At 50.0% G+C, this 115,343-nt stretch carries 93 protein-coding genes and 1 tRNA gene (2 of these 94 cut by a window edge); 18 read left to right on the top strand and 76 right to left on the bottom strand.

Translation table 11 applies throughout. The features are described from left to right. From HUU10_05940 to HUU10_05850, 19 genes are all read right to left on the bottom strand, one after another. Nucleotides 1-285 carry the 5' end (the start) of an SDR family oxidoreductase gene (locus HUU10_05940; protein NUQ81136.1) on the bottom strand. 807 nt of this gene lie to the left of the window's left edge, so only the first 285 of its 1,092 coding nucleotides appear in the window; its start codon is at nt 283-285; the stop codon falls past the left edge of the window. Nucleotides 286-369: 84 nt separating this feature from the next. After that, nucleotides 370-1,437: a transglycosylase SLT domain-containing protein gene (locus tag HUU10_05935; GenBank protein NUQ81135.1), complete on the bottom strand. Its 1,068-nt coding sequence runs from the start codon at nt 1,435-1,437 to the stop codon at nt 370-372. 10 nt (nt 1,438-1,447) lie between these two features. Next, nucleotides 1,448-2,062, bottom strand: a complete 615-nt coding sequence (locus HUU10_05930) for a TIGR00730 family Rossman fold protein (GenBank protein ID NUQ81134.1) — start codon at nt 2,060-2,062, stop codon at nt 1,448-1,450. 59 nt (nt 2,063-2,121) lie between these two features. Then, on the bottom strand, nt 2,122-2,691 hold the full coding sequence (locus tag HUU10_05925) for an aminodeoxychorismate/anthranilate synthase component II (protein NUQ81133.1): 570 nt from the start codon (nt 2,689-2,691) through the stop codon (nt 2,122-2,124). Then, nucleotides 2,688-4,139, bottom strand: a complete 1,452-nt coding sequence (locus HUU10_05920; GenBank protein NUQ81132.1) for a chorismate-binding protein — start codon at nt 4,137-4,139, stop codon at nt 2,688-2,690. The genes HUU10_05925 and HUU10_05920 overlap by 4 nt, the downstream gene beginning before the upstream one ends. Before the next feature lie 24 nt (nt 4,140-4,163). Next, a complete protein-coding gene (locus HUU10_05915) occupies nt 4,164-4,697 on the bottom strand; it encodes a hypothetical protein (GenBank protein NUQ81131.1) in 534 nt (177 codons plus the stop codon). Further along, nucleotides 4,690-5,607: a ParB/RepB/Spo0J family partition protein gene (locus HUU10_05910; protein ID NUQ81130.1), complete on the bottom strand. Its 918-nt coding sequence runs from the start codon at nt 5,605-5,607 to the stop codon at nt 4,690-4,692. The genes HUU10_05915 and HUU10_05910 overlap by 8 nt, the downstream gene beginning before the upstream one ends. Then, complete coding sequence (locus tag HUU10_05905) at nt 5,607-6,488, bottom strand: ParA family protein (protein ID NUQ81129.1); 882 nt, start codon at nt 6,486-6,488, stop codon at nt 5,607-5,609. The genes HUU10_05910 and HUU10_05905 overlap by 1 nt, the downstream gene beginning before the upstream one ends. A 77-nt stretch (nt 6,489-6,565) precedes the next feature. After that, nucleotides 6,566-7,519 (bottom strand): bifunctional riboflavin kinase/FAD synthetase, encoded by a 954-nt coding sequence (locus HUU10_05900; GenBank protein ID NUQ81128.1) that lies wholly within the window; start codon nt 7,517-7,519, stop codon nt 6,566-6,568. Further along, nucleotides 7,516-8,211 (bottom strand): tRNA pseudouridine(55) synthase TruB, encoded by a 696-nt coding sequence (truB, locus tag HUU10_05895; GenBank protein ID NUQ81127.1) that lies wholly within the window; start codon nt 8,209-8,211, stop codon nt 7,516-7,518. The genes HUU10_05900 and truB overlap by 4 nt, the downstream gene beginning before the upstream one ends. Nucleotides 8,212-8,216: 5 nt before the next feature. Beyond that, nucleotides 8,217-8,582: a 30S ribosome-binding factor RbfA gene (gene rbfA / locus HUU10_05890; protein NUQ81126.1), complete on the bottom strand. Its 366-nt coding sequence runs from the start codon at nt 8,580-8,582 to the stop codon at nt 8,217-8,219. Between the two features lie 121 nt (nt 8,583-8,703). Next, nucleotides 8,704-11,625, bottom strand: a complete 2,922-nt coding sequence (gene infB / locus HUU10_05885) for a translation initiation factor IF-2 (protein NUQ81125.1) — start codon at nt 11,623-11,625, stop codon at nt 8,704-8,706. A gap of 45 nt (nt 11,626-11,670) precedes the next feature. Beyond that, nucleotides 11,671-12,987 (bottom strand): transcription termination/antitermination protein NusA, encoded by a 1,317-nt coding sequence (locus HUU10_05880; protein NUQ81124.1) that lies wholly within the window; start codon nt 12,985-12,987, stop codon nt 11,671-11,673. A gap of 12 nt (nt 12,988-12,999) precedes the next feature. Beyond that, nucleotides 13,000-13,476 carry a hypothetical protein gene (locus tag HUU10_05875; GenBank protein ID NUQ81123.1) on the bottom strand — a complete coding sequence of 159 codons (477 nt, stop codon included), beginning with the start codon at nt 13,474-13,476 and terminating at the stop codon, nt 13,000-13,002. Between the two features lie 86 nt (nt 13,477-13,562). Next, nucleotides 13,563-13,979, bottom strand: coding sequence for a hypothetical protein (locus HUU10_05870; GenBank protein NUQ81122.1), 417 nt, complete (start codon nt 13,977-13,979; stop codon nt 13,563-13,565). Continuing rightward, nucleotides 13,972-14,838, bottom strand: coding sequence for an ATP phosphoribosyltransferase (gene hisG / locus HUU10_05865; protein NUQ81121.1), 867 nt, complete (start codon nt 14,836-14,838; stop codon nt 13,972-13,974). Before hisG ends, HUU10_05870 begins: the two co-directional genes overlap by 8 nt. Nucleotides 14,839-14,860: 22 nt before the next feature. Further along, the gene (locus HUU10_05860; GenBank protein ID NUQ81120.1) at nt 14,861-15,313 is read right to left on the bottom strand and encodes a hypothetical protein; all 453 of its coding nucleotides are present in this window, start codon (nt 15,311-15,313) and stop codon (nt 14,861-14,863) included. 1 nt (nt 15,314) lies between these two features. After that, complete coding sequence (locus HUU10_05855) at nt 15,315-15,545, bottom strand: hypothetical protein (GenBank protein ID NUQ81119.1); 231 nt, start codon at nt 15,543-15,545, stop codon at nt 15,315-15,317. 8 nt (nt 15,546-15,553) lie between these two features. Beyond that, nucleotides 15,554-16,459, bottom strand: coding sequence for a proline dehydrogenase family protein (locus tag HUU10_05850; GenBank protein ID NUQ81118.1), 906 nt, complete (start codon nt 16,457-16,459; stop codon nt 15,554-15,556). 428 nt (nt 16,460-16,887) lie between these two features. On the opposite strand from HUU10_05850, the gene HUU10_05845 reads away from it, so the two are divergent. Then, nucleotides 16,888-17,745 (top strand): TonB family protein, encoded by an 858-nt coding sequence (locus tag HUU10_05845; protein ID NUQ81117.1) that lies wholly within the window; start codon nt 16,888-16,890, stop codon nt 17,743-17,745. Here HUU10_05845 and HUU10_05840 read toward each other — a convergent pair. The 15 genes from HUU10_05840 to HUU10_05770 form a co-directional block, all read right to left on the bottom strand. Beyond that, the gene (locus tag HUU10_05840) at nt 17,740-18,435 is read right to left on the bottom strand and encodes an SDR family oxidoreductase (GenBank protein NUQ81116.1); all 696 of its coding nucleotides are present in this window, start codon (nt 18,433-18,435) and stop codon (nt 17,740-17,742) included. The two genes, HUU10_05845 and HUU10_05840, sit on opposite strands and share 6 nt — an antisense overlap. Continuing rightward, complete coding sequence (folE, locus tag HUU10_05835; GenBank protein NUQ81115.1) at nt 18,432-19,052, bottom strand: GTP cyclohydrolase I FolE; 621 nt, start codon at nt 19,050-19,052, stop codon at nt 18,432-18,434. The genes HUU10_05840 and folE overlap by 4 nt, the downstream gene beginning before the upstream one ends. Next, nucleotides 19,003-19,431, bottom strand: coding sequence for a 6-carboxytetrahydropterin synthase (locus HUU10_05830; GenBank protein ID NUQ81114.1), 429 nt, complete (start codon nt 19,429-19,431; stop codon nt 19,003-19,005). The genes folE and HUU10_05830 overlap by 50 nt, the downstream gene beginning before the upstream one ends. 25 nt (nt 19,432-19,456) lie before the next feature. Continuing rightward, complete coding sequence (locus HUU10_05825) at nt 19,457-20,809, bottom strand: FAD-dependent oxidoreductase (GenBank protein ID NUQ81113.1); 1,353 nt, start codon at nt 20,807-20,809, stop codon at nt 19,457-19,459. Beyond that, on the bottom strand, nt 20,796-22,115 hold the full coding sequence (gene der, locus HUU10_05820; GenBank protein ID NUQ81112.1) for a ribosome biogenesis GTPase Der: 1,320 nt from the start codon (nt 22,113-22,115) through the stop codon (nt 20,796-20,798). The genes HUU10_05825 and der overlap by 14 nt, the downstream gene beginning before the upstream one ends. Further along, nucleotides 22,112-23,389 (bottom strand): AI-2E family transporter, encoded by a 1,278-nt coding sequence (locus tag HUU10_05815; protein NUQ81111.1) that lies wholly within the window; start codon nt 23,387-23,389, stop codon nt 22,112-22,114. Before HUU10_05815 ends, der begins: the two co-directional genes overlap by 4 nt. Continuing rightward, complete coding sequence (locus HUU10_05810) at nt 23,386-24,114, bottom strand: polysaccharide deacetylase family protein (protein ID NUQ81110.1); 729 nt, start codon at nt 24,112-24,114, stop codon at nt 23,386-23,388. Before HUU10_05810 ends, HUU10_05815 begins: the two co-directional genes overlap by 4 nt. Then, nucleotides 24,077-24,526 carry a dUTP diphosphatase gene (gene dut / locus HUU10_05805; GenBank protein ID NUQ81109.1) on the bottom strand — a complete coding sequence of 150 codons (450 nt, stop codon included), beginning with the start codon at nt 24,524-24,526 and terminating at the stop codon, nt 24,077-24,079. Before dut ends, HUU10_05810 begins: the two co-directional genes overlap by 38 nt. Then, the gene (gene ald, locus HUU10_05800; GenBank protein NUQ81108.1) at nt 24,526-25,641 is read right to left on the bottom strand and encodes an alanine dehydrogenase; all 1,116 of its coding nucleotides are present in this window, start codon (nt 25,639-25,641) and stop codon (nt 24,526-24,528) included. The genes dut and ald overlap by 1 nt, the downstream gene beginning before the upstream one ends. Before the next feature lie 66 nt (nt 25,642-25,707). Beyond that, nucleotides 25,708-26,955 (bottom strand): insulinase family protein, encoded by a 1,248-nt coding sequence (locus HUU10_05795; GenBank protein NUQ81107.1) that lies wholly within the window; start codon nt 26,953-26,955, stop codon nt 25,708-25,710. A 53-nt stretch (nt 26,956-27,008) separates the two neighbouring features. Then, entirely contained in the window at nt 27,009-29,105 is a 2,097-nt protein-coding gene (locus tag HUU10_05790) for a polyribonucleotide nucleotidyltransferase (protein ID NUQ81106.1), read from the bottom strand. Nucleotides 29,106-29,210: 105 nt separating this feature from the next. Then, entirely contained in the window at nt 29,211-29,480 is a 270-nt protein-coding gene (gene rpsO / locus HUU10_05785) for a 30S ribosomal protein S15 (protein NUQ81105.1), read from the bottom strand. Between the two features lie 128 nt (nt 29,481-29,608). Next, entirely contained in the window at nt 29,609-30,139 is a 531-nt protein-coding gene (locus tag HUU10_05780) for a phosphatase PAP2 family protein (GenBank protein ID NUQ81104.1), read from the bottom strand. Nucleotides 30,140-30,224: 85 nt separating this feature from the next. After that, on the bottom strand, nt 30,225-30,806 hold the full coding sequence (locus HUU10_05775) for a phosphatase PAP2 family protein (GenBank protein ID NUQ81103.1): 582 nt from the start codon (nt 30,804-30,806) through the stop codon (nt 30,225-30,227). A 4-nt stretch (nt 30,807-30,810) separates the two neighbouring features. Then, entirely contained in the window at nt 30,811-32,895 is a 2,085-nt protein-coding gene (locus tag HUU10_05770; GenBank protein NUQ81102.1) for a carboxy terminal-processing peptidase, read from the bottom strand. Nucleotides 32,896-33,056: 161 nt separating this feature from the next. Between HUU10_05770 and HUU10_05765 the strand changes: the two genes are divergently transcribed. Then, the gene (locus tag HUU10_05765; protein ID NUQ81101.1) at nt 33,057-38,513 is read left to right on the top strand and encodes an alpha-2-macroglobulin family protein; all 5,457 of its coding nucleotides are present in this window, start codon (nt 33,057-33,059) and stop codon (nt 38,511-38,513) included. Here the strand turns inward: HUU10_05765 and HUU10_05760 are convergent, their stop codons facing one another. The 10 genes from HUU10_05760 to HUU10_05715 are packed head-to-tail and all read right to left on the bottom strand — an operon-like array spanning nt 38,514 to nt 52,043. Continuing rightward, nucleotides 38,514-39,152, bottom strand: a complete 639-nt coding sequence (locus HUU10_05760) for a response regulator (protein NUQ81100.1) — start codon at nt 39,150-39,152, stop codon at nt 38,514-38,516. Further along, nucleotides 39,152-41,032 (bottom strand): M1 family metallopeptidase, encoded by a 1,881-nt coding sequence (locus HUU10_05755; protein NUQ81099.1) that lies wholly within the window; start codon nt 41,030-41,032, stop codon nt 39,152-39,154. The genes HUU10_05760 and HUU10_05755 overlap by 1 nt, the downstream gene beginning before the upstream one ends. Continuing rightward, a complete protein-coding gene (locus HUU10_05750) occupies nt 41,025-42,248 on the bottom strand; it encodes an ABC transporter permease (protein ID NUQ81098.1) in 1,224 nt (407 codons plus the stop codon). Before HUU10_05750 ends, HUU10_05755 begins: the two co-directional genes overlap by 8 nt. 4 nt (nt 42,249-42,252) lie before the next feature. Next, nucleotides 42,253-44,250, bottom strand: a complete 1,998-nt coding sequence (locus tag HUU10_05745) for a S8 family serine peptidase (protein NUQ81097.1) — start codon at nt 44,248-44,250, stop codon at nt 42,253-42,255. Further along, nucleotides 44,247-45,251, bottom strand: a complete 1,005-nt coding sequence (locus tag HUU10_05740; protein ID NUQ81096.1) for a MoxR family ATPase — start codon at nt 45,249-45,251, stop codon at nt 44,247-44,249. The genes HUU10_05745 and HUU10_05740 overlap by 4 nt, the downstream gene beginning before the upstream one ends. Continuing rightward, a complete protein-coding gene (locus tag HUU10_05735) occupies nt 45,230-46,597 on the bottom strand; it encodes an insulinase family protein (protein ID NUQ81095.1) in 1,368 nt (455 codons plus the stop codon). Before HUU10_05735 ends, HUU10_05740 begins: the two co-directional genes overlap by 22 nt. Next, entirely contained in the window at nt 46,594-47,844 is a 1,251-nt protein-coding gene (locus HUU10_05730; protein NUQ81094.1) for an insulinase family protein, read from the bottom strand. The genes HUU10_05735 and HUU10_05730 overlap by 4 nt, the downstream gene beginning before the upstream one ends. Further along, nucleotides 47,841-49,148: a peptidylprolyl isomerase gene (locus HUU10_05725; protein ID NUQ81093.1), complete on the bottom strand. Its 1,308-nt coding sequence runs from the start codon at nt 49,146-49,148 to the stop codon at nt 47,841-47,843. The genes HUU10_05730 and HUU10_05725 overlap by 4 nt, the downstream gene beginning before the upstream one ends. Further along, nucleotides 49,148-49,990, bottom strand: a complete 843-nt coding sequence (locus tag HUU10_05720) for a hypothetical protein (GenBank protein ID NUQ81092.1) — start codon at nt 49,988-49,990, stop codon at nt 49,148-49,150. Before HUU10_05720 ends, HUU10_05725 begins: the two co-directional genes overlap by 1 nt. Beyond that, on the bottom strand, nt 49,965-52,043 hold the full coding sequence (locus HUU10_05715) for a peptidylprolyl isomerase (GenBank protein ID NUQ81091.1): 2,079 nt from the start codon (nt 52,041-52,043) through the stop codon (nt 49,965-49,967). Before HUU10_05715 ends, HUU10_05720 begins: the two co-directional genes overlap by 26 nt. A 111-nt stretch (nt 52,044-52,154) precedes the next feature. Between HUU10_05715 and HUU10_05710 the strand changes: the two genes are divergently transcribed. Then, a complete protein-coding gene (locus HUU10_05710; GenBank protein ID NUQ81090.1) occupies nt 52,155-53,285 on the top strand; it encodes a glycosyltransferase family 4 protein in 1,131 nt (376 codons plus the stop codon). Further along, the gene (locus HUU10_05705) at nt 53,245-54,006 is read left to right on the top strand and encodes a WecB/TagA/CpsF family glycosyltransferase (protein NUQ81089.1); all 762 of its coding nucleotides are present in this window, start codon (nt 53,245-53,247) and stop codon (nt 54,004-54,006) included. The genes HUU10_05710 and HUU10_05705 overlap by 41 nt, the downstream gene beginning before the upstream one ends. Nucleotides 54,007-54,008: 2 nt before the next feature. Here HUU10_05705 and HUU10_05700 read toward each other — a convergent pair whose 3' ends face one another. The 10 genes from HUU10_05700 to HUU10_05655 are packed head-to-tail and all read right to left on the bottom strand — an operon-like array spanning nt 54,009 to nt 65,803. Next, nucleotides 54,009-55,475, bottom strand: a complete 1,467-nt coding sequence (locus HUU10_05700; protein NUQ81088.1) for a hypothetical protein — start codon at nt 55,473-55,475, stop codon at nt 54,009-54,011. Beyond that, complete coding sequence (locus HUU10_05695; GenBank protein NUQ81087.1) at nt 55,465-56,232, bottom strand: WecB/TagA/CpsF family glycosyltransferase; 768 nt, start codon at nt 56,230-56,232, stop codon at nt 55,465-55,467. Before HUU10_05695 ends, HUU10_05700 begins: the two co-directional genes overlap by 11 nt. After that, a complete protein-coding gene (locus HUU10_05690; protein ID NUQ81086.1) occupies nt 56,229-57,302 on the bottom strand; it encodes a glycosyltransferase in 1,074 nt (357 codons plus the stop codon). Before HUU10_05690 ends, HUU10_05695 begins: the two co-directional genes overlap by 4 nt. Beyond that, a complete protein-coding gene (locus tag HUU10_05685; GenBank protein NUQ81085.1) occupies nt 57,292-58,140 on the bottom strand; it encodes a glycosyltransferase in 849 nt (282 codons plus the stop codon). Before HUU10_05685 ends, HUU10_05690 begins: the two co-directional genes overlap by 11 nt. Continuing rightward, nucleotides 58,091-59,377, bottom strand: coding sequence for an O-antigen ligase family protein (locus HUU10_05680; GenBank protein ID NUQ81084.1), 1,287 nt, complete (start codon nt 59,375-59,377; stop codon nt 58,091-58,093). The genes HUU10_05685 and HUU10_05680 overlap by 50 nt, the downstream gene beginning before the upstream one ends. Beyond that, entirely contained in the window at nt 59,374-60,579 is a 1,206-nt protein-coding gene (locus HUU10_05675; protein NUQ81083.1) for a glycosyltransferase family 9 protein, read from the bottom strand. Before HUU10_05675 ends, HUU10_05680 begins: the two co-directional genes overlap by 4 nt. 5 nt (nt 60,580-60,584) lie before the next feature. Beyond that, entirely contained in the window at nt 60,585-61,595 is a 1,011-nt protein-coding gene (locus HUU10_05670) for a hypothetical protein (protein ID NUQ81082.1), read from the bottom strand. Beyond that, entirely contained in the window at nt 61,588-63,078 is a 1,491-nt protein-coding gene (locus tag HUU10_05665; GenBank protein NUQ81081.1) for an oligosaccharide flippase family protein, read from the bottom strand. Before HUU10_05665 ends, HUU10_05670 begins: the two co-directional genes overlap by 8 nt. Nucleotides 63,079-63,101: 23 nt before the next feature. Further along, nucleotides 63,102-64,673 (bottom strand): right-handed parallel beta-helix repeat-containing protein, encoded by a 1,572-nt coding sequence (locus HUU10_05660; protein NUQ81080.1) that lies wholly within the window; start codon nt 64,671-64,673, stop codon nt 63,102-63,104. Then, nucleotides 64,670-65,803 carry a polysaccharide pyruvyl transferase family protein gene (locus HUU10_05655; GenBank protein NUQ81079.1) on the bottom strand — a complete coding sequence of 378 codons (1,134 nt, stop codon included), beginning with the start codon at nt 65,801-65,803 and terminating at the stop codon, nt 64,670-64,672. The genes HUU10_05660 and HUU10_05655 overlap by 4 nt, the downstream gene beginning before the upstream one ends. Before the next feature lie 104 nt (nt 65,804-65,907). On the opposite strand from HUU10_05655, the gene metH reads away from it, so the two are divergent. From metH to HUU10_05635, 4 genes are all read left to right on the top strand, one after another. Beyond that, nucleotides 65,908-69,588 (top strand): methionine synthase, encoded by a 3,681-nt coding sequence (metH, locus tag HUU10_05650; protein ID NUQ81078.1) that lies wholly within the window; start codon nt 65,908-65,910, stop codon nt 69,586-69,588. Between the two features lie 83 nt (nt 69,589-69,671). Further along, the gene (locus tag HUU10_05645; protein ID NUQ81077.1) at nt 69,672-73,325 is read left to right on the top strand and encodes a response regulator; all 3,654 of its coding nucleotides are present in this window, start codon (nt 69,672-69,674) and stop codon (nt 73,323-73,325) included. 11 nt (nt 73,326-73,336) lie between these two features. Next, nucleotides 73,337-76,699, top strand: coding sequence for a GHKL domain-containing protein (locus tag HUU10_05640; GenBank protein NUQ81076.1), 3,363 nt, complete (start codon nt 73,337-73,339; stop codon nt 76,697-76,699). Between the two features lie 12 nt (nt 76,700-76,711). Beyond that, entirely contained in the window at nt 76,712-77,962 is a 1,251-nt protein-coding gene (locus HUU10_05635; protein ID NUQ81075.1) for a response regulator, read from the top strand. A 58-nt stretch (nt 77,963-78,020) separates the two neighbouring features. On the opposite strand, the gene HUU10_05630 is transcribed toward HUU10_05635, so the two are convergent. Genes HUU10_05630 through HUU10_05615 form a run of 4 tightly spaced genes read right to left on the bottom strand, consistent with a single transcriptional unit; the run spans nt 78,021 to nt 81,654 of the window. Beyond that, nucleotides 78,021-79,661: an NADPH-dependent assimilatory sulfite reductase hemoprotein subunit gene (locus HUU10_05630; GenBank protein NUQ81074.1), complete on the bottom strand. Its 1,641-nt coding sequence runs from the start codon at nt 79,659-79,661 to the stop codon at nt 78,021-78,023. After that, nucleotides 79,654-80,235: a bifunctional precorrin-2 dehydrogenase/sirohydrochlorin ferrochelatase gene (locus tag HUU10_05625; protein NUQ81073.1), complete on the bottom strand. Its 582-nt coding sequence runs from the start codon at nt 80,233-80,235 to the stop codon at nt 79,654-79,656. Before HUU10_05625 ends, HUU10_05630 begins: the two co-directional genes overlap by 8 nt. Further along, nucleotides 80,213-80,989 carry a uroporphyrinogen-III C-methyltransferase gene (gene cobA / locus HUU10_05620; protein ID NUQ81072.1) on the bottom strand — a complete coding sequence of 259 codons (777 nt, stop codon included), beginning with the start codon at nt 80,987-80,989 and terminating at the stop codon, nt 80,213-80,215. The genes HUU10_05625 and cobA overlap by 23 nt, the downstream gene beginning before the upstream one ends. Then, nucleotides 80,986-81,654, bottom strand: a complete 669-nt coding sequence (locus tag HUU10_05615) for a phosphoadenylyl-sulfate reductase (protein ID NUQ81071.1) — start codon at nt 81,652-81,654, stop codon at nt 80,986-80,988. Before HUU10_05615 ends, cobA begins: the two co-directional genes overlap by 4 nt. Here HUU10_05615 and HUU10_05610 point away from each other — a divergent pair. Continuing rightward, complete coding sequence (locus HUU10_05610; protein NUQ81070.1) at nt 81,648-81,848, top strand: hypothetical protein; 201 nt, start codon at nt 81,648-81,650, stop codon at nt 81,846-81,848. The two genes, HUU10_05615 and HUU10_05610, sit on opposite strands and share 7 nt — an antisense overlap. Nucleotides 81,849-82,115: 267 nt before the next feature. Here HUU10_05610 and HUU10_05605 read toward each other — a convergent pair whose 3' ends face one another. The 3 genes from HUU10_05605 to HUU10_05595 all read right to left on the bottom strand — a co-directional run bounded on the left by HUU10_05605 (nt 82,116) and on the right by HUU10_05595 (nt 87,419). Beyond that, nucleotides 82,116-83,345, bottom strand: coding sequence for an MFS transporter (locus tag HUU10_05605; protein NUQ81069.1), 1,230 nt, complete (start codon nt 83,343-83,345; stop codon nt 82,116-82,118). 77 nt (nt 83,346-83,422) lie between these two features. Beyond that, entirely contained in the window at nt 83,423-84,130 is a 708-nt protein-coding gene (locus tag HUU10_05600; GenBank protein NUQ81068.1) for a YebC/PmpR family DNA-binding transcriptional regulator, read from the bottom strand. A gap of 136 nt (nt 84,131-84,266) precedes the next feature. Beyond that, complete coding sequence (locus HUU10_05595) at nt 84,267-87,419, bottom strand: T9SS type A sorting domain-containing protein (protein ID NUQ81067.1); 3,153 nt, start codon at nt 87,417-87,419, stop codon at nt 84,267-84,269. Between the two features lie 134 nt (nt 87,420-87,553). Between HUU10_05595 and HUU10_05590 the strand changes: the two genes are divergently transcribed. After that, a complete protein-coding gene (locus tag HUU10_05590) occupies nt 87,554-88,168 on the top strand; it encodes an SGNH/GDSL hydrolase family protein (protein NUQ81066.1) in 615 nt (204 codons plus the stop codon). Here the strand turns inward: HUU10_05590 and HUU10_05585 are convergent. The 8 genes from HUU10_05585 to HUU10_05550 all read right to left on the bottom strand — a co-directional run bounded on the left by HUU10_05585 (nt 88,148) and on the right by HUU10_05550 (nt 99,319). Then, on the bottom strand, nt 88,148-88,855 hold the full coding sequence (locus HUU10_05585; GenBank protein ID NUQ81065.1) for a hypothetical protein: 708 nt from the start codon (nt 88,853-88,855) through the stop codon (nt 88,148-88,150). The genes HUU10_05590 and HUU10_05585 overlap by 21 nt on opposite strands. Nucleotides 88,856-88,898: 43 nt before the next feature. Continuing rightward, nucleotides 88,899-89,501, bottom strand: a complete 603-nt coding sequence (locus tag HUU10_05580) for a thioredoxin family protein (GenBank protein NUQ81064.1) — start codon at nt 89,499-89,501, stop codon at nt 88,899-88,901. Between the two features lie 12 nt (nt 89,502-89,513). Continuing rightward, entirely contained in the window at nt 89,514-90,272 is a 759-nt protein-coding gene (locus HUU10_05575; protein NUQ81063.1) for a hypothetical protein, read from the bottom strand. Nucleotides 90,273-90,274: 2 nt separating this feature from the next. After that, nucleotides 90,275-90,988 (bottom strand): hypothetical protein, encoded by a 714-nt coding sequence (locus HUU10_05570; GenBank protein NUQ81062.1) that lies wholly within the window; start codon nt 90,986-90,988, stop codon nt 90,275-90,277. Continuing rightward, on the bottom strand, nt 90,966-92,954 hold the full coding sequence (locus HUU10_05565; protein NUQ81061.1) for a hypothetical protein: 1,989 nt from the start codon (nt 92,952-92,954) through the stop codon (nt 90,966-90,968). The genes HUU10_05570 and HUU10_05565 overlap by 23 nt, the downstream gene beginning before the upstream one ends. Continuing rightward, nucleotides 92,954-95,164 (bottom strand): sigma 54-interacting transcriptional regulator, encoded by a 2,211-nt coding sequence (locus tag HUU10_05560; GenBank protein ID NUQ81060.1) that lies wholly within the window; start codon nt 95,162-95,164, stop codon nt 92,954-92,956. Before HUU10_05560 ends, HUU10_05565 begins: the two co-directional genes overlap by 1 nt. 89 nt (nt 95,165-95,253) lie before the next feature. Further along, on the bottom strand, nt 95,254-98,361 hold the full coding sequence (locus HUU10_05555) for a carboxypeptidase regulatory-like domain-containing protein (protein NUQ81059.1): 3,108 nt from the start codon (nt 98,359-98,361) through the stop codon (nt 95,254-95,256). A gap of 13 nt (nt 98,362-98,374) precedes the next feature. Then, nucleotides 98,375-99,319, bottom strand: a complete 945-nt coding sequence (locus tag HUU10_05550; protein NUQ81058.1) for a hypothetical protein — start codon at nt 99,317-99,319, stop codon at nt 98,375-98,377. 12 nt (nt 99,320-99,331) lie between these two features. Here HUU10_05550 and HUU10_05545 point away from each other — a divergent pair, with 12 nt between their 5' ends. Then, entirely contained in the window at nt 99,332-99,592 is a 261-nt protein-coding gene (locus tag HUU10_05545) for a hypothetical protein (protein ID NUQ81057.1), read from the top strand. Nucleotides 99,593-99,596: 4 nt separating this feature from the next. On the opposite strand, the gene HUU10_05540 is transcribed toward HUU10_05545, so the two are convergent. The 6 genes from HUU10_05540 to HUU10_05515 all read right to left on the bottom strand — a co-directional run bounded on the left by HUU10_05540 (nt 99,597) and on the right by HUU10_05515 (nt 104,209). Next, a tRNA-Phe gene (locus HUU10_05540) sits at nt 99,597-99,669 on the bottom strand. A 53-nt stretch (nt 99,670-99,722) separates the two neighbouring features. Beyond that, a complete protein-coding gene (locus HUU10_05535) occupies nt 99,723-100,511 on the bottom strand; it encodes an enoyl-CoA hydratase/isomerase family protein (protein ID NUQ81056.1) in 789 nt (262 codons plus the stop codon). An 8-nt stretch (nt 100,512-100,519) separates the two neighbouring features. Further along, nucleotides 100,520-100,840: a hypothetical protein gene (locus HUU10_05530; GenBank protein NUQ81055.1), complete on the bottom strand. Its 321-nt coding sequence runs from the start codon at nt 100,838-100,840 to the stop codon at nt 100,520-100,522. Then, complete coding sequence (locus HUU10_05525) at nt 100,837-102,201, bottom strand: DUF1446 domain-containing protein (GenBank protein NUQ81054.1); 1,365 nt, start codon at nt 102,199-102,201, stop codon at nt 100,837-100,839. The genes HUU10_05530 and HUU10_05525 overlap by 4 nt, the downstream gene beginning before the upstream one ends. Then, nucleotides 102,198-102,686: an NUDIX pyrophosphatase gene (locus tag HUU10_05520; GenBank protein ID NUQ81053.1), complete on the bottom strand. Its 489-nt coding sequence runs from the start codon at nt 102,684-102,686 to the stop codon at nt 102,198-102,200. The genes HUU10_05525 and HUU10_05520 overlap by 4 nt, the downstream gene beginning before the upstream one ends. Then, nucleotides 102,683-104,209, bottom strand: coding sequence for an acyl-CoA carboxylase subunit beta (locus HUU10_05515; GenBank protein NUQ81052.1), 1,527 nt, complete (start codon nt 104,207-104,209; stop codon nt 102,683-102,685). Before HUU10_05515 ends, HUU10_05520 begins: the two co-directional genes overlap by 4 nt. Nucleotides 104,210-104,609: 400 nt before the next feature. Between HUU10_05515 and HUU10_05510 the strand changes: the two genes are divergently transcribed. Next, a complete protein-coding gene (locus tag HUU10_05510) occupies nt 104,610-109,076 on the top strand; it encodes a response regulator (GenBank protein ID NUQ81051.1) in 4,467 nt (1,488 codons plus the stop codon). Here HUU10_05510 and HUU10_05505 read toward each other — a convergent pair. After that, complete coding sequence (locus HUU10_05505) at nt 109,067-110,209, bottom strand: acyl-CoA dehydrogenase family protein (protein ID NUQ81050.1); 1,143 nt, start codon at nt 110,207-110,209, stop codon at nt 109,067-109,069. The genes HUU10_05510 and HUU10_05505 overlap by 10 nt on opposite strands. A 152-nt stretch (nt 110,210-110,361) precedes the next feature. Between HUU10_05505 and HUU10_05500 the strand changes: the two genes are divergently transcribed. The 6 genes from HUU10_05500 to HUU10_05475 all read left to right on the top strand — a co-directional run. After that, nucleotides 110,362-110,802, top strand: coding sequence for an Rrf2 family transcriptional regulator (locus tag HUU10_05500; GenBank protein NUQ81049.1), 441 nt, complete (start codon nt 110,362-110,364; stop codon nt 110,800-110,802). Nucleotides 110,803-110,941: 139 nt separating this feature from the next. Next, nucleotides 110,942-112,342 (top strand): alginate export family protein, encoded by a 1,401-nt coding sequence (locus HUU10_05495; protein NUQ81048.1) that lies wholly within the window; start codon nt 110,942-110,944, stop codon nt 112,340-112,342. Between the two features lie 31 nt (nt 112,343-112,373). After that, nucleotides 112,374-113,318, top strand: coding sequence for a substrate-binding domain-containing protein (locus tag HUU10_05490; protein ID NUQ81047.1), 945 nt, complete (start codon nt 112,374-112,376; stop codon nt 113,316-113,318). Between the two features lie 15 nt (nt 113,319-113,333). Next, nucleotides 113,334-114,221 (top strand): phosphate ABC transporter permease subunit PstC, encoded by an 888-nt coding sequence (gene pstC, locus HUU10_05485; protein NUQ81046.1) that lies wholly within the window; start codon nt 113,334-113,336, stop codon nt 114,219-114,221. Then, nucleotides 114,218-115,066, top strand: a complete 849-nt coding sequence (locus HUU10_05480) for an ABC transporter permease subunit (protein ID NUQ81045.1) — start codon at nt 114,218-114,220, stop codon at nt 115,064-115,066. Before pstC ends, HUU10_05480 begins: the two co-directional genes overlap by 4 nt. Further along, nucleotides 115,027-115,343: the beginning of a phosphate ABC transporter ATP-binding protein gene (locus HUU10_05475; GenBank protein ID NUQ81044.1), read on the top strand. The gene runs 478 nt beyond the window's last position; 317 of the gene's 795 nt are visible here — the first part of the coding sequence; its start codon is at nt 115,027-115,029; its stop codon lies off the right edge, out of view. The genes HUU10_05480 and HUU10_05475 overlap by 40 nt, the downstream gene beginning before the upstream one ends.

The following is a 115,343-nucleotide window of genomic DNA, read 5'->3' as shown; positions in this document are numbered from 1 at the left end:
AATGGCTGCCAGGTGCCAGACATCTTCTGCAGATTGGATCACCCGGTCGAGTACTGCTGGTTCCAATCCGGCATCGGGCAGGGTGATGTCTCCCGTGACCAGTTCAAGACGGCCATTCAGCGAAGGATGCTGTGCCATCAATTCCGTACGCAGCTTTTCGGCCTGCGGAAGAAATTTTTTCTGAACCAGACAGATGAAATGATAGCCGTTGTAAAAGTCTGTGAGTCTGACCATCAGACGGCTTGCGAGAAATCCGGGAAACCCGGTGATGAGAACCTGAGTCATGAGTAACCTGCCTGAGACTGAATTGTCTGGTAATTTACTCTGAATCAGGGAGAAAACCACATAAAAACAGGCTCCCGCCTGCAGTTATTTCAGGTAGATTTTCAGTTGCTGACCCACCATGATCATGTCTGACTTCAGATTATTCCATCGTCTGATTTCATTCACTTCAACATCATAGGCCAGGGCGATTGAAAGCAGTGTATCCCCATCGGTTACCTTGTGGGTGACCACTCCGGATGGTGTGGTTCCGACCGGTGGATTTTTTGTGTATTCATAGCCGGCCAGATCAATGGATCCGGGAACCGATGATGAAGGAAAGGCAAGCGTCCAGGTACCTTCCGGCAGACCCCTGCGCCGGATCCAGGGATTCAGAATTCTCAGCTGACGGTAACTGGTTCCCTGCTCCAGCGCCAGCTTTGTCAGGTTTTCCACCGGCCCGTTGATGGTCACATAGCGGTAAGAGTCGGTTTTAAACTCATAGGCCGGCAATCCATATTTCGTCGGATCCTCAAATACGGCCTTGGCCGCATAAATCCGGAAGATGTACCGGCTGGTTTCTTCATTCAGATACAGATCAAAAAACCGTCTCACATGCTGGAACTTCAGGTTGTCATTGATGTTGGTTTCCCCGACGTTATAAGCAGCAAAGGCCAGATTCCAGTCACCATATTTTTTGTGGAGATGTTTCAGAAAGGTCATGGCCACCCGGGTCGATTTTTCCAGATGATTTCGCTCATCCACCCAATAATTGATTTTGAGGTTTTCCGATCGGGCTACCAGTTCCATCAGTTGCCAGACACCGGTTGCCCCCGCCACGCTGACTGCGGTGCGCAGGTTGGATTCAGCAATGGCCAGGTATTTCAGATCCTCGGGTAAGCCCGCTTCTCTGATGATGGGAAGAATGATGGGAAAAACGGTATTGGCGGCAGCAATGGTTTGCTGTGACACATTTTCATTGTGCAGGGTGTTATAGAATTCCCTTTCAAACCGATCCCGTACTTCAGGATCCTCCAGTGGCAACCGAATCCCGCAAACCACCATGGTATCGGGATAGGCAGGAAGCACCGTTTGATGGCTGATGTGAGCCGGATCAGAAACCGGTTGAGGAGCAGAGGGCTGGCATCCGCCCAAAAAAAGAAGCAACAGAATCATGGGGACCATATCAGAAATTGGGACTGAATACCTGCTCTTTGTAAAAATTTTCGATGATTTCACAGACTTCGGCCTCACTGTCGGTCACATGAAACAGATTCAAATCTTCCGGGGAAATTTTTCCATCGGCCAGCATGGCCGTTTTGATCCAGTCGAGCAGACCTCCCCAAAATGCGGTTCCAACCAGGATAATGGGAACGGGTTTAATCTTTTGGGTCTGAATCAGCGTGATGGCCTCGAACATCTCATCCATGGTACCAAAGCCGCCGGGCATCATGACAAAGCCCTGGGCGTATTTAACAAACATCACTTTACGCACAAAGAAATAATCGAATTCAATAAGCATGTGACGGTCGATATAGGCATTGTGATGCTGCTCATGAGGCAGATCAATGTTAAGTCCTACGCTGATTCCGTTGGCTTCCTTTGCACCCTTGTTGCCGGCTTCCATAATTCCCGGGCCGCCACCGGTAATGATGGCAAATCCTTTTTCAGCCAGCAGATGGGCGATCCGGACAGCCTTTTCGTAATAGTATTCACCCGGTTTGGTCCGGGCCGATCCGAAAATAGAAACCGCCGGTCCAAGGCTGCCCAGCTTTTCGAATCCTTCAGTAAATTCGGCCATGATTCTGAATATCCGCCAGGTATCCTGCGTGTAACGGACCGGATCGAATTGAATTGATTTCACTTCAGTTTCTCCAGAAAATTTTTCAGCAGGGGTTTTCCATGCTCAGTCAGAATGGATTCGGGATGGAACTGTACCCCTGCAACCGGAAACTCCCGGTGTTCAAGTCCCATGATCACTCCATCCTCTGTTTCAGCATTCACTCTCAGGCTGGCCGGCAATTGGTCCCTGCTGACCATCAGAGAATGGTACCGCGTCGCACGATACGGACTGGGCAGTCCCTTAAAAAGTCCGGTTCCATCATGATGAATCTGGCTGGTTTTTCCGTGCATCAGTGTGGGTGCGTAGGTAACAGTCCCGCCAAAGGCTTCTCCAATCGCCTGATGACCCAGACAGACTCCAAGGATCGGTATCTGCTGATGATACAACCGAATCACCTCAAGCGTGATACCAGCTTCTTTCGGATTCCCCGGTCCGGGAGAAAGAACAATTCCGGCCGGATTCAGATTCCGGATTTCTGCTGCCGGCACGTCGTCATTTCTGATAACCCTGACGTCGGCTCCCAGTTCGGCGAGATACTGATAAAGATTATAAGTAAAACTATCGTAGTTGTCTATCAGCAAAATCATGGCAGCAACTCCCTGACCACATTCAGGCTGGAAAGGTTCGCCTCTAGTTTTTCACGGGTCTCCTGATATTCCCTTTCAGGTGTGGAATCACTTACAATTCCGGCACCCGCCTGTAAAAACAACTGATTTCCATGACGAACCAGTGTGCGGATGGCAATACATGTATCCATGCCACCATTAAAATCGAGATACCCGATGGCCCCTCCATAGATGCCTCTTCTGACTGGTTCCAGTTCCTCAATGATCTGCATGGCTCTGATTTTCGGCGCACCGGTTAACGTTCCCGCAGGAAAGCAGCTGAAAAACGCATCAATGGAAGTCATTCCTGCTTTCAGCTTTCCGGTCACCCCGCTCACGATATGCATCACATGACTGTACCGTTCAATCACCATCCGGTCAGGAACCGAGACTGAACCAGGTTCGCTGACTCTTCCCACATCATTTCGACCCAGATCGATCAGCATCAGGTGTTCGGCCAGTTCCTTTTCATCTGTCATCAGCTCCTGCTCAATGGCCAGGTCTTCGGCCTCCGTTTTTCCCCTGCGGCGGGTACCGGCAATCGGCCTGACTTCCACCTGACGGTCGCGGATTCTGACCATGACCTCTGGACTGGATCCCACCGCGGTCAGCCCGTTCCCCATATCGAGATAAAACAGGTAAGGAGAAGGATTGATCACCCGTAAAGCGCGGAACAGTTCAAAACTGTCCCCCTCATAGGTGGAATACAGACGTCTGGAAAGAACCAACTGGAAAATATCACCTTCCCTGATGTGAAATTTCGTCTGTTCCACCCCGTTTTTGAAAACATCGGGAGCCGCATGAAAATCAGGATGGGAAGGAACCGACTTTTGAGGAAACCGGCACCGGAGATCCAGAATCTGATTTCGAACCCGGTCCAGTTTGCGCCGAACGGCCGATTCATCTGAATAGTCGGCCGGTATCGGGTTTGTGTCATGGCTCCAGACATTTGAAACCAGATGAAGCCGGCGGGTCACATTATCAAAAATGATGAGGGTATCGAAACCCAGCAGGTGAACAAGGGGGCACGGGTAATCTGACGGATTTGAAAACACCAGATGAGGTTCGGTGTGCGAAATGGACTCATATGAAAAATGTCCAACCAATCCGCTGGTAAAACCGGGAAGGCCGGGAACCACACTGGTGGAAAAGCTGCCAAGCAAAGCCCGCAACTGATCGACGGGTTTACCCTCTGGCAACGGAAGTGAAAACCAGGAAACTTTTGGTTCAACCGTAACCCGTTCATGGTCACTTTTTACTTCAAAAACGGGTTCGATGCCAATAAATGAATACCGGCCGATCCGGTTTCCCGATTCAACCGATTCAAATAAAAATGGCAGGCGATAATACGCTCTGAGTTTCAGAAACACAGTGACGGGTGTGTCACTGTCTGCAATAAAACTCTCAACAATTGGGGTTAACCGGTACATGATTGATTTTCCGGAATTGAAGGGTCAGAAGGTCAGGGACCAGGTCAGTTGATATCCAGGGGTTTGAAGACCAGATTCCCGGTCAGGCGGGGAGTTTAATGGCTTTACCGACAAATCTCCGCTGACATCAAAATCGGCTAAATGGGCTTCGACATACGCATCGGCAATATTAACCATGTATGTCAGGAAAACATAGAAAAGATACCGGTCCCGTTCGTCACGGTAAAACTCTCTGTAAGCCCGGTACAGGGTGGCTGGTCGTCCTTCCAGTTCCTGATCCGGAGCGGCATAAGCTTCTTTTGTCAGGGTCTGATATTTTGTATAGCGGTCATGATACCACCAGGCAATTCCCCCGAATGTGGCAAACGTTCCGAGCACCAGGGGCGCTTTCAGATAAGAACCCGTGTAAATCTGGCCCCAACCCGGAAGAATGGCGCTTCTCAGCATGGCACCGCCAGGCGATTTGGATTCCTGACCGGTAAAAAGGGTATCGTTGGTGGTTTGTGCAAACACGGGTCCGCTGATCAGAAGGAACAGCAGGATCAGCCGGTTACTCATGCGGTGCCGATTCAATGAGGTCCAGAATCCGTTCCAATTCATCCAGACTGAAATATTCAATGGTGATGGACCCGGACTCTTTTGTTTTCTCCCGTACGGACACTTTGGTGGATAAAACCGTCCTCAACCGGCGTTCAACATCCTGAACTGATGCCGATCCGGGAGTTCTGACTGGTTTGGGCTCTTTTTTAACAGGAACCGGTCCTGCTTTTACCAGCCGCTCCACCGCACGGACTGAAAGATCCTCACGGATAATCCGTTCAGTCAGTTCTTTAAGAAAATCGTCGTCACTCACCATCAGCATGGCGCGCGCATGTCCCATGGAAATCTGTCCATGTACAATGGCTTCCTGCAGAAAATCGGGGAGTTTTAAAAGACGGAGCAGGTTCGTAACTGTCGTCCGGTCCTTCCCAACCCGTTTAGCCACTTCATCCTGGGTCAGGTGGCATTCTTCCATGAGACGACGATACCCGTTAGCCACCTCAATGGCATTCAGATCCTTGCGCTGAATGTTCTCGATAATGGCCAGTTCGAGCATTTCCTCGTCTGTCCGTATATCCAGAATATAAACAGGAACGGTTCCGAGACTGGCCAGTCTCGAAGCTCTCAGCCTGCGTTCGCCAGCAATCAGTTCATACCGGCCATTGGGCTTCTGCCGGACGGTCAGCGGCTGAATAATGCCATGCTCAATGATGGAATTCTTTAATTCCTCCAGTGCCTCAGGATCAAATTCGGTTCTTGGCTGAAAGGGGTTCGGATCAATCAGGTCGGAAGAAACCGTGATGAACTGGGTGTTGATAACCGTTTCATCAACCCGGTACTTTTCTTTCACCACCTGCTGGACTTTTTTCTCGCCATCATCGCTGGGTAACAATGCACCCAACCCGCGGCCTAATGCAAGTTTTGCCACTATACCCGATCTCCTGTCACCGTTTCAATCTGATTTTTTTTCTGAAGGATGGCCTTAAAAAACGGTTTGTCCTGATCGGTATCATTCCAGGCTTTGACCCGGCGTGTAAAGGAGGTATCACGGTTCTTACGCATGATTTCATTGGCAAGGTCCAGATAATTTTCGGTACCCGGGCTCATGGCATCATAAAGAATCAGTGGTTTTCCAAAACTGGGTGCCTCACCAATCCGGATATTCCGGAAAATGATGGATTCATACACCTTTTCACCAAAATACTTTTTCACTTCGGCGGCCACCTGCCGGGAAAGGTTGGTGCGGGCATCAAACATGGTCAGCAGAACTCCCTCAACATCCAGAGATGGATTCAGGTCCTTTTTGACCAGGTTGATGGTATTCATCAGTTGGCTGAGTCCCTCCAGAGCGAAATATTCGCACTGAACCGGAATCAGGACCGAATCGGCAGCAGTCAGTGCGTTCAGCGTGAGCAGACCCAGGCTGGGAGGGGCATCTATAATAATGTATTTGTACTTCTGACGAAGCGGAGTCAGTGCTTTGAGCAGGTTTTTGTGGGGTTCATCCATTCCAACCATTTCAATTTCAGCACCCACCAGGTTAATGTGCGAGGGAATAATATCCAGAAAGGGCATCTGAGTTTTCAGGGTGCACTCACGCGGATCTGCATTCGAGATGATCACATCATAGATGGAATTCCCGATTTCCTCCTTTGGAAAGCCGATTCCACTGGTTGCATTGGCCTGAGGGTCGATGTCAATCAGTAAAACAGGAATCTCGGCCACCGCAATAGAGGAGGCAAGATTTATTGAAGTCGTGGTTTTTCCTACCCCGCCCTTCTGGTTGGCAACAGCAATCACTTTTCCCATACGTATTCCTTACAGAGGCCAGAACATAAATTGATAATCGTGGGGGGTGGTAAAAATAGAAGATTTCTTCCCGAATGTCACCATCCGGAGCCATTCCAGAAAATATTTGCTTCTTCCACATCTTTGGTGATTTGTCTGATCAGTTCATCGACCGATGGGAATTTTTTTTCCTCACGCAAACGGCGATGAAACCGCAAACAAACCGGCATTCCATAGATATCCGATTGAAACTGAAGCAGATGGACTTCAATTCTGAGCTCCTGACCATCAAAGGTGGGGCGCTGACCGATGTTGCACACACCCCGGTGCCAGTCGGTCCCGATCAGCAGTTCAACGTGGTACACACCGCCATGCGGGATCAGTTTCCTCGGATGCTCAACAAAAATATTCGCTGTCGGAAAACCGATTTTGCGGCCAATTCCCTCTCCCCGGCTGACGATACCTGAAACCGTGTAGGGATATCCGAGCATTTCAGTGGCCAGCTCGACCTGTCCGTGTCTGATTGCTTCTCTAATTTTGGTGCTGGATACCACCACCGAACCTACCTCATGGGCACCCACCTGTTCAACCGTAAAGCCGCATTCAGGGCCCAGTTGTTTCAGCAGATCAATACCACCGGACCGGTCACGACCAAACCCGTGATCATAGCCGATCCAGATTTTCCGCATGCCAACCCGCCCGACAAGGATATTTTTAATGAAGGCTTCAGGAGGAAGCTCTGAAAAATCCCGGGTAAACGGCAAAACCAGAATTTTATCGAGACCCGTGTGTTTTAGGACCTGTATTTTCTCCGGAAGGGTAGAAAGAAGGAAAAAGGGGTCTGGTCCCTTCTGAATAACTTCCTGCGGATGCGGATCAAAGGTAATCAGCACCGATTCCCCATGATTGGACCGGGCGGCCGTCACCACCTGATCAACAATCTGCCGGTGTCCCAGATGCAGTCCGTCAAAGGCACCCAGGGTCAGGTAGTGGTTGGGTGAAAACGGGAATCCATCCAGTCCGTGGAAAATGACAGGCGATGAATGACTCATGTGGGAATTTCTTCTCCTGCCACCTGCCGGAACCGGGCAATGATTGTTTCAATATCAAGTGCCTCACTGATCTGGTAAGGACCAATGGCAGTTCTCCGTAAATCAGAAAGATAACCGCCACACCCGAGAGCAGACCCCAGATCGTGGGCGATGGACCGGATGTAAGTTCCTTTGGAGCAGGTGATGGCAAAGTGAATCTGTTCAGGTACGGGCCGGGTCCAGTCAAATCGGGATATCTGAACAGGTCTTGCTTCTAAGGTGATCGTTTTTCCCTGGCGGGCCAGTTCATAAAGTTTTTTCCCATCCCGCTTGAGTGCACTGAACATGGGAGGAACCTGATGAATCGTACCCGTGAACGCCGATTCGATTTGATCCCGGATCTGCTGGTCTGAAACGGTACCGGGGTCTCCAGACGGAGTCAGTGCTCCCTCCTGATCGTAAGTAGCCGATGTCTGACCGAGCGTGATGGTACCGGTGTAGGTTTTATCCAATCCCTGAACGGTTTCGATCTGACGTGTGTTTTTTCCTGTGGCAAGAATCAGCAGACCAGTAGCCGCCGGATCCAGAGTGCCCGCATGACCGGCCTTTTTGACCCTCAGAGCACGCCTGAGCTTATTGACGACATCAAAAGACGTCCAGCCGGCAGGTTTATCGACCAGAAACCAGCCATCGGGCCAGTTGGAAAAACCCATCACTATCATGAATGCCGGTTCTGCTCCTCTTCATGTATCTTTTTGAAGAGTGCCTCGATTTTTTGTGAGTACTCCTGCGAGTCATCCTTTCTGAAAATCAGTTCAGGAATTACTCTGAAGTGGTTTTTAATCGATTTGGCGAGTTCGTACCGGATGTCTTTTTTTCTTTCTTCCAGTCTGATAAAGGTCAGATCCACATCCTCAATACGACCCCAGACACTCAGAAACACTTTTGCAACCGATAAATCATCAGACATTCGTACCTGGGTGACGGTGATCATATTGGGTGAAAGGTCGGCAAACTCATTGGTAAAGAGTTTTCCGATTTCCTGTTTGATCAGGCTGGCTACTTTTTGAGTACGGTGAGACATGGTCCTGCCCCTCTGGCTTCTGTTTAAATTTACAACGTCGGTTTGGGAGAAAGAATCCCCGGCAGAGAAAAAAAAACCGGACCGTTGAGGGTCCGGTTTTAAGATCACACAATTCAGGTGGTTAGTTAACCAGTTTTCGCTTGGTTTCCACCAGATGGAAGGATTCAACAATATCACCTGTTTTGATATCGTTGAAATTGCGGACAGACAGACCACATTCGTAGCCTTTTTCCACCTCTTTCACATCATCCTTAAACCGTTTCAGTGAATCGAGTTCACCGGTATAGACGACTATGCCATCACGAACGACCCGCACTTTCGAGCCGCGGGTGATCTTTCCATCCTGGACGTAACAACCTGCGATGGTACCGATCCTGGAAATCTTGAAGGTCTCCCTGACCTCGACCGTGGCCGTTACTTCTTCAGTAATGTCAGGTGACAGCATTCCTTCCAGAGCCGCTTTGACCTCATTGATGGCATCATAGATGATAGAGTACAGGCGGATATCAATCTCTTCGGTCTGAGCCAGTTTCTTGGCATTCAGATTAGGTCTGACCTGGAATCCGATGATCACCGCATCAGAGGCGGTAGCGAGCAGAACATCCGATTCAGTAATCGGTCCGACCGCTTTGTGAATCACCCGAACGCGGACTTCACCGGTCGAGAGTTTCATGAGACTGTCAGAGAGTGCTTCCACCGATCCGTCCACGTCCCCTTTGACGATGATGTTCAGATCACGAACCGATCCTTCACTCATCCGCTGGGAAATCATATCCAGAGACATGTGTTTCTGCGCTTTGCGCTGTTCCTGTTCGCGTTTCAGAACCATCCGGCGGGTGGCGATGTCGCGGGCTTCCTTTTCGGAATCCATTACCACCAGCACATCACCGGCCTGAGGCACTTCATCAAATCCCAATACCTGAGCAGGAGTAGCCGGTCCGGCCGATTTCAGTTTCTTGCCACGTTCATCCTGCAAAGCTCTTATCCGTCCGTAGGTGGCACCGCAGAGGAAAATATCGCCCACCCGCAAGGTTCCGTTCTGAACCAGAATGGTGGCAATGGTACCTTTTCCTTTATCAAGTTCGGCTTCAACCACGGTTCCCTGCGCCTTCCGGTCCGGATTGGCTTTCAGATCCAGAATTTCAGCTTCCAGCAATACCTTTTCGAGCAGTTCCGGCACACCAACACCCGATTTGGCAGAGACTTTGGCTACCTGATATTTTCCGCCCCATTCTTCAACAAGAATGTTTCTTTCAGACAACTGCTGATAAATCCGTTCAGAATTGGCGCCGGGCTTATCGATTTTATTGATGGCAAACACCATCGGAACACCGGCTGCCTGAGCGTGGTTAATGGCTTCGACTGTCTGCGGCATTACGCTGTCATCGGCTGCGATAACGATAATGACCACGTCGGTTACTTTCGCACCACGGGCACGCATGGCAGTAAATGCTTCGTGACCCGGTGTATCGAGGAACGTAATCATCCGGTCATCGGGCATTTTAACTGAATAAGCACCAATGTGCTGGGTAATTCCGCCTGCCTCGCCTGCCACCACGTTCGCTTTACGGATGTAATCGAGCAGCGAGGTTTTTCCATGATCGACGTGTCCCATGATGGTTACCACCGGTGGACGGGTTTTCAGCAGGGCCGGATCGTCATCCACCGATTCATAGAGATCCTCGGCAAACTCTTCCTGGAACTGAACCTGGAATCCGAAATCGCCTGCAATCAGTTCAATGTGATCTTTTTCGAGGCGCTGGTTAATGGAAACAAACAAGCCCAATTCAAGACACTTGGATAGAACCTGGTTTACCGGAACGCTCATCAGACCAGCCAATTCATTGGCACTGGCAAAATCGGTTACCCGGATAATGGATGAATTCCGGATGATTTCTTCCTGTTTTTCAACCTCAGCCGCTTCCCGATCACGTCTTTTTTGTTTCTTGATTGATTTTCTGACGTTCGGACCCGTGTCTTCCATGGTCGCAAGCGTGGTCCGGATAGCCCGGTTAACATCTTCAACCGAGATATCAACCACTTTGCCCTTTTTAATTTTCTTCTTCTTGCCAAGATCACGGTTATCGGTGGCTGCTTCGCCCTCTTTTGGCTTGTGATCCTTCCCTTTCGCAGCTGCCTTTTTAGCGGCATCGGCTGGCGAAAAGGCCTGAGGAGCCGGTCTCACTTCTCCCGGACGGGGAGGTCTCGGGGGACGATTCGGATCGTTGCGCTGACCTTCCGGACGTGTTCCATCCGGTCTCTGGGGCCTTGGTCCACGATTTTGCTGACCGGCGGCACCCGATTCTGAAGGAGCAGGTGCCTCATCGGCACGCCCTTTTTTCCGTGGGCGTTTTTTAAATTCATTGACAGCTGCAAGGTCAATTTTCCCAACCACATTGGGCCCTGTCAGCTTCATCCGGCCTAACTGCTGGTGAGATTTATATCCCGACTTCTCTTCATCAAGTCTGGCTGTCTCTGCAGAAGACATCGCAGGGGGCACAACGGCCTCTTCCTGTGGGGCAACTTCTGGTTCAGGTTCGGCAATTGGTTCCGGGATGTCATGAACAACCTCAGATACCGGTTCCGGTTCTGGTTGTTCTTCCTGTCTGACTGCAACCGGTTCGGGAACCACCTCGGGTTCGGGTTCCGGAAGTACCACCACAGGTTCTGGCTCCGGTTCTGGCTCCGGTTCAGGCTCTGGCAGTTCTGCCACTGGTTCCGGAACAGGTTCCGGTTCCGGAATGACCACCGGAGGAGCCGGGGCTGCAACCGGTTTTGCCGGTTCTGCCTTTTTTACCACTGGTTCTGCATGCTTCGGTTCCGGAACGTCCTTCTGACGTGAAACCGTAATTTCCTTCAGCTTCTGCGTCTGCCTTTCAGCAGCAGCCTTGTCTTTCTGAAAGAAACTGGCACAATCCTCAAGCATCTCAGGGGTTAGTCTGGAAGTCATGTTGGTGACATCCTTGTACCCCTTTTTATGAAGGTGCTCAATGATTGATTCGACCGTAACGTTATATTCCTTGGCGGCCTGGAAAACTTTCATACCTGCCTTTTTTTCCTCAATAACTGATGAGATGGATGGGCCCTATCAGGCTTCATCATCCTCTCTGAATTCGTATTCAATGGCTTCCATCAGATCGGTCACCATGTCGATATCTGTATTGGTATCGGTAGCAATATCTTCCGGCGATACCTGCATTACCCGACGTGCACTGTCATAACCGGCTTCAACCAGTTTCTGCAGAAAATCTGCAGGAAACTCATTGAATTCCATGATATCAATGTCATCATCGGTACTTGGCTTGAATTCCCTGATCACATCCAGTTCATATCCTGTCAGAAGCGAAGCCAGCTTGATGTTCTGCCCTTCACGACCAATGGCCAGTTTGACCTGATCGGTGTGAACATGGACCCGTGCATAACGCCTGTTAACATCTGGTTCCACTTTCAGAATTTTGGCAGGTGCAAGCGACCGTGCAATAAAAGTGGCCGGATCGGGCGAGAATAAAACCACATCGATGTTTTCGTTGCTGAGTTCCTTAACAATCGAGTGGATACGGGTTCCTTTCATTCCCACACAGGCTCCCACTGCATCCACACGGTCATCGGTACTCTCAACTGCAATCTTTGCGCGCTCACCCGGCTGACGGGCAATGGACCGGATCTGAACGATTCCGTCGTAGATTTCGGGAACTTCGATTTCGAACAGCCGTTCCAGAAACTTGTTATCGGCCCGTGAAATCACAATCACGGGATCATTGTTGTAGTTTTCCTTCCGGATACGCTCCTTGCCGGTCTTGTCATCCCTTTTCTTTTGAATTTCCTGTTCCTTGAAGTCGGTCAGTCGCTTGACTTCCTTGATAATCGCCCGGATGGTTTCACCCTTTTTCGGATTCTCTTTCGGAATCTGCTCATCACGGGGCATGAAGAGTTCAACCTTGTTGTGGTTGACCAGCATCCAGCTCTTACCCTTCTGGTAAACATCTCCCACCACAATATCACCGATCTGGGCTGCATACTCATTGAAAATGTGATCTTTTTCCAGATCTCTGATCTTCTGGTTCAGAGTCTGTTTGGCCTGCATGATCAGACGCCGGCCGAAACTGGCCAGAGGAACAATCCGGACCGTGATGTCACCCAGTTGTGAATCCGGATCAAGTTTAAGTGCATCTTCCAGGGAGATTTCATCGATGTCACTGAAGACATCTTCAACCACTTCCACTTCCTGCAGAATCTGAATATCACCTTTGTCCATGTTTACAATGACCGAGAAGTTTTCATCTGTGAAATACTTCTTCCTGATCATATTCATGAAAATTTCTTTGATAATACCCGACAGGATATCCTTATCGATGTTTTTATCCCGTGCAATGTGGGCAAACGTTTCAACGATTTCGACGTTCATATGCGAGGTCCTTTACCATTCAATATCAACAACCACATGGTCTGTGGCTTCAAAATCCACGGTTACAAGTTCTGCAGGCTGCTTCCGGTCCTTGCGGATTTCCAGAATAATGCCAGAGGGTTCTATTGATTTCAGATGACCTTTCAGAACAGGGCGGTCAGTGGCTTTGAAGGTCACCAGAACCAGGCGACCAGTCTGTGATTTCAAAGCACGCCAGTTTCTGATTTTAAACCCGATTCCCGGGCTTCCTACCTGAATATCCCAGGGCGAATCAAACAGATCCTGATCTCCCAGCTCTTCATTGATGCGCCGGGCAATTTCAACACATTCCTGACTTTTAATTCCTTCATCCGTCTGAACACGAATGTCTATCACCCGTTTCCGCGGGGTACCAGTCAGACTGATATCCACAACAAATGCACCGGATTCCAGACAGACACGGTCTGCGATGGATTGAATCAGTTGCTGAGTATCGGTTTGTTTCGTCATCTGTTAAATAAAAAAAGTGGTCTTCGCCTGAAGCCACTTTCCCTTTAGACAAGCAAATATAAGCGGGATGAAGGTTTAATTCAAAATCAGGAACCGATTTTCAGCGGAAAGACGGGCCCGAGCCTCTTCACAACATGATTGACCCAATCGGGATGAACCGCCTCTCCATCCAGAATCTGAACCTGACTTCCCGGAAATTCATGGGACCATTCGAGACAAATCTGAAAAATCCGGTCTGTCAGACACGTAACCACTTCGGCAGACGACATCGCGGTTGATTCAGTCCAGTCCAGCCAGAGATTCCCCGCAGAATCCCGGTGAACCACAGGAGGAACCGGAAAGCCACCAAAATCATCCGGGAAGAAAATGGGTTCAGACAACAGACTGGTCAGTGGAATTGGTACCTGGTCAGCCTGCAGATCATTCCCTCGCAGGTTGACACAGCGGCCATCCGGGGCAAACAGACTCAGGTTCAGTAAAGATAACCGGATGGGGTCAGACACGGGTATTGTTCAGAAGCACACTGAATATTCCGACCGCACCAATCGATTTCAGTTTATCCATCACTTCGTTTTCGCGCGACTTTGGTTCAACAATCCGGACAGCAAAGTAACGGTCATCGCCATAAATCGGGGCCACAGTGGGTGATTTCTGTCCCCCGGCCACCCGGATGGCATCATCGAGCTTTTCTTTGGGTATCATGTATTCAATCATGATCGACTTTCGGGCCGTCATGACTCCTTCCAGCCGGTTTCTGATCATGCTCACCCGCGGATCATTGAGAAATTCACGACGGGCGGCAAAGACAATTTCTGTTTCGAGTAAACGGTCCTTTATCAGCAGTCCGTTGGCTTCCAGAGTGGTTCCTGTTTCAGTCAGATCCACAATCGCGTCGGCTTCTTCGGTTGCCACTTTGCCTTCCACTCCCCCCGATACCTCTTTCACATGTACGCGGGTTCCGGTTTTCTCGAAATAGGCACGGGTCAGGTGAACAAAGCTGGTTGCAATGGTTTTCCCTTCCCAGAAACTGATGGGATGGTTCAATTGATCGGAAGGAACGGCAAACACCAGATGACATTTTCCGATTCCGAGCGGAAGTATCTCAACGATATCCGGGTTGGCTTGTTCGAGTATCAGGTCACGGCCGGTAAATCCGCAGCTCAGCTTCGAATCGGCCAGTGACAATGCGATTTCCCCGGCCCGTCCGAAGATCAGTGACAATTCCTGGTCATGCAGGTCAGAAAACAGCTGGCGGCGGCGGGGTTCATCCCACAGTGATGCCTGGTATAACAGGCTGGAAATTTCAGAAAACAGCCGGTCATTTTTAGGGATCCCGACCCGAAAACGGTATCTGGGTTTCATAATATTCCTCTGAAGTAAGGGTTTAAAGATGTGCGAGAACCGCTGAAAGTGACAACTCTCGTTGCTGACCGATTTCCCAGGAAAGATGAAAAAGTCTTTCCAGATCATCGGCACCAAAGGATCCGGAGCGGATGGCCAGAGAGGCAGTTTCCTGAACCAGTTTCTTCGGAGTCACTGTTTCATCCTTCAGCGGTGTTTTCAAAGGCCAGGAAGAGATCCGGTTGGCCCAGCCTGGCTCCTGAAGAATCAATCCTAAAACAAGCAGGTAATACCAGTACTGACTGAGTTCAAGTGCAAGATCATTCTGGGTTTCAAAACGATAAGCCATCCAGATTTCAGATGATTCCTCGACCAGTTTGATCAGAACAGCCGGCTTCCCTCCTGAAATCAGCTTTACGGTGCTACTGGCAGGATCATTCCGTGCAATTTTATCCTGAAGCTCAGCCAGAAGACTCTGCAGATTTTTTTCTGCCATATCAACGGACCGGTGCCCTGGTTTCAGTGACCACTTCTGACACACCGGACAGTTCAAACACATGCCGGTGACCACGGGCATCCCGTATCCCGATGGAGTTGTCGGAAATCGACTCTGCAGTGCCTGCAAATTGAATTCCGGTGGTGGTAATAAGGTTTACCAACCGGCCTTTAAGAAAACCGGAATTGCCGGGTATCTGGACGGACGGGATGCGATGTGGAATACTGGGCATTGAGTGTTTTACTTTCTGATTCCTAAAATGGCTTTGGCAACATATCCGGCAATTTCCGGATTTTCCTTGAAACGGCGGGTGGAATAGCCATACCACTGTTTGCCGTATGGCACATAAATCCGGAGCCGGTATCCTTCTGAAAGAATACGGTCCCTCAGGGCCGGCAGAACGCCCAGTAACATCTGAAACTCAAATGCTTCCTTTCGGACCTGATGTTTTTTCACCAGTTCAATGGTGGCATTCACCAGATATTCATCATGGGTTGCCACGCCTACATAACAGTTGTGAATAAACATTTGCTCGACCTGACGGAGGAAACTGGCCCGGATGGCCTCGCGGTCGTGAATGGCGATTTCGGCCGGTTCCCGGTAAATGCCTTTACAAAGTCTCAGGTTGGCATTTTCCTTAACCAGCAGATCAATGTCTGCATTGGTCCGCTTCAGGTAGGCCTGAATTACCAGTCCAACGTTCGAAAATTCCTTCTTCAGGCGCAGGTACAGGTCGATCTCTTTCTGAGTACACGCGGAATCTTCCATATCAATCCGGATAAAATTCCCCGTCTGACTGGCAAGCTGTACCAATTCCCTGATGTTTGAATAAGCAAATTCCTCATCCAGCAACAAACCCATCTGGGTGGGCTTTACACTGACATTGGAATTGAGTTTCTCCTGATGAATGGCCCGTATCAGGTTTTTTAATTCTTCCAGGTCACGGGTAGCCTGAGATTTTTCGGTAATGAATTCACCCAGTAAATCACAGGTAGCCATGGCTCCCAGACGATTGATATCCCGGATGGTGTTCAATGCATCAGCCAGTGACTCACCCGCGATATACGGCCGGGCAAAATACCGTACGATCGGTTTGGGTACCAGTGGGATCGATGCAACAACAAGACGATTAAACAGTGATGACATGGTCGGCCTCATGGTTTCCTGCAAAAGTATCGGACCACTCCTGATCAATCAAACTCAATCTTCTGTTTCTAATGCACTCTTAAGCACCAATAAACATCCCCACACTTTATCCGGAATTTTTTCCCACACTTCCCGATCGGAGTGGAACCGAAAAATAAAAACGCTTCCAACCCCGACTACCCATTCATTTTACCAAAAAAGTGTCTTCCTTCATCATTCTAAGGTTGATTTAATGATTCAGATCACTAATCTTTGTCGATATCTGAGTAAATATCTTAGCAGCATATCTTAATTAAATTCTGTCTAATTATTTATTTATTAAGTAATCAACGAACAAGCGTTTAACTTATTTAACTGTACGAGCTTTAATAGGCTTATCGACTACCATATCACCTGCAGCATGTCTGATTAATTTCAGGGATATCATCATGAACAGACCGACAACCATCCTGTTAATATTTCTCCTTTCTTTACCATTGGTCACCAACGGCAGAACCTACCTTGATGACGAAAATGGAAGAATCAGTGGAAAGGTGGTAAATAAAACTTCAGAATCTGGTTTGTCTGGGGTCACCATTATTCTTTTTGAGGATGGAGCGGTCAAATTTTCCACCAGAACGGATCAGAATGGCAATTTCAGTTTCGTAAACATTCCGGCAGGTGCCTACCTGATTACTGCTAAGAAGAACTCCTATTCAGACTTTGCAAAGACCATCAGGGTGAATCCGAAATTCACACTGAAACTTAAACTCGGTATGGAATCACTTGAGCAACCTTCACGGCCCGTTTTAACCGCTGTCTCGGCTCCTAAATCGGAGCCCATGTCAAAATCAGCGGAACGCAGGCAAGCCGATGCAACACAGGCTCCGGGAGCTGCAAGTGGTACCCAGGCCTCTCCTGAAACAGCCACGGCTTCTGCAACACCCGGGACGGCCAAAGAAGATGCTGCCGAGGAAGGTGAAATTTTCATTGATGAAACCGATGTGGTCGAGATGGTGGAAAATCCCGATCAGCAACCCGAACCGGTTGGAGGAATCGGAGCGATTATAAAAGCCATCGTATATCCTCCGATGGCCATTCAGCGTAAACTGGAAGGAACGGTCCTGATTAACGTAACCGTCAATCAGTATGGGGATCCCACTCAGTGCGTGGTTATCAGGTCTGTGGATCCCACCCTCGATGAAGCCGCAGTAGAAACCATTTACCGGTCCAAGTTTATTCCGGCCAGTCACAGAGGGAAAGCGGTGGTTTCTTCCGTCGCCATCCCTGTGAAATTCAAATTATAGATCGCCTGCAACCGGCCTGAGAACAATGTCCTCAAGGACCATGTTGTTCTCCAGGTCCACGGCCTGACCAATTACCTTCGCCACATCAGCGGCTGTCATGAGCCGTTTTTCCTCCACCCCTGTACCCACCCAGGAGTTTGTAAAAGCCGCCCCCGGATACACATTCGTTACCCGGATGTTCCACTTCTTAAACTCTTCCCGCATGACTCCAGCCAATCCGTCCTGGGCTGATTTAGAGGAACAGTAGGCACCCGATCCTGTGAAGGGACGTTTTGCTGCAACAGAGATGACATTAATTATCTGGCCGGTGCCCGCCTGTCTCAGAACAGGAAGTATACCTTTCATTAACAGAAAGGTAGATAATGTATTGGTTCTCCACTGTTCTTCAAACACTGCGGGGCTCAAATCCTCAAGAGTGGACTGGACAAACCGGCCGGCATTGTTAACAAGAACCGAAGGGGTTGTTTTTCCGGCCAGAAACTCGTTAAAAAAACGTCTGACATCTGCTTCATCAGAGGCATCACCAGCAAATCCCTCAACCTGACCGGGAAATTCTGCTTCAAGGCTCAGCAGATCAGCAGACGTTTTAGAAAAGGCATAAACGTGCCAGCCTTGCCGGGCAAACCAACGACAGGTCTCTCTGCCGATTCCCTTACCCGCTCCCGTTACAATCACCCCACCAGGTTTCATAGATTGGAGTGCCTGATCAACCGCATAAATTCGGAACGTGTGGACTGATCGGTCAGGAATACACCAGACATGGCCGAGGTGGTGGTGATGGAATTTTGTTTTTCCACACCCCGCATCATCATGCACATGTGGCGGCCTTCAATCACCACGGCAACCCCCTGTGGTTCCAGCACTTCCTGCAGAGTATCCTTGATCTGCTGGGTCATTCGTTCCTGTACCTGCATCCGACGGGCAAAGACATCCACCAGTCTGGGCAACTTGGATAGCCCAACGATTTTACCATTTGGGATATAGGCAATATGGGCCTTCCCAAAAAAAGGCAGCATGTGATGTTCGCACATGGAATAGAAATCGATATCCTTTACCAGCACCATTTCATCATACCGCTCTCTGAACAGGGCGCTTGTCAGGATGTCAACCGGATTTTGCTGATAACCGCTTGTGAGAAAGCGGAGCGCCTTCGCCACCCGCATGGGAGTCTTCTGTAAACCCTCCCGTTCAGGGTTTTCTCCCAATTGCCCGATGATGTGTTCCATCCCGGATGCAATTGTTTCCAGCCGTTTAAGTTCATCCGGGGAAAGGTCCGCGGTAGTCGACAAAGTTTCTTGGTGTTTCATAAAGTCGGATGTTGTAGAGTTTAGCAGTTTTAAAATGGGGTTCGAGACGGTTCCAGAATGCAATTACCAGATTTTCTGCTGTCGGAATCACACCAGAAAGCCAGGGAACATCCAGATTCAGATGCCGGTGGTCACAATCCTGAATGATCACTTCCTCGGCAAGATCTTTAATCTCCTTCAGATCAATCACATAGCCGGTTTTTAAATCAACAGGTCCGTAAACCGTGATCTCTATTTCGTAATTGTGACCATGACCATTCGGATTGTTGCAAAGCCCGAAAATCCGGTTATTCTCTTCATTTGAAAACTGCGGGTTAAAGAGTCTGTGGGCCGCATTAAAGTGAAGCTGACGGGTTACATAAACCCAGGATGTATTCATAAAAGGCCAAACAAATCAGTGTTCATTAACGGTTCCGTTTAATCATTTTTTGTGCCTTTGAAGCAACCATCACAAGAGGGTTAACTCTGGGAGCAATCATCGGATGGTAGGCATAACCGGTGTGAATCAGATCCTGCAGTGTGAGCTGGTGGTTCACTGCCAGAGAAAGCAGATTCAAAGCCGACATACATCCTTCCGGACCCGAAACGGCACCACCGGTAATCAGTTGAGACCCTTTTCTGAAGAAAAGAGTCAGCAGCATGGTTCCCTTCCGGGGATCGGTTCTGCTGAACGGTGAGATCTCCATGGTACAGTCCAGACCATCTTCTTCATCCAGAAAACCCACCGAACCCGTTTCGGTATCCCACAAGCGCAGCACGACCGGAAAAACAGGGACTTTCCAGGGTGAATCTGTTCCAATAATGGATTCAGCCGCTTTTCTGGCCATGGCCGCCGCACGGGTGGCCAGTTGCAGGTCCCGATCTCTGGTCCATGCGGATTTCCCAGAAACTCTCGCCCCATCACCAATTGCAAAAATCCGGTCCGAGCTGGTTTTCATTTTTCCATCCACCAGAAAATAACCATCCTGATCGGTTCGCAGATTTTCCAGGCCCGAAATTCCTGATGGTGGTTTAACGCCTGCAGCAAGAATCACCAGATCGGCCGGAACCCGATCCCCTTTGCCAATCTGAATTCCGGTTATCTGGTTTCCCTCGGTTACGGGCGACCAGTCATTGGTTCCGGAAATCACCTGAACCCCATTTTTCTGCAATAAACCAGAAAGTCGCCGGCTGTGCGTTTCAGGAAGCATGCGGGATAGAATATCCTTGTCTTTTTCAACCAGAACCGCACGTATTCCCCTTCTGGCAAGGGATTCCGCCATTTCACAACCAGCAAGCCCGGCGCCGATTACCACCGCATTCCGGACGGTCTGAGACTCCAGGAATTGATGCAGCCGTGCGGCTTCATCCCACTGTCGGGTAGTGAAAACATTGCTGCCTGTGAATGGTTGGATGGGCTCCACGCCAGTGGCCAGTATCAGGTAATCCCAGTGGGTGGTTTCTTCTGTGCGGAAAATGGTATGCTTCCAGGTGAGTTGGCGGCGTCTGATATCGATGGCGGTTACAACCGAATTGGTATAAACCTGAACCCCTTTTTCTGAGGAAAACCGTTCCGGAGTGTAAACAATGAGGTCCTGAGGGGTGCCTGCACGACCATCGGTCAGGTAAGGAATGTCACAGACTGAATAGGAAATTACCGGTTGCTTTTCGATCAGGGAAACCCGGCAGCGGGGTTCAAGACGTTTCAGATGAGCGGCTGCGGCAGTCCCTGCTGCCACTCCTCCCACAATTACCACATGTGGTTTACTGGTCCGCATCCGGATTCTTGCTTTTAAACACCATTCTTACCGGAACACCACTCAGGTCATAGTTCGACCGGATCTGCCTTTCCAGAAAACGACGGTAGGCATCATCGATGAGTTTGGGGAAATTGGTAAAGAAGCCGAAAACAGGAGGCTCTGTCCCCATCTGTGTGATGTATTTAATCTTGATCTGCTTACCCATGGTGGCGGGGGGCGGCGTCTTCTGAATGACCGGCAGAAGAAATTCATTCAACTTTGAAGTTGAAATTTTTAATCGTCGGTTTTCCTGCACCTGAATGGCCAGATCCAGCAATTTAAGCAGCCGCTGTTTTTCATGGACACTGACAAACATTACCGGGACAAACCGGTTGGTTCCCAGTCTGGCCAGAATGTCGGCCTCCATTTCACGGTAGGTTTTATGGGTCTTTTCGATCAGGTCCCACTTATTTACTGCAAGGATGATTCCCTTCCCCAACCGGATGGCTTCACTGACCACGCGTAAATCCTGATCGGTAATGCCCTCACCTGCATCGGCCAGCACAATCACCACGTCGCTCCGTTCCATGGCACGCTGAGTACGGACGGTGGAGAAAAATTCGATCGACTCCCTGACTCTGCTTTTTTTCCTCAGGCCAGCAGTGTCGATCAGAATAAGGTCATGACCGAAATACTTAAACTCAGTATCAACCGAATCGCGGGTGGTTCCTGCAACCGGACTGACAATCTGCCTGTTTTCACCCAGAAAGGCGTTCACCATGGAAGATTTGCCCACATTCGGGCGACCGACAATGGCAATTTTTAAACGAGGATCTTCCGGAACCAGTCCGGTGGCAAAGGACGCGGTCAGGCGGTCCAGAAGGTCACCAATATTCAACCCCTGAACGGCAGATATACCGATCGGATCTCCAAGAGCCAGTTTATGAAACTCATAGATATCGCCCACCCGGCCATTGTCATCCACTTTGTTGACCACGACAAAAACGGGTTTGCGGGATTTCCTCAATTCGGTGGCAATCAGTTCATCATGACGGGTAATGCCTGTCTGGGCATCCACCAGGAATAACAATACATCGGCCTGCCGGACGGCCAGCTCGGATTGTTCCCGGATGGCGACTTCCATTTCATCCCGCGAATCGGGTACAAAGCCACCGGTATCAATCAGGGTGAAGGGTTTACCTGCCCATTCTCCTGTTGCAATGTGACGGTCACGGGTCACACCCGGCATATCGTGCACAATCGCCATCCGGCGACCAAGCAACCGGTTAAAAAGGGTCGATTTGCCCACATTCGGGCGGCCGACAATGGCAATAACCTGACTCATGAAACGGACCCTTTTCTGCCGCGGGTCCCCGAGGCTGACTGTCTGGCGAATTCCTGGTTTTTGATTTCGAGCCAGTCTTTAAAGTACGTGTTAAGGGCAGCGGTGAGCGGAATCGCAATCAATAATCCAAGCATGCCCAGGAAGTAACCGAAAATGGAAATAGAAAGAAGCAGAATCACAGGATGCAATCCGACCCGATCACCCAGAATTTTAGGTGTCAGAATAAAGTTCTGGATGGCCGAGCTTCCCAGAAAAGTGGCCACCACCACCGTGGCATGGAACAGAAAATTTGGGGAGGAGGTACATAACAAGACCCCAATCACCAGCATCAGAATCACTCCCACGTAGGGAACCAGAGACAGGAAAAGGAATCCGATTGAAAGTACCAGCGCATATGGTGTGGAGAAAATCAGGAAAGGAACCAGACAGATCACGCCTCCGATAAAGGCAATCAGCAACTGACCCCGCACATAAGTGGCAATAATCTGCTGAAGCTTACGGCTGTGAAATTCAACCCACTCCCTGCGTTCATCCGGAATAAACCCCTGAAACCGGTGAATGAGCTCTTCATAATCCCGCATGAAATAAAACAGCAGAAATGGCAGAAACACCAGCATCAGAACCACGTTGGCCACCACATTCAGCAAGGTGGGAAAATTGGTAACCAACCCATCTGAGTCAAAGAGGTAGTTCTGCAAAGATGGTATCAGCTGAGTATTGTATTTCGTCAGAATGACGGTTGGATCCAGCCCCAGATTCATCAGAACCGACCGGACTTCCGGATCGGCCAACAAGGATGGAATAAACTCCGAAATGGATTTGGCATGGGTACTCAGAGACTTAACCTGATCGATGAGAATGGGACCAATTCCAAATCCGACCAGAGTAAGCCCACCCAAGAAGATCAAAGTAACAAGCATGGCTGCCAGTCCGGCCGGAATACGAAAATGGCGCAACCAGGACATGATGGGTGCCATCAGGTAGGCCACCATAAACGAAATAATAAACGGGACCAAAACGATCCGCAATTCAGAAATGATATAGATGAGCAGAATAAAAACAAGGGCATACAGGATGCTTCGGGCAGCCTGATGGTGCTTATGAGGCCATAAAATGATGGCAATCAGACCTGACAGAACAAATGGTCCGGTCTCAACGGGAATCAGGAAGGCAATGGCAATGAGAATCACGCAGGCTGCCACCATGGCAACCATGGCCAGCAGGTCCGGACCTTTGCCATCGGGTAATTGGGGAATCAGGCTTTTTTCACTCATTTAGAAAGCATTTGTTTTAGCGATTGAACAGCAATGGTGCCCGACGCACACGTATTGATAAACCAGAGTCTGGACATTTCAACCGGGTGGCGGTTCAGTTTGTTAATGATGGTCCGGTTTGAGTCCCACCGGTAAACCGACAGGACCCGTCTGACCCGTGCTGTCTGGTAACGGTTGCTGAAAAACTGATCATAGCCACAGTCGCCTGCCAGTGAGATCACATCAGAATTAAACCGGCCAAACGGCAGAGACAATCCGGTGATTTTCCGTCCGGTGATCTGCTCCAGTTCATCCCGGCTTTCTGTCAATTCTTTCCTTTGCTCGAGGACTGGTAAAACGGTCAGCGCACGGTGAGAACGGGTATGTGACAGAATGATCCATCCCTGGTCGGCCAGCGTTCTGATTTCACCGGCGTTCAGATGTTTTCTCTGGCCGCCGCCGGGACGTGTATCCCATGAATTCGACCCTCCGGTGGCCTGGGTAATGATACTGACCCACCGGGTGAAAGGCTGAAGCAGGTTTTGAACAGATTCGTTTAACAGACAGTCGTAGCCATCATCAAACAAAAATCCTGTTCTGGTTTTCATAACTTCAGGAATGGTGGCAATGGACCTCAACCGATCGGCCGGAAGAACATTTAACGTCCAGTCGAACCGGTCTCCGATATCATGGAAACCGAGAATGGGGTCAATGCTTGCCGGTATGTCCGAATCCACCTTCACCACGCCGGGTTACGGACAGTGAGGATGCCACTTCCCATTCCACTCTGCTTACCGGGGCAATGATCATCTGAGCGATCCGGTCACCCCGGTGAACGGTAAAGGACTCCTGACCGTGATTTACAAGAATCACCATGACTTCACCCCGGTAATCGGCATCGATGGTGCCGGGTGCATTCAGGACCGTCACGCCGTTTTTGGCGGCAAGTCCGCTTCGCGGCCTTACCTGCGCTTCAAACCCGGCTGGAAGTTCCATGGAAAATCCGCAGGGAATCACCCGTCTGTCACCGGGGTTCAGAATGACAGGTTCAGCAACCGCCGCCCGCAGGTCCATCCCCGCAGACTGGTCGGTTGCATAACCAGGAAGCTCCAGGTCTCCGAAGTGAGACAATTTCTGAAAGTGGACGGTAACACCCATCAGGCCAGCACCGATTCAACCGGATGAAGGGTCAGACCAAAAGCATCTGCCACGCCGCCATAGACCACTTTTCCGGCCACCACGTTTAACCCGAGCAGCAACTCGCGGTTATCCGAGCAGGCCTTCTTCCAGCCCTTGTTAGCCAGCTGAAGTGTATAGGGTAAGGTTGCGTTGTTAAGCGCAATGGTGGATGTGAAAGGAACGGCTCCCGGCATATTGGCCACACAGTAATGAATCACACCATCTATCACATAAGTTGGGTTTTCATGGGTGGTTGGGGTACAGGTTTCAATACATCCTCCCTGATCAACCGCCACATCGACCACCACTGCACCCGGGCGCATTTCCCTGATCAGGTCCCGGTTGACCAGTTTGGGGGCTTTCGCTCCGGGCAGGAGAACCGCACCAACGACCAGATCAGCATTTATAACAGCCTGCCGGATGTTATATGCATTGCTCATCACCGTTCTGACGTTTTTAGGCATGATGTCATCCAGATAGCGCATCTGGTCTATATTGATATCGAGAAGGGTCACATCGGCACCCATTCCAGCCGCCATTTTGGCCGCATTCATGCCCACAACACCACCTCCGAGTATCACCACCTGTGCAGGTGCAACCCCAGGAACGCCGCCAAGCAGAATGCCCCGGCCACCCATGGCCTTTTCAAGGTATTTGGCCCCTTCCTGAATGGCCATCCGGCCTGCCACTTCACTCATGGGAGTCAGCAGCGGAAGGCTTTTATCTGTCTTCTGGACGGTTTCGTAAGCAATGGCAATGCATTTGCTTTTAATCACGGCGTCGGTCAGTTCGCGTGATGCAGCAAAGTGAAAATAGGTGAAGATGATCTGCCCTTCTCTGAGCATTGGATATTCTGGCTGAATCGGTTCCTTCACCTTCACAATCATATCGGCCTGCTGGTAAATTTCAGCCGGCGTCGGAAGTATTCTGGCTCCGTTCGAAATATAATCAACGTCTGCAAATCCGGACCCCTCTCCTGCATGACTCTCAACCAGAACGGTATGCCCGGCCTGTACCAGTGCATGAACGTTCATTGGAGTGAGACCCACGCGGTTCTCCATCGTTTTTATTTCTTTTGGGACTCCGATAATCATAGTGGTTCCTTCATGGTTTTTTGCGTGAATTCAGACTTGTCAAGTTAATCGGGCAGGTAGGCAAAATCAACCTTCCCCGATGATATCAACCCTTGATAACCCCGTGGTCAGCGGGTATTCATCGAGCCATTTCCGGATGTCATTCACGGTGATGGATTCGATTTCAGCCACCTGCTCTTCAAATGTCTGGTAGTGCCCGAGGGTCAATTCGGTACGGCTGAGAATCTGATGGCGTGCGGTGAGACTTTCGGAATTGATCAGAAGATTGCCACGCATGGCTTTTTTCTGCATTCCGAGTTCCCTCTCACTGATTCCGTCGGTCTGCAGCCGGTCAAGTTCCTGGTCAATGAGAGAATTTAACTTCTTTGTTTTGCCCGGTTCGGTGGCCGCATACACCGAAAAGGCACTGGTATCAGAATAAAAATTAACCGACGAGTAAATGTGATAACAAAATCCGTACTTTTCCCTGATCCGCAGATTGAGACGCGAACTCATTCCGCCTCCCAGACAATTGGAGACCAATAACTGAACCATGGAGGCACGGTCATCAACGGAAACCCCTTTTCGTCCCAACATCAGGTGGCTCTGACTAATCGGCTTCCTCATGGGTTCCGAAGACACTTTAGCGGGAATCACCCCTGAGGTAACCACCGGATCAACCGGTTGGTGAAATGCACCCAGATCCCGGGTAAACCGGTTCAATTGTTTATCGAGGAGATCGCGGTTGAACCTGCCGGTAACGGTAATCAGAACAGAGTCCGGTTGGTGATGGGAGTGAATCAGCCGGTGACAGTCACCAATACCGATTTTTTCAACCGTTTCACGGGTTCCGATTACCGGATGTGCCAGACCGGTTCCTTCAAACAGGACTTCTTCAAACCAATCGTTGATGAAATCATCCGGTGTATCTTCAATTCCCATCAGTTCATCCAGAACCACCTGTCTTTCCTTATCAAGGTCGGACGGCCGGATAACCGGGAAGAAAACCAGATCGGTCAGAATATCGATGGCTTTTTCCTGAAAGTCAGAAGGAACCCTGGCATAGAAGCAGGTACTTTCCTTATCGGTGACTGCATTGATATAACCACCCACCGATTCAATCCCATGGGCAATCTGATGAATTTTTCTTGAACGGGTACCTTTGAAGACCAGGTGTTCGACCAGATGAGAAACGCCCGCAACCCGGGGATCCTCAATACGGCTACCGCCTTTTATCCAGATACTGATCAGAACAGACTGAGCCCAGGGAATCTCCTCCGCAACGACCTGAAGACCGTTGGGTAACCTGAACCGATGAAAAGTGGTGGTGATCATAGAAAAAAAAAGCCCGCCTCTTCAGACGGGCTTCCGGTTTGTGAACCAATTGGTCAGTTTTGAGGTTCCGGCTTCGGCATCAGGGCTTTGCGGCTGAGTTCCAGTCGCTGGCCATCCACTTTCATCAGTTTAACCTCAACAATTTCACCCACTTTCAGGACATCTTCCACCCGCTCAGGACGTTTGTGGTCTACGGCTGAAATGTGCAGGAGGCCTTCCTTTCCTGGTGCAATTTCAACGAATGCGCCAAAGTTGACGATCCGTTTAATCACTCCGCGGAAAATTTCTCCTGGTTCAAAGACACCTGCGATGGTCCGGATTCGGCCGATGGCCTTATCTGCGGCTTCACCGTTGGGTGCAGCAATGGTTACGCGACCATCGTCTTCGATGTTAATTTCAACTTTGCATTCATCAATAATGGCCCGGATGTTTTTACCGCCTGGTCCGATCACCATTCCGATGGTATCAACTGGAATGGTAATGGTAAAGAGTCTCGGAGCAAAGGCCGACAATTCGTTCTTATGAACGTTGATGGTGGAATTCATCTTACCCAGAATGTGCTTGCGTCCGGCAAGGGCCTGGTGAAGAGCTTTTTCCATAATTTCAAGCGTGATTCCGGTGATCTTGATATCCATCTGAATAGCAGTGATACCATTTTCAGAACCGGCCACCTTGAAGTCCATATCACCCAGATGATCTTCATCACCCAGAATATCGCTCAGAACGGCATAACGGGACCCTTCCTTTATAAGACCCATGGCAATTCCGGCCACAGGCTTTTTCAGAGGAACCCCGGCATCCATCAGCGCCAGTGAGGCTGCGCAAACGGTGGCCATCGAGGAGGAGCCGTTTGATTCAAGAATATCAGACATCACCCGGATGGTATAAGGGAATGAGGTTTCTTCAGGAACGACCTTTTTAACAGCCCGTTCGGCCAGATTCCCGTGTCCGACTTCCCGGCGGCCAACGCCGCTCATGCGACCCACTTCACCAACCGAAAACGGAGGGAAATTGTAGTGAAGCATGAATCGTTTATTCGAAGATCCCATGATGTCGTCAATGGACTGCTCGTCCTTTTTCGAACCAAGTGTAACCGTCGTCAGAGACTGGGTTTCACCACGGGTAAAGAGCGACGATCCGTGAGAACGCGGAATTAAACCAATTTCGATGGAAATCGGACGGATGGTCACCAGATCGCGGCCATCGAGCCGTTTGCTTTCGCTCAGGATCATTTCCCGCATGATCTCATATTCGAAATCGTGCATCAGGGTAAAGACTTCCTTCTGGAGGTCTGCATATTTTTCGGAAAGTGACGCCCAGGTTTCGTCCTGTATCTGCTTACGGCCATTATTCCGTTCCTGTTTGGTGGTATCCTTGTGATACAGGTCGGACAGGCGCTGATAGGAAAGAGCCTTTACCGCATCGAGCAGTTCCTGATTGACCGGCTTGATAACCAGTTCTTTCTTGACAGGTTTAACTTCTGCGGCCATTTCGCGCTGAATGGCATTTACCTGGCGGATGACACCGTGAGCGAATTCAATTGCCCGGAGCATATCGGCTTCGGATACTTCATTCATTTCGCCTTCCACCATGACAATGGAATCATCAGAACCGGCAACAGTCAGATCGAAATCGGATAATTTCAGCTGGCTGACCGTCGGGAACGCAACAAACTCGCCATTGATCCGCCCGATTCTGACTTCGGTGATCGGACCATTGAACGGGATATCTGACACCACGAGGGCAGCGGAAGCTCCGATGCCACCCAACACATCCGCATCATTTACCTGATCGGATGAAAATACCGATGCCACCACCTGGGTTTCTGAACGGTACCCTTCAGGAAACAACGGACGCAAAGCCCGGTCAATCAGACGGGCGGACAAAATTTCTTTTTCTGAGGGTTTTCCTTCGCGTTTGAAAAACCCGCCGGGGATTTTACCGGCTGCACTTGCCTTTTCCCGGTATTCAACCTGAAGCGGGAAAAAGTCATTGTTGCTTCCGTCATCAGTGGAAGCGCATACCGTGGTTAACACCATGGTATCTGCCAGACGGACCATAACGGCTCCGTTGGCCTGGCGGGCCACACGCCCGGTTTCGATGGAAAGCACCCGTCCATCAGGAAGGGTCATTTGTTTACTGACGATCATTCGTATCTCCAACAGACAACATGTCTGGTATTTGTAGGTTTTTTTGTGAATTGAATTCGGGGAGAATAAACGAAAAAGGGGAAGACCTTCCCCTTTTTCCCTGAATTATTTCCGGATTTCCAGTTCGGCAATGATGGTCCGATACCGGTTGATATCCTTCTTCATCAGATAATCAAGCAACCGCCGGCGTTTTCCGACCAGCAGCATCAGCCCACGGCGCCCGGAGTGATCTTTCGGATTACTTTTCAGGTGATCCGTAATATCATTGATCCGACGGGTAAAAATGGCAATCTGAACCTCGGTTTTACCCGTGTCCTTCGCACTTGAACCCAATTTTCCGATGATTTCAGTTTTAACAGAACTTTCTAAGCTCATTCTATCTCCAAGAATCCAGTTTACCAGTTAATCGATTGCGAAGGCGATTATGATGGTAAGCCTGCAAGATAGGAAAACGATCGTTTGGAAACAAATAAAAACCGGTTAAACCGGTCATTGGGAGGTGATCAGGCCGGAAAGCCGGTTATGAGGCTGGCGACTCCGCAACTGAACAGGCCAAGCGCAAAACCAACAAGCACGTCGGTGGGGTAATGAACGCCGAGGTAAACACGGGAGACTGCCACCAGTACCACAAATCCGGCCAGAAATGGAATGGCTACCGGGAACATCATTCCAAAGGCGACCGCTGCCACCGTGGCTGCAGCCGTATGTCCGCTGGGAAACGAGTATTGATCCGGCGGAATCACCAGATTAACGATATCGGCATTTTTCTGAAAAGGACGAGGGCGGGTGGTTCCCGATTTAATCAGTTTATATGAAATCAGTTCAACAGAGAATGCAATAACGGTAAACAGCATCCATTCAACGGACAATCCCGTCAGACCGTAAACTGCCAGGGCCGCCAGCACATAGAGGTAACCATCACCAAGGGATGACATCAGCTTCATAAACCGGTTCAGACGTTCCGTCCGCCCGGAAACCAGTTTCCATATCCACTTCTCATCCCATCGCTGAAGTCTGACCAGCATTTCGCTCATATCATTGACCTTCTCTTAACACTTACAAAGGTCAGGAACCAGTTTCAAGCAGAAATTACGGGAATGTTAAGAAATGTTACGTGATTCAGGAGGCGTTCAGCGGGAACCAGCCGCTGATGGCAGGAGGAAACAGGGGCTCCAATGACCCGGCAAGCAGCCAGGCCATCGCAACCGAGAAGATGCCAAGGAGAACCCCAACGATGACATCGGTCGGATAGTGCACCCCGAGATAGACTCTCGAAAACCCGACCAGGGCCGCAAAAACAATAAATACCGGGGTTGCAGGCGGATATCCCACCGAAAAAATAATGGCAGAGACGGTGGCAACCGCTGTATGCCCGCTCGGAAAACTGTATTGATCAGGGGGAGCAACCAGATTCTTGATTCCAGGAAACCGGTTAAAGGGTCGGCGCCGGCCACTCAGATTTTTAATGGTCAGCTGGAAGGTCATTTCGATGATATACGAAAAAAGGGCGGTCAGGAACCACCGGAAGGTGACCGTTACAGTTGCGAATTGCCAGACCGCAAGAACCGGATACAGCCAGCCATCGCCGGCGCGGGTCATCAGCTTCATGAAACGGGTAAAGCCAGACTTTCTCCGTTCCATGATCTGAGTGATGATCCGGCGGTCCCAGATCATCACCTTATTGCTGATCCGCTTGAACATGAAGTCAGCGTCCGGTCAGTGCAGCAGCGAGATCGTGACCAATCCAGGCGGCCTCGATCAGTACCGGATCGGATTTCTCGTCGGTTCCCCGTTTTTTACGTTCTTCATTCCGAAGTTTGTTTTTCTCCGTCTGCAGGTCCCGTTCCTTTTCCATGGCTGCACGGTTCAGTTTAACCACTTTCCGTTTTTCTTCTGCCTGGTTTTCGTTTTTATCGGAAAGGATCCATGAAAACTCCGGATTGGCGGATCGTCTGGATTCTGATTGACGGGTCAGCTTCCCGATAACCGGCTCCAACTCCCTGACGGGTTCATACTTCGCAGGTGCGATCGCATCCCAGGGAAGTGCATTTTGTTCGGTCCGCTCACCAACCTCTGATGAAAAAACCGATACCGGGAATTCAATATCCGGAGTGACTCCCTTCATCTGGGTAGATCCGCCGTTGACCCGGTAAAATTTGGCAATGGTATATTTCAACTGGCCGAAATCACCCGAGGAAGGACCAGCAATGTACCTTCCAAGATTATCGAGTGTCTGCACGGTTCCCTTTCCGAAGGACGGTTCACCGATGATAATTCCACGGCCATAATCCTGAATGGCTGCTGCAAAAATTTCTGAAGCAGACGCGCTGTAACGGTCAATTATCACCACCAGCGGACCATTCCAGACCACACCCTCATTGGTATCTGTGTTGATGTTGACCTTGTTGTTATAATGTCTGACCTGCACCACCGGACCCTGATCGATAAAAAGACCAGTGAGTTCAACGGCTTCATCGAGGGAACCACCGCCATTCCGCCGCAGATCCATCACCAGGGAGGTGATTCCGGCGGTTTTCATCGAATCGATCAGCATGGCCACATCTCTTGTGGTGCTCTTAAAGTCGGGCCGGCGTGCGTTTCTTCCTTCGAAATCAGTGTAGAAGGTCGGCAAATGAATGATTCCGGCTTTCTCTTCCCTGCCGTTAACCTTAATGGGAATGATTTCACTTTTGGCAGCCTGTTCTTCAAGCTTGATTTTGTCGCGAACCAACCGGATGGTGTAACCACCCCCGGGAACGGGATCTCCATCGTGAACCAGCAGCAACCGGACCACGGTACCTTTGGGACCACGGATCAGCTGAACCACATCATCCACTCTCCATCCCACCACATCAACCATTTCACCTTCATCTCCCTGCCCCACGGCCAAAATCCGGTCTTTTGGTTGAATGGTCTTGCTCATGGCTGCCGGACCACCCGGAATCAGTTCTCTGATCTGAACATAATCATTGTCCTGAATTAACTGTGCGCCAATTCCTTCGAGGGACAAACTCATGTTAATGCGGAAGTTCTCAGAGGTTCTTGGTGAGAAGTAATTGCTGTGAGGATCGAGTGATTCAGTATAAGCATTCATAAACAGTTGAAACACTTCATCGCTTTTATACCGGTAGGACTGCTTCAGTAAATTACGGTATCGCTTTTTCACTGTTTCGGCGGCCAGGGAATCTTTTCCATTCACCATCACGGAAAGAATTTCATATTTCACCCGCTGGCGCCAGTACTGATCCTGTTCGGCCTGACTGGTAAACCAGCCGGCTTCTTCCCGATCGACCAGGAAATCCTCGTTTGCATCATAGTTGAAAGCACTGTCCGAAACAGACAGGGCGTAGGACATCCGGTTCCGGAACCGCTCAAGAAAACGGTTAAAAACGGTGAAGACAGGATCGAGCTCTCCGCCGGTGATCATGTCATCCAACCGGTACCTCAGTGATTCAAATTCATTGATATCGGACTTGAGAAAATATAAGCGGGAGTAGTCCATCGACTTCAGAAAATGCTGATAGATGGCTGCAGAAAGTGAATCATTCAGCGGGCGTGGGGCGTAATGGTTTTTCGACAGAATGATGCTTGAAAACTTGGCGACCGACGGGTGATTCGGCTTCAGGGCCAAGGTCACCGACGAATCACTTCCCTGAGCGGAAGGCCTGGTATCGGGTGCAGATGCCCACACCACATTGTTTCCGTGATCGGGAAATGAAACCACATGAAGAACCACTGCCAGCACGGCAGCGAATACGAGTATACTGAGTCGGGTCATCCAGTTATCCATAGATTATTACAGGGTCATCAGACGTTATTCTTTTCTGTAAAGTTTCATTAATTCCCGATTAAAAACAAAACAACCCCGGTTTTATGAAGCGGCTATCACAGCGGAATCGTTGACGATAAAGAGCTCATTTTCTATTTTCCCACTTTATCCCGGGGAAAAAAATGAAAAAACCATCAACTGCTCTGCTGTCATTCAGCCAGAAATGGCTGGTTGCGTCCTTTTTAATCCTGTCATCCTGCAGTCCGTCCTCCGTCATCGAAATTGACGATGTTTCCTTTGGAGAAGAGGTTCTGCCCGGGGATCGACTGGAAGTCACCTTTAATAACGACCTTGCACCGGACTCCCTTCAGATGAGCTGGATGCCGGCTCCGTTTCTGACCATCACTCCCGAGGTTGCCGGATCCTTCAGATGGTTAACTTCCGACAAGGTGGAATTCGTTCCGCTGAATGGTTTCAGGCCATCCACAAAATATACCGTCACTCCAGGGCCTGGGCTGGAACGCCTGCTTCCCGGGGGTAGCAACAAAACGGTCAATCTCTCACAGAAATTTGAATTTCATACACCATGGATGAATCTGAAGGGTACCTCTGCCATCTGGATGGCTGCAGGTCCGGCTTCTTCAGAAAACAGGCTGAGAGTCCGGCTGCTGTTTACCGAAACGGTTCTGCCGAACCAATCAGGAATAACCCTACGGCAGGATGACAAGCCGATACCGTTTACTATGATTCAGGAAGAACCCGGTGCCGAACTGGTTCTGGATATCCTTCAGTCGAAACTGGTCTCGTTGACCTCGGACCTTGAGGTGACCCTGCCCGCAGGTTTTAAGAACAACAACGGTTCATATCAGTTACCGGAACCGCTGGAAGGCAAGGTATCTGTTCCCCCGCAAACCCGACTCGAAATACTGGCTTTAACTCCGGTGGTTGAATCAGGGTCCCCCTCGCTCTCCATTCAAACCAATCAGGAAGTGATTAATTCAGATCCGGAAGCACTCATTACCATTTCGCCGTCCATCCGGTTTCAGGTCATCCGGGAAAACTGGGGACTTTCCATAACCGGGGATTTTGATTTTGGCCAGACCTACTCAATCACCTTGTCTGATCAGCTCAAAGGACCCTTCGGGCCTCTGCAATCGGCCTTTAAATCGGGGTTTACGTTTGCAACCCCAACCCCATCCATCCGGCTCACCAATCCGAAATCCATTTACCTGAGTACCGAGGGCGGGCAAACCATCGGGCTGGAAATCACGGCGATCAATAAAGTCAGGGTGATTACCCGCAAAGTGTTTGCAAATAATCTGAAGGCGCTTCTCAGTTATGCCACCGAAAATGACTATTACGACTATGAGGATGAAGGGGTATACCAGCGACGGTTCGACCAGTATGTGTTCCGTTGGGTTGCTCACCGGTCCGATTGGGTTTCTACCATCCGTGACGAGGAGATCAAAGTTGCTTCCATGCCTTTTAAAAATGGCAGGCATCACTATCAGTTCAAGGTTCCCCCGGCCGATGATTTCAAAGGAATGTATCTCATCGAAATGTACGGAACCGATGATCCGGATGAGCGCGTGGTGTTTGGAGTTGCCTATTCAGATGTTGGACTAATTGCCAGGATGGATCCGCTCGGCAACCTGACTGTATTCACCAACTCCCTGAAAACGGCGCAGCCATTGGGGCAGGTTTCCCTGTCGGTACTTTCCCACAACAATCAGTTGATGGCAACAGGCAAGACCGGATCTTCCGGATCGGCCACATTCCCCTCGCTGTTAAAAAACCCGTATCAGTTCCAACCGGAAATGATAACCGCCGAGACCGCCGATGGCGGGTTCACGTTTATCATGCTTTCAGATACAAGAACCGATCTTTCCCGGTATGATGTGGCCGGTTTTACCGAAAACCAGACTGGAATGATGGGCTTTATCAATCCTGAAAGGAATCTGTACCGGCCAGGTGAAGCCATCCGGTATTCCGTGATTATCAGAGACCGGGAATGGAAACCTGTTAAAAAAGTCCCCTTCCGGGTTGTGGCCGTGCTTCCGGATGGCAACCAGTTTTTATCAGAACGGAAGGAAACCGATGAAACCGGTGATTTCACCGGGACCATTCCGACCCATGTCAGTTCACCCACCGGGAAATGGCGTGTGGAAATTTACTCGGCCGACCAGATCCTGCTGAATTCTGAAACCTTTTTTATTGAAGAGTTCATACCTGACCGGATTCTGGTTCAGACTTCTCTGGACAAGTCTTCCTACAAGCCGGGAGATGACATCAGCCTAAAAGGAACCGCCACCAACTATTTTGGTCCGCCTGCAGCAGGCCGGAAATTTGAATCGGAACTGTCCATTTATCCGAAACCTATCCATTCAAAGCAGTTCTCTTCCTACTCATTCAAACTGGTAACCCGAACCGATCTGACTTTCGAGGAGGTGGTAAATGAGGGTGAAACCAATGAAAAAGGTGAGTTTGGAGCCACTTTCACTGTTCCTGACGGTTTCACGAATATTGGTTTGCTTGAAGGACGGATATTTACAACTGTCTTTGATGAAAATGGAAGACCGGTTAATAAAATCAACCTGGTCAATCTGCCAACGCAGCCCTACTTTGCTGGTTTGGGAGAATTTGAATCCTACCCCGCCACCAATGAAAAACTGTTTATTCCGCTGGTGGCAGTAAACGAGCAAGGCGAGCCTCTCAATGCAGCCAAGCTCACAGTAAAAGTGATCAGAACCATTTGGGAATCCGCACTGGTCGAGAACAGCTGGGGTGGACGCCGGTTCGAGACACGCCAACGAAAAATTGTCCTTTCCGAACAGACGGTCACCTCTCAGACAGATGGAATCGTCTTTCCGTTTACTCCCACCACCACCGGATCTTATGAAGTACAGGTAGGTTTACCAGGCTCATCCACCTATGTGAGCGGGTGGTTTTATGCTTATGCATTCGGAACCTCGGGCAGCGGCGCCTTTGCCACCAATCAGGAAGGACACGTGGAAATTGCAGCCGATAAAGAAACTTACTCGCCCGGCGATCAGGCCAGGCTGATGTTCAACACTCCGTTTCCCGGACGATTGCTGATTACTCTTGAACGGGAGAAATTGTATGACCATTTCTGGGTGGACACCGATAAGAAAACAGCCGTTCTCGATCTGAAAATCAAGGAAGAATACCGACCCAATATTTTCGTATCGGCTACCTTGTTCAGGGCACTGGATGATGGATCCATACCGGTAACGGTTGCCCATGGATACCACTCAATCCGTGTATTGAATCCGGATCAGCGGTTACCTGTTGAAATTAAGGCAGTGGCTGAAAGCCGAAGCAAAACCAAACAGCGCATCACCGTAAAAGCCGGCAACAAGGCAGGGACCTCGGTCACAATTGCTGCGGTCGATGAAGGCATTCTTGCCATTAAAGATTTTAAAACCCCAGACCCTCTCACCTGGTTTTTCCAAAAGCGGAAACTGCAGGTAGAGGCCTTCGACATGTATCACCTGATCTATCCGGATCTGACCTTCAGGACATCAAGTGCGGGCGGAGATAAATACAATCTGGCCAAGCGGATCAATCCGCTGACAGCCAGGCGGGTAAAACTGGTTTCTTTCTGGAGTGATAAACTGAAGACCGGAAGTGATGGCACGGTTTCCTTTGATATTGATATCCCTGATTTTTCAGGGAAACTCCGGTTAATGGCGGTTGCCCACCATGGAGATCAGTTTGGAAATGCAGAGGCAGCCATGACAGTTTCTGATCCTGTGGTTCTTTCGACAGCCCTGCCCCGTTTTATGGCACCTTCCGATACCGTATCGATGGGAGTGATGGTCTCGAACACCACGGCAAAACCTCTGTCCATCCAGCTGATGGTAAAAACCGATGGTCCTCTCACCCTTCAGGACCGGGTGCCGGTGCAGATGAATCTCCCCGCCCAATCCGAAAAACAGGTTTTTGTCCGGATTTCTGCCAAACCGGTTACCGGGACGGGAAAAGTCGTCGTTTCGGCAACAGCCGGATCTGAAAACTGGTCGCAGGAAACCGAGTTGTCCATCCGTCCCACGGCTGCCTATCAGACGAGTCAGCTGACCGGCGTGGTGGCACCAGGAGAGACCAAAACCCTTTCAGGATACTCGAAGGACTGGTTGCCTGGTTCCCTATCGGGAAAACTGGTGGTGGGTCCCCTTCCCGGATTGGATGTATCCAGACTGGTCAGTGAGGTGGTTAATTACCCATACGGTTGCAGTGAGCAAATCACCTCGAGAGGATTTGCCATGCTCAACTATGAACAGCTGATCAAAACCACGGGAATCAGATTACCAGGAAACCAGCCGGTCCTTGAACTCATCACCGAATCGATCAGAATGCTGGAGAGCCGGCAAACATACAGCGGTGGTATCTTATTGTGGCCCGGAACGAACTCTCCCGACCTGTGGACATCGGTTTATGCAGCACATTTTCTGATTGAGGCCAAACGCGCAGGTTATGCAGTCGACCAGAAAATTCTCAATAAATTGAAGGATTTTGTCCGCTCGGTCAGTCGCAACAGGGAAAATGAGAAAATTTATCTTTATGAAGGAAGCACTCCGAAATGGATCACGGTTCCACGCCGTGTTAATCTGTACGGTCTTTTCGTTCTTGCCCGTGATGGCGACCCGGATGTCGGTTCGATGAATTACTACCGAAGCAATCTTAAAGAGCTGACCACTGAATCCAGGATTCTGCTGGCTTCGGCCTATGGTCAGAACGGAGATCTGGTAACCTTCAGCTCCCTGCTGCCTGTGGGTCTTGGCGGGAAAGAAATGCCCCGGGAATCCGGCCAGACCTGGGCCTCTGACACCAGAAACCTGGCTATGAACCTGTATGCCATCCGGTTGGCCGATCCTTCCCACTCCAGCGTGGTGTTGCTACAAACGAGTTTAAGCAACAAACTGAAACAGGAAAAATGGTTCAGCACTCAGGAAATCAGTTTTATTCTGCTGGCAGCCAGGGTTTCTGAAGCACAGTCGAAGGCAGATTTTGCTTCAGTAAAAATCACGGGTGTTCCAACCGAGAAGGAATTCAATGAAACACCTGTGTCCGTTTCTGTTCTGCCCGAATCAGCCATTAAACTGGTCGGCGGATCTGGAAAAACACCCACCCCTTATACGTTGTTGCTCACTGGTATTCCGGTCGGGACCGACCCCGAACCATCCGATGCTGGTCTGGTAATCAGGAAGCAATTTTATGACCGTCAGGGCAGTCCTTTATCGGGAAACAGGGTTGAACAGGGAGATCTGGTGGTGATTAAACTGACCTTACAGAATACGACTGGCAACCCCATCAGCAATGTGGTGATCAATGACCTGCTGCCCGCCGGATTGGAAATTGAAAATCCAAGGTTGAAGGGCAAAAACGACATGAGCTGGTTGGGTGAATTTGATCAGGCCGATTATCTCGACATCAGGGACGACCGGATTCTGTTGTTTACCGAAGCACCGTCCAGCAGGAAGATGACGTTTTACTACATGGTCCGTGCGGTAACGGCCGGTGATTTCAAGTTACCGGGTGTGGTGGCAGAGGCCATGTATTCACCTGGTTTCCGGTCGGTGACCGAAACAAACCGGCTGAAAGTCCAGGCCAGAAAATAATCAGGAGTGATGATGGATTTCCCCGGCTGCCAGTTCCTGCTGACAGTCGGGGCAAATCGATTCGGAAAAGGATGCCTGAGTGTGCGACTGGACGTAGCTTTCCACCTGCTGCCAATATCCGCTGTCATCACGGATTTTTTTACAATTGGCACAGATGGGAAGTAATCCCTTGAGGGTTTTGATGTTGTTGAGCGTGTCGCGAAGATCTGAAATGGTTTGTTTGCGACGGTTTATCGCATGTTTGAGCCGGAGAGCAGCTTTTACCCTTGCCAGCAGCTCAATTTTGCGGATGGGCCGGCTCAGATAATCATTCACACCCACTTCGAACGCGGGTGACAGGAATTCCTCGACTGCATGTCCGGTAAGAATAATAATGGGGATGTCACGCAGTTCTTCATCCGATTTTATCCGGGCGCTCGCATCGATTCCACCCATTCCCGGCATGGAAATGTCCATCAGAATCAGATCCCACACCATTGAATTCCGTTCATTCTGAAGAATGGCCAGGGCTTCCTCACCGGATCGTGCCAGAACAATGGAGGAAAAGTCGAACTTTTTCATCAACCGGCTGATGGTTGCCAGGTTCTCTTCAGAATCATCAACAATCAGGCATTTTCCGGTTTTCAGGTCAGTCAGCATCAGGGTGTGAACTTTAAGATACCATCAATGGTGTTTACACTGACAAAGTGATAACCGGGCCGGGCCTTTGAATAAACTTTCAGGGCCCATTCCAGTCCTTCAGGTGTCGATGCAAGTTTTTCATAAAGTGGCTTGAGGAATTTGCGCCGCCCGACTTTCATCAGGAACGCCTCCAATACAGGTTTTGCCGGCTCGTAACCCACATCAATCGAATGACCCAGCCATTCAGCCAGGATTTCCGAATTTCCTGATCTGGAAAAACCGAATGCTTTATCCAGTTCAGCCATCCGGCTGTTTCTCTGATCATGAGGAAGTTGTCTCAGGAAATACAACCATTCCGGTGTTGTCCATGAAGCAGTATTCAGTTTATTTGACGGTGTGCCTGATGCCCAACCGGCCACCTGTTTGTCAACTTCCATCAGTTTTTCGGATTGATAGACGACCGCATTCTGGGGAATACCGGGTTTGTAAATCCAGGTTTCAGCATCAATTCTGCCAGCAAGAGCAGTGTCCCCTGCAATCAGTTTCCGGTTAAAGAAATCCAAAAACTGTTCTGTGGTCACCGAGGTGAAGGCATGGGTGGTGAAATAGTCTTTCAGGAAGGCATCCCAGCGTTCTCTGCCGGCTTCCCTTTCACAGACCCGAAGGAAATTGGCACCTTTTTCATAGGCAATGTCAGAAACCCCTTCATCCGGATCGCGCCCAGCCAGATCGAGTTTCAGTCGTGTATCGGGATGATCGGGTCCCAGTTCACTGATGGTTTCCTTAAGGCCGTTAAAAGAAAGTGTTTGTTCCATAACAGCAAAATCACGTCCATAGACCGCTTCCATGATGCGACCTTCAAAATAGACGGTGAATCCTTCATTCAGCCAGAAATCATCCCATACTGCATTGGTCACCAGATTACCGGACCAGCTGTGAGCGAGTTCATGTGCGACCAGTGCCACCAGGCTTTTATCACCCGCCAGAATGGTTGGGGTGGCAAAGGTTAACCGGGGATTTTCCATACCGCCAAAGGGAAAACTGGGAGGAAGCACAAGAATATCATATCGGTCCCACAAGTAGGGACCATAGAGCGATTCAGCGGCTGTGATCATTTTACCGGTGTCAGAAAACTCACGGGATGCCGACTCAATCACTTCTGGTTCAGCATAGACACCCGATCGGTGGTCAATGGGTCTGAATTCCAGATTTCCCGCTGCAAGTGCCATCAGGTAAGATGGAATGGGCTGGTTCATCCGGAAAGACCAGAATCCTGAGGAATCGGGCTGATCGGGGTTCGAGGCGCTCATCAGCACACGAAGTCCGTTGCTTGTCTTCACTCTGGCAGAATAGGTGAAGCGTACCTGTGGTGCATCCTGAAGCGGAATCCAGGTACGTGCCAGAATGGCCTGAGATTGGGTAAAAAGAAAAGGATGTGATTTACCCGCTGTCTGTGCGGCCGTCAGCCATTGTAATGCACCTGCATCAGGGCTGGTCTCATACCGGATTGAAACTGTAGGATGATCCGGATTAACCGGAATAGACAGGGACTGCCCGAAAATGGGGTGTGAAGATCCGAGTAAAACCGGAACCTGTTCTTCACCCGATACCACACCCGAGATATTCAATCCGCGGGTATCGAGGATCAGTGTATCGGCTTTGGAGTGAAAGGTGAGATCAAAGGTGGCCGTTGCACTGATCACCTTGCTGTCAAAGTCAATAAATGCTTCCCAATCGAGGTGCCTGACCGACACCTGTTCAGGATTCGAAAAGGAGTGAGGGTCGTTCATATAACTCACCGGTTCGCTCTTTTTTTCTGGTTGACAAGCCCAAACCAACACCGGAATGGCAAATAAAAGTAAGTGGTTTTTTCTGATTCTCATAATGGTTTTATTCATAGCGAAGTGCTTCAATCGGATCAAGATTTGCGGCTTTCATGGCCGGATAAATGCCAAAAACCAGACCAATCAAGGTACAGACTGTCAACCCGATCAGCGCCCAGTCCCAGGGAAAGACAGGTGCAATATCGAGGAGAACCGATACCAGATTCCCCCCAGCAACACCAAGTATAATCCCGAGAATTCCGCCGATCTGCGATAAAATGACCGCTTCGTATAGAAACTGACGAAGAATATCTGAACGGAGTGCACCAACCGATTTCCTGATCCCGATTTCTCGGGTCCGTTCGGTGACCGAAACCAGCATGATGTTCATAATACCGATGCCCGCAGCCAGCAGGGCGATGAAACTGATACCGGCAGCAGCAAGTGAAAATACAAGCGTAAACTCACGAAACGTGGTAATCAGACTTTCATTGCTGAATATTTCGAAATCGTTATCCTCTCCGGGAGGAACTTTGCGGATGGTTCTGAGAATACCGGTTATGTGTTCAACCACATCTTCAAAGGTTTCTGCTGAGGGGGCCGTAATGGCAATACTGAAATCATCTTCATTGAATAACTGAGCAAAGAGACCGATGGGAATCATCAGAAAGTTATCCTGGGACATTCCAAAGGAATTTCCCTGTCTTTCCAGCCGGCCAATGATGATAAATTGTTTCCCCCTCAACCAGACTGGCTGTCCCACCGGATCAACCTGGGGGAACAGTTTGGCAGCCAGTTCATCCCCGATCAGGGCCACAGGGCGGTCGGCAAGGATTTCTTCCTCAGAAAAATTCCTGCCATCAGCAAGATATTTACCCAGTGCGGGTAAAGTGGCTTCATCCCCTCCGGTAATGGTAATCACCGGTCTGGTGGTTTCGAACCGGGACCGGACCATTTCACCACCCTGATCCTCGGTGATAGACACATATTGTGCCAATTGGTTTCTTTGTTTGACCAGCTGACCTTGCTGAAGGGTGATATCGCGGCGGTTCCGGTACTGCCACCGGGTGGCATGGCCCATTTGAATGGCAGGATATTTCTGGATTACAAAGGAATTGGTACCCAGAACACTCAATCCGGAGTTGATGGATTGCTCAAGGGTCCGGACTGCTGTCATCACCGATATGACCGAAAAAACCCCGATGACTATTCCCAGAATGGTCAGAACAGACCGGAGTTTATTAGCCCGTATCGAATCGAGTGCAGTCAGAAGGGCTTCACGGAATTCCATGAGATTATTTCAGAAAAACGGCTTTTCGGACCTTTGTTTGATTCTGTGAATGGACCACCAGAAAGTAAATTCCGGAAGCAGGTTGATAACCGGAAGATTGAGGATTCCAGCTCAGATAATTCACCCCTCGCTGCAAGACTCCGTCGGAGGTACTGACCAGCCGGCCGGTAATGTCAAAAACCTGAAGCTGAAAACCGGAAGACCGGGTCGTGGTGACCTTTAAACTCACCGAGGGATTAAATGGATTCGGGTAGGCATGCCCGATGGTGAAATCGGGATCGGGTTTTTCATACACCGTATCGATCACCGGTTTGAAGGACCCTCTCCGGATGTTTTTTGCAGTGGTTTCCGATTGTCCGATGACCAGGTAACGTCTGAATTCAGGTTTTGTTGGCCAGTTGAAGGAAACCACCTGACCGGGTTGACTTCCCGCTGCTCCGGTTAATGAGAACCAAACCGTATCACCCGGCTGCCATTGATTGGGTATAGTGACTGTCAGGGCCGAATCGGACAAAACCGGGGTAAATGACTGGTCTGCCACTCCCGGACGGTGAAAATGAAACCGCAAACTATCATGAATAAAAGGTCGGTTCCAGGCCAGAAAACCCGACAAAACCAGATTTCCATTCTGGAGAGTGGCTGTGAAGGTATTTGATACGGCCGGTCCGGCTTTATAAAGCGCATTCAGGGGATGAATCACCCCATGTCCATACCGGTTATCCGGATTCGTAAACCGGTCGGCCGATTCACGCAGGTACTGATTTAAATCTGAAGGGGTCAATTCCGGGTAGACGCTCAGTATCAGAGCACCGGCTGAGGCCGAAAGGGGTGATGCATACGATGTCCCATTCCCACTGGCATAGACCAGTTTGGAATTGGTGGCAATCAGATTGCCGGAGCCCATGGATAAACCATCAGGTTTGATGCGACCGTCATTGGTCGGACCACTTGATGAAAAACTGGCCAGGGTGCTGTCGAAGCGGACAGCGCCGGACGAAAAGACATAGAAACCATCGGAAGGGGCAATAAGAGTGCCTGGTACCAGGTTTCCCTCGTTTCCAGCTGCAACAAAGACAGCCAGGTTTTTATCGCGGGCGGCAATGTCGGCGGCAATGGTACACTTGGTTGTTTGTCCGTCAAAGTCACCATTGGCGTAAGTATATCCCGATCCGTCATCGAAGGTGGTATAGCCCAGTGAGGAGTTCATGATATCCACACCCATCGATTCGAGCCATTCAATACCCGCCACCCAGTTGTCTTCTTCGATCTGGGTCTCTGTGGGTGAATATTCGGTTTTTGTGAGAAGAAATTCAGAACCAAAGGTTCCGCCAATCATCTTCCCGGGCAGATTTGCTGCCATCAGGGAAAATACGGCAGTACCGTGAGAATCGTCACCTGTTACATCGGTATCCTTCTCAACGAAATCGTACTCGGCGAGAACGGTTGCTCCCAGCAGGGCTTCATGCGTGCGCCATTTGGTTCCGGCATCCTGAACACCCACCCGGATTCCTCTTCCGGTAATTCCGAGACGATGAAGCCGATCCAGACCAGTGAGCCTGATCTGAGTGGCTCCGGGTCCGTAATCAAGACCGGGGCTCTGCTTAAGTAAACCATCTGAACCGGTAACGGGAACCATGGTTTCCCTCGGTCGTACCAGTTGCTTAACCGGTTCCAGACCTGCCACACCTTTCATCTGACTGATCCGGGATAACTGATCGGCGGTTGCCGTAACGGAAACTGCATTTAACCACCGGGATTGCCGGTGAATCACTGCACCGGTTTGTTCAATCTGAAGAATCATCCGGGGATCAACCGGGTAATCATACCAATCGGGACTCCAACCGGTGGCCAGTTTTTCTTCAATCTGGCCATCAGGAAAAACAACAGATAGCCGCGACAGACTGGTGACCGTTGGTTTGGATTCGAAAAAGATCCAGTGCCGCTGCTGAGCCTGACCGTAAACGGGCAAAATCAGAAATACCAGAAGCAGACGAAGCGTCATGACAAGCTTTTATTTAGGTTGTTCAGTAAACTTTGAATCACATCATCAGGTGACATACCTTCTGCCTGAGCAGAAAAAGTGAGGATCAGACGATGACGAAGCACCGGCCCGGCCATGGCCACAACGTCTTCCCATTCCGGAGTCGACCGACCCTGGGAAGCAGCTCTGGCTTTAGCAGTCAGAATGAGAGCCTGTGAAGCACGCGGACCCGCACCCCAACGAATAAAGGATTTCAATTGCGAAGGAAATCCCGCAGTTCCCGGCCGGCTCATGGTAACCAACCGGACCGTCCGGTCGATCAGCCAATCGGAAGCGGGAAGCACCGGCACGGATTCCTGTATAGCAAGAAGTTCCTCCCTGTTTACAACCGGAGTCAGAACCGGCTGGATCCCGGTGGTGGTCCGGCGGATGACTTCTCTTTCCTGTTCCTCGGTTGGATAGGTAAGCAGCAACGAGGTCATAAACCGGTCCAATTGAGCTTCGGGAAGCGGGTAAGTGCCTTCCTGTTCAATGGGATTCTGGGTGGCCAGCACAAAAAACGGATCAGGAAGGGCCAGTCGTTTACCACCGGCGGTCACTTGCTTTTCCTGCATGGCTTCCAGCAGAGCCGACTGAGTTTTGGGAGGTGTCCGGTTAATCTCATCGGCAAGAATCAGACTGGCGAACACCGGTCCTTTCACAAAGGTAAAAAAGCGTTTTCCGGTTTCCGGATCCACTTCCAGAATGTCTGTTCCGGTGATATCTGAAGGCATCAGATCGGGTGTGAACTGAATGCGACTGAAACTCAGGTCAAGTGTTCTTGATAACGATTGAATCAGAAGCGTTTTTGCCAGACCGGGAACACCGATCAGGACACTGTGCCCACGTGCGAAAAGGGTCAGTATCAACTCTTCGGTCACCTGCTCCTGACCTACAATGACCTGTGAAAGGGATTGACGGATCCGCCTGGTAAATAATTCGATATCTGACGGTGTCAGCTTCACTGAGGACCTTTCTGCCATTGTTGAGGATCGATCACCTGCACCTGGCCCCAGGATGAAATCTGACCGGTGACGTCGGCGGCATTTCCGGCCACAATGATGGAAGCCTTCTGCGGATTCAGGTATTTGCGTGCCGCATCGAGAACCTGTTCACGGGTAATCTTTGCAATCTGATTTCTGAGGGAGGAAAAATAAGAAGCATTCAGGTTATACAGCCTGATTTCCATGATAGCCTGTGCAATCTGATCATTGGTTTCAAAATCGGAAGGAAACCGGCCTGTCATGTAGTTTTTTACATTGTCGAGAGTGGGAGTATCAACCGGTTCTCTTTGAAGCCGGGCCATTTCCCTGATTATTTCATGAACCGATTCGCCGGTCACTTCCGTTCGTACATCGGTCACAACCGTAAAAAAGCCGGGATACCGTCGTTCTGAAAATGCAGAACGAACCCCATAAGTAAAGCCTTTGTCTTCCCGAAGGTTCAGATTCAGTCTGGAACCGAAATAGCCACCGAGAATGGTGTTCATCACCATCACAGCAGGAAGGTCGGGATTCGATTTCGAAATACCGTGATGGGCAATGCGGATGGACGACTGAACAGCATCTGGTTTATCAACCACCCAGATTTTGCGCTTGTTGATCAGCGGAAGTACCGGCAGGGTTTCTGGTTCGAGGGCATGGGGTTTCCAATGACTGAAATGCTTCTCAATTCCGGGCAGCAGCGTTTCCGGATCAAAATCACCAATGGCAATCAGTAAAGATCCGGTCGCCTGAAACCGGTTCTGATAGTGTTCCAGAATGCGGTGACGGTTGATTTTTTCGAGGGACCAGGTCGTACCGGATACCGGGAATTCATACAAATGTTTCGGGAACAAAGCCAGACTCATGGCATAACCGGCCAGCCAGGAAGTCGAATCCATGTTCATCAGAAATTGGTTTTTGCGTTGTTCCACCAGAAAATCGATGTCCTCCTGACGGAATCCAGGATCCATAACGGAATCGGCAAGAAGTTTGAGGGCATCAGCCGAATAGGTTGAGAGGGCTGTGATTCCAATCCAGGAGGAGTCCCACTGACTCCCCGAAGAAAGCCGCCCTCCCATGAACTCCGTTTTTTCGGCCACTTCAGATGCGGTGAGCGCAGAGGTACCCCGGCTTAACAGATCGGCGACCACCGAGGTCAGACCTGGCAATCCGTCATCGTGATTTCCACCGGTAGACATCATGATTCTGAAGCTGACATGAGGAAACGTTGGGTCGGTCAGCAGTACGACCGTCAATCCATTTTTCAACGTGTATTCTTTCCAGTCGGGGAACCGGAAATCTGCAGATGGTCCGGGTTCGGGAACCCGTTGTCGGTCGATTGTCATGAATTTGATTTGGGTAAGTAGTCCAGAACAACCCGGTGTCGTGATTGAAGCCAGGTACCGGCCACGCGCCGGATATCATCAGGGGTAACCGCCAGGATCTGACCAATCAGTTGATTTACCAACTCCGGACGATTGTACAATCCGCAATATCTTGAAATAAAGTCTGCCTGATTGGCAATTCCCTGCATCCGGCTGATGAGGGCAGAGACTGACAGGTTTTTCACCTTCTGCAACTCCGTTTCGAGAACCGGTTTTGCGACAAGTTCAGCAATTTCTTCGTCAATTGCTGTCTCAATTTCTCTGAGGGAGCCGCCAGGACGGGCAATGGCATAAATCAGGAAGGCCCCCGGATGTTCATTTTGTTCCTGAAACGAGACCACAGACTGAGCCATCCGTCTGTTGTAGACCAGTTTCTCATACAGCCGGCTGCTTTTGCCGTGGGTGAGAATATCGGATAGCAGATCGAGCGGCAGATAATCAGGATGGGTTTCCTCCACGGTCCGGAGTCCGATAAAAACCGCCGGAAGCTGAATCTGGTCATAAATGACTTCACGGATATCGGCAGACAGCGGTTCATCAAAAGGAATCGTTGTTTTCTGGTTTCCTGCTGGAGCGAATTCGCCGAAATAGTGATGAATCAGATCAGCAACACGGGTGGGGTCAATATCACCGGCCACAATAAGCGTTGCGTTATCCGGGGCATAAAACCGCTGATAAAAGGACTGCACATCATCGAGGGTGGCTTCGGTCAGGTGATCCATGTGCCCGATAACAGGCCAGCGGTAAGGATGTTGTTTATACAGACGGGACGACATGTTTTCCATGGCAGTTCCGTAGGGCTGATTATCCACGCGCTGCCGTCTCTCTTCCATGACCACATCGCGTTGCAGGTCCAGACTTTCCTGACTGATGTTCAGAAACCGCATGCGGTCCGATTCCAGCCAGAAAGCCAGCTCCAGCTGATGGGAGGGTAAAATGTCGTAGTAATTGGTCAGATCTTCGGTGGTATAAGCATTGTTTTCACCACCTGCGTTCTGCAAAACGTGATCAAACATTTTGCCAGGGGCGTTTTTGCTGCCTTCGAACATCAGATGTTCAAACAGGTGAGCAAAGCCGGTTCTTCCCCACGTTTCATTTTTGCTTCCCACGTGGTAGACCAGATCTACGGCAACCAGCGGGGCACGGTGGTTTTCAATGGTGACCACCTTTAAGCCATTCGGCAGGACAAATTGCCCGAATTCGATCATTCCAGTTCAGCAGCTTCCGGTTGGTATTTCACTTCAATAAAAATGCCAGATTTCGCCTTTTCCATCCAGGCTTCAAATGCATCGTTTCGTTTCTTTTCCAGAGCAATTGAACTGAGTTCATCAAAATCCAGTTCCAGATTCATCCGGTGTTCGGGCAATTTCGATTTTACCCAGACGATATGGTAACCCACCTGTCCCGATTCTGTCGAAATCTGAGCGGGTTGTGAGATAGATCCGGGCTCCAGACTGTTCACAATGGCCTGCTGGGCTGGTGTCAGTTCAGTCAGGGGAATTTTTCCGAGAAATCCACCTTTTCGCGAGAATTCATCCTTTGAATGGATGGTGGCCAGATTCTGAAAGGTTTCCTTTCCGGCCAGTATGGCTTCTCTCCAGTCAGCGAGCTTTTTCACAGCTGCTTCATGATCCAGAGAGGCGCGGTCTGCTCGGATCAGAATATGCCGGGTGTTGATGGTTTCACCGCGGCGTTCAATCATCTGAATCAGGTGATAGCCAAATTCGGTTTCCACCACATCGCTCATCTCGCCGGGCTCCAGTTTGTACGCTGCTTCTTCAAATTCGGGAACCAGTTCCCCACGTTTAAAAAAGCCAAGTTCTCCACCTCTGGCGGCGGTTCCGTCTTCCCCGTGCCGGCGAGCCAGATCGGCGAATGCCACTCCGGACCTGATGCTGTCCCGGATGGCGGTAATTTTGGCCACCGCCTTTTGTTTTGCCTCATCGGTCTGATCAGGAAGGATAAAAATCTGATAGAGTTCTGCCGAGGCAGGAATGATCGGCATGGAATCGAGGTGCTGCCGGTAAAAATCTTCCACTTCAGGACGTGTGATCGTCAGCGATCCGAACTCTTTCTGTTTGATGGTATTAACCATTCGCTCCTTCTGGACACTTTCTCTCAGTTCATTGCGGATCTGAAGAATACTTTTTCCGTAATAGTCCCGGACGGCCGTTTCTGAACCCAGCCGGCTGATCAGGTAATCAATCCGCTGATCCAGTTCGGCATCAATCTGCGCTGCAGGAACCCTGATACTGTCCAGTTTGGCTTTGGCCAGCAGAATTTTTGATGAGACCAGATTTTTCAACACATCATTCCACAGTTCATTGCTGACCGAATACATCCGGTTGGAATAGGCAAAATACTGAGCCTGCATATCCACTTCAGACTGAAGAATGATTTCATCATTGATGACGGCCACCACCCGGTCGATGGGTTGCCGGGTTTCCTGAGACACCGCCACCTGACAGGTCAGCAGAGTTAACAACACACTTAAAAAACCAGAACGGACCATTACTGTATATTTATCCTTACTCTGAATGAACGTTTTAAACTATCGAGAACTGTTTCAATGCGGCGTTGTCTTTCCTTCACCAGCATACGGTCTGAAAGATCATCCCGTACAACAGAAAAGGGCAGAATATTTCCTTTACGGTAAACCGAACCGGTTCGTGCCACCAGAACCACCTGCTTTCCATCCTGACCCTTCACCGGCCGGATCAACCAGCGGTTTTCTGAGAGATAGCTTACTGTGGGGTCCTGCATCAGTACCCTGATCTGATCCAGATACAGAAACACACCAGTGCTGTCGGTGGAAGGTTCTGTACGAAGACTGTATTTTTCTTTCAGATATTTCCATGAAGGATTTAGCCAGGCTTCATTCTGAACCGCAGATGCATCCAGTAATTCAGCCACGTAAAAGTAACTGAGGGTGGCTGCATCATCCCGGGCGGTCCATTCCTGCTGCCCGGCCTGATAGGTATTCATCAGGACCGAATCAGGAATCTGCGGATCAAAACGGTTCGAAATGGAATCCAGAACCATCCCCGCTACAAGCCGACGGGTAATATCTTCAATTTTTTGCCTGACCGGCTCACTTCCGGCAACACCGGTAGCCTGCCCATACTGATAAAGCAATTCGGTATCGAGCCATTGAGCCACATAATGGCGCAGCCAGGTGATGCTATCAGTTGCAGAAAGACCCCGGGGCACCAGATTGGTGATCTGCAAGGCAGTCAGTGTACTGTTACCCGCCTCTGCAATCACCACCGGTTCGGGTTCTTCCTGCCTGGAACACCCGATCCCGATGGCAAGCAGCAGGATCAGAGAACTAAGATTTCTTCTTGTCGCTGACAAATCGTTTTACTGCTTCCTGATTGATCTGAATGGATGCATTCTTTTTCAGGTTTTCGATTGATTCCACTTCACGTTTACGCTGTAACCGTTCGTTGTAAATTCTGGTCAGGTCTGCACGGGCTTCGTCGAGTGACTTTGGAGCGGCAGGGACTTTATCCAGGAAAAAGACAAACGATGGACGGTTGTTGATGAATACAAGCGATAAATCGACTTTATTAAAAGGTTTACCCCACAAACGGGAAGCATCCTCACCATCTCCGGGAGCCACCACCAATGTATCGAGGGCGACAATGAGGTTGTTGTCAGACATCAGGTTAACCAATTCATCGAAGGTAGCAGGGGGTGACCAGGGTTTAACCGGTGCGGTCTTCCCTTTTTTTCCTTTTGCAGGTTTGGGTTCCGGTTTAACTACCGGAAATCTGACGAGCGAATCAGCATGGTTGAAATTTCTGATGGAAAGGACTGCAAATTTGCCTCGCTCCGGCCATTGATACTGCTCGGGTGTTTCTTTCCGGATGGCAGTCAGTTCCTCATCGGAAGGAACTGCAGGTTGCCACAGTTCATTTTCCATCCATTTGAAAAGGACCAGACCATCCTTGAAGGAAGCCAGAATATCAACAAATTCCGGATCGTACTTATCGAGATGATTGATGTATTCCTCGATGTAGTAGTCGGTCAGGAACTGTTCGATCAGTTTTTCGTTGGTTTCAGCCGATTTGGTAAATCGGGATGACATTCCGCGTCCCTCGCCCCAGGTTATCAGACCATTCACCGTCAAAACCCCTTCAGAAGAGGAAAGGACGGTGGACTGATAAACCGAATCCAATGCAGTTGCAAGAGGGATATCGACTCCGGCAGAATCCTTTGGCTGCGCTTTCCAGAGGGCGGCAGATGCCGAAACGGCCTTCAGAACCGACCGGTTTACATTAATTTTATTTTTGGGTGTGAGTTCCTTAAAGAGCTGTGCCTTGCGGGAATCGAGACGATCGGTCTGCCGGCTGACAATCCGCGACAGGTTTTCATATTCCTGATCAAGGGTCGGACGTTTCCCAAGAGAATCCAGCCGGATGATATGATATCCCCAGCGGGTCTTCACGACTGGTGAAATTTCGCCGGCCGATTTCATCACATCAAAAATCATGTGGTCAAATTCCGGAACCCGACCGCTCGGTTTCCATTCTCCCATCGATCCTTTATTCTGTTTACTTGGAAAATCTTCTGATAACTCCTGTACCAACCGGTCAAAAGAGTCACCTTTAACAATCAGCTGATAGGCAGAGTCAATGACTGTGCGTTGCACGGTGCTATCCTTGTCATCGGCAAACATGAGCATGATGTGGGAAATGTAACGGGGGTCAGACGAAGGTTTTTCGCCATGAACCTTGATCAGATGGTAGCCGAAGCTGGTTCTGATCGGACCGATCACTGAATCCCTGACCGAGTTATAAACGGCATTCTCAAAGGGATAAACCATATCACCGCCGGTGAACCATCCCAGATCACCTCCGTTTTGTTTGGCCGAGGGATCCTCTGAGTGCTTCCGGGCGGCTTCTTCGAAGGAAAGTCCGTTTTTGATTTCCTTCAGGATTCCATTGATCCTGAGCCAGGGAACGGTACTGTCACCCTGTCCGCGGGAAGGATTATATTGAATAAGAATGTGGCTGGCATGCATCATTTTCTGCCGGCGGGAATACAACTCTTCGATGAGGTTTTTCTTGATGGCCCCATCCATCACCCGGTTTTGGGCGAGTGTCCGCTTATACTGGGCAAATTCCTGCAAAAGAACGGAATCCTGATGAAACCCTTTTGCCTGGCCGTCCAGAACCTTCAGACGGTAGACAATGTAACGATCGAGGAATTCATTCACTCCCCTTTCGGTAAAACTGGTATCAGACAGTGAAGATGGTGCGTTCTTTTCCATTTCTCTGAGCAATGACTCAGAGGTAATAACCTGATCTTTGAAACGGGCAACCTCATACGGTCCGGATTGACATCCGGTGAGAGCGGCCAGAACCATAGCCGGTAACAAAATCCGGAAACGGTTGGTCTGCATTCGTATTATCTCCTTCTATCGTGTTATCGCTGGGCAATCAACGATTTGTTTTGTTTTTTATGGTATAATCCTGCAAATTACTTGCCTTGGCAGGTAAAATCAAAACCAGTTGTGAACCATAACCCCCAGTTAAACTCATCAGCGGAAAAACCATCTCTTCCGTTGATCACCCATGTGTGCAAACATTTTTACCCTGTCTATGGAGGACTGGAACGATTCGTTCATCAACTGATCAGACACACCAGCTCTGGTTTCCGCCATCAGGTGATCTGTTATAATGATGATCTGGACGGACACAGGAACCGACTGGAATCTGCAACGGTTTGGGACGGCATTCCCATTTTCAGGGTTCCATGCCTGAAAGCCGGCTGGTTGCACGCAGCCTGGTTACCAGCCCGGGTCCTCAATGAATCTGATCTGATTCATGTTCACTCCATGGATCTGCTGCTCGATCAGGTCATCCGGCGATTTTCCGACAAACCGATGGTCGCTTCCACACACGGACTCATTTTCCATCATTCACGTTTTACTCTTCTGAAAAGTGCCTATTTAACCCTTTCCGGACTGATACGGGGAAATAATCCCGACACCATCCTGGCTTCCGGACAAACCGATTTTGACAAGTGCAGGCGATTTTTTCCATCTGTTCCGGTGGAGCTCATTCCGAATCCGGTTCAATACCCTTCCTCCCTTCCTGAACCTGATCCAATGGATCGGAAAGGGGTGATTGCCCTTTTCAGGTTTCAGAAAAACAAGGCACCCGATACGGTGCTTTCTGTGTATCAGTCGCTCAGGGAGATCGGTTTCACTGGGCCATTGACGCTGGTGCTTTCGGGGGATGGAACAGCCATCAGCAGGTGGGCGTACCGGCACCGGTTTTTTTTACATACTGCTGAAATCACCCTGCTTGTTTCCATCCCTGAGGAAGAAAAGTGGGAAAAACTGTCCCAATCGGAATGGATGATACACCCCTCGGAGTATGAAGGATTCGGCTACACGATTGCAGAAGGGCTTATCGCAGGTTGCCGGGTATTGGTAAGCGAGCTGGTGTATCGTAATTTCGGGGAAGTAGGTCCCCCCTACATTCAGGCAGTCAGTTTCGGACAACCACAAAGGGTGGCCGCGTTGATTGCCGGATCAACCAATTCAACAATTCCCCGGTTTAAAGGGTATACCGGCTGGCACTGGGTTCAACGGAGTCATGAATTTTCTGCTATCTACCGGAAATATACCCAACCCTGACCATGTTCATGGTCTGATCTACCTGAAACAGGTTCCCGTTCATACGGCCTCACGCCCGACCTTGTACGCTGCATTTTCTGAAAGGATCCGGCAAAAGTCACCTGCCAGTATTTTCAATATCAACGTTCATGCCTTTAATCTGTTTCATCAGAATCATGAATTTGCCTGCTCGATCCGCTCGGCTGATTTTGTCATTTGTGATTCAGATATCATCCGAATCCTATCACGGTTCCTGACCGGATTTGAACCGGAAAAACTGACAGGCAGCCGATGGGTTCCCGACTTCCTGAGTCATCACCGGGAACCGCTGCGGATTTATCTGCTGGGAGATACTGAACAGGTTCTTCAGCAATGCTATTTTAAAATGAAAGTCTGGACTCCGGAATCGAACATCCGGTTTCATTCGGGTTTCTTTGAAGCAGACAAAACCGAATCCATTATTGAAGACATCAATCAGTTTGAACCAGATTTACTTCTGGTTGCAATGGGCATGCCGAAACAGGAATTGTTTTTACACGAGCATGCTGATCGTCTAAAGGCCACGCTCCGCATTCCGGTTGGCGGTGCATTCCGGTATTGGGCAGGGGTTTTTCCTCAGGCACCCGGCTGGATGCTGAAGCTGAACATGGAATGGCTGCACCGGATCTGGCTGGAGCCCATCAGACTGTTTCCCCGTTACCTGAAAGATGCCGGACGGTTTCTCGTCCATTTTCTCAGGTAGTTTTACCAGCGATCGGTCCGAACCCGTTCAAACCAGGGCATTTCATACCGGATCCCTGCTGACAGAGACACACCTTTATTAAGATACAGGGCCGGCATCAGATAATCCGAAGAAGTCCAGCCCGGCGCCAGCCACACCCTGATGTCCCGCCACATCCAGGCCATCTGAAGGGAAACGGTCAGCACCTGCTTTCGTTCACCTTCAAGCAGGGACACATAGTCCATAAACCTTTCATCGCCCGGTGGTTCCGGGTGTCCGACCCGGTAATCTTCCCCAACGGAACGACCGTCTGGTCTGGTAGCACCCGTCATCCGGAATTCAACATCCAATGCAGCAGAGAGTCCTGCTGACGCATGACTGATTTCATTATAAAAACCGACCATCACGCTGTTTGGACCCACCGTTGGTCCCATTGGTGACCCATAGTGAGTCAGGTTGTGGGCAGGATCCCGGTGGGAGTAGGTAAAAGGTAAAATCCAGATACATTCAAGGTCCGATCCGAACTTCCATTCATTCCATGTCTGATCAAAACTGATTCCGGTCAGACCAGCTGCTTTATTTCTGAACCACCCGGTTCCCAGTTTTTTCGTCTCGAGATCATCAATCAGAATTTCCTGATAAATGGATCCCCAACCGGTTGATAAGGTCAATCCAAAACCCAGAATGGCATTGTCAGGGCTGAAATTATAGTGATCCACTGCTCTGAGGAACAGAAAGGGATTCAGGTATTCTGCTTTTACAGAATGACCGGTGGTTACCATGGCTTCATAAGCATAAACCGTCAGCCAATCAGGCCAGTTCATACTGGCCCGGTGCCAGATTACCGACTTATCAGACAATTGATTGCGTATCGAAAAATGCTTCATAAAACCATAAATCACTTCATACCGGAAAACCGATTTTTCCATCTGAAACCAGATCAGAGGAAAATCGCCCGTGGTACCGTTCAACAGAAGATTATTACGGGCAGAAGGACCCGAAATCACGGGAAATTTTCCGGCCTGAATCTGCCAGTCACTGCCCTTCCAGGAAATGGCGCCCGATGCATCCCCAAAATCGACCTGGTTGGCCGGACCCATCGCAAATTGGTTCTCGCCGCTTCCCTTGAACCGAACAAAATTTAATCCGGCCAGACTGCTGTCACCAGCCATCCCCTTCATTCCGGAAATCTGTGTGTCATGAAAGGACGAGAAAACCGAAAGCGAACCGTCGGTATAAACAAATCCGACTCCGCGTGAGTTTATCAGATATGACTGCTGACGGTCCGAGTAAGATACCAGTTGTCCCAGGGGAAAAAACCGGAACCGGGCCTCTGCCGCGTTCACAATCACATCGGGAAGCCGGATGGTCACTGAATCGGTTTTTCCAAACGGATAGGGTCCAAAGTCCTGAGCTGCAAGGCTGGCAGGAAGCCCTAAAAAACAACTGATCAGCAGATTCCACCGATCGGGTCGCCAGTTATTTTTCATTTTCAATCCTGATAAATCCCAATTTTTCGCCGAGGATCCTGATCAGGAACAGCGGGTTTCCGATGATGTACCGTTTAAACAGGCGTCGTGGTTCATGCAAAAAGCGGTAAAACCATTCAAGTTTTAAGTGATAAGCCCAATCGGGAGTCATGCTTGCATGTCCGGAAATGTAGTCAAAAACAGCACCACCAGTCAGTACCACATTGTATGACAGATTCTGATCATGTTCCAGAATCCACTTTTCCTGAAGAGGCATCCCCATGCCCAGAATCAAAATGTTGGGTCTGGCCTTCCGGATTGATTCAAGCGTGTGATTCACATCCTCTTTATTCCGGAAAAAGCCATCACGGTAACCGGCAATTCTGATCTCGGGAAATCTGGTTCTGAGCACTTCGACTGTTTTTTCCATCACAGCCGCCTGCGATCCGATCAGATAGACTGAAAATTGATCCTTTTCTGCAATCTCGAGTAATTTCCAGATCCACCGGTTGTAAGTGATTTTTTCTCTGATTGTTTTTCCCTGCAGGCGTGCACCCAGGCGAACGCCATCGCCATCGCAAAAAACGATTTCGGACTGGTTCAGCATGGTGCGGAGCCACGGGTTTTGATAGGCCAGATTCATGCAGTGAATATTGACGTTCAGAATCTTCGCCTTTGCACCGCTCCTGATGTAGGAAATAATGGTGTTCCCCAGGTCATCACTGCTGAGATTGTCGATTCCAACGCCAAGTAGGGTTACTCTCCCGGTAGGTTTCATGCTTTTTCCAATGATCCTTTCATCCGGCTGCAGTTTGATTCATAAGAATAGTTATCCCTGACAAATTCATACCCCGCCAGAGCGAGTTGTTTTCTTTTCTGAGGCTGCCTGATAAGTAACCTCAGCTGATTAATCCACTCATCTTTCGAACCAGCGAGCAATCCCGTTTCATTGTTTTTAATAATTTCAAGATTGGCACCGACCGGCGAAGCAACCGAAGCAATTCCCAACGACATGTATTGAATCAGTTTAAAACCACACTTTCCCCTTTCCCAGGGCGTATCAAATAGCGGCATCACTCCCACATCGAACGCTGGCAGCCTGGTCTGTTCTTCCTGAGGGGACCAGAGATGATAGCTGACATGGACCCCTTCAGGAGAAAATTCACGGATATTCGAAGCACCAATGACCGAAAAAATGAATTGGTCCGTTTTTGCCAGTTCTGTCAGAGCTTCACCAATCAGATCCAGATTGATAAGAGTGGTCCAGCTTCCGATCCAGCCAATCACAGGTACCGGGTTGGCGGGTTTTTCAATCGGGTAAGCATGATAAATGGTGGGTACCATTACCACGGACCGGTTAAAAGCTTCAGAATGCCTGGCAAGATACCCACTTCCAGCCCATACAGTATCCGCCATGGCAATAATCCGGTTCACCTGAGCTGGATTCCTGAGGTAATCGCGCCAGTTTTTCCATTTATCTGGTTTTGAATAGATGGCGTCATCAAAATCAAAAATCAGGAAGGATGAAAACCGTCTGATGATCCATTCAGTAACCGGTGTAAAGAAAGGAAATCCTTCCCGGTGAATGATATTAATATCAGCCTTGGCTGCCAGCGGAAGCCTGAAAATCCGGCCGGTCAGAAAGACCATCATCAGAATAATTTTGAAAACCGCAACCAGCAGGCCCGGTCGGTTTTTAATCCTGTAAAAATATTCCGGAAACAGGTAGTCGGTGGTAATGATGTACCCTTCTTCCAAAAAGAAAGGATAAAACTGAGCAAGTCTGTATCGGGTCGAGGCATCCGATTCGGGCCAGGTAGCCCAGACCCTGATCGATTTAACCGGCATTTTTGAAATGGCCTTTCACATTTTTCAGATAGGCCCGGACCCAGCTTTGCGGAATGATTTCAAAGCGGCCATAGGTGAAAATCTTAATCGCCTGCCGTTTGAAGCGATACCATATATTCAGAACCGGGTACAGCCAGCGGTATGTGTGACGGAAAGGGGTCAGATCAGCATAATCACGTCTCAGCCAGGATTTCTCGAGAGCGATTTTGCCCGAATTGATGGTTCCTTTGCTTTCACCATGCCAGCGGTAATAGGAAAAGAAATCATCCACATACATGAATGTGATTCCGTGTTTATAAAACCTGAGCCAATACTCATGGTCCATGGTATAATGAAGATCCTGACGCAACGGACCTACTTTTTCATAAACCGACCGGCGCCAGAATGTGGAAGACTGCGGAATGTAATTCATGGTAAAAAGCATGATGTTGAAATCGAAGGGCAATTCATGCCTGGCAAAGCGTATCTGATCATGCTGATCGATGGTATAAGTGGCACCATAAATACAGTCAACCGATGGGTTCTTCTGGAACATTTCAACCACACGGGACAACACGCCCGGGACGAATACATCATCAGAATTCAGCCAGCAGATGATATCACCGGTTGTTTTTGAAAAGCCTTTGTTGATTGCGTGGCTTTGACCTTCATCCTTTTCACTGACCCAACTGGTGATCCGGTCTTCGTATTTTCTGATGATTGAAACGGATTGATCGGATGACCCTCCATCAATAATGATATATTCCTTGTCAGGGTAATCCTGGTCAACAACACTCCGGATGGTTCTCTCAAGAAATTCTGCCTGGTTGTAGGAGGGCGTGACGATGGATACTTTCATGGGTGTTTCCTCTGGTAGTTAAAATGCCCGGCAACCAGGCTGATAAAATAAACAGTAACATTACCGATGTATCGGCAATCGCTTCGGTACTGAGGCTGATCCCCAGAATGACAAAAACCAACAGCCGGTGATCTGGAAAGATGGTTTGGCGGTACAGGGAGAAAAAGAAGAGCAAAGCCAGAGGAAGGCCAAAAGCCAGTGAAATAACCAGCCATGAATTGGAGTTTCCCGATTCGGAAACTTCTCTGACCAGGTACTCCTTGTCACTTTCGATACCCAGTACGTTTTCATATTCGGTAATCCGGATGATATTTCCCAGTTGATCTGCATCAGTCGGCCCCACGCCAAACCACGGATTCTGCAGCAGAATATTGGTGGTGACCTCAAGGAAAAAGGCCCGGTAAACAAACGAACCTGCCTGTTCGCCCACCACCTTATCGGTCACGTTGTCAGCAACAAGCCAGGAAAGAAACAATCCGACCGGAAGAAAAAGGACCCCGTACAGAATGCGCCTTTTTGAAGAAGCAAGCATCACGGCCACCTGAAAGGCCAGAATCAGCAGACCTGTGGTGGAAAAAGTACTCAGCACAGCCACTGCAGCCAGAATCGCAATGATACGGTCCTTTCTGATAAACCAGGCGATGAAAAGAGTGAGATTCATGAAAATCTGCAGCACACCAGGCTCCCAGAACAGGCCTGTATTTCTGTTGAAAATACCGTAGAAAATAAAATTGGTATGGGTGTAGTAAAACAGATAGGCAAAGGTCTTATAAGTCATTGTCTGATTCTTGTAGACAACTGACAACTCGAGAAAAATGAACTGCAGGAAAAAGGCTGCCAAGGCATGGAACAGGTATATTTTCAGTGCCAGATATAAATCATCGGCAAAAACATAGCCGGTATAGTTTTTATAAAAAAGGATAATCTGAATGGCATTCAACGCATTCAATGAATAAACCAGGTAGAGTTTTTCGGTCGCCGTGTGTTTATTGATCAGAAAATTTAACAGAAAGACCGAGGCAAGTACAGTCAGGGACCAAAAAAGGATTCTGATATTTCCGGACCGGTTAATCACTGAAAGAGTGACCGGAAGCAGGATGGCAAAAATGATCAGATTGATCGAAAAAACCGGAACCAGACGGATTCCCCCTGCAGAAAACATCAGAAGGAAAACCAGAAAGACTCCCAGATGCCGGATGGGCAGCCCCCACCATTTCTGATTCAGGTCCGACATCATGGGCCTACCGTCAGTAACCGGATGGCAGCATTCACAACGTCACGTGGAGCGATCAGATTAATATCCTGGTCCGAGCCGGTTTTGAACCGGTTGTATAGCACCCGGGCAGGTTCTTCTGAGGGATTTATTCCGGGAGGATACACATACACCGACCTTGTATTCATTTCTGGTGGGTAGGGTGAATACCGCATTAAATGATTACCGTTCGAAATACAAACAACCGGGGTTTTAAGTGCAATTGCCAGGTGAACGGCCCCTGTTTCATTTGAAATAAGCAGACGTGACTGACCGATGATTGTGGCCAGAGCGGTAAGGCTGGTTTTTCCGCATACATTTTTTACCAGAGCGGGTGCAGACAGATTTACTATTTCTTCTCCTGCCCATCGGTCTGCTGGAGATCCGCAAACCACAAACGGCCCCAAACCCGATTCATTCAGCTGCTTGATGACCGCTGCAAAATTAGATGGATTCCACTGCCGTGACCGTTGGGCTGCTCCGGGAAACAATACCACTGCACCAGCCAGGTCATCATATAAAAATCCCTCCTCGCGGAAAGGGATCAATGATGGCTGGGAAGGCCAACCGGCCAACAAACCGCTGTTTTGAAAGAAATGCCGCAAAAGACTGAATTCGAAAAATACTTCATCCGGCGGTGAAACAATGGAAGTGTAATACCGATCGGACCAGTGAATTTCACGTTGAGTCAGGTACACACTGACCCCATCATTTTTCATGGTGATCCTGTGGGGTGACCAGCAAAATCTGGCGATGGCATCTGTACCTCTGAACTCACGGGACGAAACAGGAAAAAAGGCGGATCCATCTGCTGTTTTCGAAAACTGGTTTAACCAGGACCAGCGGTACCAGGGAATCTTCCTGAACCGACTGTAATTTACCCAGATGATTTTATCGGCCACGTCCCGGTCAATCAGGTGAGCCAGATCCTTCACTGCCAGATTTAAAACCAGGGTGATTTTTCTGCCGGAAAGCCGGGATTCTGCAGTAAGCGCGTTCAGAAATGGAAGTAACAGAATAAAATCGCCGATTCCATCGGGTTTTACGATCAGAATCCGGTTTTCTGCCAATCCGGGTGTTATTGATAACATCCGTCTGATCAGAAGCTGAATGGAATCCTGACTGTAGAAGACCAACAGAATGCCCAGTCTTACCAGTTTTCTGATAACAGAAATGGCAGTTTTCAACGATTTTACCCTGTAATGCGGGATTTAACCCGATAAAGAAAGTCAGCAGCCGGAATGGCGATCATGACAAACAGGCCAATACCTATCATTCCGATAATCAGGAGAACGGTTCGTCTCGGAAAATATTTTACGGCAGGAATGGAGGCTGTGTCAAGAACATCGAAGGTTGTTTTTTCCTTCAGTACGTTCAGTTTAACCAGTTCATACTGTTTGCGTAATTCGATCCAGATTGTGTTGGACACCTGAACATCCCTGTTCAATCTTCCCCACTCGGTTCTCAGACTCGGGGAATTTTGCCAGGACCGTTCCTTTTCCTCAAAATTTTTCAGTCTGTCTTCAGCCAGTTTCATTTCCATGCTGACTTCTTCCAGCCGTCCTTCAAGAAACTCCTTCTCCTCTATTGACTTGGTTCTTCTGGAGAAATTGTGGTACCGGTCCAGTTCATCGATGGCGGTATTGACCAGATCGGCACACAGGGCCGGATCATGTGGCAACCGGGCAGAAAGAGTTACAATACCGGTTTTCTTATCAATCGAAGCATCAAACACATTTTCCCTCAGATGTTTAAAAAGAAGTTTTCTTTTCTCTTCAGCAGCGAAAGATGTTTTTCCGGAAGGTTCAATCTCAAATAGGGTATACAGAGAAATCAGACTGTCGCTTTTAACATATTTCCATTTTTTCTCTGCCAGTTTTCCGAGGATCCGTTCAGAAAACATGATATCGGGAAACAGTTCATTGTTGCTGTCGGAACCGGGGAGATTAAATCCAAGGACCGAGGCAATGGAAGAATAGGCAGCCAGCGGATTTGCAGAGGTTGCCGGCAGAATTGTGGCAGTGGCCATAAATTTGTCGGGAGTCAGCAGCAGCCAGGCCAGCAGACCAGCAGACAGGACGCCACCTAAACCGAGCAGATAGAAAAGCCGGCTTCGGTAATAAGCAAGAACAGGACCAATGTTCTCAGATATCCGGCTGGTCAGCAGGTCAAGTGATACAAATTTGCCATTGGTTTCATTCATGGACGGATACAGCCTTTCTGGAAGCCCCATTGAGGGGAAGTAGATAGGAAAAATAAAAGACAACCGGTATCAGAAGCGCTGAGACCATTTTAAGAACAGGATCATTCAGAAGAATGACAACCGCAAAAAACACAGATGGAGCCAGTAAGGTGGTTCCAGAATACCAGTTGCTGATGTTGAACAATCGTTGATGAAGCACAGTACGGGTCACGCTGCCAATGAGCAAGGGTACCAGATACCTTCCATACACAAATCCTGAAGGTCCGGCAATCCAGTAGCCAATCGGCATGGTAACCGCTGAAAGCGCAATGCCTGAAAGACCTGAAAGGGTGTTTAATTTAACCAGACCGGCTCCGTTCATAAAATAAAACGGGATTATTGAAGTAATGCTGAAACCTGCATACACAATAAAAAGATGAACATAAACAAGGCTGTTCGCATACACATCAGCCGGAAGCCACAAAGCGATGAGCCATTCACTCAGCCAGTAAAATATCAGCAAACCTGCCAGACCAGCCCCAACCACCCAGGCTTGTAGTTTCCGGTAAGCAAGCTCCATCCCTTCCTGGTTGGCTGATTTTCTTGAAATTTTAGGAAAAATCCAGGTTACCGCCGAAGAAAACAGACTGTGAAACTGGGAAGCGACCATCTGACCAATAGAATAAAAGGTAAACGTCTGGATACCACCCACGGCTGCCACGATGTACCGGTCAGCCTGTGAGGCAATAATTCCAGAGATGGACTGGCCCCACGACCACAGGCTGAACCCCAGGACTTTTTTCATCGACTCCTGATCAACCGACCAGGACATCAGGTGAAAACGCGGATAATCCTTTTTCAGTTTTTTCCATTCAGCAATCACAAAAAAACCAGCTGCTCCCAGAGCAAAAGAAAAAATCCAGACCAGATCGGCGTGGAATGTCAATGCCACCATCTGTACAATCAACTGGGAAAGTTTGGAGGCAATTGTCCATTTTGAGGCCATTTCATATCGTTCGATCCCTTTGTAAATAGCCACAAACAATTGCTCATAAAGCCGCAGCAGGAAAATGATCAGCGTCATCACACCCAGAGTTACCCACACCGGCGCTTCACCGGTTCCCGTGAGCACAAACGGAAGAACCACAATCCCAGACAGTATAAAGACACCCAGAATGACGATGGATAATCGATTCTGAAGCGCTGTGATTGAATTTACCAGGTGAATCTGTGTATCGCGCTGGTCTTCCCTGCTGAATTCTGATACGAACTTAATCACCGATTCACTCATGCCAAAATTGAGAACTCCCAGGCCCGCAATGACCGAGTTAATCAGCATCCAATAGCCAAAATCCTCCACCCCAAGGTGACTAATGAAAAACGGTGTGGCAATCAGCAGGAGAATGGGATAGATCAGGGCATCGGAGACTGTCCAGAAGGCCTGACCTGCATATTTAAGCGGGAGTTGAATGAGACGGGAAAAGGCGGGAAAAAGTTTGGTCATGAGACTTCGGCGGTCATCCCCGATTATTTACTGACCAGAGTGGCCGTCCAGACAAGCTCAGAACTCAGGTTTAACTTTTCAGAAATGAAAATATCGGAAAATACCAGTTTTTGCAGGTCACTTTTAACGGTAAATCGAATAGCTGACGGATCTGATACGGGTCTGACGGTCTTTACTTCAACCACCAATTGTTTCTGAATCTGCGGGTTTGCCGGATCAAAGACCTGCAGCCCATGAGGGACTTCAACCGTTTGTTTTCCGGTTAATGCCAACAACCGTATTCTTCCGGAATTTTCGGTCACCCAGCCGTCATTTCCTGAAAGGGTCACTGAACCGACACCTGAAATGTAACAATCAGGTCTGATGGACCGGATATCACCTCTGAATTCGTTGCTGTTAATGGAGATATCCCGGCAGGCTGAGGAAATCTGAATGGCATGCACCTGAATCCGGTCGGTGAGAAATTTGTTTTTTGTCACCGTTACATTGGTGGTTTTTGGCATGGATGCCAATTGTGGCCAGGACGTATCGGTAAATTTGATGTGATAGGTCCTGTCTGTATCCCCCTTCCGGCCGTTCAGCCGGAATGAATTGCCAGATACCATCATGTTTTTTGTATCATCAATCCAGATTCCTTCTCGTCCGCTGGATGAGACCAGGTTATCGGTGATTTGAATATCGGCGGAACCCCGTTCGACGGTAATTCCCCGTGATCCATTGCCCATGATTGTATTCCGGCTGGCTGTTATTCCCACACAGGTTTCGAGAAACAAGCCTCCCATTTTATTGTCAATGATGGTATTCTGACTGATTTCACCGTAATTCGATCGGAAAAAATGGGTGCCATCTGACTTTGAACCTGACAGTCTGCAATCCCTTACCTGAAATTGATTGACAAAGGAAAATTTTACTGCACCCTGATCATCACGAGTGGTCCCTTTAACCGGTCCCACATTGGGTTCCAGGTAATCGTTGTACTTATTGCAGGTATTCAGAAACACACAATTCTGGATATTTACGTTGCTGATGGGTTGGGACTCACTGGTTCCCATCACTCTGATTCCATTTGAAGACAGATTCGAAAAGGAAGTACCAGTGACTCTGATATCCGAAGAGGCCCCGGTGATCACGATTCCGGCAATATTCACATGATCGGGAAGTTGATCCCGGTTACCATTGATCTGTCCATTCATGATCCGGACATTTTTTACATTCCGTCCCCAGAAAACATTCCCATCCTGTCTTATTTCAGGAGAAACGGTAATGGTCGTTCCGCTCAGGTCCAGATTGATATTAGAAGGTAAACGGATTCCGGAAGGAGAAGTTATCAACACATTAAGGTTTTGCAATTTTAATGTGGAGGAAGCCGGTTGAACGGATGAAACCAGCTTAATCAGAAACTCCGAATCAGAAACAGTCAGATTTGAACCAGTCTGTTCAGACTGTCCGGGTTTCAGAATCAGCGAATCCTGTGATTTCTGGAGAGAAAAACCGGTCAGGTCCGTTGAATCGATAAATGGTTCATCGGTCAGGGAGGTACAAGCACCCAAAATAAACCATCCAACCATTTGAAGAAGGACAAACCGGTACTTCATATCTGGTTTCCGAGGGATTGAATCAACAAATTCTGGTAGGTTTTGCGCGATTCGTTTTTAATACCACCGATAACCGCCGGATAATCCTGCAACCCATTGATCAGTTGTTCCAGAGCCCTGAACATCTCATCGGTAGTGGCATCATTAATGAACCAGGATTTCAATCCGATCATTTCTGCCATTCTGGCCCGGCTGTCATTTCCGATTATCAGACTTGGTTTACCCAGGCTGGCCATGAGAAAAGCACCGTGTACACGGTTCATCACTCCGAAGCTCGCCCCGGAATAAAACCGCATGAATTCCAGATAGTCTTCACTGAAGAAAATCTCTGCATCCGGGATCAGATTTCTGACTTCACCGATTTCCTTCTTGTTGTGACAGGAAAAAACCACCCGGATCGTTGTTTTCAGATGCCCATAAAGCCTGAGAACCGTCTGGCGCCATTCCTGACTGTTGATTTTCTGACCGAGGGTGAAATGAGCTCCTCCTTCCATGTAGTTAAATACCACGTACTCGCCCGGTTTTGGATGGATGTTGTGGTAATCCACCGCAAAAATGCTGGTGCAGGGTAAAACCGGAAGTGCTGAAACTCCGGCTTTTGCACAAATCTGAGCGGCCAGCGGATCACGAACCGTGGTAAGGACACTTTCCCGGGTAAGCTTTCTGATATACTCATACTCTGCAGGGAACCGGTCGAACTCCTCTCCTGCAGAAAAATATGGCTGACAACTTCCTCCAGCCAGATTGATAAATGGGACAGAAGGATTCATCCCTCTTCGACGGACCATCAGAGGCTGGTACCATTCATTCTGGCTGCAATAGGAATGATCGGATGGCAGACACCAGAATACCGGTGCGCCGGATTGAATAATCAGGTCTGCTTCACGGATCCGGTCGGGCAACAGACTAACCGGTAAAAACCGGTCGATCCGCCGGGCAAACCGGTTATCACGCAACCATTCAAAACCATAAGTACTCGAAATCGGGGCATGTTTGTGAATCGATTGAAAGTGGAATTGCCGGTCAGGAAAGGCCGAGGTGAGAAGATGTTTGATTCCTTCACGGACGAAATCATCACCAACATTATGCCTCACCGTGGTGATGATGGCCGTTTTAATTGCTTTTTTCATGCAGGAATCTATGTTTTCTCAGTTAAATGGATTAGAGGAACTTATTTTTTTAGCTTTACACATTACGTGAAAATAAAGATTGGCAGAGAGACTTGGCATTACTGATTAAACATCCGATTACTGACCTGTTATCCACCCGTATCCTTCTTCTGGACGGAGCCATGGGAACCATGATTCAGCGGTTTCATCTGCAGGAACCCGACTTCAGGGGAGATCGCCTTCTGGACCATCCGCACCCGCTGAAAGGTAACAATGACTTGCTGGCTATCACCCGGCCCGATGTGATTTTTGATATTCACTGCCAGTATCTGGAAGCCGGATCGGACCTGATTGAAACCAATACCTTCAACGCCAACCGTTTATCACAGGCAGACTATCATCTGGAACATCTGGTTTATGAAATAAACCTGGAAGCTGCCCGGCTGGCCGTAAAAGCCTGCCGCGAATTTACGACCCGTACGCCGGAAAAGCCAAGATTCGCCGCCGGAGCCCTCGGACCCACCAACCGGACACTGACCCTGTCACCCGATGTAAACGACCCTGGTTTCCGGGCAGTCAGTTTCGATCAGGTTTATGAAGCCTACCGTGAACAAACCAGGGGTCTTCTCGATGGCGGCGTGGACATCCTGCTGATAGAAACGATTTTCGATACACTGAATGCAAAAGCGGCCATCATGGCGGTTGAAGATGAATGTGAAGCCAGACAACTGAACATTCCCGTCATGATCAGCGGAACCATTGTTGATGCCAGCGGACGAACGCTTTCCGGACAGACCCCCGAAGCCATGCTGACCTCGGTTCTGCATACCCGGAACCTTGTGTCGGTTGGTCTGAATTGTGCCTTGGGTGCCCGGCAGATGCGTCCGTTTCTGGAGGAACTGTCCAATGCCTGTCCGGTCTTTGTTTCTGTCTACCCAAATGCAGGACTTCCCAATGCGTTTGGCGGTTATGATGAAACTCCGGACATGATGGCTTGCGATGTCGAGGATTTTGCCCGATCAGGTTACGCCAATATTGTCGGAGGGTGCTGCGGAACCACCCCTGATCACATCAGACACATGGCTGACCATATCAGAAACCTGAAGCCCCGGATGCTGCCCGCTTTACCTCCCTATCTGCGTCTTTCGGGACTGGAACCCCTTGTTATTCGTCCGGAAACCAACTTTGTCAATGTGGGTGAACGGACGAACGTTTCGGGTTCGCGGAAATTTGCGAAGCTGATTCTGGCCGGTGCCTATGATGAAGCGCTGGCCATCGCACGACAGCAGGTGGAAGCCGGCGCCCAGATTATCGATATCAACCTGGATGAAGGCATGCTCGATTCTGAAGCTGCCATGGAACGGTTTATCAAACTGCTGGCCGCAGAACCCGATATAGCCAGAGTTCCCGTCATGATCGACTCTTCAAAATGGTCGGTGATTGAAGCAGGGCTGAAATATCTTCAGGGAAAATCCATTGTGAATTCCATCAGTCTGAAGGAAGGCGAAGAAGCATTCAGACACCATGCCCGACTCGTCAGAAAATACGGGGCCAGTGTGATTGTCATGGCTTTTGATGAACAGGGACAGGCAGATACCTTCGAGCGCCGGATTGCCATCTGTGAACGGGCTTACCGCATCCTCGTAAATGATATCGGGTTCCCGCCTCAGGACATCATTTTCGACCCGAACATCCTGACGGTGGCAACCGGGATGGAGGAACACAATAACTACGCCATTGATTTTATCAGGGCCACCGAGTGGATTAAGAAAAACCTTCCACTTGCCAAAGTCAGCGGTGGGGTTAGTAACATCTCCTTCTCTTTCCGGGGCAATGACCGGGTCCGGGAAGCCATGCACTCCGCCTTTCTTTTTCATGCCATCCGGGCCGGAATGGATATGGGGATTGTGAATGCAGGGCAGCTCGAGGTATATGAATCGATCCCGGACGATTTGCTCAGCCATGTTGAAGATGTGATCCTGAACCGCCGGCCCGATGCCACCGAACGGCTTATCCGGCTGGCCGATTCCCTGAAATCCACCGATAAACAGGAAAAGGCTGCTGATGAATGGCGTTTGTTGCCCGTTGAAGACCGGCTGAAGCATGCGCTTGTTAAAGGCATCGTAGAATATATTGATGAGGACACAGCCGAAGCCTTTTCTAAAACGGGGGACCCGCTGTCGGTGATTGAAGGTCCGCTCATGGATGGGATGAATCACGTGGGTGATTTGTTTGGTGCCGGAAAAATGTTCCTACCCCAGGTAGTAAAAAGTGCGCGGGTGATGAAAAAATCGGTTGCGTGGCTGATTCCTCACATTGAAGAACAGAAAAAGAACCAGGTGGCTGCCCGTGCCCGTGCGAAAGTATTACTTGCAACCGTCAAGGGTGATGTGCATGACATCGGAAAAAACATTGTGGCAGTGGTTCTGGGGTGCAACAATTTTGACATCATTGATCTGGGGGTCATGGTCCCCTCTGACAAGATTCTGGCTGCAGCAAAAGAACATCAGGTGGATGTGATTGGATTAAGCGGACTGATCACCCCGTCGCTCGATGAAATGGTTCATGTTGCCTCCGAATTGAAACGGCAGGGATTCCGTCAGCCGCTTCTGATCGGAGGAGCCACGACGTCACGTATTCATACCGCTGTCAAGATTGCGCCTGTTTATGATCAGCCGGTCATTCATGTGCTCGATGCCTCGCGCAGCGTCCCGGTGGTCAATTCTCTTACCACTCCCGACCTGAAAGCTGAATTGGTTACAGGGATTCAGGCCGAGTATGAAGAACTGCGGAAAAGACATCAGAACCGTCAGAACGACCGGCAGGTGGTAAGTATTGAGACCGCCCGGGCCAATAAACCGGCTCTGAACTGGAGCGGGTATCATCCTCCGGTTCCCAAAAAACCCGGTATCACCGTCTTAAAGAATTATCCCCTTTCTGATCTGAGATCCTTTATCGACTGGACTCCCTTTTTTCAGGCCTGGGAACTGGCAGGAAAATATCCTGCTATACTCACAGATCCTGTGGTTGGCAAAGAGGCTTCCCAATTGTTTTCTGATGCCAACGAACTGCTGGATACCATCATCAGCCGCCAGCTTCTGAAAGCCGATGGGGTGGCAGGTCTTTATCCTGCCAATTCGGAAGGAGATGATGTGGTGGTTTGGAAGGATACCGACAGAAAGGAACCCTTTGTTCGATTCAGAATGCTCAGACAGCAGGGAGAAAAGACCGGTGGGAATGCGAATAAATCCCTTGCCGACTTTATTGCCCCGGTACAGTCTGGTCTGGTTGACTATCTGGGTGGCTTTGCCGTCACTGCCGGACACGGATTGGACGCTCTGGTCAGATCTTTCGAAGAGAAACATGATGATTACCGCGCTATTCTGGCCAAATCTCTTGCCGACCGGCTTGCCGAGGCCTTCGCTGAACGACTTCATCAGCTGATCAGGACCGACTATTGGGGCTATGCGGCCGGCGAGTCGCTTTCTGGCGAGGACCTGATCCGTGAAAAGTATGTGGGAATCCGGCCTGCCCCCGGCTATCCTGCCTGCCCTGACCATACGGAAAAACCGGTCATCTGGCAATGGCTCGATGTAAAAAAATATACCGGAATCAGTCTGACCGAATCAATGGCCATGTATCCGGCCGCCTCGGTTTCCGGCTGGTATTTTTCCCATCCGGAGGCCGACTACTTTGCCATTGGAAAAATCGGGAACGATCAGGTTACAGATTATGCAGCCAGAAAAGGGCTTTCCCTTGCCGAAACCGAAAAATGGCTCGCACCGGTCCTTTCCTACAACCCCTGATCGTGGGAAAAATCATTTTGATTCGGAAGGTAATTCCATTAAATTCTGGTTATCTGAATACCCACAAGCAGAATGTAAACTGAATGCGATTTTTGCTATCCATCGTTGTTGCAGGCCTGTTCTTCTCCAATGGTTACACTGGAGTCGGCTCTCCGGCTGATTGGAAAAACCGGATTGAAAAGTGGTCGATCCGCAATGGGCTCAGTCAGAATTCTGCAAACCGGATTGTCATGGATCGCCAGGGATTTCTCTGGATCGCCACCCAGGATGGGTTGAACCGGTTTGACGGATACTCTTTCCGTGTATACAGGCCCGACCCTGAAGACAGTCTGAGTCTCGATGATGGTTTCATATTCGACATGAAACCTGACAGGAACGGTCAGATCTGGATGCTGACCTCTCAAGGTATCAATCAATTTAATCCGGTCACGGAAAAGGTCACCCGCTGGAACTGGTTACTGAATCAGGATTCCACCTTTGTTCCCACTCACCTGACTTTCCTGATGCCTGTCACCGGGAACCGGGTGCTGATAGGGGCCACAGACCGCCTGTACGAGATCAATACCCAAAACCGAACCCTTCGGGTATTCACCCATTCACCTCAGGATAAATCCGGACTTCCTGCCATTCGCCCCACAGCGGTTCTGGTAGACCAATCCGACCGGATCTGGGTGGCCACCAATCGCGGTCTTTCATTGTTCGATCCTGCAAACGGACAATTCCGGTTATTCAACGGGCAATCGTCTTCTGGAACAGGACCTGTTTTTTCAGGCCGGATCTACGGATTGCTGCAGGATTCAAACGGAAAAATCTGGGTTATGACCTCCACCGGACTGAAATGGTTTGATTCAACCACCGGGTTATATCATACCACATCGGTACTCCGCAAAAGTGAAGACGAGCCTACTTTCGTAGAAATGGTCGAAGGTCATGATGGAAACCTCTGGATCGGGACTTATGGAAATGGTGTTCTGGTCTACAATCCCATCACCAATCAGGTGGTTGGTCATCTGAAGGGAGGAAGTACGGATCACTTCCTGTCTTCTGATTTTATCAATTCAATTTTTCATGACCAGGCTGGAATGATCTGGATCGGAACTGATGGTTACGGACTGAATAAAACTGATTCAAGGCCGACCCGGTTTTATTCTATTTCAAAACGAACCCATCCACTGGGAGATCCGGTGACCATGGCAGTCCTGCGTGACAAGAATGTCGTCTGGCAGGGTTCCTATGGGGGTGGTTTGGCCCGTGTGAATTTAACCACCGGTACAACCGATCTGTACCGGGCCGGATCGGGTCATTTCCTGGCACCCAACACCGACCGGATCATGGCCGTGGCCATTGATTCAGCCGGATGGTTATGGGTGGGCACAGACAATGCCGGTTTATCGGTTCATAATCTTTCCACCGGTGAGGTAATCAGGTTTCGCCCGACGGATAAGGGTCCCACCCAATTTCCCGCCTTTGGCGTTTACCGGTTTTACAGTGACCGCGACCAGCGATGGCTGGTGGCAACCAGTGACGGAGTCTATCATTACAACCGGCAGGAACGTCGCTTCAGCAGATTTGGGCCTGTTCCTAAAAACCAGTTGGTGGTCAACAGCCTGCTGCAGGCCTCGGATGGATCCTATTATTATTGCACCGATTTCGGACTGATCCGCTTTTCTACGCCAGATAGCAATTCCTACATCCGCTACCTCAGTGATTCCGGTAATCCGGCCTCACTCAGCCATAATACCATCAACGATATTCATGAGGATTTCAAAGGACGCATCTGGATTGCCACATCACGTGGACTCACGCTGTTTTTACCACAGAACCAGACGTTTGTCAGGTATTTCGATAAATCTGGACTTCCATCCTCTTTTATCTATGGGGTGCTGCCCGACCGTAACGGAAATCTCTGGATGAGTACCAACAGTGGTCTGGTCCGGTTTCATCCCGATGCAGACAAGCTTCAGTCCCTGCGGTTCTTTGATGAAGCCGACGGAATACTCTCCAATGAGTTTAACCAGGGTGCCTTCTATTTTCATGAGAGCACTCAGTCGATGTACTTCGGCGGACTGGAAGGTATCTCCTGGTTTTATCCACTGGATATCACCGACAACCCGAATCCACCCCGGGTTGCGATCACCTCAGCCCGGATACTGGATCAGCCGGTCAACCTGCTTCCCTACCAGCTTTCCGGAGAAACACTTGCCATTGATTCCCGCGATTACTTCTTCAGCATCGAGTTTTCTGCGCTTGATTTTGTGAATCCGTCCCGAAACAATTACATGTATAAACTGGAAGGATTCGATAAAGATTGGGTCATGCTGGGTAACCGGCGGTTTGTCACTTTCACCAACCTCGATGCCGGATCTTACAGTCTTCAGATCCGTGCCTCCAATGCCGATGGGGTATGGAATGAAACCGGAACAGCCCTTCTGATTGAGATTGTCCCTCCTTTTTACAAAACCCGTTGGTTTATCGGACTGGTTGTACTGCTGATAATCGGATTGGTCGTTTCCTGGGTCCGTTACCGCGCAGCTCAACTTCAGAAACGAAACGTGGAACTCGAAAGTCTGGTCGAAGCCCGTACGGCTGAACTGAAACTCAGCCAGGAGCAGTTGATCCATACTGAAAAAATGAGGGTGGTCGGGCAATTAGCCAGCGGGATTGCCCATGACATCAATAATGTTCTTTCGATTATTCTCGGTTCTGCCAACCTGCTTAACAAAAAGCACAAGGATCCGGAACTGAACCGTCAGCTGACCGTAATTGAGAAGGCCTCCATGGATGGCGCTTACATTATCAGTCAGTTGCAGGAATTCAGCCGGCAGACCGCCGATGACCGTGTTGCAGCCGTTGAGATCAATTCATTGCTCGATGATGTCATGGATATGACCCAGTACCGAATGAATGAACGGCGAAAAAAGGAATCCATTCAGATTTCTTTTAACCGGCATCTGGTCTCACCTTCCCCCAGGATTTATGGGAATCAGGCCGAATTACGGGCCTCATTCACCAATCTGATTCTCAACGCCATAGATGCTTACCGCACCGATGGAACCATAACCATCCGGACCAGCCAACCAACCGATACGGAAGTGGAAGTCAGAATTCTGGACGACGCCATCGGAATGGACGAGGCCACCGTCAGGAAAATATTTGAGCCATTTTTCACCACAAAAGGCGTAAAAGGATCCGGATTGGGACTTTCACAGGTTTTCGGTGCAGTAAGCCGTCATCGCGGAACCATTGATGTTAAAAGTCAACCCGGTATTGGCACCGAGTTTGTCATTCGGTTCCCTGCCTACACTCAGGGCGAAGAACCGATATCAGCCCCACCGCCCGAACCAATTGTAAAAAAAGGATTTAAGGGACAGATTCTGATCATTGAAGACGAAGCAGATATCCGGAATATTTATCATGAAGTCCTCACTGATCTTGGTATTGAGGGGTATTATGCCCCAACCGGAGAGGAGGGCCTGACCCTTTGGAATCTCCACAGGCCCGGAATCAGTCTGATCATTTCTGACATTGGATTGCCTGGAATGAGTGGATGGGATTTTATTGCAGAAATTCGGAAAGAACAAACCGCCATCCCAATTCTGGTTGTAACCGGTTGGGGTAATGAAATCTCATCCAGACAAATTGAGGCCATGAAGGTGAATAAGGTGATTTCGAAACCATTCACCATTGGTCAACTGATTAAAGAAATTCAGGCCTTCATTAAACCGGAAACCCATTAGCCGGAGATTCATTGATTTTCAACCGGCTCCTCCTTCTGCTTTTCATTGCGGCTCTGCTCCCGACCGCGGGATCTGCTCAACTGCAGGAACCACCCCTGACCGTCTATTCTGTTGAATCGGGTCTGTCACAAAATTCGGTCAATGATATCTGTCAGGATACGACCGGTTTTATCTGGATGGCCACTCAGGATGGTCTCAACCGTTACGATGGCTACCGTTTTCAAACCCTCAGACGCGAGTTTGCCAACACCTTTTCCCTTCCAAACAATCACATCAGATGTTTGTTAACCGACCCGCAAAACCGGATTTGGGTGGGAACCTTTGGCGGAGGAATCGGTCTGATTGCCGGCCGTTCCGATTCGGTCAGACGGTTAACCATCCAGAATGGCAGAAATGAGCCACCATCAGACGAATTTATCAACACACTGATTCAACTGAATGATACCACCATTCTGGCGGGAACCAGGCATCATGGTTTAGTCAGATGGGATACACGCACCTTACTTCCCTCCCCGATCAGTTTTCTGCCCGGACAGTCGGTGACGTTTCTGGAAAAACTCCCGGGCGGGCAGGTATTGGTATCCACAGAAAAACGCGGAATCTGGAAATATGATCCTGTCACCGGACTGAATAAACGGATCTGGCCAGGCCCCGGTCAGCAGACCGGAGAAGCTGCACCGGTCAACACCTCCCTGCTTGTCCAGAATGACCTGCTTCTTATTGGAACTGAATCCGGATTAATTCTGCTCAATCCGGAAACCGGACTCCCGCATCCGACCCCACACCCGCTAAGAATCACTGACCTTGCAGCAGCCAGGATTTCGGTTTTATACAGGGACAGCCGGAACCGTATTTGGGTTGGAACCAACGGGACCGGGCTGTACCGGTTGTCGCCGGTCAACCAGCAATTGCATCATTTTACACCCCGGACCAATGATCCATCGACCATCAATGATCAGCATATCAGAGATATTCTTGAGGATAGCCGGGGAAACATCTGGATCGGGACCTACTCGGGCGGGGTAAGCAAAATCAGTGAATCGGCCATCCGCTTTGCCCATTACCGTGATCAATCGACACATAACAATTCGGTGGTTTCGATTTTTGCCAATCGGGAAAGCGGAAAAATCTGGGCGGGAACCTTTGGTGATGGTCTGATGGAAATCGATACACGGGCCAATACGATCCGTCGATTGTATCCTTCTGCCGCAACGCCTTCTTCAGAAATTCTGGCCCTATCCCAGCTACCTGACAAGAATTCACTTCTTTTAGGCACATACGATGGATTGTATGTTTATCATTTTCCGTCTGCCCGTATTCTTCCCGGCACTGCCTTTCACCCCGCTGCCGGACTGCTGAAAGGTAAGCGAATCCGGTCAATTGCCACCGATAAACAGGGAACTACCTGGGTCACAGCCTTTGGAAGCGGATTGTACGCATTCCAACAGGGGTCAAAGACAGTGACACGTTATTCGACCGGTTCGGTTGACCATCCCTTTCCGACGGATGACCTCATCACCATTCTGGCCAGCCGGCAGGGTGAGTTATGGATTGGAACTTATGGACATGGACTGATCAGAATGCGTCCCGGAACGCCCTTCCTGCACCGGTATATGGCAAGTGAGGAACAACATTCACTCAACAGTAATTTTATTCTGGGACTTCATGAGGATAGTTACGGTCGTATCTGGATCGGAACCCGGGATGGTTTGAATTATTTCGACCCGGCTGCTGATCGGTTTTATCAGTTCAGACAGAGCGATGGACTTTCCAATAATATTACTTATGGTATCCTCAGCGACTCACGGAAACGGATCTGGGTCAGCACGAATTCGGGACTTACCCTGCTCAGTCCGACCGATACCGGTTTTGTTCTGACCAATTTCGATGTCAGTGATGGGCTTCAAAGCCGGGAATTCAATACAGGAGCCTATTTCAGTACCGGAAACTGGTTTCTCTTCGGTGGAATCAATGGAATTAACCTGTTCGATCCTGCCACTTTCACAGGCAACCCTGAACCAGCCCGATTGGTTCTGACTTCATTAACTGTAGGACGATCGTCCCAGCCACTTCCCCGTCTTTCACCAGTTGAAATCAGACTTCCCGCCGGGACCAATGACTTTTCAGTGGAGTTTTCGCTGCTCGAGTTTATCAATGCAGATAAAAACCGTTTCAGGTATCAGCTGAAGGGATATGATGCCGGATGGATTCCCGCCGGCAACCGGCGTTTTTTGTCATATACCAACCTTACTCCCGGCCAGTACGAGCTTCAGATTCAGGGAACCGACATCCACGGAACGTGGTATCAACCCGGACTGACGGTGCCGGTTTCTGTCGATACACCCATCTGGAGATCCCCGATGGCTTATCTGATTTATCTGGCCCTTGCAGGAATTTCCATTTATGGTTTTGTCATTCTGTGGGGAAAACGTCTGGAACATGAGAACCGGGTCCTGGAAGAACGGATCAGGGAAAAAACCGCTGAACTTCAGAACCGGACCATTGAACTTTCTGAAAGTTATGAACAGCTGCGGTTGTCACAGGCACACCTGATTCAATCAGAAAAGATGGCCTCACTGGGAACGCTCGTCGCCGGCGTGGCACATGAAATCAATAACCCGGTCAATTTTATCTCTTCATCCATCGAACCACTGCGCAAAGATGTGGAAGACCTCAGGCAATACATGGAAAGCCTTGAAGTCCTGTACCAGTTAATGCGTGAAACCGGCCCGGATTCTGAACGGAAGCAAAGGATCGCCCAGGCTGTGAGCGAAATTGAAACCCTCGATCGGCGGGTCAACCCACAGGAACTGTTCGAAGAACTGAATGTCCTGCTGCTTGGTATTGAGTCGGGAACACAGCGGACGGCCGAAATCGTGAAAAGTCTCCGGAATTTTTCCCGCAGTGATTCAAGAGACAAGAAAATATATGACATTCACGAGGGACTTGAATCAACCATCCGAATTCTGGGCAAGGAAATTGAACGGGGTAAGATTGAACTGGTCCGGTTTTACGGGAACATCGAAACCATCTCCTGCTTCCCCGGTCAGCTGAACCAGGTTTTCATGAATTTACTGATGAACGCAATCCAGGCGCTTGAAGGTCGCCCCGATGGCCGGATTGAAATTACCACCAACGATACCCCATCTACCGTTGTGATCACCATTCAGGACAACGGTCCCGGTATTGAAAAAGCCATACAAAACCGTATTTTTGATCCGTTCTTTACGACCAAGGAAGTGGGTAAAGGAACCGGGATGGGGCTTTCGATCACTTATTCGATCATTAAGAACCACAATGGTACCATTCAGGTGGTTTCAGAACCAGGCAGGGGAACTGGTTTTGTTATTTCACTTCCCAAACACAGCGAGTAACCAGACACCTACATGCAGGACGGCAAATACACGATCCTTTACGTTGACGATGAAGAATTCAACCTGACCTCTTTTAAGGCCATTTTCCGTCGGGATTACATCGTTCACACAGCCACCTCGGGACGGATGGGAATTGAGTTACTCAGACAACATGAGATTGATCTGATCATTACCGACCAGCGAATGCCGGATATGACCGGCGTGGAGTTCCTGGAATCCATTGCTGAAGAGTACATGTTTGTCCGCCGGATCATCATTACCGGGTTTTCTGATATTGAAGCCATTATCCGGGCGATCAATAAAGGCAATATCTACCGTTACATCACCAAACCCTGGGATGTCAACGACCTGAAAATCACCATTCAGAATGCGCTGAATGCCTACCGGACCGACCGTCAGAACCGGGAACTGGCCATCGAACTGCAGAAAAAGTTAAACCGGATCGAAGAGTTGACGGCCGAACAGATCCGGATGCAGGAAGAAAAGTTCAAGCAGGATGCTGAGCGAAAAATTCTGGAAGCAGAAAGTCTGAAACTGAAGGAAATTCAGAAAATCAGGGAAGAAGTCTCGAACATGATTGTGCATGACCTCAAAAATCCGCTTGGATTGGTGATTGGTTATGCCAAAATGGCCGAGGAACAACTTGCAAAACCGGAAATTGATACCAAAAGCCTGACTCAGTTCACCAGAAGCATCCAACAGGCTGGCAACAACATGCTTACCCTGGTTCTCAACATTCTGGATGTTTACCGTTTCGAAAACGGCACCCCCAAACTACAGGTTTCACCGGTAACCATGAGTGATCTGATTGATCATGTCATCGACCGGATCGGTTTTGGGCTTGAAAAGAAAAATATGACCCTGATCCGGGAATTTGATCCGGCCATCACCCTTCCGATCGATAAGGAACTGATTACCCGGGTGTTCATCAATCTGTTATCCAACTCGCTGAAATACAGCAGCAGAGATAAACGGATCTGGATCGGAGCACGGACCGAAGGAACCAGTACAGTTCTTTATGTGAAAGATGAAGGTGCTGGTATTCCAGAAGATAAGATCAAGGATCTTTTCGGAAAATTCAGCCAGATCAATCAGAAGGACGATGTACAGGGCGTCAAGTCATCGGGGATCGGATTGACCTTTGTAAAATTCGCTGTGGAAGCGCATGGCGGTACCGTCTGGGCAGAATCTAAGGAAGGTGAAGGGGCCGCCTTTTTCTTCCGGCTTCCCTCGGTTAGGGAAGAAGAAATCCCTGCAAACTGACAGGCGCAATTGACAGGAAAGGGCCTTCAGCTTCCCTTTCCTGAATCCTTCCAGCCTATCACCACTCTCCTTGCCTTACCACCCAATCACCGAATGACTCTCCGGCCTGACGATTGTCAGCAAAACGTGTAAACAACTCCGTAAAAAACGGTTTAAATAAAGACTGATCGAGCCCAGGGTGAATAACGGTGGTCAACCGGTCACCACCCGGCGACCCGCCGGCGTGGATTTCATACTTCGTTCCGCTGCGTCCGACAAAGGCCAGTTCGGCCGTATACGGCCGGGCACATCCATTGGGACACCCGGTCATCCGGGTCACCACCGGGAGGGATTCCAGGCCAACCTGTTTCGCAATGCCTTCCAGTTCAGTGATAATATCAGGAAAAACCCGTTCAGCTTCACTGATGGCCAATCCGCAGGTTGGTAACGCCGGACATGCCATGGATTGAAGTCTCAGCGGTGCAATGGTGTCGGGAAGACGAATGCCATGATCAGCTAAAATAACTTCCACCACCTTCTGCTGGGCAGGTGTCACATCCCGTATCTGCAGATCCTGAGTGGCAGTAATCCTGAAAGAACATGAGAGGGTCGTTGCTATGGTTTTCAGGGCTGTTTTCAGCCGGAAATCACCTGAATCGTGAATACGGCCATTTTCAACGAACAATCCCAGCGTAAACAATCCGTTTCCCTGGGGCGTCCATCCAAACCAGGAACGGAACTGCCACGGTGGCAAAGTAACCGCATTACGGAACAGGAAACCGCCTGTTTTTTCGGTCTGAGAGCGGAACCAGTCGACGCCCTTGTTGTGCAGAACATATTTCAGGCGGGACAGTTTTCTGTTTTCACGGTTACCATGATCCCGCTGGACCATCACCATTGCTTCAACCGCCTTCAGAACCAGATCGGGGGACACCCTTCCGACCGGGTCTGCCAGTCGGGGAAAGGTATCTTCATTGTTGTGGGTTTTACCCAATCCCCCACCCGCATATAACTGATAGTCCGTGATGGTATCACCATTGGTGATGGCTACGATGCCGATATCGTGAGTGAGGATATCGATGCTGTTATCACCGGTTCTGGTGATTCCAATCTTGAATTTCCGGGGCAGATAGGTTTTTCCGTAGATGGGCTCTTCCAGTTCACCCGACTGAGGTTCTTCATCCAGCCAGATTTCGTGGTATGCTCTCGATTTGGGAGTCAGGTGGTTGGCAATCCGGATGGCGAGGGCCTGCAGTTCACGATTCACCGGGTTGTCGGCCGGATCCGGGGTGACCACCACGTTTCGATTCACATCTCCGCAGGCCGAAATGGTTGAAAGCAGTGCATGGTTTATCGCCTGAATAACCGGTTTTACATCTCCTTTAAGCACCCCATGGACCTGAAATGCCTCCCGGGTGGTAAGCCGAAGGGTTCCGTTTCCGAACCGGTCAGCAATGTCATCGTGGGCCAGGTACTGTTCCCGGGTAATTACTCCTCCCGGAATTCTGGACCTGAGCATGAATGAATAGGCTGGTAACTCGCCTTTTTGTTTCAGGTCGCGGCGAAGGTCACGGTCATCCTGCTGATACATGCCATGAAACTTCAGCAACTGATAGGTTTCATCGGTGACATTCGGGACCCCATTGGTCATTTCGTCGACAATGTTACCACGCAGACCGTTGCTGGACCGTTTTAATTCTTCAACATTTACCTTACTCATGAACCCACTCCGCCTTTTTTAATTCCTCAAACCGGGCTGTGAACCATTCTGCACGCTGGCCGGGAGTCCACCCCTTCTCCTTCATCTGATCCCTGATCATTTTCAGGGACTCCAGAAACACCGCTTCATCGGGCGGTATCTGTTCATCCAATTCTTTCCGGATCCATTTCAGTAAGGATGGCGCATCACCACTGCTCGACAGTGCGAGCGTGAACGATCCGCGACGGATGACCGCCCCATTGTACCAATCGCACAGATCGGGCTGATCGGCCACATTCACGGGGATTTTTTTCCTTCGTGCCTCCTGAAAGACCTGCCCGTTAACCACCGGATCATCGGTGGCCGCAATCACCAGGGTGGTCTCATCCGGAAAATGGCCATTGAACGATTCTTTCTTCCAGATACCCTTCAGTTTGAGACAGAGGTCCAGCGCCTCGGGATGTATATCGGGGCAGATGACCAGCAGTCGGGCACCTGTGCCGGATAGACCGTTCAGTTTTTCGATGGCCAGTTTTCCACCACCCACCAGAACCACCAACCGGCCTTCCAGTTTATAGAAAATGGGATACAGCATGCGATACCTCTCCCGGGACCGGTAATTGGAAATGAAGGGAAACCGTTCGGCCCACGAGCAGAAGTCCGGGCTGATCGGGATCCGGATTCAGGTTTTCAGCCGATTTCAGCTCAGCGATCTGAACAGTCTGGGACGGCCCTCCTGCATCGGAAACCCAGGCAACCGGCATGGATCCTTCCATTCCTGCATCAAGCAAGGCAGCGATGATAACCCGGAACCGGTCACGGGCCATGAAAAACACGAGTGTTTCTTCCGAGCGGGACAGGTCTCCTGCATTCAGCCGGCTCAGAGAACCAGGATCGCCCGACAGCACCCTGAAGCCAGTGGCTATTCCCCGGTGGGTAAGCGGAATGCCTGCAGAGGCCGCACATACCTGAAGCGAGGAAACACCGGGAATGATTTCCACCGGAACGCCTGCCTCCAGCAAGGCCAGTGCCTCCTCACCTCCACGGCCAAATATCATCGGATCTCCCCCTTTCAGCCTGATAACCACTTTGCCTGATCTGGCATGGTGAATCAGTCTCCGGTTGATCTCTTCCTGTGACATGGAATGCCGGCCGGCCAGTTTTCCCGAGTAAATCAGTTCAGTATACGGCCGGGCCTCCTCAAGCAATTCAGAAGGCAGCAATGCATCGTATAAAATGACATCGGCTGCCCGGATGGCCTGCCAGGCCCTGATGGTGATCAGATCGGGACTTCCGATGCCGGCACCCGTCAGATACACAGTTCCGGGAATAAACGATTTGGTTTTCATATATGCAGACCACACTCCTGTTTTAACCCCTTCCACCTTCCTGAACGATCCTCTCCCGGACCGGCCACGTGCGTACATGGTTCACACCCCAGGCTGGTGAATCCTTTGTAAAAGAGCGGATGAACGGGTAACTGATGCTCATTGATATAATCCCAGACCTGTTTGGATGTCCAGTCGAGAATGGGGTGGATTTTAAACTGACCGCGTGAATTGAGAACCGCAAATCCGAGACCGGCACGGTTCTGAGTCTGATTCGACCGGATACCGCTCAGCCAGGCCGAAAATCCTTTCAACCAGTCATCCATGGGATCGACTTTGTTTACTTTGCAGCAACCTTCATGGTCGGTATCCCATGGTTTATCACCGGCCTTCTTTTCAAATTCCGCCCGAGATATGGAAGGTCTGATAATTTGAAGGTTCAGCGATAACCGGCTGGCCAGTTCATCGCGGAATGAAAGGGTCTCGGTGAAATGATAGCCGGTATCGAGGAAGCCAACGGGAATATCGGGAATCTGACGGGTAACCAAATGAAGGAAGGCAGCACTGAAGGGACCGAAAGCCGATGAAACTGCCAATTCGCTGTGGGGAATCACCGAGGCAGCCAGTGCTATTCGTTCATTCGCATTCAGGGGGCCGAGCCGGGTATCAAGTTGTTCGGGTGACATGGTTTATTCTGTTTTCTTTTCTGGTTGATGCGGACATACAAAGTCGGTTTCATGACGGGTTCAACCGTGAAATCAACAACAACAACACAGAGAAGAAACAGAAAGAACAGGAAAGCGGATGGCGGGACCGACGGCAACAAAGTCTGAAATGGCAAGGCGTGGGCTGGAGTGTGTCAAACGGCACCTATCCGTAGATTATTCTGAATATTTAATTTCTACGGACAATTATACGACCAAAACCCCTTACCTGTCAACCGCAGACTATTTCGTACTAAGCCACTTTTTCAGGCAGTGTTACCACTTTTATTCTGATCATACGTGATATATGTGAATATTATCCGCCTGTAAACAGAAATGGCAGTTATTGCTACATCAAGGACTTTGTTTTAAAAAATAAAGAAGGAAAACACCGGACCCCGGGAAAAAACATGCAAACAGGGACCATCCTGGTTCAGATTGATCTACAAATCCAATTTCCGGAGTTTTTTGGCTTTCACGGCAGTTACCCCCACCACAATCAGTGTCATGATTCCACCAAAAACCACCGAGGGAATCACACCGAGCAACCGGGCGGCCACACCCGATTCGAATGCTCCGATTTCATTGGACGATCCGATAAAAACGGAGTTAATTGCCGACACTCTTCCTTTCATGGATCCGGGTGTATAAACCTGCATGATGGTTGCACGGATAACCACACTGACTCCATCAAACACCCCGCTAAGAATCAAAAGCGCTACCGACAACCAAAACCAGGTTGAAAAAGCAAATCCGATCATGGTAAGACCGAATCCCGCCACACAGACCAACAGCCAGCGACCAGCTCCGCGTCCCGGCGGAAATCTGGCCATGATCAGGGCCACAATGGCGGATCCAATGGCAGGTGAAGCCCTAAGAATCCCCAATCCTTCCGGACCCACCTGCAGAATTTCATTGGCAAAAATGGGCAGCAACGCCACGGCCCCTCCGAATAAAACGGCAAACAGGTCAAGGGACATGGCTGCGATCAGCACATCCTTGTTCCAGACGAATTTTAGTCCGGCGGTCAGACCAGAAAACAGGGACTCCCCTTCTGTTTGAACCGGCTTTGGTTTCGCATGAATGAGCAGGATGGCCGAAAATCCGCAGAGGATGGATGCAGCAACAAGAAGATAGGAACCGGTGAAGTGCAGGATAAGGAAGATAAATCCAGCCAGGGCCGGTCCACCCACGGCTGCCAATTGCCAGATTGTGGTACTCCAGGCGGCGGCGCGGCCCAGCAATTGCTGAGGAACAATTTCGGCCATCAGACCAAACATTGCGGGGCCGGTCAGTCCGCGGGCCAGACCGGTCAGACCGATGATCAGATACAGGGGGACAACACTGTTACCTGTCGCTTCCCTGACGGATGGGAACGAATAAATGACAAAACCAACCGAAGAGAGAAACAGCACCGTATACCCGATGATCACAATCCGGTGGCGGACCTGATGATCGGCGATGTAGCCGGCAACCAGGGCAATTCCAATGGCCGGAATGGCTTCTGCAAGGCCTGAAAGGCCGAGTGACAAGGGGTCTCGGGTCATTTCATAAATCTGCCATCCAAGGATCACAGCCTGAATCTGAATGGCCAGGGTGATGAGGAAACGGGCAGTCAGAAAAAATCTGAATTCGGGTAACGAGAGGGGGTTGGCGGGAATGGTGGGGTTCATGTAACAAAGATGGCGAACGAATGGTATAAACAAAAAAGGGGCTTTTTAGGCCCCTTTTTAAATATCTTGGCTGGCAATTATTTCAGGTTGTGATAAACCGCCTGAACGTCATCGTCCCCTTCCAGGTTTTCCACAATTTCCAGAATCTCATTTTCCTGTTGTTCATTCAAAGAAACCGTGGTCTGCGGAATTCGTTGAAGTTCAGCGCTGATCACCTCGATTTTCCGTTCTTCGAGTGCCTTTTGCATGGTACTGAAGTCATGAAAAGAGGTGTAGATGATCACCTTTTCCTCATCAGTCATGAGTTCTTCCAATCCGAAGTCGATGAGTTCGAGTTCCAGTTCATCCAGGTTATGTCCGGCTGCATGGATGGTGAAGACACCTTTGCGTGAGAAAATGAAATCGAGAGCACCGCTGGTTGCAAGCGATCCGCCCGCACGGTTCAGGTGCATTCTTACATTCGCAACAGTCCGGGTTGGATTGTCGGTGGCTGTTTCGACAAAAATGGCCACGCCGTGTGGGGCGTATGCTTCATAATTCACTTCCTGCAGATCGGCCGTATCCTTCGCTACAGCCCGCTTGATGGCAGCTTCCACCCGGTCCTTTGGCATGTTGACGCTTTTTGCGTTCTGAATGGCCATGCGAAGCCGCGGATTGGTGGCCGGATCGGGTCCGCCCAGTTTAACCGCGATAACGATTTCTTTTCCAATTTTAGTAAATGCTTTGGCCATCCGGTCAAAGCGGGCAAACATTTTATGTTTCCGTTTTTCGAAAATACGTCCCATGAGTTCAGTACCTGTGTAAATAAAAAGTACGGCAAAAATCCCGAATGATGGTTCGGGAATCAACTAAAATCGGGATTGATTGAAATAAAAACGGGCCGGAGCTCCGACCCGTTCCTCAACAGGTGACTGACCGGTCTTATTTCAGCAACATCAGTTTCCGGCGGTCGCTCTGGGTTCCCTGCCGCAGTTCAATCAGGTACATTCCGGTCGGAAGTGACCCGGCCTGAATACGACATTCATGATTACCTGCCGGAAGAATCTGATCAAAAACGACCCGGACGGGTTGACCAAGCAGGTTATAAAGTATCAGCCGGGTCCTTCCGCCAGATTTCAGATAGAATGGAATGGTGGTTTCAGGATTAAACGGATTCGGGTAGTTTTGCCCGAGAACCAACTGCTGAGGTTGCCCGGGCCGGTCACCGACCGTGGTATACATCTCACCGGAAAAAGCATCCACAACAATTACCGTATCTTTTTCGGCGCCCTCCAGCACCACGAACCACCAGGTCTTCCCTTCTGGCACCTGAATGTCCATGATGGATCCACTAACCAGGATGGCCGATGCATGTTCAATTTCAAAACTGATCGGGTGAGTTTCCAGATATTGCTCGAACTGATCGGCCAGTTTGGATAGAGGAATCCAGCCGGGAGGAATGGCCGGATAGGTTGCCACCAGTTCAACGGCATCTTTGAACACAGGCGGATTGATAGGAATGGCTACCGGACCGGCCATAAAGCAAAGAAACTGTTCACTGGTCAGCGGAGACCGGGTCAGGTAGGCCCAGACGGTTGCAACAGGTCCTTCTGCCAGGTCGGCATAGATAGCCACCAGTTCCAGATCATAATTGATCCGGATGGGTGATCCCTGCCAGGCCCGTAATCCCACGGCATCGGACCCGGATAATAGCGCTTTATCCAGTGGGGTTCCGGTTTTTGCATCCAGCAGAAGAATCATATCCTCAATATCCTCAGTACCAAGTTCGGCCGGATCCTCAATGGCCGGATTGGTTACCACCATCCAGACGGGTGATTCATTCAGGGTAATCAATGCCAGCTTCATAATTTCGTCCGCGCTGATCTCGTAGTCCGTTTCCAGCAATTCCAGTAACTCGCCTGATTCCATCCATTCCCCCAAAAGAGTATCATTTTCTGCCACGGCCGACTCATCGAGATTAACGGGCACTGTCATCATCGATTCACCAGAAACCAGAACCCTGAATCCATCGGGTGTTCCAGCCCGCATGAACTGATAACTCCAGCCCAGAGCCTTGCCATCGGGATGGATGGTTGAGATCGATTCGATACTGTAGAGAACTGCATCGGATGACCATAACTGTGCACTGTCCATGGCATCGGATCGTTTATCGGTGCTGGCGATAAATGGATCATGCCGGATCACACCTGTTTTTGAATTGATGAAGAAAGTAAATCCCGGAAAAATCGGATTGATCTGGCTGGATGGTGTGCGTTGGGAATTTTCGGTAAGGTCGTAACTGAAAATCCAGTACTGATTCCGATCCACCGGGAAAAACCGGTTTTCCACCACCAGAGAGGCATATCGGGTAAAACCATACTCGGGCAACGGACCATTTTCAGATTCATAGAAAGCATCGGCAATCATGGTCACCACATCGGAATTCAACCATTCCTCTTCCAGTTGGGCTTTCTGATGAACCAGCCAGGGTGTCCACGGGAAAAATTCGAGGGGTAGATTGATGCTGAGGGTTCCCATGCAGAAATACACCCGGTGAACATGATCGACCGGATCCCAGGTGACAATTCCCCAGTTCATGCAGGTTCCGTCATCTTTTAACCCTGGTGCAAATACCGACACAGGATACTCGGGAATCTCAAGAATGGCCCGTTCAGCTTCAAATTCCTGAAAGACCTCGGATGCAGTTACTGCCTTTTCCGACAGAAGGTTTCCGGTCAGGGCACCAGCTATCCAGGAATCCCGATCCATCCACTCATCTGAGGAAGAATCCAATTGACTGGCTTTAAACATCCAGAGCGTTTTGGAAACCTGGGCTCGTTCCAGATAGGCCTGCTGGTCTTCAGGAAAAGGCAGATGACCGGGTTGGACCGATTCAGCCAGCAATTCGCCAAGGGCCGGGAAGAGAAACCCGGATTCCGTTTTCGGCACCAATCCGCCAAAGAAAAAGCCCACCAGCTGACAACGGTAACGGATCGGTTCATCCGGATTATAATTCTCCCCGCTCCTGAAATCGGCATCTACTGCCGGCATCAGGTCTTCACTGTTTTTCCAGGCCGGATGAATGGCTGACTGAAAGAAATACTCCAGTTCCTCTTCCCCCATGTCCATGGCCAGGTTGGTACGGTAAGCCAGCTGACTTCCCATGTAAATCAGGGACAACACTTCTTTTTTTGCCGAATCGCCATACAGATAATACCACATACCGGCTTCCCCTTTTTCATCACAGGGCATGACAGAAGCAACTAACATCAGCTGGGACTGATCGGACCATTCCGAGGCAACTGTGGCTGCCGGGGTACGGGAAACCGATGTGCCGGTTTTTATCATTGAGAGAAAAGTGCCATTAACCGTTTGAGAACCCGGATTCTGAACCGCAAGCCAGGTTGGAATGCCATCCTGATCGGTGTCGTGAATATATAAACGGTCTCCCTCCTCTGGTGATATCTCACCGTTGCCATCCAGGTCTTCAAAAGCAAGGAGATAGTAAACCCCATCGGGGATGTGGTTCATTTCAAAGGAACCATCAGACTCATCAATCAGACTTCCCCGCACATAGGTCGTATAGGAATTTATATCGGTCAGAAACAGATCCTGGGATTGATGAAAAATCAGAACCCAGCTCATTTTTCCGGGAGTACGTCCGGAGATCGTCCCCGAAATGGTCGAAGCAGGAAGGGCCGGGCCAGTCGTGAAGAGAACTGTGAGCGGTGTCAGATTCTGACCGTGGATGCTCATGGCATTCCAGATTCTCAGGTCATAGACAGTAGCAGTCTGCAGAGAAAGCTGAAGGGTAAGCGTCTTCTGGTCCTCAGAAAGTCCCCAGCTGAGAATGGGTGAACCTTCCCCTTCGTATCCCTGGAACCAGAGTGAGACCCAGTCGAGCGGAGAGTGAGTGGATTCATTCTCGTATTTAGTCAGATCGGGCACATCAGAAAAGGTCAGAGTCAGCGTTGTGTTTACCGGAACGTCGACCGCCTTGTCCCCGATCGAAGAAGAAACCGTAAACGGAACCTGTGCCTGGCCCGAAACGGTTATCAGCATCAGAACAATCAAAAAAAGGGCACACTTTTTCATGATGACCTCCGGAATTGTTGCTGATAATTTATCAAACCCCCGAAGGAATGTCAGTGACCCCCATCATCATTAACAGATCTTATGCTCTTTATATCGGTTTATTAATGTTTTTTACCGGTTGCTCTGGTCTGCCGGTGACACCAGAACGGGACACATCAGCCAAAAAAAGCATCAGGCATTTGTTTCTTGGCGATTCATATACCATTGGTCAGGGAGTTGCTGCGGATAAACGGTGGCCTTCGCAACTGACGGACAGTCTGAAGGCACGTGGAGTATCTGTGGAGGCATCACGGGTGATTGCAAAGACGGGCTGGACTGTGGCAGGACTGCTTAATGGAATTCGCGAGGGAAATCCGGATAGCAGCTGGACTCATGTTTCGATACTGATCGGAGTGAACAATCAGTACCAGAGGCGACCGGTGAAGGAATTTCTGATGGGACTGGATACCTTACTCTTACAGGCCAGGCGGTTCACACCAACCGGGACCATCTATCTGCTTACCATTCCGGATTACTCATATACTCCGTTTGCCGGCAGGGATTCCCTGAGAATACGGTCAGAGATTGAGCAGTATAATCGTGAAATCAGACAAGCAGCAGTGGATCGCCAGCTGATTCTGATCGATGTTACGACGGTTTCCAAATCTGCGGGAAAGGACCCTTCTCTGCTGGCCGATGACCGGCTTCATCCTTCCGGAAAACAATACCAGGTATGGGTCGATTCGGTTTTAAAACGGGTCCGGTTCTGAAGGAGGCGGACTGACTTTTTCCTCTTTGACGGGTGATTCTTCCGTTTCGGTTTCAGCGGACTGATCCTTTTCATCTGATTCAGGACTTTCGTCAGTGGTAGCCTGAGCAGGTTGTTCAGGTTCTGCCGTTTCCTGCTGAAGAAGGGTTTTGATTCGTATCAGTGTGACCGGGACCGGAAACGTTTCTTTATCAGAGTCCTTTATCTCGCTGAAGTTCATCTTACCATTCTGCAGAAAATTTTCCTGGAAACCGATCTGGAAGACCCGTTTAAGCTGATTGATGTCTTTCTGGCTATTCGGGTTGATGGGCGGAAACCGGTTGAGCAGCACGCTGACATCGAATCCGAGTAATTCAAGAACTGCATGACTGACCATTTTCTGGTAAGAGAGTGTGGTGGTATCATACGGATCTGCAGACTCTCGCCACTGATCAATCTGGCGCAGGGTTTCGTTTACAATCAGATCGGGATAGGTTTCATACACCCGGTCGAGCCATTTGATGAAGGGCTTGCGGTTCAGATGGGCAGAGTCACCCACAACAGGCATGGGCGCTGAAATGACCATCTGGTAACTCTCCAGAAAGCCCAGATGGTTATTCAGCTGAAGTTTGTATTCAAGTGGGGTTATCTGAGCAGGAGCCGATCCGGCCAGAAAACAAGTGACTAATAAGAACAAGAATGGTTTCATTCCGGTAAATATCAGTCAGAAGCAGATCAGGTTCAATTGCGGCTCAGTATTTGACCGAACAACCGTAGGCTTTGGTTTCCTTTACGGCAACGGGCTTTCCTGCCAGAACAGCGGTCAAAGCATCGCTCACATAGTTGACAGCGCCGGCAATGTCATCGGGATCGGTGCTGGGTTTATCATCGATGGCACCTGCGTACACCAGGGTTCCCTCTGCAGAAATGATAAACATGTGCGGAGTGGTTTTTGCACCGTACCGCTTCCCCACAGTTCCCGTCTCATCAATCAGGTAGGCAGTCGGATTCGATTGGTGAGAGGCCTGGCGTTTCTGAATGTCTTCAATTGAAAAATGTCCCTGTTTTCCGGGAGCCGAGGAACAGATGGCCAGCCACACCACACCCGCTTCGGTCCACTTTTTCTGCAAGGAGGGCATGTTGCCCGACTGGTAGTGTTTTTTTACGAATGGGCAATCATAATTAACCCATTCAAGAACCACTGTTTTTCCTTTAAAATCACTGAGACTGATGGTATCTCCCTTGGTACTGACCAATGTGAAACCCGGGGCTGGTTTATCAATGATTGCTTCCGGGTTACCCGTGTATGCCAGGGAAGTTATCATCAAAAGTATCATGGTCAGGAAGGTTTTCATGCTTTCTCCAGTTTATTCTTGCAACCGATTGATCAATACCCGGCGGCCCATCTGCCCGGCGGATTCTTTCCAGACCACCACCATATAAAAAGTGTCTGGTACCGGAGTAACGGGAGAGAATGGCTGGAAGTTCCAGATGGCTTCCTCTCCTTCTCTTTCTGCAGGATTGGCATGAAGTTCCAGCACGCCTGCATTTTCGGGAAAGATGCGCAGTTCAGCGGTGGGATTCGGAAGTCCTGGAACCCGGATCCCGATTCCGGTTTCTGCCTGCTTCCAGGACCCGTTCAGAAGAGGTAAATTTCCCGGAAAGTCAGGATCGGGGGCATTGGCCAGTTCTGATAACCCCGGCAACGACAGTGTGAAAGAAAACCGGCCCGGAACACACTCCTCTTTGCACACGAGCCAGCGCAGGGAGCCCGTTACGGATGTTGTGATCTGCTGGTCTGAGGGCTTGATATCCTGATAAAACCAAAGCGAATCGGGATAACCGAAGGTGACTTCGGAAGGAGTGACAAACGCTTCGGGTGCAGGAAAATTCAACGATCCGGCCTGCCACCCATCCGGAAGGGTCCATCTGATCGACGGAGGCAATCCCGAGTCGCCCGGATTTTGCCAATAGGTATGCCAGCCCGGATTGGTTTTCAGAACCACATTCACTCGGTAAATCCCGGGTGAATGCTGGGGTGAGGTCAGGAAAATCCGGATGCTTGTTTCCGGACCTGATCCGAGGATGGAAACCTGCAGAAGAATGAACGCAAGCAGGGAGGTCATCGTCAGTTTTTATCGGTCAGTTGTTTCCGGGCCAGATCATTCCACTGCTTCAGTCTGGATGCGATGGATGGTGAACCGGGTTTTTCCATCAGGCGGCGGGATTCCTCGAACAGACTTCCCCACAACTGTTGGGATTCGTAGAGTTTAAACAGTAATTCCACCAGTTCAGGATTGCGATACAAATCGGGAAATTTTACCATTGCCCGTTTCAGTGTAAGCAGTGCAGCATCCTGACGACTGTTTCTTGCAAACCATCTGACCGCTTCCAGCCTTTCGGTACGGAACGGAATTTCAACAGCAGTTGAATCGGTTGGCGATTCTTTTCCGTAGGTCAATCCGGCCACCGAATCGGTCCGTTTCCGGTTGCCGGGTGAGGGCAGCTGACTGGCCTCGATCTGTACCAGTTGGTGCATGAGCTCATTGCGGTCCTTCACCAGCACATCGGCCACCCAGAAATAAGCATTGGCCGGACATTCGAGCGCATTCACTTCGGAAAACACCATCAGACGGGTTGACTGACGCGTCAGAATAAAGGTATTCACCGGAATCCGTTCCTTTTCTGCCAGCGGAGACCAGGTTCCGGTCACCGGGTCGAGAATCATGGCAGAACCCGTTTCCAGTTTCACCCAGGTTTGTTCACCGGATTGGGCGCTGAGACTGGAAGCAATAAAAGTGACCAGAAAAATCCCGGTCTTAAAAATCATAGATCTGAACATGACCTTTTTCCACTCCGTTTCTGATAATAATTTCTTCGTAATACTGCGAAACACCCGACCGGAAGGCGGCCTCGAAACCACCGGGAAGTTCGGTTGTTTCCACCGGTATCCATAAGGTGTACTCTCCCAATGAATTCTGCCGGGTTACTGCCTGCATTTCAGACAGGCCTGTTTCGGCCATGGATCCGGCCGGAATTCCGGTATCAACCAGAAGCAACACATGACCCACTGAACCGGGATTTGCGGTCGGGACCGTCAGGTTTTCGGGTAAGGTCGGCCGTATATCAACCACAGCACAATCATAACCGGCAGCCATCAGGACCGATGCGGTGAACACGACCAGATCTTCACAATCACCCGCCTGGTTTCTGAGTGTTTCAACCGGGTACTGAATGCGGTCACGCACTCCGGGTCCGGTCGGATCGGGCATGTAGGAAAACCAGGACCCTGCCACCGTCAGAAAAGTGGCCAGCTGATCCAGACGCTGTTTCATTCCCTGACCGTTCTGAAGTTTAACTGCGGCCAGATAGGCTTGTCTTGTTTTTTCAAGAATAACCGGATCTGTGGTGGTGGTAAAATCACGAAGGGACCAGGTCTGACCATCCCATAAATGCCGGTCATGGACCGCCACGGGCCAGGAGGCAATGAGTTTTTCCTGTTCATTGGTCACCACTGACACCATCAGTTGGTCCTGCAGGGTGGACTGGTTTCCGGTGCTGTCTGCCAGATAGACATACAATGGAATGCTGGCCGACTGGAATCCCTCGAGTGTTTTCCATCCGGACCGGTACTTCAGAAAGTCGGAATGAGAAGAAATGGAAAGTCTGAAGGTGGCAGGAATGTCGCTGGTGTTGATCAGATCAATCATTCCCACAGGATTAACCGAGTAATATCCCCGTTTTGCACTGTAAAACTCGGTCTGATACAGGTGCGACGAAACCAGGGTCAGTGGAATCGGTTCGGGTGTACCGCTGAGAGATAAACTGAATCCGACACCCACCGACCATTGATCGAAAAGGGGTTCCGGTATGACTGCCTGTCTGGAAAGAAAGGCACCGATGGATTCGGCCGATGGACGACTCTCCTGTCTGGTGGCATGAATCACGCGGACATGCACCGCAGAGCGGCTGGCCACAGGTAGCTTTACATCGAAACGGATCCGGTTCCAGTGATCATGAATGGGTTCGGTTTTCAGGTCAACCGACAAGTCTCCCTTAACCGAAGCGGACCAGAAAACCGGAAATGGGCCCGATGCAGACAAACCAATCAGACCATTTTCCCATGCAGATCCCATCCACCAGGAACCAGTTGCATATGAAAGCCTGAAAAGCGGGTCCGGATGCCGGTCCAACCGGTACCAGGAATTGGTTGGTTCAGAGACCGGTATCCGAATGGAGGAGAGTCCCCCTTCGAGCATCCAATCACCGAAATGATATCCGGCGGATAAAGAACCGGTCAGCCAGGAGGAAAACTGATTTTCAGGATTCCAGTCAATGCTGTAAACCTGGTTCAGCTGAACCACGTCGGGAACCGGCCGGTCCGTGCTGATGGTGAACAATCCTGCCTGAACGTTCACCATCCAATCGGGTTGCCGGTATTCCCAACCCAGCTGAACGGGTTGATTGATGACAATCTCATCGGGACGGACTGCCAGTTCTTCCGGATTGGAAATTCCCACAGAGTCTGGGATACTGATCAGCAGCGGATCGGTATCCACACGAAATGAAAGTTGCCGGTTGATGGCCGCATCGAGTTTCCAGGTGGTGGTGGAGGTCATCCAGTTGCCTGAAAGAACCGAAAACGCGACCGGGCGGCCACCGGCCACAGACCGAATCCCTGGCAGCACTTTCAGAGTCAGACGATAGCGCTCGGGTGAATACGGATCTGAGGACAATGGTGGTTCAGGTTGGGTCCACCCAACTTCCCATCCGATCAGAAACACGAGCATTGCTACCAGAAAACGCATTAAGACACCGACCTCCGGTGATCGATCCACCAGAATAAGTCTTCATGAAACACAGAAGGTAAATTACGGAATTTACCAGAGAGTATCTGCTGATTGGTTTCCCCTTCACGGATTCCTTCATCGACCCGTTCATTGATTCCATCCATGTATTCTTTCACCCGTTCATTCAGCTGAGTCCGGTCAAAGCCATTCTGGTTACCGGCCAGAAGAGCAACCACTTCGTCAGGGGTCCGTGAAGGTCTGGAAAGCCTCAGCACCCATCCTCTGAAAAATTCGGTGACCGTTGTCCGGTGCATTCCCAGATTCACAGCGGCCTCAGACATCATCCGGTGCCGGAAACCGAGCCTTCTGAATTCGGTCAGCAACTGATCGGCACGCTGATCGGGTCTGGAATCGGAGATCAGAAGGGGCAATTCAAAATCTTCAGGAATCAGGAAGGCCCTGTCTTTCAGACGCGCGTTGAAAATCGCCCGGTCGGTGGCGGCCAGCAATTCCCTGACATTTCCTTTCCAGGGATGACGGGCCAGTTCTTTAAGCAAGACATCGGCAAACTTCAGTTCGGGTGCCTTTTGTGCAAGCGTTCCCTTAAAAATGGCAGCAATATCAGCCTGTCGTTCACGAAGCGGAGGTATATTGATGGTCATTCCGTTTAAACGGTAAAACAAGTCTTCCCGGAAAGATCCTTGTGCGACTTTTTCCTGCAGATTCCGGTGGGTTGCTGCCACAATGCGTACCGACACCGGTATAAGTTGTGTTCCGCCCACCCGTTCAATCACCCCTTCCTGAAGCACCCGCAACAGTTTCACCTGAAAGGCCGGACTGGTTTCAGCAATTTCATCGAGGAACAGTGTGCCGCCCGTGGCCAGTTCGAACCGGCCGGCTCTCGATTGGACGGCTCCGGTATAGGCACCTTTTTCGTTTCCAAACAATTCTGATTCCAACAGGTTTTCGTTCAAGGCGCCACAATTAACAGCTATAAACGGGCCTTTGGAACGGTGTGACTTGCGGTGAATGTAACCGGCCATCAGCTCTTTACCGGTTCCCGATTCGCCATAGATGATAACCGGCAGGTCGGCCGTTGCCAGCTGGGCGGCTTTGACCAGAATCCGTTTCAGGGGTGACTGAGCATCCATGAGAAAAGGCTGATCAGGATCAGAATCTGAATCAGCAGGCCCGGAACCCTGATTGGATGCATTTTCATAGAACTGAACCCGGTAACGCAGATCCTCCAGTTCCCTGCTTTCTGCAACCTGTCCGGGATCGGGGCCTGCAACCGGTACCACCGGTGGTTCCTGCCGGGTTTGGTAGATCCTGCCCAGCATCATGACTGAAACAGCGACCGGACTGATCAGGTAGAGATAAAACCAGGCTGGAATAAAATAGGGCTGAAAAAACAGCAGAAGCAGCAGGCCGGCCGGTATCAGGGAGACACCAACTCCCAGCCAGACCCGCCCGCGAAGGTAACCCAACCATGGGGCACCAGCGGCCATCACCATCAGAATAATCAACGCCAATACAGGTATCTGGTGCAGCCACCTTTCTTCCAGAATGGTATTAATGGCTGTTGCATAAACAGCACCGGTGGGTAAAATGTCGTTGGTGACCGGGTGAACCACGTAAGAGGTGATTCCCGGATGGTTCAGATAAATGAAAAAGAGGGTCCCCGTGGGCATTTCTTCTCCGCGGATGATGCTCATTGCATCGACCGGTGGTGTCAGTTCTGCTGCCACCGGGATGGTAACCACAATTTTGCCATCCGGCAGAAAGGTGTGGTCAATGTGGGGAAAAGCGGTCAGCCGGTTCTGGTCGGTAACCAGCCAGTTATCCTCGATGGTAAACTGCTGAGAAAATGGCAGAATGAACGGTCCGTCTCCGGCTATCCACGCCGAATCGGGAGACTGCAGGGTTTGAATGTGACGGTAGCGGTCAATGGTCCATTTCAGGTAGTCATCCGATTCGGGATGTAGCAGGTCGGGTTCGGCAAATGAAAAGTCAAACAGAATATGCACCGGACCGTTGCTGTTAAGACGTGAGATCAGGAGACCATAAAATTTCCGGTCCAACGGCCAGCCGCCCAACTCTTCAACTGCTTCCCGGGTGATTACAACCGGAATAACCGGCTCGATGGCAGTCACCTTTTCATAAACGAAAAAAGCCGGGATAAAAATCCAGGCTGTAACCAACGGGAAAAATCCGAATACGGTTCTCATGATCAACTTTTCACCTATGTTCCCCTGCAATAAAAAAACCGGAGGTCCTGCTAACCCCAGAACCTCCGGTTATGTACCTCACTGACTGCCTATCTGGACAGAATCAGTTTCGATGAAACCACCTGGTTACCGGCACTCAGACGGATGATGTATAATCCGGATGATACCTGCGAACCATTCGAATCCCGGCCATCCCAGCGCAGTACCGATTCACCCGCTGACGGAACAGTCACTGATAAATCGCGCACCTGCTGTCCCAACACATTAAATACAAGTGCTGAAACCAGTCCGGGTTTGCTCAATCTGAAGGAAATGCTGGTTTCAGGATTAAACGGATTCGGATAAACCGACATCAGGGTGATGCCTTCCGGCAATGCGTCCTTTTCATCAACATCGACAGGAGAATTGGTTAATGCAATGATCAGATCTTTTTCGATCGAATTATTGCGGACGGTCACCAATTCTTCTGAACCTGCCGATTCTCCCATTCCTGTCTTTTCAGCCCGGACGGAATAGGTTCCTCCAGGAACACCAGTCAGTTCGTAATGCCCTTTCGCGTTGGTTTTCACGCTCATCATCACTTTTCCTTCCTGATCAACCAGATTCACAATGGCCTCGGTCATCAGTTCGGAGTGTTTGTTTTTCACCTTTCCGAAAATCCGGCCTCCGCGGATATTTTCCAAAGAATCAATTGGCGAATCCAGCCAGTATCCATACGACAATTTGAAATTCACAGAACCGGTGATCTGCTGATTTTTCACTTCAACCGGTGTAGCCTGGCTTCCTGTGTAGACTCCGTCATAAAATTCACCGATGGTTCCTGAACCAAAAGCATATACCAGATATTCACCATCGGCCATGTTCGAAAGTTCATAGGAACCATCCGGATTGGTGACAGCGGTGTAAAAGAACTCCGATTGCGGCCATACCATGACTGTAACGGTGGGTTTGGCGATCACAACAAATGCAGGTGATTTTTCACTGATACCATCCTCGAGTGACACCACGCCGCTGATGGCTCCTTCACCCTTATCCGATTTGGTCAGTTGAGGGTTAATGGTTAGTGTTTCACCGGCGATGATGGTGACAGGTTCAGCCATTCCGAGTGTGAGTCCGTTCGGATAGTACACATGGTCTCCATTGGCATAAACGGTGACCGTGTATTGTCCTTCTCTCAATTGATCGAAGCGGAAGGCCCCGGACTCGTCGGTGGTGGTAAACTGGTTCCAGTTGCCCCAATACCAATCAGCCAGGTTGCTTGAATCCCAATAAGGGGCGATTTCAATATAGGCACCGGCGACCACCGTTCCATCCGCCCATTTCACCACACCATCCAATGAACCAAAAATGGGTTTCGGATTCAGTCCGATATTGATGCCGGTTTTATTTTCACCTGCCGAGAGGGTAACCGGGGTGGCTTCTGTCACGGTTTCAGCATTTTCATACCACCTGACATCCTGAGAGTTGTCACCGTACCAGGCAGCCTGAATCAGGTAAGTCCCGGCAGGTAACGGACTGACTTCATAATTTCCTTCAGCATCCGTCATGGCTGATGCCCAAACCGGATTGTAAGTCATTGAATCCTTCAGGACATCGGTGTCGGTATGCAGCCAGGATGACATTAACCAGATATAGGCATTGGCCAGTGGCAAACCGGACGCTGTGGTGACTTTTCCGCTGACGGAACCCGAGAAATCGGCCAGGTCCACAACAAATTCCAGACCGGTGACCGCGTCTCCATCCTTTACAGAAAGGACGGTTGCCAATTCACGTTCAGTGACACCCGGATACCAGAAGGTTTGCTGATACCAATGATAGGATGACTGGGTTCTGATCAGATAATCATCAGACAGAATCCGGTCAAAGAAGAAGTATCCGTTCGAATCGGTATAGGAATAATACGGAACCCCATAGTGGTCATAAGGTCTTGCAGAAATGGTGCTGTCTTCACCGAATGTGATTGTATTGGGTTGCAGAATAACCATGGTGGATGAGATTGGATCCCCATTTTTGTTGAGCAACCGTCCGCTGACCGATGCAGTCGGGAAATTAACCGTGAAGGTAAAATCAATTCCGGATACCACCTGATTTTCGGCTACCGGAACCGGAGTGGCCTCTTCCATGGTCAGAGCCTGATTATAAAACATGCTATAGTAATAGTAAGGCCACCAATAGGCCGATGCGTATACGATCCAGTCACCAGCATCAATTCCGGAAAGAACATACTGCCCATTTTCATCCGCCATGGTTGCAGAATAGAAATTAACACCGCTTGAATCAGTGGGATCGCCTTCCCTTTTCATGTATCCTTCCACATAGGCATATGGAATGGGTTTACCGAGCTGATCCTTAATGGTTCCCTTGATTTTTGCCCCTTCCTTCATGGCGATATCCAGGTCATTTACCGTTGTATTGGCAAGAACCGGGACGGTGACTGCATCATTCGGATCGGTAACGCCCGGATAGTAGGTGTACAGAAAACCATTGGCCCACACGCTGACCGTGTAGTTGCCCGGAACAAGGTAGGATATTTCATACAATCCATTCTGGTCGGTGCTGGCCCAGCCATACTTGTATCCTGCCGGATCGCTGTAGTCAAAGGCAAAAACCACCGCCCAGGCAATCGGATCGCCGTTGGCCTGATTCGTAACACGGCCCGAGAGAGTGCCCGTCCCGAGATCCAGCCGAACCAATTCGAAATCGATGCCGGAGGTTATGGCCCCATCCGTTACCGGCACGTTGGCCTGGCCGCTTGAATCTGAGCTTGAGCCATAATACTGAGGCACATAATTGCTTGCATAAGCATACACGGTAAACAGACCGGTCTGCAATCCTGATATGAGATAGGTTCCATCGGGTTGCACCGTGCTGAATCCGAAACTGCCAAGAGAGTCGCCATTGACCACATCGTCACCCTTCGACCAGGCCATCACCCATGCACCGGGAATGTCTTCCGGAGTCAGTCCTGAAATGGTCCCCGAGATGCCACCGGAAGCAGCCGTTACAGCCACTTCAGCCCGGGAAGCAGTGGCGCCGGACTTTTCTGCAGCCATTTTCAGCTGGGTCATCTTCATCTTCATCTGATGAGCCCGGATAATATCCTTTTCCGGTCCGGAACCCGTGGCAGCCAAGGCTGGGTCGGATGTCAGACTGCCAAGCAGCCCTGTTATGATCAGACCGAATAAAAACGTTTTCATACGTTCCTCCTGTTTAGTCGTTTTTTAACAAAATCCAGATTGAATGATTGCTGACAAGATGAACGGGTACTTTCAGACTGCTTCCATCCGTTAATCTGAATGTCAGTGGCTTTCCCGATGTCTCCTGAAATCCGAATGCAGTAAGACCAAACCGAAGTTCCCTGCCAGGAAAAACCGATTGGTGTGCATCCCGTGCACGCCTTAGCACGGCTGCCGGAATGGTGATCGATTTTGACCGGCTTGTCGGTCTGATGTTGATATGCATGGATTCGGCCTGTTGCCCGGAACCAACCACCGAGTCGGCAGAGGAAAGTCCGGCCGGGAATAAGTACAAGCCGGAGTATCCCGGCCAGGTATATTGATTCAGTTGAATTGTCAGATCCTGATTGACCGGAATGACGGCCCCATTGGTTACTCCTGAAAGCCGGACCGGCTCTGAAATGGTAATGCTTTCTGTGCCTGAGGATACCAGGTTGGATCCCGAATACTGAATCATCATCGACCCCGTAACCAATGAAGGAATTTTTGGGACCGGAACCTTTGAAAAATAGTAAACCGACTCGATGGTATCCCTCGTTCCACCGGTTGACAGACTGTCGGGAAGGATATAGCGTGAGTAAAAACGATCCAGACGATAAGCATTCACCGTTACCTGACCAAAATCGACATCGCGGATCCGGTAACCCTGTTCAATACCAGTCTTCTGGTATCGCAGTGAAAGCACCAGCTGACGGTTTTCCTTGCCGGTCAGATCCATCGTATGATCTGACGTAATCACCAGGGACTGATTGGCATCAATTTCACTACGGTTATGGTTTTTAGAAGGATCGGTCTGGTCATTCTGCAGCACCAGATTCTGATAGCCGGGATCGCTCCGCTCGATGCCGATGGGGTCCGATTGACAGGCAATCAGGGTGCTCAGGCCCGTGATCAGGATCAGACGGGAGATTGACGGCATTGATTGGTGATAGTGGCCAGTTTGCGTGTTCATGCCCCACCCCATAGAAAAAAGAATGCCAAAGATTCTATCTCATTGAATATCTATATTTTAAACATTTTTATCCACTCAAATTATGTGATGGGAACCGTCACATTACTGCACGGAAAACAAGATCATACAGTAAATTTCAGGGCAAAACCGGGGGAATCTGTGAAAAAAGATATCTCTGAACTCTACACCAGTCTGAGAGGGGTAAAAACAAAAAATCCGGCGGTTGCCGGATTTTTATGAAGTGTGGGCAGAGAGGGAATCGAACCCCCGACACGAGGATTTTCAGTCCTCTGCTCTACCGACTGAGCTATCTGCCCTTTGGGGAGCACAAAAGTACGACAGGCAAATGACCGATGTCAACTGAGTCTGGTTATTTTTCTCGGGAACCAAACTGTGGTTTCCGTTTCTCAAGAAAAGCCCGGATTCCCTCACGGCAGTCATCGGTCCGGCGGCTGGCCACATTGATCTGACAAGCGGCATCAATGGCCGAATCGATGCCGGTTCCGGGTGTCTGCATCAACAGGCGCCTGGTCAGGCGTACAGAATCTGGTGAAACGGCTTCCTCGAACGGTTTCCTTGCCAACTCGAGCCACGGATCCAATTCGTTCTGCCTGACTACTTCCTGGATTAAGCCGATATCGCGGGCAGCTGTTGCTGAAATTTTCTTGCCCGACAGCAGCAGAGGTCGTGACTTCCCTTCTCCGATTTTTCTGACCAGCAGAACAGCGACAATGGCCGGAACGAAACCAATTCTGACCTCAGGATAACCAAAGGATGCTGCTTCATCGGCCACCGAAAAATCACAAACAGAAACCAGACCACACCCGCCAGCCAGCGCATCCCCCTGGATTCTTGCAAAAAATGGTTTCGGAGAATCCAGAATGGTGAGGAATAAATCAGCAATCGCATGTGAATCGGCATAATTTTCCTCATCGGTCTGACCGGAAATCTGTTGCAATTTTTCCAGATCAGCACCTGCACAGAAAACCGGGCCTTTTGCAGCCAGGGTGATGGTCCTGATACCCGGGTTACTGCTGACATCCCGGATGGCAGAGGTCAGTCCGGCAAGGATTTCAGGGCTGAGGGCATTTCGTTTATCCGGACGGTTCAGCCACAGAGTCAGATGACAGCCGTTTATTTCCCTGATGACTTCCTGCACGTTACTCCTCAGCCTTCATGGGTTTCGAACTCCATCTTTAACAGGGCAGCGGCCAGCGTTTTTCCCTGTGCATCCAATTTAAGAGACAGTGTTCCACCACCGCCCAGGGCCCCGTGAAGCAGAAAATTGAGGGCATGAATATTGGGAAGTTCATACCGCATCACCGGTCCGGTTACCATGTTGCCAAAATAGGACTTTACCCGTTCTTCCGTCAGAAATTGCACCAGGAAGGGATAGTCCTCCGGTCTTCTGGCAATGATTCCCACATTCGCGGTATCTCCCTTGTCACCCGACCGTCCATGGGCGATTTCGATCAATCTGCGTTTCATTTAACCACCTCCACATCCACAACCGGTTTCACACTGGTTTTTCTGATCAGGGCTGGCCAGTACGCCACCACTTCGGAAGGCTTCGGCCTGCCACCCGCAAAGCCTGTAACGGCCGGCGGACCGGTCAGAATCAGCGGAGCAATTTCCATTCCGAATCCATTCATTGATTTCAGATCATGCCCGCGAACCGTAACCCGAAGCATGACTTCAGGGTAGTCGTCCACATGACTGGCCAGATGCTGATGACAGGCGTTGGCCCCGATGTATTCGGCGTTATACTGATCAAACCGGAAACCCAAGGCATCGAGTCTGGCTTTCAGTATCTCGCCGGCACGTTTGGCTTTCTCAAAGGCCTCGGGCCAGGTATAAACCAGCGTGGACCCCGAAAACCATCCATCAGAATAAGCAGCAGAGACTTTATAAAATGGGGTGTTCTGTTTTCCTTTAACCCCGGAAACCCTTACCCGGTCTGGTCCGTCATCCGACAATTGAATCGTGGTGAAATCGGCTACCACATCGGGAGTGATATACTGGGTCGGATCTCCGATTTCATACAGCAATTGTTCTTTAACCGTCATCTGAGACACCAGTCCTCCGAGGGACTCATGTTTGGTGATGACCACCGTTCCATCGGGGTACGCTTCCGCAATGGGAAATCCGATTCGTTCCATTCCGGGAACCGATCGCCAATCGCCAAGAAAATTACCCCCGGATGCCTGTGCGCCACATTCCAGAATGTGTCCGGCCACCGTTCCGGCAGCCAGTCTGTCCCAATCATCGGCTTTCCAGCCGAATTCATGAATCATGGGTGCCAGCGTGAGACCGGTATCGGTAGACCGGCCGGTGATGACAATCCGTGCGCCGGCTTTCAGTGCATCCACAATCGGGAATGCCCCGAAATACACATTGGCTGCAAGTAACCGGTCCTTTACCGCAGAAAAGGACTCGCCGGTTTCCATGTTTTTAAGTTCCTCACCCGTACCAGTCAGTTCACCAATGCGATCCAGAATATCATCTCCGTGGACCACGGCCACCGGCAGATTTTTATATCCCGCCTTTCTGATTACCTCTTCAACCGCCTTCCGGCAACCCAACGGATTCACACCGCCTGCATTGGCAATGACGGTGATGTTTTTTTCGACAATATCCGGCAGGATGGATTCAATCACCGATACAAAATCCCGGGCATAGCCCATTGAAGGATCTTTCTGCTTTTGCTTCCTGAGGATCGACATGGTGACTTCAGCCAGGTAATCCATCACCAGATAGTCCACCGGGCCTGAACGCACCTGATCGGCCGGAGCCCGTTGCAAATCTCCCCAGAATCCCTGTCCGGCAGCAATTCGAATGTTTCTTTTCATGGTGTATTCCTGGTTAAATCGATGCGTAAGGTGGAGCTGAATTCACGTGGATTTCTGACAATCCGAACGGCCATGGCCAATCCTTCACGCTGAGCCGGAAACCGCAGCAACTGATGTGCTTCAGAATCGGGCACCCAACGATACTGATCGTGTTCCTTATCCAGACTGACAGGTTGCGCGGCATCAACCTGCATCAGAAAAACCGGAATCACGTTAACCCTGTCGTGTGTCCATTCATAAAACAGGTTAAGGTATGGAACCGACCACATGGCCAGCGGAGACAATCCGGTTTCTTCCCGTGTTTCACGGATGGCCGCCTGCCATGCTGTTTCCTCGCCATTGATTTTCCCCCCCACCATCCGCCAGTTTCCGGGGTACATCACATGAGGAGCCCTGCGGAGAATCAGAAATTCGGGATCCCCTTCTGCGTTATTCCTGAATATAAAACAGTCGACCACGCGGACCTGTAACCGTTCTGGTATCATGTCTGAATGACTCCGGGATTAAAAGTGGGCAGGGGGCCCTGATGGTCCGCCATGGCAATGCCCTCCGAGATCAGCCAGCGGGTATCAGCGGGATCAATGATTCCATCGGTCCACAATCGGGCGGCTGCATAAACCGGGGACAGTTGTTCTTCATACTGTTTGGAAAGATCGGCGAGAAACCGCGCTTTTTCTTCCTCTGAAACCTTGTGGCCATCCCGTTCGGCTGCCTGAATGCGGATCGACAGCAAGGTTTCACTGGCCTGTTTCCCGCCCATGACTGCAATCTGACCGGATGGCCAGGACCAGATCATTCTCGGGTCATAGGCCTTGCCACACATGGCATAATTACCGGCCCCGAAACTGTTGCCGATAATAAAAGTGAATTTTGGCACCACTGAGTTTGCCACGGCGCTTACCAGTTTAGCCCCGTCTTTTATAATACCTCCGTGTTCAGACCGGCTGCCGACCATGAATCCGGTGACATCCTGAAGGAAAACCAGCGGAATGCCCTTCTGATTGCAATTCATAATAAACCGGGAAGCCTTATCAGCTGAGTCTGAGTAAATCACGCCGCCAATCTGCATCTCTCCGGTGCGGGTTTTCACAATGTTTCTCTGATTGGCCACAATGCCAACGGCCCATCCGTCAATCCGGGCATAACCGGTCAGAAGGGTCCGGCCGTAACCGGCTTTGTACTCATCCCATTCACTTCCATCCACCAGCCGGGCGATGATTTCCTTCATGTCATAAGGCTTTGCTCCCGATCCGGGAAGGATGCCATACACCTCAGCCGGATCGAATGCCGGCGCGACCGGATCAACCCGGTCAAAGCCGGTCCGGACGGGTTTTGAAAAGCGGGAAACCAGGTTTCTGATCAACAGGAGGCAATCGTCGTCATTATCCGCCAGATAATCAGTCACGCCCGAAATTTCTGAATGAACCACGGCCCCGCCCAGATTTTCATTGTCAATATCCTCACCGATGGCCGCTTTCACCAGATGTGATCCGGCCAGAAAAACCGATCCGGTTCCGCGCACAATAATGGCTTCATCGCTCATGATCGGAAGGTAGGCGCCCCCGGCCACACACGGACCCATAATTGCTGCAATCTGGGGAATGCCCATGGCACTCATCCGGGCATTGTTCCGGAAAATCCGTCCGAAGTGTTCCTTATCCGGGAAAATTTCATCCTGCATGGGTAAAAAGACACCAGCAGAATCAACCAGGTAAATGATCGGAATCCGGTTTTCCATGGCCAGTTCCTGTGCGCGCAGATTTTTCTTTCCCGACATGGGAAACCAGGCCCCCGCCTTGACGGTTGCATCATTGGCAACCACCACGCAGGGCCGGTTGTGTATACGACCGATCCCCATAACGGTGCCGGCCGACGGAGCTCCTCCATACTCGGCATACATGCCTTCGGCGGCCCAAAGACCCACTTCCAGAAACCGGGTCCCGGGGTCGATCAGCCGGGCTATGCGGTCACGTGCCGTCAGTTTTCCCTTGTCCCGATGACGGGCCATGGCTTTTTCACCGCCTCCCAACCGGATTCTGGCTTCACGTTCTGCCAGTTGTCCGATTTGCTGACGGTATTGATCCGACCGGGCAGTATATGCCGGATCCTTGCGGAGTTCGGTTCCGATACGGGTCACGGTTCTCCCTGATTTTTTCTGTTCGGTGCTGAAAAAAAACCGGTTCGGATCCCATACGGAATTGGAACCGGTTTCAACAAAATGGTATTGCGATTTCTGTTTTAATAATCGTCATTCATGCCATGTTTTTCAACTGAAACCGTATTTCCTGTGGTCTTTTCACGGGATGACAGAAGGGAACGGTGCAAGCCAAATGACGGAGAGCAGGTTTCACAGATGAAAAAAAGTAAGCAGGCCCTTTTCCTGTCATCGGGAAGTTGTATATTTATCCATGACCTGTAACAGGAGTGTCTGTCCGATTTTCTTTCTGGCCGCAGCATTCTTCCTGCTGACTGCCGGATTTCCCTATCCGGATCCTTCCAGACCATTGAACAGTTACCTGATCGAGTCCTGGAAAGTCGAAAACGGCCTTCCCCAAAACACCGTCAAATCCATCGTCCAGACTCAGGACACGTATCTGTGGCTTTCCACTCATGAAGGACTGGTGCGGTTTAATGGGGTTGATTTCACAGTTTTCGACTCTCATTCCGATGCCGGAATCCTGTCCGATTCCTTCCATCCGCTGCTCGTCGATCAGCAAGGAGCTGTGTGGGCCGGAACCAATGGCGCCGGTGTGTACCGGCTTCAGAATGGAAAACTGACCCACCTCTCTGAAAGGGAAGGTCTTCCCTTTTCCTTCATCCGTCATCTTGCGCAAACTCCCGATGGTTCACTCTGGATAGGAACCCTTGGAGGCGGTCTGGCCATCCGGTCTTCGGATCAGATACGGACCATCGACACCCGCCATGGACTGGCCTCCAACCTGGTATATCATATCACTCCTATGAAGGATGGAACCGTCTGGGCAGGAACGTCGGCGGGAATTACCGTGATCCGGGATGGCCAGGTGATTGATCATCCGGTTTCGCGTGCAACCAGGGGTCTTTTTGTCAATGATATGCTTCCGAGAAAAGATGGATCGGTCTGGATTGCCACTTCCACCGGAATTCTGATTCACCACCCGGAAAAAACCCGGTGGCTGGGTGTTAAAGACGGACTGAACAATCAGTCAGTGACTGTTCTTTTTGAAGACCTCACCGGTGCCGTCTGGATTGGTGGTCCTTCGGGGGTCAACCGTTACTACCTGGGAAAGATGGAATCCCTGACCAGAAAAAACGGGCTTTCTCACGACAATATCTGGTGCTTTTTTCAGGATCATGAAGGAAATCTGTGGATCGGCACCACCAACGGATTGAACCGCCTGAGTTCCAGACGGTTTTCGGGATTGACCGAATCGACCGGACTGACCAATGACTTTATCCGGTCGGTATTTGAAGACAGCAGGGGTGATGTCTGGATCGGAACCGATGGCGGAGGTGTGAACCGGGTTACCAAAAATGGAATCGAAGTCCTGAACCGGAAATCCGGACTGGCCGATGACCGGGTTTTTTCCTTCACTGAAGATTCTGAAGGAGCCATCTGGATTGGAACAGGAGGTGGCGTTTCCAGGTACCATCGCGGCAGACTGAACACCTGGGGACGCGAAAGCATACCGGGATCAGGGGTGGTTATGGCCATTGCCGAAGGTCCCGGTGCAGCCATGTATTTCGGAACCGCCGGTAACGGATTGCTGAAATTAACCGGAAAAACCTTCACCCCCATCGAACTGAACCGGCCCACCGTCACCAATTTCATCCGGACCCTTTTGCTGGATTCCGCCGGAACTTTCTGGGTTGGAACCAATGGGAACGGGCTGTTTATCCTCAATGGTGACCAATTGCAACCTGCTCATCTGCCGGGATTTGATTCCACATCGGTTGTTTATTCCTTATATCAGGATTCATCAGGAATTATCTGGGCAGGTACGAACAACGGGATAGCAAGACTAAGTGGTGGCAAAGCCAGAATGATGTCTGAGCATGAAGGCCTCATGGATAATCTCGTTTTACAAATTATTGATGATGGCGCCGGTTATTTCTGGTTAACTACCAATAAAGGTCCCTACCGGGTCAAAATCAGCCAATTAAATGAGGTCGCTGATGGATTGATAGAAAAAGTGGACTACCGGCGGTTCGATAAGTCGGATGGTCTCCGGTCCATGCAATGCAACGGTGGTTCCTCGCCGGCAGGGATCAGACGGTCAAATGGCGACATCTGGATTCCAACTTCGGAAGGTGTGGTCATTGCCAATCTGGCCGACCTGCAAACTGTTTTTCCGCTTCCCGTTGTGACCATCGAAGAAGTCCTGATTGATGGAATACCTGTTTCCATTCAATCTCCCCTCGAACTGGTACCGGGTTGGAACCGGATGGAAATACGGTACATTGGAATCAATTACCACGCCCCCGAAAAGGTCACTTACCGTTATTTTCTGGATGGATTTGACCGGGATTGGCTGGATGCCGGTAACCGGAATTCCACCTGGTTCACCAACCTTCCGGCCGGTGAATATGTCTTCAGGGTAACCGCTGCCAACCCCGATGGCATTCTGAATCCGGTCGGAGCCAGTCTCCATATTGTGATTTCACCCCGGTTTTATGAAACCTCCTGGTTCAATTTCCTGATCGTTTCGTTTCTGGTCGGCATTCTGTACTTCCTCTATAAAAGACGAATCCGCCGGATAAAGGCCAATGAAAAACGTCTTCGCCAGATTGTGAAGGAACAAACGGCCTGGCTCGAGGTGGAAAAGGAACAGGCCGAACGTGCCCGGCGGGAAGCCGAGTATCAGCGTGAGGTTGCTGAACAATCCTCGCGGATTATTGAAGCACAAAATCAGAAAATCATTGAAATTGATAAGGCCAAATCCGCCTTTTTCTCAAACATCTCCCACGAATTCAGGACTCCTCTGACCCTCACCATCGGTCCGCTTGAACATGCAATGAACGACGGCTACGGACCAGTCCCGGCGGCCCTGAAGGAACAGATGGAAATGATGCTCAGAAACAGCCGTCGTTTATTGCGTCTGATCAATCAACTGCTCGATGTGGCCAGGATGGACAGCGGAAAAACGGTTCTTCAGGCTTCGGAAGGCAATCTGAATACGTTTCTTCGTGAACTGATCTCGGCCTTTCAGCCATATGCGGCACGGAAATCCATTCATCTTGAGTTTCTTTCCGATACCGACCCGGTGATGCTTTGGTTTGACCGCGATAAGCTCGATAAAGTGTTCTACAACCTCCTTTCCAATGCCTTCAAATTCACTCCTGACGGTGGTTCCATTATTATTCAGGTCAAAGCGCAAAACGCCTCTGATCGGGGGGACATCGAAGTGTTGGTTTCTGATACCGGAGTGGGAATTCCGGCAGCCGACCTGCCCTATATTTTCGAACGGTTCCGGCAATCGGGTTCTGTGAGTGTGGTTGGAACCGCCGGGTCAGGCATCGGGCTCTCAATGGTCAGGGATTACATTGAACTCCATGGCGGATCGGTTGAAGTAGCCAGCCAACCAGGATCTGGTACCTCCTTCCGGCTGTTTCTCAAATCCGGTCGCGATCATCTCGGCGATGAACAGATCGTGAAAGAAACCATGAACGTCACCGACCGGATGGCTGCTGAAACCCTCAAACTGGAACTTTCTGAACTGGAAGAAACAACCGGTTCCGTACGGGAAAAGACCGAAACGCAGTCGACAACCCGTTCGGCTGTATTGGTGGTGGATGACAATCGGGATATCAGGAACTATATAAGGGATATTCTGCAGGATCATTACGACATCATGGAAGCTTCCAATGGTCGTGAAGGCCTGTCGCAAATGGCTGTCAGAAAACCTGCTTTGGTGATTTCGGATGTGATGATGCCCGAAATGAATGGCTATGACCTGACCCGGACTATCAAATCGGATCCGCAGACCAGTGCCATTCCTGTGATTCTTCTGACCGCAAAAGCCACCGGCGATATGAAAGTGGAAGGTCTGGAATCGGGCGCCAATGACTACATGTATAAACCCTTTTATGCCAAGGAACTGCTGGCACGGGTCAGAAACCTGATCCTGTTGTATGAACAGGAACAGGAGGTCAAACGGATCAATGATACACTGACCCAAACCAATGAGGACCTTCGGGAAGCCAATAACTTAAAAACCGAGCTTCTGAATATTGCCGCCCATGATCTGAAAAATCCATTGCAGGCCATCATCGGAAACGCAGATCTTCTCACTTCCCAACCCGGATTTGACGAAAAAACCCTCCGGAAAATTGACCAGATCCGGCAGGCGGCCAACCGGATGCTTCATCAGGTGAATGAAATTCTGGTCTCTGCCACCATCGAGTCGGGAAAGTTGGAACTGAACAAGGTGAGAACCGATTTGTCGGCTGCCATCGGATCGGTCATCAGCAGCAATCAGATGCTGGCCCAAAAGAAAAACCAGACCATCGTCTGGACCCCGTGCAACAACCTTTGGCTGGGTGCAGATGAGATACGCTTACGTGAAATCGTGGAAAACCTCATTGGAAACGCCATTAAATACTCACCGGGCGGCGCCAATATCTGGGTCTCAGCAGGCAAAACGGGACAGGAAGTGTGGTTCAGTGTCAGGGATGAAGGTCCCGGACTTTCTGCCAGTGATATGTCCCTGCTGTTTCATAAATTCCAGCGGTTAACACCCAAACCAACCGGAGGAGAAACATCGACCGGTTTGGGACTTTCTATCGTTAAACGACTGGTTGAACTGCATGGTGGACGGGTTACCGTTGAATCGGCTGAAGGATCCGGATCGGAATTCAGTGTTTATTTCCCATCCTGGCCCTCCGTTCAGGCGTGATCCAGGATCTGCCTGGCAATGACCATCCGCTGGATCTCACTGGTTCCCTCCCCGATGGTACATAATTTCACATCCCGGTAAAATTTCTCCACCGGAAAGTCCTTCACATAGCCGTAGCCGCCAAAAACCTGAACCGCCTCATTGGCCACATCCACAGCTGTTTCCGATGCAAAGAGTTTGCACATGGCCGACTCCAGTGTGGTGGGTTTTCCCTGATCCTTCAGGGAGGCAGCCTGGAAAGTGAGAAGTTTGGAAGCTTCAATGGAGGTTTTCATATCGGCCAGCTTGAATTGAATGGCCTGAAACTCCCGGATGAGTTTTCCGAATGCCTTCCGCTGATTCACATAGGCTTTACAGGCTTCATAGGCACCTTCGGCCATCCCGATCGACAGGGCCGCAATGGAGATCCGTCCGCCATCGAGGATTTTCATGGCCTGACTGAATCCTTCACCTTCTGCCCCGAGACGATTGGCAACCGGTACCCGAACCTGATTGAAGATCAGTTCGCCGGTTTCGGAAGCACGCAGCCCCAGTTTGTTTTCTTTCTTTCCGGCCGAAAAACCTTCCATGCCCTTCTCAAGGACCAGCGCGGTCACTCCTTTGGTTCCCTTCGATGGATCGGTGTTGACCAGCACCACCGCAATATCTCCGCTGTGTGAATGGGTAATGAACTGTTTCGAGCCGTTCACCACGTACACATCACCTTCACGGATGGCCGTGGTTTTCAATCCGCCCGCATCGGATCCGCTGTGCGGTTCGGTCAGTCCCCAGGCTCCGATTTTCTTTCCGGATGCCAGTTGAGGAATCCACCGTTTCCGCTGTTCCTCCGTTCCAAACTGATAAATGTGATTGGTGCATAGTGAATTGTGTGCGGCGATGGAAATACCCACCGAGCCGTCGGTTTTGGAAAGTTCAATGACAGCCGTGACATATTCTGCATAGCCCATTCCGGCGCCGCCAAGCGATTCCGGAAAAATGATACCGGTAATGCCCAAGTCTCCCAATTCATGAAAAACGGCCTTCGGGAACGTCTGATGTTCATCCCAGTCATTCATATAGGGTTTGATTTTCCGGTTGGCGAAATCGGCAAGGGATTGCTGAATCATGGTCATCGATTCAGTGGGCTGAAACATGGTGATCTCCGGTTTTGGTTTTGGTCTCTGCAGGCTGTAACTGGTCGGATATCTGCACCTGCAGGGAGTATTGGTCTGATCTGCGATTATCAAAAATACATCACACCCGTTGATAACAATACCCGGCTTGATTATGTTCGGAGGTAACGCCTATGATGTCGAAGAAAACCAAATATGCCCTAAAAGCCCTGACGGCCCTCGCCAGAGTCTATCCGCAGGGAAAACTGACCATTCAGGCCATCGCCGATCAGGAACGGATTCCGAAAAAATTCCTCGAACAGATTCTGCTCGAACTCAAACGCCAGCGGTTAGTCAGCAGTCTGCAAGGCAGCCGGGGTGGATATTACCTGCTTAAACAACCGGATGACATCACCCTGGCGCAGGTGTACCGCATTTTTGATGGCGCCATTGCGCTGGTTCCCTGTGTCTCGGTTAACTTTTACGAACCATGTGCCGATTGTTCCGATGAAAAATCCTGTCACTTGCGGCGGGAACTGGCCTGGGTACGCGATCAGGCCGATGGAATCATGTCACAGGTAACCCTCAGCAATCTTCTTCAACCCGGCGATACCCACTGGTCCCCGGTTATCTGATTCATTCCGCCGACCCATGTGTCCAATTCCACATGGATTGAATCTATCCGATTTTATTTACTTTTATTATCTACTTATTTGATAGAATATATAGTATATTTGTAAAAAGGTTCGAAATTTAACTAAAAGAGGACATTTCATGAAAAAACAACGGGTAACCCTCAGCATTCTGTTGGTTGCACTATCAGGAACGGTCATGGGTCAATCATCCGATGACGTGCTGAATCTGTTACAATCGAAAGGAACCATCACGGCCGCAGAAGCCGATTCCTTACGATCTGCGGCGGCCATTGCCAAATGGTCTTCTCTTAAAAACCGGTCATTCGGGGTTGATCTCGAATTCCGTCCGCGGACCGAATTCCGCTACGGGTATTCTGCTCTTCCGGTTGAAACCAGCACTCCTGCGTTTTTCACTTCGCAACGGACCCGCCTGACCTTCAACTTTCACCAGAAAGGGGAATTCCGGTTCCTGACTACCCTGCAGGATGTCCGGGTGTGGGGAGATAAGGATTTCCGTTCAACCGCAGGAACCGTTCAGATTTATGAGGCGTGGGTCGAACCGGTGCTGTCTCCCGAACTGACACTCCGGTTGGGCCGCCAACGGTTGATCTATGACAATGAACGGCTGTTTGCCCAGAACAACTGGCGTCAGACCGGTTCCTCATACGATGCAGCCGTCCTGAAATATGAAGGCGGCGGAATAGTGAATGACCTTGTCGTTGCCTGGAATCAGCATACCGAGCAAACTTTCTCGACCGCCTACACCAGCCCCTCTGCATCAAACCCCTACTTCAAGGCACTGATCTTCAATTTCACCACGTTTTCACCGGTACCGGCAATAAAACTGACCTCATTGCAAGTGGCAGACGGATTCGAAGACCCCGACTATTCCGAAAAGATCAATTTCCGCTACACCAATGGCGGACGCATTGACTGGAAATCAGGCGATTTGTCAGCCACGCTTGCTTCCTACTATCAGTGGGGAACGGTCACCAAAGGTCGTGGAAAGGAATTTGATCTGTCAGCCTGGTATGCACAACCCGAAGTAAAACTGATCGTCGGGGATTTCACCTACCGTCTGGGCGCTGAAGTGCTGAGCGGCACGGGCAGCAAATTCGAGGGAACCGATCATTCCTTTGTACCGCTGTACGGTGTGGCTCACCGGTTTAACGGATTCATGGATCAGATCACCTCTTTCCCGTCACATGTTGGCGATGGAGGTTTGATCAATCCTTACTTCTTCACCTCGTGGAAATTGAATCCGACCATTACCCTGAATGGGGATTTTCACGGATTCTGGTCCTATGCCGAGGTACTGGACTCGAAGAAAAACGCTCTGAAACCGTATCTGGGAACTGAACTGGATCTGGTGGTTCTCTGGAAAGTGAACAACTACACCAATCTGGAAGCGGGTTTTTCCCTCGCCGATTGGGAACGCTCTTTCACCACCATCCGGAAAGCTGGCGACCCTTCCATCGTGAACCATTTCACGTATCTGCAACTAACATGGCGGCCGACTTTGTTTTTTATTGAGCAATAATCTACTTTTACTATAGACATTGGAGCATTTAATGTATTTTACTCAATCGGTACTGATTTCACTGATTCTGCTGAGCGGCGTTACCACCGCTTCTGCGCAATCCAAGCCGGAACTGAAGGGAAAGATCTCCATTTCCGGTGCGTTTGCCTTGTATCCCATGGCCGTTAAGTGGGCCGAAGAATACCGGAAACTCAATCCGGGTGTCCAGATCGATCTCTCCGCTGGTGGGGCCGGTAAAGGAATGACCGATGTGCTGGCCGGTGTGGTTGATATTGCCCTCGTTTCCCGGGAAATCAATCCGGCCGAAACGAAAAAAGGAGCCGTCGGCTTTGCAGTGACCAAGGATGCCGTGGTTCCGACCATTTCATCCACCAATCCGCAATTGAAGGAAATCCTCGAAAAAGGCATCACCCGCGACAAACTGAATCACATTTTCATCACCGGCCGTATTCAGAACTGGCAGGAGGCCGGATTTTCGAAACCGGTTCCCCTGCATGTCTACACCCGGTCCGATGCCTGTGGTGCAGCAGAAACACTGGCACAATGGTTTGGCAAAAAGCAGGAGGATTTACAGGGAGTGGCTGTGTTCGGAGACCCGGGACTTGCCACATCCGTCAAACGGGATCCCGTTGCCATCGGATACAATAACATTGGTTATGTGTACGATTTCACTACCAAAAAACCCACCAACGGGGTTCAGGTGATTCCCATCGATCTGAATAACAATGGTAAAATTGATGCGGATGAGAATTTTTATGGGGATATCCAAAGTCTGACCGATGCCATTGCGGCAGGCAAATACCCTTCTCCTCCTGCCCGTGATCTGTATTTCGTCACCAAGGGCAAGCCGACCAACCCGATTGTCATCGATTTTACCCGCTGGGTGCTGGTCAATGGCCAGCAATTCGTCGATGCAGCCGGCTATGTGAAGCTGTCCGATGAAAAACTGAAGAAGAGTCTTGCTGCCCTGAACTAAACTGAAAGGACCGGTTTGCGATTACGTTTATTAAAAGACCGCACATCGGTCATCGTTTTCTGGAGTTTCACGGTTCTCTCCATTTCCACCCTGATTGCCATCGGGGTGGGATTGGGGATCAAATCCTGGCCTCTGTTTGAAACTCAAAGTCTGTCTGATCTGTTTTTTTCTGATACCTGGCGTCCGTTAAGCGGAAAGTTCGGCTTTCTGGCCTTTATCGCAGGTACGCTCTGGGTCACCGCCATCAGCCTGATCCTGGCTGTTCCCATCTCGGTGCTGACCGCCCTTTATCTGTCTGAGTTTGCACATCCGTGGGTAAGAAAGGTGTTTTTACCTATCATCGATGTGTTGTCTGGCATTCCGCCGGTGGTGTACGGTGTCTGGGGGGTTCTCGTCCTGGTTCCCCTGGTAACATCTCTTTCTGAGTTTGTGGGTGCGTTTTCCTTCGGTTACAGCGTGCTGGCGGGTGGACTTGTCCTGTCGCTGATGATCACACCGCTCATGATTTCCATCATCCTCGATGTGCTGGGTTCCATTCCGACGGTTTATCGCGAAGCATCGCTCAGTCTCGGTGCAACCCGGTGGGAAACCACCTGGCAGATTCTGGCCAGAAAGGCCCGGCCCGGTATTCTGGCGGCCGTCATCCTGTCTCTGTCCCGTGCCTTCGGTGAAACCATTGCCGTGCTCATGGTCTGCGGGAACATGCCCATGCTTCCGCAATCGGTTTTTGATGCCGGATACCCGCTTCCCGCCCTCATCGCCAACAATTATGGCGAAATGATGTCGATTCCGCTGTACGATTCAGCCCTCATGATGGCCGGACTGGTTTTATTCGTGGTGATCGTGTTCTTTAACCTGATTGCCCGGGTGGTTCTCTTCCGGCTTGAAACGGAGTTGCAATGAAGACCCGCCTTCTCAAACAAACGGTCATGAAGGGCCTGATGATTCTGTCAGCGGCCATTTTACTGATCGGATTTTCCAGTCTGATCTGGACCATTTTTTCTCACGGTTTGCCATACATGAGCTGGGAAATGGTTTCCAGCATTCCCGGTGGCGGATTTTACATCGGGAAGGAAGGCGGTATTCTGAATGCCATCCTCGGCACGGTGATCATCACCACGGTGTCCGCTGCCATTGCACTGATCATCGGATCGGGAGTGGTTCTCGTTTTGAATTTATACGCCAAACGGTTCAGACGGACCGTTTCGACCATCCGGATGGTGCAGGATGTGTTGTTCGGCATTCCGTCGATCGTTTATGGGGCCTTCGCCTTTGCCATCATGATTTCCTTCGGATTGCGCACCTCCATGCTGGCTGGTATTATCACTGTGACTCTGCTGATTCTGCCGATCATGATCCGTGCCATCGATGAGGTGGTTAGGCAAATCCCCGAAGACCTGGTGAATTCGGTCTTTTCTCTGGGAGCGACCCGTCTGGAAACCGCCGGTGTGCTGTTGAGACAAGCGCTACCCGGGATCGTCACAGCCATCATGCTGTCGGTTGCTCGGGCAGCGGGTGATGCTGCCAGTCTGTTATTTACCTCTGGATACAGCGACAATCTGCCCTTCAGTCCCGATCAGCCGGCCGCCACCCTGCCGCTGGCCATCTTTTTTCAATTGTCCAGCCCCATTGCCGAGGTGCAGGGCCGGGCCTATGCCGCCGCCTTAATTCTGACTCTCATCATTTTAATCATCAGCCTGAGTGCCAAATGGATCAGTTCCAGACTATCAAAACACCGGATCCGTTGATCCAGCCCCATATCAGCATCCAGAATCTGTCCCTGTCCATCGGGGGCAATCCGATTTTAAAAAACCTGTCGCTGGATATTCCGGATAAAAAAATTGTGGCCTTTATCGGCCCTTCGGGATGCGGAAAAACGACGCTTCTGAAAACCCTGAACCGGTTGCATGATCTGTCACCCGACGTAAAAATTACCGGCGAGGTATTAATCGATGGAATCAACATTTACGATCCGTCGGTGAATGTCATTTCCCTTCGCCGGAAGATGGGTTATCTGGCCCAGCG

It is taken from the genome of Bacteroidota bacterium (assembly GCA_013360915.1).
Lineage (GTDB): Bacteria > Bacteroidota > JABWAT01 > JABWAT01 > JABWAT01 > JABWAT01.
Note: the sequence above shows the minus strand (reverse complement) of the source record. Positions and strands in the feature narration are given on the sequence as shown.

Excerpts from the sequence above, each read along its gene's own strand:
- HUU10_05585 (NUQ81065.1), bottom strand. The coding sequence starts at position 88,855 with ATGAAACCATTCTTGTTCTTATTAGTCACTTGTTTTCTGGCCGGATCG.
- HUU10_05660 (NUQ81080.1), bottom strand. The coding sequence starts at position 64,673 with ATGAAGTACCGGTTTGTCCTTCTTCAAATGGTTGGATGGTTTATTTTG.
- HUU10_05615 (NUQ81071.1), bottom strand. The coding sequence starts at position 81,654 with ATGTCACCCGAACAACTTGATACCCGGCTCGGCCCCCTGAATGCGAAT.
- HUU10_05570 (NUQ81062.1), bottom strand. The coding sequence starts at position 90,988 with ATGTTCAGATCTATGATTTTTAAGACCGGGATTTTTCTGGTCACTTTT.
- HUU10_05510 (NUQ81051.1), top strand. The coding sequence starts at position 104,610 with ATGACCTGTAACAGGAGTGTCTGTCCGATTTTCTTTCTGGCCGCAGCA.
- HUU10_05740 (NUQ81096.1), bottom strand. The coding sequence starts at position 45,251 with ATGGCAGAAAGGTCCTCAGTGAAGCTGACACCGTCAGATATCGAATTA.
- HUU10_05845 (NUQ81117.1), top strand. The coding sequence starts at position 16,888 with ATGAACAGACCGACAACCATCCTGTTAATATTTCTCCTTTCTTTACCA.
- HUU10_05490 (NUQ81047.1), top strand. The coding sequence starts at position 112,374 with ATGTATTTTACTCAATCGGTACTGATTTCACTGATTCTGCTGAGCGGC.
- HUU10_05750 (NUQ81098.1), bottom strand. The coding sequence starts at position 42,248 with ATGGAATTCCGTGAAGCCCTTCTGACTGCACTCGATTCGATACGGGCT.
- HUU10_05875 (NUQ81123.1), bottom strand. The coding sequence starts at position 13,476 with ATGACGAAACAAACCGATACTCAGCAACTGATTCAATCCATCGCAGAC.
- ald (NUQ81108.1), bottom strand. The coding sequence starts at position 25,641 with ATGATTATCGGAGTCCCAAAAGAAATAAAAACGATGGAGAACCGCGTG.
- HUU10_05560 (NUQ81060.1), bottom strand. The coding sequence starts at position 95,164 with ATGAGAACCGTATTCGGATTTTTCCCGTTGGTTACAGCCTGGATTTTT.
- HUU10_05770 (NUQ81102.1), bottom strand. The coding sequence starts at position 32,895 with ATGGATAACTGGATGACCCGACTCAGTATACTCGTATTCGCTGCCGTG.
- HUU10_05555 (NUQ81059.1), bottom strand. The coding sequence starts at position 98,361 with ATGAAAACGTTTTTATTCGGTCTGATCATAACAGGGCTGCTTGGCAGT.
- HUU10_05815 (NUQ81111.1), bottom strand. The coding sequence starts at position 23,389 with ATGAGTGAAAAAAGCCTGATTCCCCAATTACCCGATGGCAAAGGTCCG.
- hisG (NUQ81121.1), bottom strand. The coding sequence starts at position 14,838 with ATGAAACCCAGATACCGTTTTCGGGTCGGGATCCCTAAAAATGACCGG.
- HUU10_05665 (NUQ81081.1), bottom strand. The coding sequence starts at position 63,078 with ATGACCAAACTTTTTCCCGCCTTTTCCCGTCTCATTCAACTCCCGCTT.
- HUU10_05480 (NUQ81045.1), top strand. The coding sequence starts at position 114,218 with ATGAAGACCCGCCTTCTCAAACAAACGGTCATGAAGGGCCTGATGATT.
- HUU10_05925 (NUQ81133.1), bottom strand. The coding sequence starts at position 2,691 with ATGATTTTGCTGATAGACAACTACGATAGTTTTACTTATAATCTTTAT.
- HUU10_05565 (NUQ81061.1), bottom strand. The coding sequence starts at position 92,954 with ATGCGTTTTCTGGTAGCAATGCTCGTGTTTCTGATCGGATGGGAAGTT.
- HUU10_05915 (NUQ81131.1), bottom strand. The coding sequence starts at position 4,697 with ATGAGTAACCGGCTGATCCTGCTGTTCCTTCTGATCAGCGGACCCGTG.
- HUU10_05595 (NUQ81067.1), bottom strand. The coding sequence starts at position 87,419 with ATGAAAAAGTGTGCCCTTTTTTTGATTGTTCTGATGCTGATAACCGTT.
- HUU10_05760 (NUQ81100.1), bottom strand. The coding sequence starts at position 39,152 with ATGCTGACTGACCTGAAAACCGGAAAATGCCTGATTGTTGATGATTCT.
- HUU10_05725 (NUQ81093.1), bottom strand. The coding sequence starts at position 49,148 with ATGGTCCGTTCTGGTTTTTTAAGTGTGTTGTTAACTCTGCTGACCTGT.
- HUU10_05690 (NUQ81086.1), bottom strand. The coding sequence starts at position 57,302 with ATGCCGGTTAAATCGATCAGGGTCTGGGCTACCTGGCCCGAATCGGAT.
- dut (NUQ81109.1), bottom strand. The coding sequence starts at position 24,526 with ATGGGTGTTACCGTCCACTTTCAGAAATTGTCTCACTTCGGAGACCTG.
- HUU10_05525 (NUQ81054.1), bottom strand. The coding sequence starts at position 102,201 with ATGAAAAGAAACATTCGAATTGCTGCCGGACAGGGATTCTGGGGAGAT.
- HUU10_05855 (NUQ81119.1), bottom strand. The coding sequence starts at position 15,545 with ATGCCCAGTATTCCACATCGCATCCCGTCCGTCCAGATACCCGGCAAT.
- HUU10_05860 (NUQ81120.1), bottom strand. The coding sequence starts at position 15,313 with ATGGCAGAAAAAAATCTGCAGAGTCTTCTGGCTGAGCTTCAGGATAAA.
- HUU10_05850 (NUQ81118.1), bottom strand. The coding sequence starts at position 16,459 with ATGTCATCACTGTTTAATCGTCTTGTTGTTGCATCGATCCCACTGGTA.
- HUU10_05700 (NUQ81088.1), bottom strand. The coding sequence starts at position 55,475 with ATGAAAAATAACTGGCGACCCGATCGGTGGAATCTGCTGATCAGTTGT.
- HUU10_05930 (NUQ81134.1), bottom strand. The coding sequence starts at position 2,062 with ATGGCCGAATTTACTGAAGGATTCGAAAAGCTGGGCAGCCTTGGACCG.
- HUU10_05745 (NUQ81097.1), bottom strand. The coding sequence starts at position 44,250 with ATGACGCTTCGTCTGCTTCTGGTATTTCTGATTTTGCCCGTTTACGGT.
- HUU10_05530 (NUQ81055.1), bottom strand. The coding sequence starts at position 100,840 with ATGAAACGCAGATTGATCGAAATCGCCCATGGACGGTCGGGTGACAAG.
- HUU10_05500 (NUQ81049.1), top strand. The coding sequence starts at position 110,362 with ATGATGTCGAAGAAAACCAAATATGCCCTAAAAGCCCTGACGGCCCTC.
- HUU10_05920 (NUQ81132.1), bottom strand. The coding sequence starts at position 4,139 with ATGTACCGGTTAACCCCAATTGTTGAGAGTTTTATTGCAGACAGTGAC.
- cobA (NUQ81072.1), bottom strand. The coding sequence starts at position 80,989 with ATGAAAACCAAATCGTTTATTCCCGGAACTGTGTATCTGACGGGTGCC.
- rbfA (NUQ81126.1), bottom strand. The coding sequence starts at position 8,582 with ATGTCTCACCGTACTCAAAAAGTAGCCAGCCTGATCAAACAGGAAATC.
- HUU10_05630 (NUQ81074.1), bottom strand. The coding sequence starts at position 79,661 with ATGAGTAAGGTAAATGTTGAAGAATTAAAACGGTCCAGCAACGGTCTG.
- HUU10_05775 (NUQ81103.1), bottom strand. The coding sequence starts at position 30,806 with ATGTTCAAGCGGATCAGCAATAAGGTGATGATCTGGGACCGCCGGATC.
- HUU10_05550 (NUQ81058.1), bottom strand. The coding sequence starts at position 99,319 with ATGCCGTCAATCTCCCGTCTGATCCTGATCACGGGCCTGAGCACCCTG.
- HUU10_05695 (NUQ81087.1), bottom strand. The coding sequence starts at position 56,232 with ATGAAACCTACCGGGAGAGTAACCCTACTTGGCGTTGGAATCGACAAT.
- der (NUQ81112.1), bottom strand. The coding sequence starts at position 22,115 with ATGAGTCAGGTTATTGCCATTGTCGGCCGCCCGAATGTGGGCAAATCG.
- HUU10_05735 (NUQ81095.1), bottom strand. The coding sequence starts at position 46,597 with ATGACAATCGACCGACAACGGGTTCCCGAACCCGGACCATCTGCAGAT.
- HUU10_05765 (NUQ81101.1), top strand. The coding sequence starts at position 33,057 with ATGAAAAAACCATCAACTGCTCTGCTGTCATTCAGCCAGAAATGGCTG.
- HUU10_05575 (NUQ81063.1), bottom strand. The coding sequence starts at position 90,272 with ATGACCTCCCTGCTTGCGTTCATTCTTCTGCAGGTTTCCATCCTCGGA.
- HUU10_05505 (NUQ81050.1), bottom strand. The coding sequence starts at position 110,209 with ATGTTTCAGCCCACTGAATCGATGACCATGATTCAGCAATCCCTTGCC.
- HUU10_05580 (NUQ81064.1), bottom strand. The coding sequence starts at position 89,501 with ATGAAAACCTTCCTGACCATGATACTTTTGATGATAACTTCCCTGGCA.
- HUU10_05600 (NUQ81068.1), bottom strand. The coding sequence starts at position 84,130 with ATGGGACGTATTTTCGAAAAACGGAAACATAAAATGTTTGCCCGCTTT.
- HUU10_05680 (NUQ81084.1), bottom strand. The coding sequence starts at position 59,377 with ATGATGTCGGACCTGAATCAGAAATGGTGGGGGCTGCCCATCCGGCAT.
- HUU10_05515 (NUQ81052.1), bottom strand. The coding sequence starts at position 104,209 with ATGGCCCGTCATCGGGACAAGGGAAAACTGACGGCACGTGACCGCATA.
- truB (NUQ81127.1), bottom strand. The coding sequence starts at position 8,211 with ATGGGTTTTTCCAACTGGCCCGATGGCTGGTTTCTGGTCGATAAACCT.
- HUU10_05625 (NUQ81073.1), bottom strand. The coding sequence starts at position 80,235 with ATGCTGTATCCCATTTTCTATAAACTGGAAGGCCGGTTGGTGGTTCTG.
- rpsO (NUQ81105.1), bottom strand. The coding sequence starts at position 29,480 with ATGAGCTTAGAAAGTTCTGTTAAAACTGAAATCATCGGAAAATTGGGT.
- HUU10_05715 (NUQ81091.1), bottom strand. The coding sequence starts at position 52,043 with ATGCAGACCAACCGTTTCCGGATTTTGTTACCGGCTATGGTTCTGGCC.
- HUU10_05670 (NUQ81082.1), bottom strand. The coding sequence starts at position 61,595 with ATGAATGAAACCAATGGCAAATTTGTATCACTTGACCTGCTGACCAGC.
- HUU10_05790 (NUQ81106.1), bottom strand. The coding sequence starts at position 29,105 with ATGATCGTCAGTAAACAAATGACCCTTCCTGATGGACGGGTGCTTTCC.
- HUU10_05840 (NUQ81116.1), bottom strand. The coding sequence starts at position 18,435 with ATGAAACCTGGTGGGGTGATTGTAACGGGAGCGGGTAAGGGAATCGGC.
- HUU10_05645 (NUQ81077.1), top strand. The coding sequence starts at position 69,672 with ATGCGATTTTTGCTATCCATCGTTGTTGCAGGCCTGTTCTTCTCCAAT.
- HUU10_05795 (NUQ81107.1), bottom strand. The coding sequence starts at position 26,955 with ATGATCACCACCACTTTTCATCGGTTCAGGTTACCCAACGGTCTTCAG.
- HUU10_05755 (NUQ81099.1), bottom strand. The coding sequence starts at position 41,032 with ATGAATAAAACCATTATGAGAATCAGAAAAAACCACTTACTTTTATTT.
- HUU10_05655 (NUQ81079.1), bottom strand. The coding sequence starts at position 65,803 with ATGAAAAAAGCAATTAAAACGGCCATCATCACCACGGTGAGGCATAAT.
- HUU10_05905 (NUQ81129.1), bottom strand. The coding sequence starts at position 6,488 with ATGGGAAAAGTGATTGCTGTTGCCAACCAGAAGGGCGGGGTAGGAAAA.
- HUU10_05830 (NUQ81114.1), bottom strand. The coding sequence starts at position 19,431 with ATGAATACATCCTGGGTTTATGTAACCCGTCAGCTTCACTTTAATGCG.
- HUU10_05635 (NUQ81075.1), top strand. The coding sequence starts at position 76,712 with ATGCAGGACGGCAAATACACGATCCTTTACGTTGACGATGAAGAATTC.
- HUU10_05495 (NUQ81048.1), top strand. The coding sequence starts at position 110,942 with ATGAAAAAACAACGGGTAACCCTCAGCATTCTGTTGGTTGCACTATCA.
- HUU10_05780 (NUQ81104.1), bottom strand. The coding sequence starts at position 30,139 with ATGAGCGAAATGCTGGTCAGACTTCAGCGATGGGATGAGAAGTGGATA.
- HUU10_05520 (NUQ81053.1), bottom strand. The coding sequence starts at position 102,686 with ATGATACCAGAACGGTTACAGGTCCGCGTGGTCGACTGTTTTATATTC.
- infB (NUQ81125.1), bottom strand. The coding sequence starts at position 11,625 with ATGAAAGTTTTCCAGGCCGCCAAGGAATATAACGTTACGGTCGAATCA.
- folE (NUQ81115.1), bottom strand. The coding sequence starts at position 19,052 with ATGAAACACCAAGAAACTTTGTCGACTACCGCGGACCTTTCCCCGGAT.
- HUU10_05730 (NUQ81094.1), bottom strand. The coding sequence starts at position 47,844 with ATGATCGAATTCGGGCAATTTGTCCTGCCGAATGGCTTAAAGGTGGTC.
- HUU10_05605 (NUQ81069.1), bottom strand. The coding sequence starts at position 83,345 with ATGAACCCCACCATTCCCGCCAACCCCCTCTCGTTACCCGAATTCAGA.
- HUU10_05705 (NUQ81089.1), top strand. The coding sequence starts at position 53,245 with ATGAATTTTCTGCTATCTACCGGAAATATACCCAACCCTGACCATGTT.
- HUU10_05685 (NUQ81085.1), bottom strand. The coding sequence starts at position 58,140 with ATGAAAGTATCCATCGTCACGCCCTCCTACAACCAGGCAGAATTTCTT.
- HUU10_05880 (NUQ81124.1), bottom strand. The coding sequence starts at position 12,987 with ATGAACGTCGAAATCGTTGAAACGTTTGCCCACATTGCACGGGATAAA.
- HUU10_05935 (NUQ81135.1), bottom strand. The coding sequence starts at position 1,437 with ATGATTCTGTTGCTTCTTTTTTTGGGCGGATGCCAGCCCTCTGCTCCT.
- HUU10_05825 (NUQ81113.1), bottom strand. The coding sequence starts at position 20,809 with ATGCGGACCAGTAAACCACATGTGGTAATTGTGGGAGGAGTGGCAGCA.
- HUU10_05900 (NUQ81128.1), bottom strand. The coding sequence starts at position 7,519 with ATGAGTCATTCATCGCCTGTCATTTTCCACGGACTGGATGGATTCCCG.